Source organism: Patescibacteria group bacterium (assembly GCA_041645165.1).
Classification (GTDB): Bacteria; Patescibacteriota; Patescibacteriia; order 2-02-FULL-49-11; family 2-02-FULL-49-11; genus 2-02-FULL-49-11.
In genome coordinates, this window is sequence record JBAZQN010000002.1 from 1 (window position 1) to 115,343 (window position 115,343).

Here is a 115,343-nt window from a genome sequence, read left to right on the forward strand (position 1 = left end):
AGGAGATGAAAAAAGCAAAGGCCGCCTTATTTGAGAAATTGAGAAAAAACTTTTAACGCGCTATTGAAAATCACAGTCCCTGGTGACTATTGATTTGGGGCTCATTCCTTGACTGGAAAATACTCATTTAGGTCGCACAGGAACGTTTGCCCACCGCGAGCGGAACATAAAAAACACGGTGAGCGAGAGCGGCACCATGAATAGCGAGTAAGGAAATGTCGCCCCTGCGAGTATGGGAATGATAATACGGATGAGAAAACGAGGGATGGGAAGCAAGGCGGCGAGAAAATATGCAGGCGCCCTGCCGAGATAATGGCGCGCCGCGCTCACCATGAGGTACCCCAAAAAGAAATCACCGATACCGAGCATATATTCACCAACCGTGACAAGACCATTATACGCGAACGACTCATCGCTAAAGAGTGACGGCAGAGTGACAATAGAGATATTATAGGTGTCGATGAGTGCAAACACTACCAAAATAATAAAAAAGAGAGGAAGCGACAATGAGAACCGGCGGAATACTATTGGTCCAACCCACAAGATTGAAACCGCCATAAATATATTCTGCAGTAATGAATAGGGGAATATAAGTGTCACTATAAGCAGTATAAACGCTATTAAAATTCCCAGGATGAATCGAGGTAATAACGGGCGTAAACGAACTACAAGTACTATGAACAGAGCAGCGGAGAAGGTGAAGAAAATAATATAGAAAAGCTGGAGGAGATAGGGCGAAGCGCGATGGAGGATGAGAAACGAAATAATAAGAGCTATGGCAGCAGTGACCGTCGCAACAAAGCCAACGACCCTTTGCGAAACTGTCACTACCCTGCCTCGTTGGAGAAATGAGAGGTCAAGGTGTGAATACAGCCATACTTCGGCTGCGAGACAAACGCTGAAAAATAAAGAGAGAAGGAATGAATCAATAATCATGGTGAATACGGTTATCTCTTCGCCATCGTCTTGCTTAAAATTATCTATATCTTCTGTTACTTATGTAACATAAATAATCATTCAGATAATTCTTTATCCCTTCGCAATTGTTCTTGCCTGGAACCAGGAAAGCTCGTAAGCCTGGCGCATCGCGTCGGCAATCGGCCCGCTCTCAATGATCAGGCCCATCGCATCGAGATACGACATGAAAGCGACTTTATTATTGTAGATGTTGATTTCAATTTGCGGATTATACATGTCAGTGGGGAGCATCACGGTCTCACTCAATTCATCCTTGTCCCGCGACCGATGGAACATCCAGCGCGGGCTCTTGGGCGCGATCCTGCGCGCGCGTATGTTATGGTGCACGCGCTGCCGCAGATACTCATTGGGAAAGCCGGGTAAAAATTTAAAAATATTATCGGTATTGTATTCTAAAATCACTTGCGGCTTATCGGCTATAGTATCTTCATAGATCTGGCGAATGCCCTCCTCGCCCTCAAAAAATACCACCTTCGGCTTCACCTGGCTCTTGTTATACACGGCTTCCAATGAGGGGATCGCTCCCAAGAGTTCTTTATGATATTCGGCAAATCTTTCGGAGAGCTGTTTGGGTGCGAGTGCGATGTACCGCATTTTATTTCTCTCACTGGTGGTGTGCACAAATCCCTTACGCATGAGGTCTGAGAGCACCGAATACGCAGTGGTTCTCTTTATCTTCGCCTTTTTGGCAATATCCTGCGCCGATGATACCCCCGCCTCCAAAGAGGCAAGGTAGACCTTCGCCTCATTCTCGCTAAAGCCCATATTTTTCAATATATTTTCGATGTGCATAAGATAGGTACTACCTTGATAAAAATGACGACTTTTTCGTCGTCAATGACAATATAAATTGTACGCGCATGCTCATATGCTGTCAATAACTATATAAAACTATAGTATTGCATATGTTAATAATACGTGAATGTAAGCCAAATTATTGACATTATAATCGACAAATTTATAAATTTTTCGAGAAAGCGATAGAGTTACTTTATGAATACCGCGCCATTATCCACCCCTCAATTATTTTGGGAACAGCGAGCACAAGAAGGAAAAATTTATGGAGATGAACCAAGCTTTGGCTCCCGACAAGCACTCCATTATTTAAAGAAGGGCGATGAAGTGCTCGAGGTTGGGGGAGCTTACGGACGCAATAGTATTTACTTCACACAACACGGCATGCGTGTGACCAATATTGACTTGAGCAAAACCTGGATCCGCATGGCCGATAAAAACAAGGATAGTTTGCCGTTAATCAATAAATGTCAGGATATACGCACTGCGAAATTTAAAAAAACATTCGACGTCATCTTCAGCAACTTCGTACTCCACTTCTTTAATGATACGGAAGTGTTATTCGTTATGAAAAAATTGTACAAAGCACTCAAAGTTGGCGGACTGTTGATAAACTCATGGCTTAGCAGTAATGACATCTATGCTCACACGCGTTATAAAAATGGTCTGTACATACATTGCTATACCAAGGAAGAGTTGGATCGACTTCATGCGGAGCATGATTTCGAAATCATCAATATGTTTGAGACTATCGAACTAGAAAGAATAAATACCAACGACCGAAAAACATTCCTCTGGTTTACGGTCGCAAAGAAAGTCCATTAACATTTAAAATTTGGAGGTACTGATGCAAAAAACATGTGAACTAACTCAAACTTTCGGCGGAGCACGTCTGCTGGCTCCCCACAGGCTACCGGATGATCTCCTCATCCGGGTCGCGACTAACAATGTCGCTCGCGATCTCGCGCGAGATTCGAGCAAGTACAATCCTGTATGGGGATTCGTGGAGCGCGTGAGACAAAAAACCAACCTCACTATCGGTGGGTCAAATAAGGAACTGGATCGCCAACTATATGATCTGCTCGTTACCAATCCTGCGCCCTCCAACGGAGTGCTTCATACAATCTGTCTCATGACTTCTGGTAAGTGTAATTTATTCTGTGAGCAATGCTACACGGATCAAACCGCTCACCAAGGAGCCTGGCGGATTTATGAATCTGCAATCCGCGAAGCAAAGTCTTATGGTGCTCAAACCGTGTATATCGCCGGTGAAGGGGAACCGTTCCTCGATGATCACATCGGTAACATAATTCGGCTCGCCACAGAATTGGGGATGGATGTACTCATGTTCTCCAACGGACTTCAATTCTGTCATGAGACGGTGGGGTATCGCCGAATGAGGGCGAGAATTATGGAACGAGATGGAGAAGTAAGTGCACAAGAGTTCGTCCGGTGGCTGGCACAATACCCCGTGCATCTGTATCTCAAGATGCACTCGGCAAACCGGACCATTAACTCCCGTCTATGCGGTCTGATCGGGAGAAAATTCGACTACACATACGAAGTGGCCGAGTTCAATGGCCACCAGATGGATGTGCCAACCCCACTTCTGCGCCTGCCAGAATGGAAATTTCCCATTGAGCGATTGGGGTTTGATGCGATGGTGGTAAAGGAGAATGCGGATGAACTGTTAAATGTCGTCTGTCCATGGTCGCAATCCATGGGTTTAGCGTTGTATTGCGAACCTTTCATCCCATCCGGCCGCATTCTTGGTGATCCTTCCCCCACGCCAGAACAACTTAATGCCCTGCGGCAATCCGGATACCTTGTTCGACAAGATTGCACGTTGAATAAGTTAATTGGGAAAGTTGTGATTTGGAGTCGGGGCTTCGTGTCGCCAATCTTAGCTTTCACTTGGCAACAGCTAGCCGAGCGTCCTGCCCTCCTCTATGATCCCGAGCGGGGATTCATGGAACAACGTGATTATCATTCCTTGTTCCAAATCCTGCGCTACCAGGCGGGTTGCCCTTGCGCAATGGGCAACCAGAATTTGGAGCGTATGCTGGATGAATACGCTCCACGACAAAAAAGTGAAGCATAAAGCTTCACTCAAATACTACGAAAGACCTTGGTATTTCCTATCAAGGCTTTTCTGTTAAAACTAAAACATTAGGACTCCATCAGCAACTGCAATTATCTGATGCTTCGTCGCAGCCGGAACATTTGGGCTGGCAGTACGAACCGCCGCAAGAATGGTGGGAATCGTGCTCATCAGCCTCCGCGCCGCACATGGAACACTTCCACCCCTCTGCGGACACCCCGCAGGTAGTGCAGGTAAGGTCGTCCATAAAACAGTGAGTAAGAAATAATTTAATTAATGTGCCTTAAACGGCAAAGACAATTCCTCAAATGCGCCCATCTGCGACCGTAACCCATTGAACCAATTCCACCACCATGGCTGCGAACTAGGCGGAGAGGAAGGAGGCTCGCTTGGCGCGCTCGAAGCACCGGTTTGTACCTGCAATGCTTTTGCCACATCTATCAAACCCGATCCGTAATAGGCATCTTTGCCCTTGCTTCCCAAATCCTGCGCAGTTGATTCGAGCCGTGAACGCACCTCACTTGGGTTAATCACTCCTTTACTCATGAGGAGTGCCGCCGCGCCCGCGACATGCGGGGTTGCCATTGAGGTGCCTTGATAGAAATAATAACCAAACTGTGTGGAATTTCCTTGCGCGAAAGTTTGCTGGAGTACACCATCGCCATATCCATCCTTATTCTGATCAACATTAAGATCCCCGCCCGGCGCCACTAGATCAACAAATGATCCATAATTGGAATATCGCGCACGCTGTTTATCATACCGCACCGCGCCCACTGCAATCACATATTCATTATAGGCAGCAGGATACATATTGCGCTTCTTGCCGTCATTCCCCGCAGCTGCCACGATAGTTGCGCCCTTGCCGTACGCATAAGCGACGGCATTTTTCACTGTGTTGGATGTTGCCGTGGTACCGAGAGAAAGGTTTATAACCTTTGCGCCGTGATCTGCCGCCCAACGGATGCCGTCCGCCACATCCGCAAGCGTACCTGATCCGTTTGCGCCCAGCACTTTCACCGGCATGAGGCTTGCTTTAAAGGCGATCCCTGTTGTACCTATCATATTATTTGTCGTCTGCGCAATGGTGCCCGCCACATGCGTGCCGTGTCCCTCATCGTCATTGGGATGCGCGTCATCATTCATAAAATCATACCCTGCCACAAAGGTAGTACCCGCAAAATCGGGAGCCTGCTTAAATACTGTTCCTTTCACCGGATCAATATAATCCTCATACGCAATACCTGTATCTACTACCGCGACTACCACTCCTTCACCCTGTGCCATGTCCCAGGCCTGCTCCATCTTAATTTGTGGCATGTGCCATTGATATGAATAATATTGGTCGTTGGGAACCATGAGCGCATAGACCAATGCGTTAGGCTCCACATACTCGACGTCCGGCATCCTCTCAAGCAATTGTGCAAAGCGCTCGGCATTAAATCCTAGGGGCATTTCCACTCTTCGCATATCTCTGGCGGTATGGAGAGGGCGCTCTTTCAGAGCCCCTAACCTTGAACGCAAATCCTCAATGGCGCGCTCGCCGCTTCCCTCGTCTTTGAATTTCACAATGAATTCCTTCCCATCCCATCCATCCGCTTTAAGGAGTGTCCTGTGTTCAAATAGATCAACTGCTGCCTCGTCTGAAGCATAGCCAGACGAAGTGATTATAAGGACACATAATAGCGCCATTGTCAAAAATACATATTTTCTCATAGATTCCTCCCTTTTTGCCCGCCCTGGTTATCCCAAGGCCAGACTTAAAATACTGCGCTTTATGATTATAGCAATATAAAAAGCCCTGTTAAAGGGGTTGAGGAAACAACTGCTCACTTATACTAGAAGCAAAGGCATATCAAAGAAATAAAAGCACGCAAATTGCTTTGCGTGCGTGTAACGGATATGAAAATTATTCGTTCCAGGAACCTCGGCACCGGCCTACTTTCCCAGGACCGGGTTGGGTCCAAGTATCATCGGCGCTGATGCGTTTCACGGCTCTGTTCGGGATGGGAAGAGGTGGTTCCACATCGCTCGAGGCACCGAGATCTCTGAAACGAATAATCGGTAATAACCAAACGCTTCATGCATTTCACTGAAGTATCGCCTGTCCACTCTTTGGGAATCCGTCGTTCGACCGAATAGTACCGCTCGGCTTCACTCCTTACGGAGCTTCCACCTACGGCCTATACACCCGCTCATCTCGCGGAGGTCTGAATAATGAGTGTTAATCTTGGGGTGGGCTTCACGCTTAGATGCTTTCAGCGTTTATCCCGACTGAACGTCGCTACCCAGCGATGCCCTTGGTAGAACAGCTGGTACACAAGAGGTTCATCCTTCCCGGTCCTCTCGTACTAGGGAAGAATCCCCGCAACACTCAAGCGCCCACGACAGATAGGAGACCGAACTGTCTCCATGATGTTCCACTATTACTAGTGGCATAGACTATATCTTCATCCCAGTCCACTGACTGGGAGTCGGCGTATGATCAGAATATTGTTTATAGAATAGAAAATATGACTTCTGATCTCATCCGTTCCCTCTCGGTACTTGGAATCAGTCGTTACGGGGTCCAATTTACATTGAACTTCCCTCGGTATAGCCCCATCTACGTTCGGTCAAAATATAATAAATGGGATTCCACCGATATTAGCCGAATTTTACTACTACTTTATAGTAGTAGGTCGCAATAAATTTACGACGTTCTGAACCCAGCTCGCGTACCGCTTTAATTGGCGAACAGCCAAACCCTTGGGAGCTTCTGCACCCCCAGGATGCGATGAGCCGACATCGCTGTCGGATTCCATGATTTCTCATGGGGTAGACTATATCTTCATCTCGCCCCGGATCGTAGTCCACATAACGTGAACATAATCTCGGTGTACGTTGGCGAGCGTCGGCGTGTGATCCGACATAAGTCAGATCTCCCCTTTCGGGTCAGTCGTTACGGGGTCACCTGCCTAAGTTTTGCCATGCAAAATTTTGGCGGGGACTTCCCACGGTGTTGCCGGGTGATATAGGTTCAGGATACCACTTACGGGTTCACCGTTATAAGCCGAATTTTTGGTACAGGATCACTCTTGTAGCACCCCGATGTATTGAGGTGCCAAACCGGGTCGTCGATATGGGCTCTCGGACCCGATCAGCCTGTTATCCCCGGAGTAGCTTTTATCCGTTGATCTTCCGCGCTCCTATGAGCGACGGTCGGTTCACTATGTACTGCTTTCGCAACTGCGCGGGATGTACCCCTTGCAGTAAAGCTGGCATGTGGCATTGCCCTATCTTCCGGGTTTCCATTCCGGAATAGCCAACCTTAGTTAACGCCTCCGTTACCATTTAGGCAATTATGTTAACTTAATCTTATACTCCATCGATGGATGGATATGGGACCTGATAATATTGACAAACATTTCGATATCAGACGAAGGAATATAGAGTTGCGTACCCTCTCTCTGTTTTCTCAATGTGGTATTGACATGGAACTTCCTGCGCAACATGTCTTGAAGCCTTAGTAAGCTCGCCATGTCAAAACAATGAGTATTGATAATCCTTGCGCGATGAAACTTTGATTTCAAAGATCCGTCGTCCATAAACCAAACCGCCAGTGACAGAGGAGTAACAAGTTTTGCGATCATCTTTGGCACGATCTTTTTACGATCTGCGTAAAATTGCTGCCCATAAAACCGCAACGCGCCGCTGCTGATGGTCGAAAACCAACACTTTTCATGTACCTTTCCCGCCACTGTTTGCAGCTTTGACTGTGGTGGAGTGAGCACCATATTGCTCAACTGCTGATATAACCAATCCACATACTCTTTTTGGCGTATGGAATGCTCTACTTTGCATCGAAACGTTCTGCCATTGTTTTGAGTCTCCAGGTGTCCGTCGCCTAATAACAGACCAACAATAATTTCTCTTTGCCGGTCCGTCAAACGCACAGACTCTGAAAGACTCTTGATGATTTTGTTATTCATAGATTAAGTGTCTCTTAACATGAAAGAGACTCTGCGCGTCGCCGCGCAGTTCAGACTATATCATCATCCCAAAAAATCTTAGGATGCCGAGCGTGTAGTCGTTGAGGTTTAAATTGATAATTGAAATTGGTTTTTACATTAAATTATCAATCTTCTTACCTGCTGATTGTCCGCAGACAAACATTTTTACTAATCATCATTAGTAGTTTGCCATACTCGGATATCCCAGCATATAGCTCGATATTGCGCCCGGCATTGCTGCCGAGCCGCCCCTGAAGATCCCTCTCCAATAATAACATCGGAGTGTAACGGAATGTGGATCTTCGTTAAGGCAACCGCCCCAGTTAAACTACCCACCAGCTACTGTCCTCACATTCCGGATTCACGGAACGAAGTGAGATCTAAAAAAGAACCAGGGTGGTATCTCACTGGCGGTCCGACTTGCGTCGGACCTCCCACCTATGCTGAACAGGTTGATCTTTAGCTCAATAGCAAGTTGTAGTAAAGCTTCACGGGGTCTTTTCGTCTAGCCGTGGGTAGGAGGCATCTTCACCTCCCCTGCAATTTCGCCGAGTCCCTCGTTAAGACAGTCCTCAAATCGTTATGCCATTCGTGCACGTCGGAACTCACCCGACAAGGAATTTCGCTTATCCTGTTACCCTCCAAAGATGGAGGAGTAGGTCATTTCTGCCTACTTCTCACGGTCGCCCGTTGAGATCGGACTATATCTTCCCTGAACCCTGCGTGGTTCATGGGTCTAGCGTATAGTCTCTGAGGATTACCACTACTACTCACCACTTTCCTTAACATCGAAAACATGCTTTTTGACCCAATCTTCACGAATACGTTTCTTTGCTTCCTCATCCTCAGCCGCTTGCAGATCATTTGAAAGCTCTTCTAAAAGCTTCCCTGGATGTTCAGTGCGGGTTATAACTACATCAAATTCCATTTCATCGTATTCGTCGGCAAGCAATTCTCGCGCTTGAGCACGCCAACTCTCTCTCTCCAAATTATCCATTTCTTCTATGTTCATAGTGTGGTCCTTTCCTGCTGGTTGTCTGCACTTGAAACATTATGACTTAAGTACGACCTTTTCTTAATTGTACTCAAGTAGCCCAAGATACTCCAGATATTCCAGCATATAGCTAGATTTTACTAAGGCAACAAAATTCACCTTAGGACGATTTGTTGATGTTAACTCATAGTTTCCTATGAGACCGGACTATATCATCATCAGTACGTCTCAATGATACTGAAGTCTAGCGTATAGTCTCTGAGGATTCTCCATTCGAGGAGCCTTTCCTGCTGATTGCCCAATCCGACAATTTTTCAAACCATTCAGCATATCCTTTCGGATTACTGTTGAGGTATTGTCGGCTCTTAGGGTGTTCCAGCATATAGCTAGATTTATTGAGATAACTACAATCGTCACTCATAGTTATCGCCGGCGTTCATCAGCGCTTCGGTTCAAAGCTACGTTACGCCTTGCGGCGTAATTTCACCTCTCCCCTTAACGTTCTGACACTGGCCAGGCATCAGCCCCTATACGTCGCCTTGCGGCTTGAAGCAGGGACTTGTGTTTTTGGTAAACAGTCGCTTGAGGTCATTCACTGCGCCCCCGATAAATCGGGGGAGGCCTTATTCCAAAGTTACGGCCACTGAATTGCCGAGTTCCTAAACGAGGGTTCTCTCGTCCACCTTGAGCACGCTTATGCTCGCCCACCTGTGTCGGTTTGCGGTACGGACCTGCCTATACTTAACGCATGGTACCTTTTCCCGGCACCTTATTACGGAAGTTCACGCTGCCCGAAGGCTTTGTTTCCAGTCATCCCGATAAATCGGGACAACAACCTACATAACCAAAGCAGGATCCCACACTAAGATGCGTCAGTACAATACAAATATAGACAGGGGGCTGGAATATTAACCAGCTTTTCCATCGGCTACGCCTGTCGGCCTCGCCTTAGGCCCGCCTCACCCCCGACCGATCATCGTTGTCGGGGAACCCTTAGGCTTGCGGTGGGAAGGATTCTCACCTTCCTTCCTGCTACTTATGCCAACATTCTCACTCCCGTACGCTCCACCAGCCCTCACGGGTCTGACTTTACGGCATACGGGACGCTCCTCTACCACGCTGCCAGTGCAAAGCACTGACAGGTCTGCACATTCGGTACCAAGCTTAGCCCCGGTACATTTTCGGTGCATAGCGACTTGACTAGTGAGCTGTTACGCTATCTTGAAAGGATGGCTGCTTCTAAGCCAACCTCCTAGTTGTCGAAGTCACTACACTCCCTTTTACACTTAGCTTGGATTTAGGGACCTTATATCGCAGTCGTGGGCTCTTCCCCTTGTGACCAATGGAGCTTCGCCCCCATAGTCTGACTCCCCCTATCATGCCGGCCGGTATTCGGAGTTTGGTTGGCTCGACTAGGCTTGCGCCATGCCGAGCCATTCAGTAGCTCTACCCCCGGACGGTTTATAGAGAGGCTAGCCCTTAAGCTATTTCGAGGAGAACCAGCTATTCCCGAGTTCGATTGGAATTTCACCCCTAGTCACAGATCATCCCCCAGTTTTGCACGGCTGGTGGGTTCGGGCCTCCCCCCGTATTTCTACGTGGTTCACCCTGTCCATGACTAGATCACCCGGCTTCGGGTCTTGTCTACGGTGCCATAACGGCTGTTGAAGCCTCGCTTTCACTATGCCTTCTCCCGATTGATCGGGATTCGACAAGCAGCGCAGACAAACTCGTTGGCTCATTCTTCAATAGGCACGCCATAACCCACCTAAATTTCCTTACGGAAATTTCGGCGGGCGTTGACTCCTTGTAAGCACATGGTTTCAGATACTATTTCATCGCCCTCCCGGGCTGCTTTTCACCATTCCCTCACGGTACTTGTTCACTATCGATTACGGAGCGTATTTAGCCTTAGGCCATAGTCGGCCCTGGTTCCGCCGGGATTTCACGGGTCCCGACGTACTTAAGAACAATTCTAAGGAGCACAAAACCCCTTTCGCGTACGGGGCTCTCACCCACTCTGGCTCCCGTATTCCACGGGATTCCACTAGGGAAGTCTTGTAGATAGGCTCCTCCCGGATTTACAAGCTCCGGTATAGATTTGTCTTACAACCCTGTGTAAGCATAAGGCCTTGTAAGCCGTCCACACTCTTCATCCCTTACTCCTTGCGGAGCAAGAGAATTATAGCATGGGAACCTCTACAGTTTAGGCTGTTCCCTTTTCGCTCGCCGCTACTAAGGGAATCACTATAGACGCTAGTTCACGCTAATGCCGACGCGAGTTTACGCAAATTGCGTTAACTAGCGTACATGTCGCGTAAACTAGCATCTACGTATATTTTTTTCTTTTCCTCCGGTTACTGAGATGTTTCACTTCACCGGGTGCGCTTCCTTGCCCTATATATTCAGACAAGGATCTCCGACGTTATGAGCGCCGGAGGGGTTCCCCCATTCGGAGATCCCCGGATCAAAGGTTGCTTGCCACCTCCCCGAGGCTTATCGCAGGCTGCTACGTCCTTCATCGCCGCTCGCGTATCGAGGCATCCACCATGTGCCCTTCTCATGACGGATTCCCAAAGAGTATTCAGGTATGCTCTTTGGGAATATTTTGAATTGACGAGAGATACTTCATTTCTCTTTTTGCGAAATGCAATTTTAAATTGACGCTTGTTTATTACCTCTCAATTGTCAATGAACGCGCACGCCATCTTCTACAGTATTCTTCTCCCAGGCAGTGCGTCTTCTTATAAGAAATGGCACACCGCCTTGCAGAAGAATAAGATCAATTATGTATTTGTTTAAAAAATAAAAAGTATTAAAAAACCGCTTTGTCTCAAAGCGGTCGCACACATAACCTCACACGAGCCTTTAGCCGCTTGAGACGTTAACTATTACCTGATATGCATTCATAAAAATCTTCACTTATCAATAAAATTAGGCTAACATTAGTGCCTATTTATTAATTATAGCGTGGAAAACTGAAATTGAATAGCTCAAATCATGTTTAGTATAACCTTGAATTGCTTCCCTGTCAACAAATACCCCGCCTTGGTAGGCGGGGTATTGCTTAATATTAATAATGCCGTTCGCAACGGTCCCTTTAAGGACCTGCTACTTTCATCACTCCTATCTCCGCACTGGCAACCGCAGTGCTATTTTCATACACTACCGATGATGGCGCCGTCACGATAAATTCAGTCCGCAGGTTATTTTGAGTGAATGAGGAAGAAGAGAGCGCTCTCTTTTTGCCGCCCTCGACGTAATAGTAGGTGGTAGGCGCGCTTGTATATTTGATCACCGTACCTGCCGGATACTGCGTCGCGGTGAGCTTATTGGCTACTGCATTTGTTGACTGATAATTGATGAAGAAGGGGTCAGCAACATCCACAATCTTCTTCGCCCATGCAGCGCCGTACAACGACATGGCAATCTCTTCCGTGGGGATCCAGCGCAACACACCCCCAGGCTCTACCGCATACGTTTTTGGATCAGTGGTGATTTTAATGAGGTACGTCCCCGGCCGCATTGTCACGTTTGCCTTGATGGGATACGATTGGAGTTCGTCCCGTGTAACTTCTTTCACCCCAGAAAAATCCGCATACCATGATTTAAAGGTTACCTCGTTGGGAAATACATATCGCTTCAGATCGCTGCCAAGATAATACACGCTTCGGCAAGAATCATTGACGGCCGCACCCGCGACGCAGGTAAGTTTTATTAAATCACCGGGATTCGCCACCGTCGTCTTGTCTCCTACGATAACAAAAAGGGTAAGATGGGTAACCTGTGCGGTAATGGTATTCGTGGCAGTATTCAAGGTGCCCGCTACTTCAACCCATTTCTTCGCAGTCGCATCCCAGTATTGCAGCTTGAGGCTTGATTCTTTGAGCCCTTTGACCATCTCCTCGGTGTATTGGAACGTGAGCGTGACCGGTTTGCTGAAAGTGGTTACCGCGCTGGTGCCCACCGTGACTGCGATCTCATACGCTTGCCCCCCTACGGCGCCTTGCGCACTCGTAAGGGACGAATAAGTGGCAGTGGGGGTAATACTGACGTCGGCAGTACCTGATACTGCGCCGCTGGGCAGTGTCACGCTTGCGGAGTTATCAGAGAGCGCTACCATTCCGCCGGTTGCTCCCGTAACTTGTTTTGTGGCTGCGGCGGCAAGCGCAGAGGGAGCGCCCTCATACTGCTGGGTATTGGTTGACTCGGTGCCGGTTTTGCTCACCGCAACGACTGTATAGTAATACGTCTTTCCTTTTGTTAATCCCGTATTAGTATATGAAGCACCAGTTTGCGCGTCCGGAAGAGCAGTACCTTTTTGCCCTTTTACTTCTGAACGGTAAATACGGATGAATGAAAATTCAGTATTGGTGGGCTTTGTCCACGATACCTTCAGTGACGTGCTGGTTTTAAGATCAGAAACGCTTATACTTGTGGGTGCGGCCTGTGTGGTGACGGTAGCTGCTCCACCACCACCACCTCCTCCTGAACCAGTAGATCCGGTACACATCACACTGGTTGAAGGCGTTAAAGTAACAGTGCCAACAGTAGATAAGGTAATCTGCGAAGTGGTTCCGCTGCTTACGCAAGTTGCGGCAGCACTGTCGGGGTTATCGACAAGATCTCTGCCATTCGCTGACTGCACTATCACTAACTGACCGCTTAAAAGCGTGAACTGGACATTGCCGGAATTCACGGTCATCGAATCGGCCGTGCCGCCTGAAATCACGGTAAGATTGATGCCAAGGTCAGGGATGTTGACGGTGGTATTCTCGCTGAAATTGAGCTCCTGTGCGGCGGCAGGATATCCGACCACAAGCGCCAGAAGCATTGTGATGATGCCAATAGTGAATCGTTTCATAGGTAAAGTACTATTAGCTTTAATACCTTATTTCAGGCACTGATCATTGGCGCTGCATACGAGAGAAGTGCCGTCGACGTAACAATACACCCATGCATCTGCGTCCACGTCGCGAAGCTTCAGACAAGCGGCAGTATCAGCGTCACCTATTTCAAGAGTAGAGGTCGCGGTACTATTCCCGTCGCCGACTGTGTAGTTGCCCGTAGAGGTCGCATTACCTGTCATCGTGGTGCCGCCCGTGGAGGTACTGTCTACCTTAAGCACGTCTACCCCTGACCCGTTCTCGACCTGAAATGCCGTGGTGGAAGAAACATTGAAGAGCGCGCCGTCGGTCGAGTAGATATCGCCAGTAAGGGTTGAGGAACCGGTCACGGTCACTCCTGCGGTCGCGGTATTCACTTTAAACACCGATACCCCTGATCCGTTCTGCACCTCAAGGGCGGTGGTGGAGGACACATTGAACAATGCGCCGTCAGTTGAGTAGATATCAGCGGCTAATGTGGTATTGCCTGTCACATACAACTTATCATCAATCTCCACATCATCCTGCACGTACAGATCACCGCCGGTGTAGCTAAGGAAGTTAGCCGTGCCGGCTGCGCCGATCCAATGATAGACGGTAGTGGTCGCATTGCCAGTCATCACCACACCGCCATTGGTGGTGTCAACTTTAAGTATATTCGTCCCTGAACCATTCTGGACCAAAAGTGCAGTAGTCGAGGCAACGTTAAACAAAGCGCCGTCGGTTGAGTAAATATCCGCTGCATGGGTAGAAACTCCGTCAACCGTGAGCGTGCCGTTCGCCTGAATATTGCCGTCAGTGGAAAGGGTAACCCCGGTACTGCCGTAACCTCCGCCAGCGGTGAATGCGCCTGATACACTCGAAATGGCGGGATAGAAAGTACCGTCAACTTCTAAATCACCCTGGATATACACGTCTCCGCTTGCTAAATCAACATTATCCGCAGTGCCCGCAGCCCCTACCCACAGCGCCACGGTGCTCGTCGCCTTTCCCGTAATTGTGACACCGGTATTCGTAGTATCAACTTTCAAGACATCCGTCCCAGAACCGTTTTCTACTTGGAAAGCAGTCGTGGATGCGACGTTGAAGAGCGCGCCGTCGGTGGAGTAAATATCGCCAGTAAGGGTTGAGGAACCGGTCACGGTCACTCCTGCGGTCGCGGTATTCACTTTAAACACCGATACCCCTGATCCGTTCTGCACCTCAAGGGCGGTGGTGGAGGACACATTGAAGAGCGCGCCGTCGGTGGAGTAGATATCCGCTGCATGAGTAGCAGCTCCTGTCACATACAATGCGCCGTCAATCTCCGCATCGTTTTGTACATAGAGTTCACCGCCGCTGTAGCCAAGATAATTCGCGGTGCCGCCGGAACCAATCCATTGATAGACCGTAGTAGTCGCTTGGCCGGTAATCACGACACCAGTATTCGTGGTATCAACTTTCAAAACATCCGTTCCAGAACCGTTTTCTACTTGGAACGCGGTCGTGGAGGCAACATTGAACAATGCGCCGTCAGTGGAGTAAATGTCGGCTGATAATGTCGTGGCGCCTGTAACAGCCATGGTTCCGGTAGTTGAGACATTGGTCCCAACAGTTGTTGCCGCGACTACTGCGAAAACCGCCGCGACAGATGCAATGGTCACGGTAGCAGCGGTACTTAATACGGTTCGGAGTCGAATATTTAACATAAGCCTTTCTTTAATAATAAAAAACGTGCCAAAGTGCACGCTCTTAATAATTCCCTTGTGAAGGGTTTAATAATAATGATTGAAGAGAGAATGTATTTCCCATTCGAGTGAGCATGCCCTCGAGAGGGATAGTAAAAATAAAAAACTTGTATAAAGTATACAATAAATTTTAGAAAATACAATACTGTGGATAACTCCTCAACCGTTATAATATAGCACTACACGCCCCCACACAGCAGATTACCCAACAAATGATCATCAATCAACGATAGATTATGATTACTACGTTAACCAAGAGGCACCCGCGGCCCCGATAAATAATTCGCGATAAAACGCACAATGCCACCTATACTCACGAACACGCTCACCATCATTATGAGCACCACCAATGCCATGATGGTTCGATAAGGGGTCCATTGCAGATATCCCATGATGCTCAATCCCACAGGCGCGAGCCAAAGTGTGGTGCCTATCACTTCTTTTTTCCCTAAGATATTAAACATACCAACCCTAAATCAAAATTCAAAATCCATAACTCAACCCTTCGACAAGCTCAGGGTGACAAATATATTGTCATGGTGAGTTGAGTCGAACCATGACTTTTAATTTTTTCATTTCAATCACTTCGTCCCCCACGTCGTGGTATATCCGAATAAACGGAACCACGAATCAAAATAGCCAAAGATCTTGTGTACTGCCCTTCCGGTTACTACAGCGCCAAGGCGTCCGCGGAATATCATATAGATAAAAAATATATAACTACCAAACAATACGAACGAGAGCACCATCGAATACAACAACTCTGGAATCAGTAATGTGCGCATCGCCACATCAAGCCAATCCTTCCCTTTATCCAGCAATAATGTAATAACGAGCTGGGTAATATAAAAAACCACACTCATACCGATCGAAGTTGTCCGTATGACGGTAATGAGTGTCGATTCGCCATTGCCGCTCTGATGCCACACGAGCGACACCAAAATCGCACTCAAGAGCGCTAAGGTAAGCATATGGGAAAGCACATCAGGCAAAACCGCGAGCATTTTCCGCCAATGGCTCTCTACGACCCTCAATCCCCCGTACTGCCAACGGACGCGCTGGCGCCATAATTGGCCAAAGGTAGAAGGAACCACCGTCCCTGCAATTGCAGCATCCGCAAGCGCCACATGATACCCGCGCGATTTCATCCTCACCGTCAGATCATAATCTTCCAAGAGCTGTGATTGATCATACCCTTTCACTTCATTAATTAAAACCGTGCTTCTTATAAGAGAGGCAAGCCCGTGCATTATCAGAGGCCCCAAGAGGAATCCTCGATCAGCAACGCGTGCGACATTGAATCCTACGTACTCTAACCCTTGAAGGCGGGTGAAAATATTCTCATGCCGATTGCACACGCGCGCCTGGGTGCACACCGCGCCCAAATATTCAGAAGCATGGAGCGCCTGTATGAGCGAAGAAATCGCATTAACCGCTAACATGACATCATCATCGAGCACTAAAATGTCATGCGGTGGTCCTGGAGGATACCGAAGAGCGGCAAGCCCGCGATTCACCGCGCCTGCCCTCTTACTATTAGTCTTAAGATGAAGAAGAGTGAAATCTGCGCTGCGGCCGAGCACTGCCGCGATGTGTGAGAGGCTCGCAAAAAAATCTTCCTCGCCAGGAGGTGTTGCATCATCAACTACCACCACCTGCCGCACGCAAGGGTGAGAAAGGAGCGTGCGCACAAGCGCCTTTAATTCCTGCGGTGGTTTATAGGTGGGGATCACCGCGCTCACGAATACAGAAGCGGCCGAAGACGCACCTACAGAACCCGGCAATGACTTAGGGATAAAAAGATTCACCGGGTACTGCTTCAATGCCACTAAAGGCGCCTTAAATGACGGATCGAGCATGGGCATGGGGACAAAAAAACGGGCTTTTCATTGCCCTCCTTGAACAAAAGAGAGGCAATTCAGATCCCGGGATTTACCTCTCTGCGCTAGGATATTTTAGCACAAAACCACGCGCGCTGCCATACAACCCATGGCAACTGCTCATTGATTTTAGTACCCACACCCATACCTCCCCCTGCCGTAGGGGGAGGACAATAACATCAAAGTTCTCCCCCTGAAAGGGGGAGAGGCACAAGAGGGGGTTGCAATCATGATGATATACCTTCAATGCACGCGCGCAATCCTGTGTTATTCAAATTAATGATATTTCCGCCTCGTGGGTATGGGTATTATAGATGGCAACGCTTGGCGGTGTCATGGCGCTGCCTGGCAATTCCGCAAGCGTCCCCGAATTAATAAACAGAACGCTACCATGCCGTTCGATTCTTGCGCGGTGATCATGTCCCGCGCACACGCAATCATACTCCCCGCACTTGATAAGCGCTTCGGTGATTGCCGGCTGGTCGCCATGATATGCGGCAATCCGTTTCCCCTCAAGCGTAAGCGAGAAAAAGTTCCCGAATTCATATTCGCTGAGTCCGTGCTTCTCTTTGTACTGCAGATGGAGAAAAATGTCACCCGTGTTATTGCCAAAAAGAAACTTTACAGGACAGCGCAGATCCTTATAGAGCTGCAAGGTGAATGGCGATACGATATCGCCGCAATGGATGACGAGACCGACCTTGCGCTCAACGAAAAGCGCGACCGCCTTCTGGATGCGCGCGGTTTGGTCATGGGTGTCCGAAAGAATGCCGATGATCATATGGCGTAAATATTATTTAGAATAAAAAAATCTTTACTGAATTTGATTTCACTCCTCATTTCACATACGGCACACGTACACGAACGCGGGCGGGAAATTGTACAATTCAAATTTTAACACTACCTTGCCAAATACCTTTTTCACCTGCCTAAAACTGCGCAGGGAGTATTGATATTGTATATAAACGCCCTTGCGATGTAAGTGTGTAATTATTTCGGATAATAAACCCTCGAGCGCGGCGCGGTGGAAATGCGCAAGAGGCAGACTTGAAATGATGTAATCTGCTTTCTTGAATCCGTATTTCTTTAAATAGCGCCCGATGCGTTCTGCGCGATCGCACACCACAAAGACACGGGGATCAGTGATCGTGTGTTTCAGGTGTGCTGCTAATTCTTTATTTAGTTCAAAGACAATGAGCGTGGCATGAGGAGGTAGCAGTTTAAGAATATGCGTGGTGATCGCTCCCGTACCGCCGCCAAATTCCACCACGCACTTTGCGCGCGGCAAATGCACTCCTTCGAGCATGGTGCGCGCAAGAAACTGCGAACTCGGCACAAACGCCCCTATTTGATTAAAATTTTTCAGGCTATTTTTTAAAAAAAGAAGATATCCCATAGCGATAGCGCAAATATACCCCCGTACAAGTGGTGGGCGAGGAGGGAGTTGAACCCTCAATCTCTTGCGAGAACAAGGTCCTAAGCCTTGTGCGTATGCCAGTTCCGCCACTCGCCCATTATTATCCAACGGAGTACATTCACCAACCTACCCCGCATTGTGCTCTGCTCTAATGCGGGAATTCTCCCGGGTTTTCCGGTCTCACTCCGCTCGACATAGGAAAACCCCTCTCCGCAGTCGCACGCAAAGCAGTTTGCGTGCTTTTTCTGCTTCGAGCCACTCCGGGCTCCCTCACCACTGTAACAAAATAGACCATATTGCTCAAACTGGCAAAGAAACCTACACTAAAATCATGCATATTAAGGCGTCTATACCCCTTGCGCTTATCGCACTCTTCCTCCTGCTCTCCCCTCTACATGCCGAGAACGGTCATGTAGTAATTAATGAAATCAAAGTAGGAGGGGAAAAAGCGACTGACGAATTCATTGAACTCTATAACCCCACAGACGCGGATGTGAACCTCACGGGGTGGCGGCTGTCGAAAAAAACTGCCTCCGGGTCGCTCTCAAACCTGCTTACTGAATTCCCTTCTCTCACCCTTACGGCGCATGGTGTGGTGGTGATTGCCCATAATGACTACGCGGGAGCAATACCCAAAAGCATAGCCTACTCGACACAATCTTCCCTCACGGCCGACAACACCCTCATCCTCTACTCTGATAATGGCCATACCATCATGGACCTCGTGGGTATGGGGAGCGCGAGCGAAAGTGAAGGCAATGCCGCGCCTACGCCTGACCCCGGCATGAGCATCGAACGCAAGGGAGGTGTGGATACCAATAACAATGCAGCCGATTTTATTATACTCACCACACCCACCCCTCACCAATCCTTCATAGAATCGCCTGAATCAAATAATGAGAGTCAAGGTTCTGGAAATAACGGGGGATCACACGAAACTACATCCACCCCACAAGGAACCGCCTCGTCAGGTATACTTGTCACCTTCAGCGAAGTATTGCCAAACCCTGTAGGCGATGACACCGCGAGTGAGTGGATTGAATTGGTAAACCTCACCAATCAAGAAATCAATCTTGCTGATTGGGCAGTAGAGGATGCATCGGGCAAACATTATACGATTAAACAAAGTAGTGTCATTTCTTCAACTACCATTGCGCCAAAAGGCTACTTTCTCTTGCCACGCAACGCCACCAACATATCACTGAATAATACAGGCACGGAAATTTTAAGACTCCTTAATCCCAACGAACAAACAATCGTTTCAATAAGCTATACCGGCCCTGCACAGGAAGGCTCCGCGTGGGCGCGCGATAGTGACGGCAATTATCAATGGTCCGCCACGCCCACCCCGTCGGCATCTAACGTGATCACACGGCCAGAACAACGACCCCCCCCACCCCCCCTTACTAAGGGGGGGACAGAGGAGGGGTCTCCGCAAAGTAGCACCACATCTCCCACTCCTTCCACAACCTTAACTGTTGTCATCAACGAACTCCTCCCTAACCCCATAGGCGATGATACAACTGGTGAATGGATTGAACTAAAAAATGAAGGAGACGATGAAGCTAGTCTTGCCGGATTCATACTCTCCGACGCGAGTGGCGCATCCTACACATTTACCACTCAATCTAGCCCAATCCCACCTCACGGGCTCCTGCTCCTGCCGCGCGCACAAACCAAGATCGTGCTTAACAACGACGATGATACCATTTCCCTCAGTTACCAAGGACAAATGATAGCACAAGCCCAATACGGCAAAAGCGAAGAGGGTATATCGTTTGCCCGCGACAACCAAGGAAATTATGCATGGACCACTGCGCCCACACCTGGAAAGCCCAATATATTTTCCCTTCCTGCTGAAACCGAAGAAGAGCCTGAAGAAGAGGAAAAACCATTCAATGCGCAAACCGCTGTGGTAGCATCGCAGGATGATGAAGATACACAAAACGCGGATGCGCCAAGCAAACCAACAGAGCCTTCAATGAAGGGCATACGAAAAGTCGCAATTAAGGATATACGAAGTCTTCCACGCAACACGAACGTTACTATTGAGGGGGTTGTTATCGTCCCGCCCGGTGTTTTCGGACGCACGAGCATGTACCTGAATGGCATACAAATCTATTCGGTGGCAGTGCAATTCCCGGATTGCGCCGCAGGCGACCTTGTGGAAGTGCGGGGGTATGTGAGCATGAGCGGCAACGAAACGAGAATCACCGTACCTAAAACCGGATGGGTTAAAAAAATTGGCACGGGGGAATCACCGGAGCCTCTTTTGCTCACTGCGGCCGCATTGAGCGACGAACAGGAAGGTAGCCTTGTGCAAGTGGAAGGGGAACTGATTGAGAAAAAAAGCACGACCCTCTGGCTCGATGATGATACGGGGGAGGTACGCATAGTGCTTAAAAATACCACGGGCCTCCGGCCTGAAGATTTCACGGCAGGCGAACGCTACACAATCAAGGGTATTCTCTCAGAAACAAGTGCAGGTTACCGGGTGCTGCCGCGCGGCAAGGATGACACGGCCTCCCTGGGTACAGTGCAAGGAGCCTCCACACAAAAAGAAATGTCCACTTCAGGCGCCCGAAACACACAACCTCTCTACTACGTAGTGACCGCACTCGCGCTCATTGCCATTGCGCTTGGCGTGGGGGTAAGAAAATGGCGGGAACATAAAGGTATATCAACCCCATAATATTATGATTTCTCCTTTGTCATCAAAGCGTTCCTGCCCGGACTGCGGCCCTGTCCCTATTCACCACGCCTCATCTTTTTTCGCCGCACTCGCAGCTATTACGCTGACCCCCCTCTCCCACTATTGCTCTCCACTCCGCACATTGCTCAACCGTCTCGCACAGAGCACTCTACTACAAACGTATACCGTGAAACTTTTCAAATGTTTCACGCGCTTGGGGCTCGGCACCATTCATCTTGAGCCTCACCCCGACCTTACCCATCGCGCACATCTGCTTTGGGCAGAAGCTATCCGGCGAGGAATACACATATGGGAATTCCGTCCCCTCACACATAGCATCGAGCTCTTCATCGCAGAGCGCCATGCACAACGTGTGATCTTCAACAGTCTTCCTCGCCCCCCGCTGAGGGTGAATAATTTACACTGGATCGATGATAAACTGATAGTAAAACAGGCGCTCGCACGTTCATCTATTCCCGCCCCGCGCGGATATGCCGTGAGCACGCTCCGTGGAGTTGCGCGCGCTTTTGAGAGGCTCATCCCGCCGTTGGTGGCGAAACCGCGCTTGGGCTCGCGCGGACGCCATGCGCATGTGCAGATCCATACTCGCGAGCAATTAATCCGGGCCTTCCTCTCCGCGCGTAAGCTCTGCCCGTGGGTAATGGTGGAAGAGGAGCTTGAGGGTGACGTGCATCGCGCGCTCCTTGTGGGAGGAAAATTAATTGCGGTCGCGCGCCGGAACTACCCACAGGTGGCGGGAGACGGCACACGCACCATCCGGCAACTCGTAGACATCGAGAACGCCCAGCCCTACCGGGATGGCACCGTCTTCCATCCCATCCCCACCGACGGCGCCACTACCAGATATCTGAATGCCTGCCGCAGGGATTGGAGCGATATGCCAGCGGCAGGAGAAACGGTAATCCTTGACCGTGGAGTCATACGCGAACGCGGCGGATTAACCCACGACGTCACGGACGAGGCGAATACTGAAAATGTAAGGCTATTTGAACGAATCGCGCGCATTATTGGCGACCCCCTCATAGGGATAGACTTCATTATCAAGGACATGACCCGCCCATGGTTCGCACAAAAACGTTCGGGGGTCATTGAATTGAACGCGCTGCCCTACATAGACCTCCATCACTATTGTCTCAGCGGCACTCCTCGCAACGCCGCCGCGGCAATATGGGATATGATCTTCCCATAATAAATTTTGCAAAAATAATCAAATTTTATAGATTTATTGCATTGCATATAAAATTATGCTAAATTTATAGCATAATTTTATTTATGAAATCTGACAAAAAAATTATTGTAGCGCTCCTCTGCGGAGGGCCGTCGCTTGAAAGGGGTATATCACTGAATTCCGCGCGGTCGGTGCTTGACCATCTCAAAGGAGGGGATATTGACATCCTCCCCATTTATTTTGATTATAAAAAGCGCCCCTACCGCATTTCCCAATCCCAGCTCTATTCCAACACGCCCTCTGATTTCGATTTCAAATTGAAATATACGGCTAAACCTCTGGACGACGGGGCATTCGCGAGGTTATTGCGTCGCGCGGACATAGTATTCCCGGTGATGCACGGGCCATTTGGCGAAGACGGCGGGATACAACGAATTTTGGAAAAAAATGATATTCCTTTTATCGGGTCGTCCGCTGACTCGTGCAAGCTCCTGTTCGACAAATATGACGCGAACGAATACATCCGCGCCCATGGATTCCATGCGCTCCCTTCGGTGGTACTAAAAATATACCACCACGACCACAAAAATATCATTGATGCATTTTTCAAGAAACACCATATCAGCCGCGCTATCGTCAAACCCGCAAGCGGGGGGTCAAGTATTGGGGTTTTCTCCGTACAGACCCCTGCACAAGCGCTCGATCGGGTCCGGCATCTTTTTTCTTGCCGCTTCGACACGCGAGTGGTAATCGAACCGTTCGCCATGGGGCGCGAATTCACCGTCATCATCCTCCAAAATCGCTTCGACATGCCAGTCGCGATAATCCCCACGGAAATAGAGGCTGATTATACCCACCATCAAATTTTTGATTTCAGGAAAAAATACCTACCCACACGCCAAGTCACCTATCATTGTCCGCCCCGCTTTTCGGATGAAACCATAGACCGCATCCAAGTGCAGGCAGAGCAGCTTTTCACCCTCTTTCATATGCGCGACTTTGCCCGCTTCGACGGTTGGGCGCTCAAGGATGGCAATATCTGGTTTTCGGATTTCAACCCAGTGAGCGGCATGGAGCAAAACAGTTTCCTTTTCCAGCAAGCAAGTCGCATCGGGCTTTCGCACCGCGGCGCATTGCGCGCGCTCGTCAGCCATGCGTGCCAACGGTACGAAATTCCCTTCCCCTCATCCGCTGACGATGAGAACACACACCGCGAGCGCCGCAAGCCGGTCCATATACTCTTTGGAGGAGAAACCTCCGAACGGCAAGTCTCTCTCATGAGCGGCACCAACGTGTGGCTGAAACTCAGGCGCTCTCACCGCTACTATCCTGTACCATTTATCCTTGATGAAAAACAAAGAGTGTGGAGGCTGCCCTATACGTATACCCTCAACCATACCGTGGAGGAGATAATTGACAATTGCGTACGGGCCGCACAAGACCATACGCGCCTTTCCCACTTTGAACGGCGTGCGCGCTTGCGTCTCGGGTTCCGTCCGCATGAGGCGGAAGAGTTGAGCTTTATCCCAAGGCCCGTACCGCTCAATGAATTTATTAAAAATACCCCTTTCGTCTTCATCGCGCTCCATGGCGGCTTTGGTGAAGATGGTACGCTCCAAGCTATGCTGGACAAGACCCATGTACCGTATAACGGTTCCGGTACGGGCGTTTCTTCGCTGTGTATGGACAAGTGGCGCACCGACCGCGCAATTGAAGCGCTCGCGCTCCCGGGGATCCACGCAATCGCTGAAAAACTTTTAGAATTAAATAATCTTCCAGTTACAAAACGCGAAGCGGTCTCATTTTGGAAAACCCTCACGAGAGAGCTGCGCACCCGCACTATGATTGTAAAGCCGCGCGCGGACGGCTGCTCTTCGGGTGTTGCACATCTTTTTGGCGCAGAAGATCTCATGCGCTATCTCAATGCCATCCGCGCAAAAACATCCTCCATCCCCGCCCATACGCTCAAGCTCCAAGATTCCATAATTGAAATGCCGCGACAGCCTGCAAAAGAGCTCTTGTTCCAATCTTTTATCGAGACCGATACCGTGCGGGTCGCCCGACAAGCCCTAAAATACCGGCGTGTGAGCGGATGGATAGAAGTGACGATCGGGCTTATGGAATACCGCGGCGCCTACCGCGTGTTCAATCCAAGCCTCACCGTCGCGGAAGGTGAAGTGCTCACGGTAGAAGAAAAATTCCAAGGAGGCACCGGCGTCAATATTACCCCCCCGCCGTCGTCCATAGTGAAACCAAGGGCTCTCACGCGCGCACAATATCATATCGCAAAACTCGCGCAGGCAATCAGTCTGAAAGGGTATGCCCGCATCGACGCATTCCTCCACGTTGATTCCGGCAACCTCCTTATCATTGAAGTGAACACGCTCCCCGCACTCACTCCCTCCACCGTCCTGTTCCACCAGGCGCTTGCAGAACGCCCTCCCCTCTCCCCTCGGGAGCTTATCGAAAAAATTATAGAAAATGCAGGATATTAATAGTATGGATAGCGCATGGATTGAGATGTCAAAAAAAGCGATTGGGCATAATGTAAAAATAATCCGTTCCCTTATAAATAAAAACACGCTTCTTGCGCCTTGCATAAAATCAAATGCTTATGGGCACGGGATTATAGAGACGGCAAAGCTCCTGATATCACACCACGTTGATGTGTTTTGTATCGCATCCATCGAAGAAGCGTTGGTCTTGAGGAAAAATGGCGTACGCACACCACTTCTCATCATAGGATTCGTACCGCACGCACGCCTGCACGATATCCTCAAGTCCCGCGCGAGTATTTTTGTTTACGAGCCGCAGACGGCACGCGCACTTTCACGGCTCGCACTCGCCGCACGCACCAAGGTCAACGTGCATATCAAAGTGGACACCGGCATGGGACGGCAAGGATTGCTGCCCAATCAGCTCAAGGTATTTATCAAATTTATTCAATCGCTTGAAGGATTGCGGTGGGAAGGCATTGCCACGCATTTCGCGTCTGCCGATGAACCTGAACATTCCCAACATTTCCATGATCAATTACGGATTTTTACCAACCTTGTAAAGGAGATCAAAAAAGATCGGCAAGGTCTTCCGCTCGTCCACTGCGCCAACAGCGCTGCCACGCTCCTTGAACCAAAATCTCATTTCGATATGGTGCGCCCGGGACTTGCAGTGTATGGCTATTATCCGAGCGAGAGAACCAGAGCGATCTGCCTCAAACAAGGAATCAAGCTACAACCGACACTGTCCTTCAAAACAAAAGCCGCTGCGGTGAAAAAACTACCGAAAGGTGCCTGCGTGAGTTATAATTGCACCTTCACCACCAAACAGCCCGCCAAAATCGCCGTACTCCCTGTCGGCTATTATGATGGCATTGATCGGGGATTGAGCAACCGCGGCCACGTACTCATCCGCGGCAAAAGGGCTCCTATCCTCGGCCGCGTATGCATGAATATTACTGTTGTTGATGTTACGCATATACCGAATATACAACAGGAAGATGAAGTGGTGATAATCGGTACACAAGGGAAAGAAGAAATCACCGTCGAAGAAATCGCCCGCCGCATCGGTACTATCAACTATGAAGTTACTACTCGCTTGCGTGAAAGCATACGCCATATTTATATATAAACCAGCCCCGATTGAAATCGGGGCGGGGTGAGCATGTTTATTCCCTTCATGCACACTTATCATGGGGAGCGGACGCAGAAAACGCTGCGTTAATCGTCAAATCTCTCCTTCAGCTTCTCCATTCTATCCTTTAATTTTTCTTGCTGTTTCTCAAGCTGTTCTTTCATTTTTTCCTGCCTCTCCTGCAGCTGTTCCTGTTTTTTCTCTAGCAGCTCTTTTGCCTTTTCTATTTTCTCTTGAATCCTCTCTTCAATCTTTGGTAAGGGGATTGGCTTTGGTTTGGGAATAATCCGCACAGTATCTAACCCGGTAAAGGTGCCTGCCTTGATCTTTCCCGTCACCGTAAACGTGAATTGGTCGGTGGAGGTAGGGATAAGGGGAAGGATATCGCTGCTGTTGAATTTCATCACAAGCGTCCTGCGGTATCTCCCCCACCATCTCCACTCTGTTTTCCTGAATTTGAGATCCGTAGGCTTCACCGTGCCATTGAGGAGTACGCTCTCTGTCTCCAAACCTGCAAACGTAACGCCGCGAGGAAGCGTGACAGTGGCATGAATCTTTTTGCCTTTTTGTACCCGATTCAGGGTACGGGGATCCATCCGCAAGCGCGCCTGAATAGTGGTTGATGCGGTCGAGGTTGCGAGCGTTGTGAAGAGATTATCAGATGAGGTTGCGGTATTGCCAGCAATATCAGCTGAAGAAACAGCAAAATGATAAGTGGTGAGCGGTGCCAGGCTCAAGAGCGGTATTACATGCACGCTCACCATAGCGCCATTGCTTGCGCTTGCCGTATAAGCGGTGGAAGTGCCATAGCGCACCAAGGAATTCGCAGATTCGTTTGTGCTCCAGCGCACCATTGCAGACGCAGAGGTAATGTCAGTGACGGAAATGCCAGAAATAATAGGTGCCGTCACATCAGGAGCAGGAACGGCAAGCGTAGTAAACACGGCGTCGCTTGATGTCGCCGTATTGCCAAATACGTCCATAGATGAAACCACGAAATGATATAAGGTCGCGGGCAGGAGCGAGATAAGATCTATCGTGTGCGTGGTGGCGAGAGTGCTGGAAGCCGTGCTCGAACCATACCCTGTCGTCGTGCCATAATTTACCTGCGATGTCGCGTTCTCATCTGTAGCCCACGATATGCGCGCTGATGCCGTAGTGATATTAGTCACCGTGATGGCAGAAACGAGAGGTGGTATGGTATCTGCGGGTGTCGTGGTGGAAGCATTATTTGAGAGCGCAGAAGTATTTCCTTCTTCATCCACGGTACGCAAAGCGAACCAATAGGTGGTAGTAGGAGTAAGCCCCGTCACTACAAATGTTTCAGTCGTGCCGGCCGCATGGGGAGCAGGTTCGCCCGCCACAGGTGTGGAAGTGGCAAAATTCGACTCTGTAATAGGTGCAGTGCGGTACCGCACATCATAGAACGAAGCAGTGCCGCTTAGTCCATCATCGCCCGGCGCAGTCCACTGCAAGGTTACCGACACAGGCGTACTGGATGAGGCCGCAAGATTCGCAACCGCACTGGGAGGCGTAATATCGGTGGCTGCCATGGCAGTCCACACGCCAAGAGACACTCCCAACGTGATGAGGAAAAGGTATATGGTTTTCATATGGGTATATTAAATGGATAAGAGAATACGTCTCAAAAGACGTACTCGGTATTATAAGGAGTCGTGGTAAAAGTCATTCCATTACACTATACTTCATTGCACAATAAACAATCAAAACTGTTGGGGGTGGCCCGATGCACGGGCCTGAGAAATACCCTTCGAACCTGATCCGGACAATACCGGCGTAGGGAAACAGTGCGCTCTTAATGAAGGGTTGCTTGTCTTTCCTACGAGAGGCAATTTTTTATTAAAAAACAAAAAGGAGGAAAAATGATTACGTACCTTCTCATAAAGCCGGATGCGATCTGGCGCAGGCTCGACAGAGTGATCGGATCCGAACTCCAACGGAAGAGGTTAGAAATCATATATCGAAAGAATATTTATGTGGATAGGCAAATATATTTCGGTATATGGCCAAAAGAAGACGAATGGGTTCCTCGTTGTCTTGCCTATATAGGCTCGGTAAATCTTCCGCTCTTTATTGTTCGGGGGGGTGATGTAATTTTGAAAACGCTGGAATTAAAAAGGCACATAAGAGAGGAATATTGTCAGGATGAGTGGTACGCAGACAAATGGTATATGCTGTATCACTGCCCAGACAACGACAACGATCTATTGAACGAGTTACCGCTCGTCATAACGAGAAGCGAACTCATCCGATTAAAGTACCGGTTCCCGAATGAATTCGCCTGGGACTCTATCCTTCACCAGTGTTAAAGGATCTCACACAATGTGCGAGGTCCTTACTTTATCCGGTGATTAATTACTTCTCCAAATATGCAAAGGATATTTAATAACGACATTCCCACACTAAGAGAAGATTGGAATAGTAATCTTTTTGGATGGGGAAACTTTTCACTATCGTACAATGGCTCTGTAAAAAACCTAGCGAAATAAAACGGCCAAGCTCCAAGAGATTCCCTTGCGAATCCACGAGCACCTTGGTAAAAATATACCTTACTTTCTCTTTCAACAATGCCTCTTCGCGCTCGTCCAGCGCCACCATGCCGGTTGAAAACGTCTTATTGTTGGTGTCAATGAAATTGCCGGCAATGGCACGCCCGCTCAACCCCGCGACCAGCGGCGTAACCTCAAACGATCCGTACAGAGAATCCTTCGGATCGCTGTGCCCGCGCACATACTGGACAAGCTCCTCAAGATAATCAATCCGCGCCGCGCCCGCATGATCCCTCATATAATGCCATGTGCCGTATCCTATATAAATGATTAAAAAGAGCACAATGAGCGGTATTCCTTTTTTCAATACGAGCGAGAAGGGATAGAGATGAAATATATTTGCGAGGAATATCCCTCCCAAGAGCGCGCAAAACGGGATTATTAAATTGAAATAAAGGTAATAGATATCTTTAAACACATACAGGAAAAGGCCGCCTGCCGCCAATCCAAGAAGAGGGAGCGCCAACTGTTTGAGCCGCACCACAAAAAGCGAGAGTCCGCTCACCACCAGCAACAGCCAATCCCACCTCAAGAAAAAATCCAGCACCTTTTGCTTGTCGAGCTCTTCAAACTTTTGCAGATGGTAGAGCACTACACTCTGCTCATAGAGGGTTCCCAATGCCCCATAGAGAAGAAGGTTGCCGCCCATGAAAAGGATACAGAGACTTATGAAAAACCGCCGCCATGTTTTCTGCGTGCTCACTAGGGCATAAAGGCCAACTACAAATATAAGAGGTGCGGCGTAAAACCGAGTGAAGAGCGCGAGCGCGGCCGCAACCCCTGCCCATCCGGGTTTCTCATGCGCGATAAGAATAAGCGCGCCAAGCGTAAAAAATACCACCCACTGAACCCCTGATACATAATCGCTTGTGGTCAGCGTCACAAACGAAAAAAGATAGAGGACTGCCGCATACACTCCCGCAGTCTCGCACTTACTTCTCTTTAAAATTAAATAAAGGAATAGCGCCGACCCTGCAACGGTCAGAAGAGAGATAAATTTCATGACCAATACCTGAAAACCAAAGAACGTGATAAAGAGCGCGTTGAAGATGAGCTGCAATGGCGGCGACGCGAAAAAGAAATCCTGATAGGGAAATTGCCCTTCAGTGATGAGCTTGCCCATGAGAAAATAAATATTTTCATCCCCATAGCGATAATCAATTTGGGGTATTTTGATCACTAAAAAAAGAATGATCGTGCCAGCGACCATTACCCAAGGGGTCTGTATGAAATTGAATATCCTCCTTATGAACTTCTCCTTATACATGACTATTTCATAATGCGGATCAATTTCCGATGAAGCACAGGATTTGCCGCAATCAAGGTGCGATCACTCATCTGCCATGTACGGCCTTTGGTGTTTGTAACCTTACAACCTGCTTCGGAGAGAATAAGAGCAGGTGATGCATAATCCCATACATAAGCGCCGGATGATACAAGCCAATCTCGTCTTCCCGACGCCACGGAGGACGCACTCACCGCAATGGATCCAAATCCGCTGATCCAAACCTCTTCACCGCCCGTGTGCCGCATAAGCCCAATGGTGAATGCCAGGCGCTCCTTCTTTACCATCGCGCTAATGGCGCCATAACTATACGCGAGATCATCGGTGGAAGAGCAATGAATCTTTGCGCCGTCCCGATATGCGCCTTTCCCTCTCTCTGCAAGCACGAGCTCATTATGGCAGGGATCGTAAATAGCCGCGGCGATGACACGCCCTTTCCTCGATAACGCCACCATGGTCCCCCAGAGCGGCGTGTGCGTCAGGAAATTCCGCGTGCCGTCAAGAGGATCGATGATCCACACGTATTCCCTGCCGCTTTCATATTCCCCAGTCTCCTCTGAAATAATGCCATGGTGGGGAAATTTCGTATGGATGCGGGCGAGGAGTATTTCATTTGCCAATTCATCCGCTTCAGTCACTATGTCGGCAGAATTCCTTTTTGTCCCATATTTCAATCCTGCCATTTTGAATTTCTTCAATGCGGCATCGCCCGCTTCCTTCGTAATTTGTGCAAGAAATTGTCTCATAAAATTACGCCCGGGGCGGGACACCCCTTATGGGCCGGTGATTCACCGTGCCTACGGCACATGGTGAATTTCTCCTCGTCCCGACGCGAATGAAGCAGTTCACTCGCTCCCTCGGTCAATTCACTTCGTTCATTGCCCGGGGCGGGACTCGGACCCGCAAGACCTTTCGGTCATCAGATTTTAAGTCTGACGTGTATGCCAATTCCACCACCCGGGCATGATACCAGATAAATTATAGCTTCAATGCGCCCTTCTTTCTAGAGGAGATCGTCGTATTAACCTGCAAGGACAAATTTACTCCTTGGTTACTTCACTAATGCAGAATGAACTGTTTGATTACTTTCTTCGGATCCTCGCCCCATATCACCTTTTGATCATGGATCATGCGCTTCAACTCCGCGAGTGTCACAAACTTCAGTTCAGCAACTTCATCGGGGTGCGCTTTAAGCGGCGCCACGGCAGGCAAATCATACCGATACACATACCAGTATTCAGACTGCACCTCATTTCTGGTCACCATCGTGCCCAAGAGCGTAAGCTGCTCGGCATTCACTGAAATCCCAATTTCTTCTTCAATTTCCCTTACTGCAGTATCAATAGGCGTGTCGCCGTATTTAATATGTCCACCCACGCTCAATGTCCAACAATGAGGATTGAGGTCTTTGGTCGCACTGCGCTTTTGCAGAAGCACCCTATTCTGCGTATCGAAAACAAAAATCCCAATGACCGGATGGATGAGCTCACGGTTTCGGTGCGCTTCTCTTCGCGTCGTGCGGCCAACCGCCACACCCTGTTCATTCACGACGGGAAATATTTCATCTTGCGGGTCAGTAGTATACATAGAACAATGCAGTCTTATATCCCAAAAACGGGAACGACAGCCCTTCTTGAGACTGTCATTCTATAAAAATGGAGCGGGTAACGGGAGTCGCACCCGTATCTCGTCCTTGGCAAGGACGCATAATAGCTGCTATACGATACCCGCCTAAGTTTTGCAGATGAGTACAGAAAGCAATATAGTTTACAGAATACGCGCATCGTTTATGATTTGTTCTCAGGGAATGCCAAAAATTTAGGCGGGCGATACCCGCACAAATGATAAATGCTAAACTAGGAAACAGTGTAAGGGAAAAAGATATAAAAATCAAGATAATATGATTTGTTCAAGTTGTTTTGGGATTGACCGTGTAATAATATCTCTTCCTCCACGCCGCACCAGCACCATGTCTTCAATCCGTATGCCGCCCCATCGCTTTAAATAAATTCCCGGTTCAACCGTGACAACCATGCCTGCCTTCAGAGCGTCACGGCTCTTTGGCTTTAAATTCGGAAACTCGTGGATCGCAAGACCAACCCCGTGCCCGCAACCGTGCGTGAATGTCTTTCCCCAGCGCCACCGCGCGAGATAGCCGCGCGCCGCGCGGTCAACAGACTTTGCCGTTATTCCATGCCTGATTTTCACTATTGCTCTCTCCTGCGCCTTCAATACCTCTTGATAATATCGAATAAATCTTTGAGACGGATGGCCGATAAAAAAAGTGCGCGTGCAATCCGAACAATACCCTTTCACCACCGCGCCGCAATCGATCATAAGAATATCTCCTTTGCGCACCCTTCTCTTCGTCGGGAAGTGATGGATATCCGAGGTACCCGGACCAGAAGCCACGATCACAGGAAACGCGAGAGCCTCGGCACCATTACGTTTCATAACCCGTGCAATATCCTGCGCGACCTGCTGTTCTGTCCTTCCTGTCACGGCGCAGAAGCGCACCCACGCAAATACGCGCTCAAGTATCTGCGCACCGTACTTGATCGCCGCAAGCTCCCACGGCTTCTTCACCGCGCGACGCTGATCAATCACTGGTAAAATTCGATCGGTATATAGTAAAGACGAATTTGCGTTCGCCATATATAAATCTATACTTCAGCGAGAAAAAAACTCCGGTCGTGCCAAATATTGGCATTAAGAGAGGTGAAAACACCTTTTACTCTACAATCACACCGTTGCAACGCATCTGTAACTTCATGTACCGTATGTATGCCATAGGGGGATGACTCAACGAGCGAATGCGGAGATCCAGTCAATTGATGAAACCAAAAATTCCTACGAATAGTATTATCGACGATGAGGAGATACTGAATAGCCATTCGTTTCATCGCATTAATCAATGAGGAAATATTTTCAAAATGATGGAGGGAACCATAAGATATAACGATGTCAAATTTCTTCCGCATTTCCATCGATACGGCATCTCCTTGCCAGGTAATAATGCCCCGTCGGTTCGCGCGAGCGAGAAGGGCTCCATTAACATCTATCCCATACGCAATATTTGTATGGAGCAACCGTTGCAAACGGGCAGTAATGGCGCCGTCACCACACCCTATATCAACCATTGAGTTCGCCTGCACGCGATGCGCTGCAAGAAATTCCCCTAAACGCAGCATCTCTTGATTGAGATTTTGATAATGGAAATTAAACCGCAATAAGGAATATGCAAATTGTTCAATATTCATAAGCTATGAAGGTTTACCTAACACACGCCTGGCGGTCTCTATATCTCTTCCAATCTGCACTGCGAGAGCGCGGGGGGATCCATATTTCCGAAGTGATCTTATTTTTTTAAATATTTCTGCTTCACAATACCATCCGTAAATATTTTTATCAAAATCAATGATATACACCTCTACTTTATTTTTCACGCCAATCACCGCAATCCCTCTTAACCATAATTCATTATTTTTGATTTTTGATTTTTGATTTTTGATTTTCACTCTGCACGCCCATACCCCCTTCGGCACCGAATGGTGCACAAAATAGCGGCGGTCGAGATTCGCCGTCGGATACCCCATCTTCCTGCCCCACCCATCACCGTGGATAACTTTTCCGCGTAAGACATATTGCATAATAATTCAAGTATCCCTGACTTCTTGACAAATGACAAAAAAAGGAAGGAAATGAATATGTATGGCGCATCGTGTCTCTCTCCGTCGCGGTGAATTGGCTAATCGCATAGAAATGCGGTGGCTTTTAAATCCCTACTCCTACCACGCGGTGTATACTACTTTATCAAAAATCCTTTCACCGATCACGTACTCAACTAGGCACTGGACCCAGACGCTCTATCTCAATAACGATGCACATGACGTACCTTGGGCGATGAACATAAGGATGAGACGCTACTTCCATGAACCACTTAAGGGTTCATTCCGGCTCACTCATGGCATATGGACCCTTGAAAGAAAAATCACCCTGCCTGAGACAGTACAACAGAAGAAAAAAATACGTGAACAAGTCCAGCTGACAACCGCATTGAAGAGATATCGGCGTCTTAATATTCTATGCAACAAACAGAACCCAAAATATTTGTGCCCACTCAATGAGCCACTACGACCGTTCTTGGCAATCGAATATCACCGTGAACATTATATTGAAAAAGGCACTGAAAACACGGCACGCCTCACCTTGGATCGCGATATACGCTATTGGCACCAACTTACCGATAGGACATGGATACCGCTTGGTGTTGAAAATGGAATTCGGCTTGAAATAAAATGCGACTCATGCTTTCTTAAGACGCAGGCGTATTCTCAAATCATTCGTTTACTCCAACACACTCATGCGGTACCCGTTCTCTCAAAACGCTATGTAGGCCTCAACAGACTCAATATGTGGCAACGATCAATTGCTCCGCTTCCCATTGATGAGATTCCTGGCTTTGAATACGAAATCACCTTTGATGTTCCCGAAGAAAAGGCGCAGACGATTTCCGCAGAATTATTCCATGTATTTAAAAAAGGAATAAAGCATTTCACTATCGATCCGTATCGTAATTGGATGAGTGAGCAGAGTATGATACGGCTCTACATGGGGAATAACTTACGGCTCAATCTTTATGGTGATACCTTTAAATGGGTATGGAAAAGAAGTGCACCGCATTCGCCTTCGCATAAAATAAGAATTAAAACATCACGGGAAGAAAAAGGATCGGAGCGCTTAATCACTCCTAAACAAATTAGTGAATTTTTTACTCGATACCGACTCCAAGGAGCGCTCACGAGACATAAACGTCAATTCTGGATTCGTGATAAGAATGAACGAATCTATAAAATTTCAGTACATAGATCCTCTAATTTCACCACCGTACAACACCTTACAAGACTTGATCTTGAATATGTAGGACGCGCTAAACCTGGAGATTCGCAAAACGCCCTCACGACAGTAACACGTCAACTTCAAACGGTAGCCCGCATTATAAGAAAATCATTTCCCGCTCTAAAGCCTGCTACCTCTTCCCTACGTGCCTATTCTTGGATTCACCCCAAAGATATAAACAAACATCCTGCCCTCCAGATCCTCTATGGATTCAATAAGCTACATCATTCAATAAAAAGTAATAATTGCTCGATCTTTGGCTAATTGTACCACACCTGAATATTCTTCTCTACACTGCCCAACCACATCCACCCGATCGCACGGCGGGAAGCGGTGAGTGAGGACCACACGCTTAACCTTAGCCTTGGTTGCAATCATGCCGCACTCGCGCGGAGTCAGATGCCCTTTATGTTTTAACTCATTCGGCAACCCGCATTCTATCACCAATGTCCGTACCCCTCGCACAAAGGGTATTATTTTTTCATCATAATCAAGATCTCCTGTATACGCGAGAGCGCGGCGCCCTTTCTGTATTCGATAGGCGATACACTTAAGGTTGGGATAATGCCTTACCGGATGAGAAAGGACTGATACGCGCCCTATCCTCACGCGCGACCGTGATAACTCATGGTATTTAATGGCGATGCCTTCATAGGATTTCTTACCCAGCCCTGCAAATACCTTTTTGAGCGTCCGCATGAATCCTTTCGGACCATAAAGTGTGAGCGTTCTCGGTTGGAGCCTCCATTGCTCAACCTGGTTCTCAAGAGTGGTAAGAAAAGGAAGAAGGTCAAAAAAATGGTCTTTATGTAAATGGGTAAAGAAAATGTGTTGAATGTCTTGATATTTCACTTTGAGCTCTACCAACCTTAGAAGCGTCCCATATCCGAAATCAAACAACGTGAGGTCCTTGCCGTCGCGCAGTAAATACCCCGCGCTCCTGCGCTTGGGGTCAGGAAAATGCGTACCAGAGCCTAAAATATAAAATTGCATAAAGCTAGAAATTAATAATTGTCTTAATCCTCCCCTCGGTATACATGAACGCTTCTTTAAAAGCCCGAGCGCCTTCTGGCGCAGAATAACGATGGGAAATTAAACTCTTTAAATCTACTTTATTCTGGGCAACAAGCTCAATGCTCTGCGGAAATGAAAACGCGCATGTCCATGAACCGCGCATGGATAACTCTTTCTTGACTAAATGCATAAGATTTAAATTCGCAGGAGATTCAAACACACCCAATAATACTACAGTGCCATGACGTCTTGTTATCTCTAGCGACATTTCAGCGGTTGCCGCCTGCCCGACCGCTTCAATAGTAATATCAACTCCTTCTTTAGTGAATGCCTTAATAGTGTCCACTACATTTTGCTTCTTGCTGTTAATAACCTTATCTGCCCATTTTTGACGCGTGGCAAACTGGAGACGTGTATCCTGGATATCAATGCCAATCACATGAGCTCCTGCCGCTTTCAATACTTGGTCAACCAAAAGACCGATAGGTCCCTGACCAATGACAGCCACCTTCTTATCCAGTACAAAACCAATTTCTTGCGCCGCATAATACGCAATGGAAAGCGGCTCAATGAGTGCCGCTTCTTCAAAGCTAATACTTTTAGGAAATGGGTAAACCAATGATGCGGGCACCGCGACATATTGAGCCAATGCGCCGCTGCGATGGAGACCGATTACCTGAGCTTTCGAACATAAATTGGGCCTGCCTTGCAGGCAATAACGGCACATACCGCAGCTTACCACATGTTCCGCAACTACCCGATCTCCTTTCTTAAATTTTTTCACTTGCGAACCAATCTGCCAAATAACCCCGCTAAACTCATGCCCAATAATCAAAGGAGTCGGTAATTTCATACCGCCGCTGTAAATGTGCAGATCAGTGCCGCAAATGCCTACGCTTTTTATTTTGATGAGCACCTCATCAAATTTAATCCTGGGCAGAGGCATCTCTTGATAGATGATGGTGTTTGGTTTTGTATATACAAGTGCTTTCATACATTTTTCAATATTTATATTTAACCATATAACAATTTTTTCAACTTCTCCCGTTCTGCTTTATCATACTTTGCCCGGATGAAATCAGTTTGATTCTGCATACCCCTGAATGAGTCACACTCATTTACGAATCGTATAAGCTCATCAAGCTCCATCTCATGAATGGTAATTTTTTCTTCTTCAGGCATCGTAGGCTTTCCCACATAACGGCACTGCCTCGCAATATAGTGATACCCTTCAAAAATGACTTTCTGATACGGCTGAATATGCTTCCAGAGAAAAAATTCTGGAGACTCAAGACCTGATTCCTCGCGAAGCTCGCGGCGCGCGGCATCCAGCGGCGTTTCCCCCGCATCCACTCTTCCCCCAATAAAAGAATAAAAACTATCGAGGTGCGGCTGTTGCTGTTCTATCACGACAATTTTGCCATTCTCCAATACAGGAATCACCTCTGCGTAATCTTGGCGCTTCACCACCTCAAACGTCCGCTTCGTGCCGTCAAATATCTCCTGTTCCCATTGCCATACCTCAAACAGAACGCCTTTGAACACGCGCTTTGCATACGGGGGAATGCCTTGGGAAAATTTATGGGGCATATATGCAATTTACTGACGTAATAAGAGTGACAATAATCGATCACTGCGTTGCTTCACAGTCCCTCTCACTTTATCAAAGCGTACACCTGTCTCACGCATAATCTCCATAAGTGCTCGATCAAATCCACTTTGATCCTCTGCATTCATATTCCTCTCCCCATCTACCACTAAAGGAATCTCAATAGGAATGTATGCAATAACGTCTATATGCGGTTGCATTATCTTAAATAACTCAAAACCAAGTTTCTCAACAAAGTTCCCCTTGCCCAGAAGCATTCTGGCGTAAGTAATCACATCTAGTACAGAACGGTCAAAGAGTACATAATCTGCCTTGACGTTAGAAAAATTCTGCAGGTGCTTATAATAATACCCGTAATAATCCTCCGGCTTAGTATGCACGTCAAACGTAATCCCTTCATCGGCAAGTGCGCGTGCCACCCCTCCTACCATCTTAACCGAACAATTGTTGGGTAATTTCTGTGTAACCGCGCCTACCAATGTAGTTTTTCCAACCCCTTGTGCCCCTTGGATAAAACAGCGAATCATATGCTTTTATCCTCTCATGTCCTTGAGAATTTTCAAATTCCTCGGATCGTCTTTTGGGCTGTCTTTCGGTGTCTCAAGAATCATATTAAGGTGCTGAAGCGCCTTGTGCCGCACCAGCGCTTCAAATCCCTTTAATCCAATTTTTCCTTTGCCGATGTGCTCATGTCGGTCCTTATGTTCACCACATCCGAATTTAGAATCATTGACATGAATCAACTGCAACCGCTCTAAGCCAATTATTCTGTCAAACTTCCTGATAAACTGATTAACTGCTAACTGAGAACTCAAATCGTATCCCATGGCAAACGCATGGCAGGTATCAAGGCAGATGCCAAGCTTCTTGCGATATTTTCTATCAATCCGCTCCGCGCCTTTGAGGATATATGCCAATTCGTCTAAGGTCCCGCCGATAATGTCTCCTGCGCCCGCAGACTGCTCTAATAAAAATAACGTGCTTCCGGTATAACCGTCCAGCACGTGGTGTATCGCGCGAATGACTTTTTCCACTGACTTCTCCCGTCCATAATCCTTCGCAGAGCCTAAGTGCGTCATCACCGATTTCGCGCCAATGAGCGTGCCGCGCTCAAGCTCCTCCCGCACCACGCCGATGGACCCCCACCGGATCGGCTTTTTTACGGACGCGAAGTTGATGTAATACGGCGTGTGGATATACCAATCCTGGAATTTATATTTTGTGCACCGCGTGAAAAATTCCTGTTGCACCTCATCTATAATCTCCGGCGCCCTGCCGCCTCTCGGAGAGCGCGAAAATATCTGAAAACATTCGCATCCTGCAATATGAGCGTTTGTGGGAGCGTTCTCTAAACCTCCTGCTATAGATACATGAGAACCAAAAAGCATAGGACAATTATCAATTTCCAATTCTCAATTTTCAAACGTTTGAAAATTGAATCATTGATACATTGATTGGAAATTGAGCATTGAAAATTAACCTCGCACTACCTTCTTCTTGAGCCACTCTACGGTTTTCTTTGTCACAATCTGGTTCTTGAGGTATTCATGAAACGCGTGAGAATGGACGCGCTCAAGAAGGACGGGGTCATTCCCCGCATGCTGTAAAACGTGTTCAACCTCTTCTAATAATTCTTTCTCTTCAGGTATGACTTCTTCGCTCTTCGCGAGCGCCCGCAACGCAAGCGTTGCCTTCACGCGCGCTTCTGCTTGTGGTTGCAGTTCTTTTTTTAAATCTTGTTCCATTTTCCCGAGTTTCTTCAGCCAGTCCTCATACACGATGCCCTGCTGCCGCACTTCATACGCAATTTCATCCTGTATCCGCGTGATTTCGGCATCAATAATTATATCAGGAACTGCATCAAAGGTACTCATGCGTACTAATGCTTCTACGGCAGCGCTTCCCACCCTACGCTCTTCCGTATCTTCTTTTTCAAGCTGTACATTTGCCCTCATGTTATCCCTTAATTCCGCAATAGTTTTAAAACTGCCAAGCTTCGCGACAAAACCATCATCAAGCGCCGGCAGGTCTATCGTGGCTACCTTTTTCACCATAAGTTCCACTTCCACTGACCTTCCCGCCAAATCTTTGCGCGACCAAGTATCAGGAAAACGGATTGGGAACCGCTTTTCCTCGCCTGCCTTCATGCCGATGAGCTGTTCAGAAAAACCCGGGAGCACCGGCGTCTCGCCCAACACAATATCAGTATCACCCGCGGGAGAGCCTTCAAACACCACGCGGTCTTGGCTTAAGCGATAATGAAAGGTGACCCTGTGGCCTTTTGCCGCCGGCTCATCCACCACGCGGTCTTGAGCGCGTGCACGCCTCAACTCCTCAAGAAGTTTCTCAATCTCTTCTTCGCTCACGCTTACCTTGTTCCTGGCGACCGATATTTTTTCCAATGGCGAGAGCTTCACTTCAGGTATAACCGCGACAACCGCCTCGTACTGCACGGGCAAATCCCACGCCTTTGCGCGCATCTCCACCTGCGGCTGTCCGATAGTATCCAACTTATGCTCAGTCACCGCTTTAAGGTACGTATGGCTCACCAGTATTTCCAGCGCCATATCAAGCAGCGCCTCTCTCCCGAGACGTTTCTCAATTATATCGAACGGCGCTTGCCCCTTGCGGAATCCGGGCACAGGATGTTCTTCGCTCCAGGCGCGCGCAGCCTGTGTCAAATAAGGCTGCACTTCCTCCCACGGCACTTCAATCATGAGAGAGATAAGCGACTTCGGTTTCTTCGTTAATGTAACATTCATTAGTTTACAAGATTTAACTGTTTATCCATCTCCAACTGCGTTTTATCTCTTACAATGCGCGTAATTGATTCTGTAATTCTGTTCCATTCTTTACCGATAAAACCTACATTCTCCTGCATGCCTTGACAACCTAATTTCATACTACTACACGCATTCCGAATCTTATCAAACGCGTCACGGCTAATAAATTTGTCATGAGTAGCTCCGTCTGCCCAGCGTGTCAGCTTATTGGCGTATTGCTCAGCCTTATCGACAAAAAGCGACAACTTCTTTCTCAGTTCCTCTATCTTCGTAGTGAGTTCGGGTAATTTTTTCAGTGTACCATCCGTCAACTTACCGTCCTTCCGTGCTTCAAGCGCAAACTTATGTATTAATGACTGTGTGTCTGATGCTTCTCGCGTAATATTTTTGTACTCCCTCCCGACCTCATGCATGCTTTCAATCATCCCGTATGCGTTACGAGGAATAGTTTCTTCCAGCCGCTTAAATGAATTCGCCACCGCCTGTGCTGACGCGTCCTGTCCTTCTAACTTACTCGCAAAATTATTTATGCTGCTTTCGGAATCACTAATCACATTCTGTTCATCTTGTAGTATCCTCTGAGTGCGGTCAACCCCCCCCCCTCAATCTTTAATTCGCCATTATCTCGCACTTCGGATAATTCTTCTTCTTTCGACATCTCCGCTTTAATCATCTCTAAATTTTCATCCTCTGCCATATAATTATTGCATTAATTTAATTAATAGCGGCACCAGCAATAATGCCACGATATTCAACACTTTAATCATCGGGTTGATGGCAGGCCCTGCCGTATCCTTATACGGGTCTCCCACCGTATCGCCGGTCACCGCGGCCTTATGCGCATCTGACCCTTTTCCACCGTGCGCGCCTCCTTCAATATATTTCTTCGCATTATCCCACGCCGCGCCCCCTGAAGTCATGGAAATAGCCACAAACAGACCCGTGACAATAGCGCCCACGAGCATCCCCCCCAGCGCAATAGGGCCAAACAGGAATGCCACCACGATAGGCGCGAACACCGCAATCAGCGCAGGCGCCACCATTTGTTTGAGCGCCGCAGTAGTCACAATATCAACTGCGCGCCCGTAATCCGGCTTGTCGGTTCCTGCCATAATCCCGGGCCGTTCTTTAAATTGCCGCCTCACTTCGGTAATCACAGCTCCTGCCGCTTTTCCCACCGCACTCATGGCAAGCGACCCGAACCAATAGGGAAGCATCCCTCCTAAAAATAACCCCATAATCACCTTGGGATCAGTGAGGGAAAAGGAGAGTTCCACGCCGCGCGCAGAAAATTCTTGAGTATAGGCGGTAAAGAGTACCAACGCCGCAAGCCCCGCAGACCCGATCGCATAACCCTTGGTGACCGCTTTCGTGGTATTCCCCACCGCATCAAGGGGATCCGTCACCTCGCGCACTTCTGCAGGAAGCTCCGCCATTTCCGCAATGCCTCCCGCATTATCAGTAATGGGGCCGTAGGCATCAATGGTCACGATAATCCCTGCAAGCGACAGCATGCTGACAGCGGCAATGGCGATTCCGTAGAGGCCGGCCACGGCGAACGCGGCGCCAATGCTGACTGCGATCGCGAGCACCGGCAGCACGGTCGCCACCATTCCCACCGCAAGCCCTGCGATCACATTGGTGCCGTGTCCTGTCACTGAAGCATCCGCAATGCGCTTCACCGGCGCATGTTCCTTTGCCGTGTAATAATTCGTGATAATTACGAGCAGCGCGGTCAGCGCCAAACCTATGGCCACTGCGCCCATGAAGGACGCTCCCTCAAGGTGGTAGGCTGCGCGCACACACTCATTGGATGTGGTGAGCACTGAAGCGCACACCTCATCGCCAATGCGGCTGGCGTAGCGCGGGACGAGCACGACCGATATGAGCAAGGCAATCACTCCTGCGCTGATAAGCCCTTTATAGAGCGCGCCCATAATATTGCGTGATGCTCCCGTCAAACGTATGGCAAGACTCCCCACTAACGTGGCGATAATCCCTATGCCTCCTATCACGAGGGGAAATTCCACTGCCGCAGGAGAAGCAGGATATAAAATAGTGCCAATAAGCATCGCTGCCACCATGGTCACGACGTAGGTTTCGAAAAGATCAGCAGCCATGCCCGCGTCATCCCCTACATTGTCGCCGACATTGTCGGCAATGACAGCCGGGTTGCGAGGATCATCTTCCGGAATGCCTGCCTCAACCTTCCCCACCAGATCCGCACCCACATCCGCCGCTTTCGTATAGATGCCGCCTCCTAAACGCGCAAAGACGGAGATGAGCGAACCGCCGAATCCCAACCCCACCAATGCGGCGACATCCCGAGTGAGCGCGTAGTAGCCGGTTACGGAAATAAGCGCGAAGCCGGCGACCAAAAAACCAGTTACTGACCCGCCCTTCACTGCCACTGAAAGCGCGGCTGACAGCCCTTCTTTTGCCGCTTCTGCGGTCCGCACGTTCGCCCGCACCGCCACTGCCATGCCCACGACGCCCGCAAGCGCGGAAAACGCCGCGCCCACGAGAAATCCTACTGCAGTTGCCACGTTAATTAAAAGGAGTATGAGCGCGATGGGCACCGCAATAACCGCCACGGTGCGATACTGCCGCTTAAGATAAGCCACCGCGCCCTCCTGAATGGCGCGCGCGATAGCGCGCATCTTGTCATCCCCTTGGGGAAGTTTCATAATCCAGCGCGCGAGCCCTGCGCCCCAGAGCACTGCCGCCGCACCGCTTATGAGTGGAAAGAGAAGACCATAAGACATAATATTTCCTTGATTAATTTCTAAATTCTCTCGCTACGTCCCGCTACGCGGGATCTTGCGTAGCTACGACGAGATCTGGTCTGGCTGCGCCAGATCTAGCGAAGCTATGACATAGCCAGGTAAATACTTAATACATTTATAGTACAAATTTTGATTTTTTTTGCGCTCACTTCACCTCCTTCTGGCCGTCGGCCTCTGCAACGGGTGTTTCATCACTTCCTCCTTCCTCTATTTGCGCTTCCATTTCTGAAGAGGCGACCGGCCCTTCGATCTCAATCCCTTCCTGCAGAATGTCGATCCGCCATCCGGTGAGTCTGCCTGCCAAGCGCACGTTCTGCCCGCCCTTGCCGATCGCGAGCGAGAGCTGATCTTCTTTGACAAACGCCCGCGCTTCATGCCGCTCCTCATCCAGCTCGACGCGCGCGACTTTTGCGGGCGAGAGGGCATTGATAATGAAATGCACGGGATCTGAATTGTATTCAATAATATCGAGCTTCTCTCCGCCTAACTCGTTTATGATGGTCTGCACTCGCGTGCCGCGCTGCCCCACACAAGAACCGATGGGATCGATATTAGGATCCGTAGCCGCCACCGCCACTTTCGTGCGGGAGCCTGCCTCGCGGGCTACCTCCCGGATCTCCACGGTCTTTGCGGCAACTTCAGGCACCTCCAGCTGGAAGAGGCGGCGCACGATCTCGGGGTGCGAGCGGGACACTACCATCTCCGGCCCCCGGGGCGTCTCCCGCACTTCCTTCACGAATACCTTCACCCTCTCTCCCAAGCGCAAGCGCTCGCCCATCGCTTGTTCGCTCGGAGGAAGAACTGCCGCCATGCGGCCAAGGTCAATAAACACCGCGCGCCCGTCCACCCGCTGCACCACGCCGGATACCAGCTCCCCTTCCTTTGATTTAAATTCAGTAAATACCTGGCTGCGCTCTGCCTCGCGGATTTTCTGGATAATCACTTGCTTTGCGGTTTGCGCCGCCATCCTTCCGTACCCTTCAGGTGTCGGCAATAATTTGCGCACTTCTTGTCCCACCGCCGCCTTTGTGTCCCACGCTATTGCCTCGGTGAGAGACAACATGGTTTTGGGATTATAGCGCCGCTCCGGCTCTCCTTCTGTCTCTAGAGGCGCGACCACGGGCGCGACGATAGGCGCTTGAGGCATATTCCCCAGCGCAGCATTTTCCGCGGCAGCCTGGGCCGCCGCTTCCGCTTCTGCTTGAGCTTTTGCCACGAACTCGTCTTCCACCACTTCTTTGACATCATAAATGTCAGTCGCGCCGGTCACCGGATCGAACGTCACGCGAATATTCTGATTCTTCTCTCCATAATCTTTGCGGTATGCCGCCGCAAGCGCCGCTTCAATGGTCTCTATGACGGCGGCCATGGGGATATTTTTCTCATCGCATAATTGTTTTATGGCAGTGGCTAATTCTGATTTCATACCCGCCTAAATTTTGCACCGAAATGCAAAAAAGTAATAATGGAATAAGACACTTTAATATCTTTTGACCTTGATTGGGGCACCCGCGCAAAACTTAGGCGGGCTTTGTAAAAAAGGGGCACTCTCGTGAGCGTCCCATACAGTAAAAGTATAGGCAAAAGTGCCTTGCGCGTCAAGACTGACAGATAGAAAAATGTGGCACATTTGCAGCAAATGAGCCACATGGATACGAGGGCTACTGAACGTATTATCTCGACTAAAAGAATGGCCGAAATGCAGCATTTCGGCCATATAGGCATAGGACTCCCGCACGCACTGCGCCAAACCAAAAACGGCTAATAACCAGGTAAATAGCCGTTTCTCAAGGGATAAAAGATGTCATGAGGACGGAGGCGCCTGTTTCACCGGCACCAGCTTTTCGTAGCACTTGCGTATTCCGAATCCTATAATAGATCCAATAACGGCTATAGCAATGATTGAAAAAAAGTACTTATAATCCCCGGCGATTAGTAATATTAATATAATAGGGCTTATACCTAAAAGGGTAATCTTTGCACTACGGACGCCATTATCGAATAATTGAAGCAAAAAGCCCAAAACAAAACTATACACTAATACTAGACCATCAGTTGGCCCAGCACCACCAACAATAAAAAGACTATCTGATTTCGCTTTTGTTATTAGTATATAAATTTTTCCTATCCTCTCGCTAAATATAATTCCCATTCCTACCGCCAATATAAACGATAAGAGTGTGTTTTTTTGTAATTGAGTCATAGATTTATGGTAAGTGTCCTCTCACATATAATAAATCTTCTTTCAGTATACCATACCCCTCTGGAGTGATCTGGTGAAGTTTGTAGAGCACATCAAGTGCCTTCAGTGCGGCATCAATGATAGTGATGGCTTTGGCTTTAATCTTGGAAGGGAGCGGACGAGGCGGGTCTGACACGAGAGGGGTGAGAGTTTTGATGATTGTGATAATACCTTGAGCCACCTTGGCATTAGGGAACCAATGGTGAGTAATATCGTATAATTAAAACAAAATCAAAAAACGGCTATTAACCAGCACAATAGCCGTTTCTCGATAAGCCAGATAAGTTATGGAGACGGAGGCGTCTGTTTCACCGGCGCCAGCTTCTCATAAAGTTTCCGAATTCCTAGACCTAAGAGGAAACCGAAAAGGGTTAAAGATAAAACTAGGAGAAAATACCAATAAACCTCCGTTGATAGATTTAATAAAAGAATTGGTAGGATTCCCCAAAAAGTGGGCATTAATACTTTTCGCCACGGTACGACCATTAATGAAAGCAAAATGGGTAATAAAAACGAATAAGATAGTACAAACCCGTCAAGGGTGCCGCGCCCAAGACCAACTGATGCCACATTGCCGCTCACATAATCAGGACGTAAAGCTATAAACCATGAACGTACTAAAGGAATAAGAAGATAACTAAGAATTAGTGTTAATATATATCCACTTAAAATAGAGTGACTTTTTACTTGTGTAATCTGATTTTTCATAGATGATTTTTTACATAAATTAAATCTTCCCTCAGTATACCATACCCCTCTGGAGTGATCTTGTGGAGCTGATAAAGGGTATTAAGAGCCCTTAATGCGGCATCAATGAACGAGAGCGCTTTTATCCTAAGAATGGGAGTAAGTGGCGGCGGGTTATTGACTATAGGAGTGAGCTTATCAATGAGATTACGGAGAGTGGTGACGACCCTTGGGTCGGGGAACCAGCCATGGATGATACCATAGTCAAACATCTTGAGGATACTGGAAGGGGTGGAGATAATGGAGAACAAAGTAGAGGTTGAGATTGTGTTATAGAGAGAATCCTGTCCTTCCACGGTGAACATGTGTGTACCAAGGTGGAGAGTTGGAAGATCGAGTGAGTTTTGAGCGATGAGTTCGTTGGTTGGTGAGGTGAAAACACCCTTAATGGCATCATCTACCGTGGTGGTGGCGTAAATGACGGGAGATGCATCGGTGAGGGTGGAAGATAAAGTAATGATCTGGTGGTGTTCATAGACCGTATCAGGGAGAGGGCTTGTGATGGTGATCACAGGAGGTTTAGTGTCTGCGGGAAGGATTACTATGGGCTCTTCTGACGTGATCTCATCGAGGTATACCTTAAATTCCTTGGTTTCTCCCGGGGCGATGGTGAGTGTGGTAGTGGCAGTGGGAGGTTCGGGATCAATGAGGGGATCGGGACTGGTGAGGCCCTCATCGATAAGGATTGCTTCCATCGTCACCTCTCCCCCGCTGCCTGTGCCGGTGAGGGTGATTTTGTATTCAGTGTCTTCAGGATTGGGGATAGTAATGAATTCCGGGGCATCATCAGGGCCTGTGGTATAGCTATCCTCAATTTCGGTGAGAGGGAGCCCTGTGGAAGGATCAGTGCCCACGCGATTGCCGTATTGGTCGGTAATTACCATGTCTGCAGGCGAGTGGAGAGAAACGAGAAGCACCTTCTTATGTACAGGACTAAGATTATTAAGATTATAAACCCTACCTGTGAGGGTTCTGATCACTTTGACGATGGAAGCAGTAGGGAGGTGGAGGTGAGTTTCATAGACATTAAGAGTACCTATTGATGAGAAGTTCGGATCAGTGGAGGGAGTGAGAGCACTTTCGATTGGAACTGTTTCATCGCCACTACCAATGATCTTCTTCGTCCACACTCCATGTTCCCATTTATCCTGCTCTGGCGCTCCTACTTTAATCTGTGCAAGAGTGGAAAGTGCATCGTTCGTGATAGTTGAAACCTGGATGCGCTGATAGAGACGGGAGAGAAGGCTAGAAGTATTAAGGGTATCGAGGAATGGATTAGTGGGATAATTGGTAGGATATGGTCGGAGCCCACCTGTATCGTCCTCAATGAGGTAAGAATAATTGGGGAGGAGTTGGCTTATGCTCAATACTTCATTCCGTATATACCTTAAAGGTGAGGTATAACCATTCGCTAGTGATTCAAAAATAAACAATTGTTTCAAAATTTGTTCGTAGATTTCTTCAAACCCCTCAAATGCTTCCCAGAAGCTATACACCTTAGGAGACCCCTTATTCGGCGTTCCCATCATAATGAGCTGATCCACGTCTCCCGCATACTCGTCTGATTCGATGTAAGAACGGGCGACAAGACCGCCCATTGAATGAACTACGAGATCAACACGAATGGCGCCGGCTGCTTGCTTCACTTCTTTAATCTTTTGTTTCAGCAGATGACCAGAGACCGCATTGTCCTCACGCCAGTTGTAGGGGAAGCTATACACCCTTTCACTCCCGTAGATGTCAGTAAGGGACGCCAAAAGGTTATCGTACACATGAAGGATAGGATCTATTTGCCACCCTTTCCCAGGTACCCATGCGGAACCCATCAAGCCTGGTACAACGATTACAGGCTCATGTGTCTCCATCGGGAGATTACCCTTACCCACCCAAGGATCATAGAGGATGGGCGTAAGGGCGATGAGCGAGTCGCCAATCCCGAGAGGATTCGTGGAATAAGTAGGGCCGGAGTTATCGCCCCAGGAGGAATCGCGGGCATCCACGGGCTGGTCAGTGTACCAATGAAAAATCGCGGTGTTGTTGCCTGAGAATGAACTGCCGCGGATATCTACGGGAAGCGGGGTATTGAGGCCTACTGTATTATGGTGGAACGCAAGATGTTGGAGGATGAGAGGACAGGCAGAGTAGGTAAACTGCTGATGATTGATGCCAGTAGTGGCGTAGCGGAGTTCAAGGTTATGGAGCGTAAAAGAGCAATTTGAGGATTCTGCGAGGACCATCCCCTGCCAGTCGCCTGGAGTTGGGGTGGTAGGGCCATCAAGGGTAACATCAGTGCCGTCTGTGTCGTCCTTTGCAGAGGTAAGGATCACAGGTTCTTGTTCGTTGCCGTTCACGATGAGATGGCCTGAAACCTGAAATTGCGCAGTGGGATCAAATTTTATGATGACCCCGGGTCTTATGGTGAATGTTTCACCGGCATTAAGGGTGAGCGTGTAGGGCGCGTACCACGGATTGCCTTCCTTGGTAATGATTCTTCCGTTGAGATTTCCTATAAGGAGAGAGTAAGAGGAAGAAAGGTTGAGATTCTTGAACTTGCGGTAGGTGGAGCTCCCGGAAGAGACCCGCGCAGTGCACACTGTCGAAGGAAAGTTCTCAATGTCCATCCCGCAGCCCACATACTCATATCCTGGCTCTGGAGATTCGGTGATGGTGTAAGTGACGTTGGGGTCGACATTGATATTCTTGCCTTTGGCTTCCGTGAAGGTGCTAGTAATAATATGCCCTTGCGTGCCGGTGAGGGTGAAGGTGAAAGGATGGGGATCAGTGATGTCGGTGACGCCGTCCGCGGCATAGACAAACTTTTCCAGGGAGATCAAGCCGGGGTACTGGATATTGGTGATGGTGAGAGAGAGCGACTCGCCCTCGTGGATGGTGATTTGGGCGCCGTTGCCGGCATTTCCGTCCTCATCATAGGAAAAGGAAGTGAATATGTGCCAGCGGGGCGTGTCTTCAGTGAGGGTATAGGTGCCGGGGAGGAGCGCAGGGAAATACGCATAGCTCACTTCAGAAACCTGATGGCGAATTTCCTTGATGCCATCGTGGAGCCGCACGGTAAAAGAGGTCGGGTCGTTGGGGTTATAGTTGTTTGTACCGCTATATGACTGCACCTCTTTAAGAACCATGAGGGAGCCTCTCGTGAGGTCGACGGAGACGAAATCGCCCGACACCTCTACATCATCCACCTGCGCCTCGGAGTCATGGGAGAGGGTGAAATCGAAACTGCCATAAAACATGAGCTCAATATCGGTGTCCGAGGCCTCAGGAGGGAGGGAGATGGTATCGCTTGCGCTCCAAGAAGAGGATGAGGATAGGGGATGGGAATCAAGGAGGAGGAATGAGGAACCTCCTACCGGACGCCAGTACACGTAGAGATAATCGCCAGGGAAGGCGGTGGGCAGGCCGCGCCAGTAGTAGGAGAGGGTGATATTTTGATAACCCACGGTAGTGACCGTCCGGGTAATTGAGGCTTCCTTGAGAGCTGCAAACCCTTCCGTGGGAGATTCAGGGCGGGCGCCGGGGGACACGACATGCGCCCATCCATACCGTTCATCCTCGATCCACCCCTGGACGAATTCTGAAGAGGTAGAGCCGAAGGAGTCTAAAAAGAGAGGACTGGCTGCGGACACGGCGCGGGGGATGAGGCAGAGGAGAAATAAGGCGAAACACAGCAAAAACCGGCGGAGGAGAAAAGACTCAAAAGCCGGCGCAGGGGAAATGGTCTGTGATACCCTATCACATAAATTGTTGAGAGGACGGGCCATCTGTGGGTAAGTGTAGACCTTGTAAAAATAAGTGACAAGCGTGTGTACGCTAAAAACCAAATCCCGCCTCTGAATTTAGCGGGATTGGTACTTTACACAGATGACACTTTACATGTAATCAAACGGCAAACTGGAATTTGAGGGCGGAGGAGGAGGCGGGAGAGGCGCTTCCTCGGTGAGAGAAGAGATGTGTGGCGGTGATTCAGAAATCGGCGGAGAGGTCTTGTGTGGCAACGGCGGTGGAGAAGAAGAGGCAATAAAAGGATTATGCACCGGTTCCCGGAACTGCTCTTCTTCGCGCCGCGAGGTCGTATACCATACAAGCACGATGATTAGCAGAATAACTAATACTATAAAGAGCGGAAGGCCAGTACGCGATGCGTCTGCAGTTGCCGACGCCTGCAAGGCTAATTCTTCCACGGAGACTGACGTCGCGGATATAACCACCGGAGGGACAATGGTGACCAATCCTGCATTACCATTTTCATCCCTCACTGCCTCTGGCGCTTCGGCGGTTGGCTCTGGGAGCACTGGCACCGTCTCGCTCACCGGCAACACCGGCTCGATGCGTATCATTGTTTCTTTTTCCGGCGCCTCTGGCTTTGGCCCCTCCGGTTTTGGCGCTACTGGCGTCGGCGCGCGGGGAGTGATGGCAACGCCTACGATAGTTACGGTAAGCGGATCAGAAGCAGCGCTTATCTGACCGTCTTCGCGCACCGCGTACGCGATGATTGTGTGGATCCCGCGTACAAGGGAAGGAATCGCGACGGTGAAACCGCTAGCTCCTGATGCGTGTATCCACAATTTGCTGCTCATCCGCTCGACGCCGTCCACCATGATCCGCACTTTATGGCCGCTCTTGACCACGCCGGAAACCATAAGGATTCCGTCTGGACGTTCGGTGGCCGCGCGGATGATGGGCGCGGGGAGAGGGTCTGCCACTTGGAAAAACCACCAAAGGCTCTGGCGTCCGCTTTTTTGGCTCTCCCTATCAGACGCAAACGCCTCAAGAGAATGATAACCGGGAGAGAGGGGCTCGAGCGGCACAAATGAAAATGACACGCGATCGCTGCCGCTCTCGGTCACTGCGGCATCTCCTGCCGCCTGTCCATCTATATGAACCTCTATACTGCTCCCCGCATCAGTGAAGCCCTGAATCGTGGGCGCTACAGGCAATTGGTGAGATCCATATTCTGGACTTTCAAATACTGGTTCTCCCACGGTCGCCGCATAGGCACGCGTGGCAGGCATGAGCGCCGCACACAGTATAAGCAACGCTGCCATCACCTTGTGTCGTATTGAATAAATTGTCAAAGACATAGAAAAGAGGGTTATTAATCTAGCGCGGAACAACCTCAGGATCCGCCGACCTTGCAGACGCGAGAGCGTATAGTCTGATGGATAAAAGCTGCAAATCCGCGGTTTTATGCGTTAAGGGTTTTCTGTTTTCACCCCGTTACCAATATAATGCTTTATGGTTATGAGTAAATGACAATCAACCAAAAAGGTCTTCTGTACAAATACCCATGAAAATTTAAGCTTAAGGTAACGGGGTTAACCTCTTTTTTCGTTTATTTTTATATCAGTTTTATTAACCAAATCATTACAAATACCTAAATTTTGGCGAATGAGCTATTTTGAAGGAATTACCATATCTTACCTCATAAAACTAAAAAACCGCAATAGCTGCGGAAGGTATACATCCCTTCATATAAAAATGGCTATCCCTCAATTCATCTCGATATTTTTATAATGCACCACGCGCGCCTTTGACGCTTCCTCATCGAGCTCAAGCGCCATAATGTCAAAACGGTACGCTAATCCCTGGTATTCTCTGTGCGAAGAAAGGAACAGCCCCGCCGAGAGTTTCATCCGTCTGCGCTTCCGTTGTGTAACTCCCTCCTCCGGCCATCCGAAAGTCCTCGTGCTCCTGCTCTTCACCTCCACAAATACCAGCTCGTCTTTCTCCCTCGCCACGATATCTATTTCGCCTCCTTTGTAGCGCGCATTCCTCTTGACGATGTCATACCCGCGCGATTGTAAATAGCGTACGGCAATTTCTTCCCCCTTCTTCCCCCGCACCTGTGGGAGCGCGGTCGTCATATAGACATCACATTAAAAAAATAATATTAAAATTTACTCGCGAGGGCCGCCGCGATTCGCCGTGAGGACCCCAGTACCAGAACTCGCTTAAGCTCGTTCGGTACGGGGCAGGCTGTTCTCGGCAGCCGAGTGGAGTTTACCCCGTCGAATGACGGGGCAACCAGAATCGCGGCTGCCTGAGCGGAGCGTTCACTCATGATGTGACATCTATAAATATTTTTTTCTCTCCTCCTGTTCCAGCCATGCGCGCTGTTCATTCGCTAATCGCCGCACTCCTTTTACCGCAATGCGCACCAGCCACGCGGCGCATCCCAGCACCGCGCCATAGGCAACCCCCGCCATCGAGAGGAGATACGCTCTCTGCTGCCGAAAAAAGAGAAGGAGCGCTGCGATACAGGTGCTCACGACGCACCATTGCACGAACTTCATGAGGAACCGTTTAAGGGGAGGGTCATGCCGAGAAAATTTTGCTGCCAAAAACAGCGCGGTGCTCACCACGCCTCCCCCGACAATCATGATGATAAGGATCCGCACGGCAGAAGCGGGCAAAGGTGTCGGATAGGGATCAAAAAGTGCGGCAATATCCATAAAGGTCACGGCCTGCTTTTTTTAAAAATAATTCCGTAATGGAATGGCCCCGCGTCAAAGCTCGCAGTTTCTGACAAGTGAAGCTCTGCAATAACTTCTCGTACCGTCTGCGGCGAAACCTTATCCTGAGGAAGAGGCCCTAAGGGAAACCGCCCCTCTTTCCAATCAATAATAAGCAGCTGCCCCTCCAGTTTCAGCATGCGCACCGCTTCGCGAATGATCGTGCGCGGTTCCTTATTCTGGAACAGCACGTTCGTGAGCAGCCCGAAATCCAAACTCCCATCCATGATTTTCGTGGCGCCAAATACCTCGAGGTTCGACCAGACGGTGACAATGTTCTCTAACCCTAGGCTCCTCGCGCGCGAAGCCACATTATTGAGCACTGATTTGAGGATATCAACCGCAAATACTTCCCCGCGGTCTCCCACGAGTTTGGCCGCTTGGAGCGCAAAAAATCCGCCACCGCCGCACCCAAAATCTCCTACTTTTGCGCCGTAGGTAATTCCCAAGTCTTGCTTGAGAATGCGCTCCGCATCGAGGAGTTCGTTGCCACCTGGTACTTTGGTATAGAGCATATCAGCGTCCTATTTCACTCTCACCATTACAGTATAATGCCAAACTGCCTCTAGAGCCAACGGGTTTGCCGCACTACCCAGTCTTTTGCCCCTTCTCCCTAAAAGTATAAACTGGCGAACCAGCGCAATACCATGATATTACCGCACCCATCTGCTGTTCTGCAAAAAGCTTTTTCTGTGAAAAACAGTTAACCCAAAATCCTTCACTGCCTTTTGGTGAGTCTTAGTGCCATATCCTTTATGGTCGAAAAACCCGAACTGCGGGTAGAGCGCATGCGCGGCGCGCAGGAGCTTATCCCGAAATACTTTCGCGAATATGGAAGCAGCGGCAATCACTGCTTCCCGCTCATCGCCTCGGACGAGAAACGTGGCAGGGTAAGGAAAGTGCGACACCGGCAACCCGTCCACAAGGACATGCTCTGCCGTGATATATAACCCTTGCAGTGCCCGCACAAACGCAAGCCGATTCGCTTCCACAATCCCGAGCGCGTCTATTTCCCAATGGTGGACAATGCCGTAGGACCATTCGATGGCGTACTGCTGAAGCTGGTACGCAAAAAATTCGCGCGCCTCGGGGGTAAGCTGCTTTGAATCTTTTAAACCTGCAAGCTTAAAACGAGAAGGACATATGACCGCGGCGGCTACAAGCGGCCCTGCCCATGCGCCCCGCCCCACTTCATCAAGTCCAATCACGCGCCCGCGCGCGGGAGAGGCTTGTGCGGCACTCCATTTACTCTGTAGCAACATATGCCTAAAGGAAACACAAAGTGAGCGCAGAATATACTAAGCTGCTAACCTAATTCCGATTACGTCATCCCCGACCGGGATCGGGGATCCAGAAAAAACATAAAAAACGATCGATTTTCTGTTTGTTTTTGTTATCTAGATTCCCGCCTGCGCGGGAATGACAATTGGGAAAACGGAATTGTAACAGCAATTGAGTATACACACCATCACACGCTCAATTATAAACGCCTATGCTATGCGGTGTCTGAAAGATTCTCTGATAATCTGCAGTGATGATTGAATTACAATAAAAGCTATGATAAAGCCAATCATGACATCTGGCCACATTGAGTTAAACCTCGCCACCAAGAGGCCGGCTATAATCACTCCAATATTTGCCACTATATCGTTGCGGGAACAAATCCATGCCGATCTCACATTTAAGTCCTTTGCCTTGTGCTTCAAGAGAAGCACAAAAGATATGGTATTTGCCGATAATGCCAGCAATCCTACCACGGTGATAGTTTCGGCAATGGGGATTATAGGATTGATGATTTTATAAATATTTTCACCAACCACGAAGAGCCCTAACACAAACATGATAATGCCTTTTATTAAGGAGCCTTTGGCGCGCACGGATGGGTGTTTGGTAAGCACTGCGATACTGACTCCGTATACAAATGCGTCTCCCAGCATATCCAACGAGTCAGCGAGCAGCGCGTTTGAATGCGCGATGAACCCGCTTACCGCCTCCACGGCAAACATTCCTAAATTTATGAAGAACACGAGAAATAAAACCCTTTTTAAGGTTTTGCCATCGGCGTTATTGAGGTCAACCGTGCAGCAGTTGTCTTCGTGTTGAAACCCTGTGGACATAAATTGTTTTTTGTGTTTCCTGCCAATAGACACGCAATCAGGCGCTAAATAAAACGCCTTACTTTAAATCCTTCTTTTTCTCCTCAAATTCTTTCTTTTCTATCTCGCCTTTTGCATATCTCTCTTCGAGAATATCCAAAGCAGACTTGCCGCTCCTGCTCTCGGCTTTATTGTGGCCGGCTATCCACTTCACCAAAGCAATAATTCCCGCAATTACCAAGACCCAGAAAAGAATCATAAAAATCCAGCCAAAAGGCGCGAAACCAAAATTCACCATCGACAGAGGGGTATTCACATTATTTGGCGCAGATGAGCCTGACCAGTTACCCATCATACCGCTGCCAATCATCATTTGCATCATGCCGCTGTTCATCATATTTTGGGGGATCGCCGCGTTTGGCTCACATCCCGACATTCTTTTGCCCATCGCAACGTGCATTGCCTCCTCGCCTTCTTCGCCCATCATCCGAATCATCATATTATTCATTGCTTCATGGGAATCACCGGCCATCTGTCCCATAAAATATTCGCCAAGGGCTCCAAAATTTTCATCGGTTAGATCTGCGCAATTCGACTCTCTTGCTTGAAACTTTTCCCAAATCGCTTTTCCCTCGGCTTCTTCGCGCGCGGTATGTCCATCATCACTTTGCGCCGCGGTGTTATTGAAACCCATCATACCTTGGGCAAGTGAGGGCATTGGAAGAGCGAGGTTGAAAATAAAGATCAAAATTGCAAGTGAAGGCAATTTTTTCATAATTAGAAGGTTAATACTTTATCGCATTCTTGCACTATGGCGTATAAATCTTTCATACTACTCATGGGGCAGGTAGTGGTCGCTTCCTGGTCCCTCAATTTTAAACAAGTGCCGCACGCCATAATGTGCGCCTTGTCTGACTTTAAAAAATCCGCCGCTTGTGCTTGAATATTGAACTTTTCGGAACTTGCTTTTTCATACTCCACCCCTTCTCCCACAAGAAAAATTTTAACCTCATCGCCCTCTTGAAGAGCGAAATTTGCCAAACGAAAAGCGTTCCACACGGTCTCCGGATTTGTTTGGCTGATGATGATTCCCAGTTTCATAATAGTTTTGGTTATTTTTAGGTTCTTCAGACATTTGTGTGGGGGTCATCGACTCGCAGGCTCCGCACCCTCAGAAAGACCCACTGTGTCTCTCTAGAGCCCCTCTTAAGATAAGAGGGGTGAGGGGAGTTATGAGTGAACGAGCAGCAATAGCGCTTAATGTGCGCGGGATATGCGAAGTTCCACGAAGACAAACCGCGGGCTCGGCTTAAATGAAAGTGAGCGAAGTGGCGAGTATCCTTTAAGTTTACGCGAAACGGAACGAAGAGCGGGCGGTAGACTGTAGCCGCATACACGCTGTTATGTGATGTAAATTTTATATATTTTTTTGAATAAAAACAAATTTTATTTTTATTTTTTCATAATCTTTAATTCAGGTAAAGTAACCTCCCGCTCTCTTTCTGCTTCGTATCCAGTTTCCCTTTGCCACCTGTTAAGATGCTCTCTAATGTACTCTTGTTTTTGCTCGTCGGTTAAATGTAGTCGTGGGTATACGTCAACTTCAAGATATTCAGCATCTTCCCATTCATCTTTTTCAATCCTTCTATTACTTCGTGAGATTATTTCTGGTAAAGTGTGGGAAGTGATAATTTTTGGCTCAAGCCAGTCTTTTGTATGCTCTGCGTAGGGACGTAACCCACGTTCTTGCTCGGTATCTAGCGTTGGCAGCCTAAATACTGTCGTCTGAATATACGGTTTTTGTTCGTTTACCTCGCGGAGGTATTTCTCCATTTCTCGCTTGGCAATACAAAAAGAGCGTAAATGTTGTAACTCCGAAGGGTGTTTTTCATATTCATTTTCAACAATTGAACCAAAAGCAACAAATTCACATGATAGTTGTTTGCCTTGTTTTCGCAACTCTGTCATTTTTTCATCAATCGTTTCTATAATCCTTTTTGTAAGTTCAACATTTGATTCTCTCACCTCATCGTCTATTCCATCTCCGTCGTTGTCAATCTCGGGTTTCCCATCTAGCTCGGGTTTAAATTTGCCAACAGTATGAATAACAATAATCCTTTTGTATTCATTAAGGTGCATTTCAGATAGAGCTTTCTCTAAACTTCCTTTGTTATTGAAGTCAACTTCTAAATAAGTTACGTCGTCCTCTGAAACGAGTTTCTCGCCAGTTAGATCTCTCCTATGTAGGCCGATTACTCTCTTTTTGTCTTGTGCGATGTCAGAAAAAGTTTTCAAATACTCTTGGGCTAGGGCTCCTTGAGCTCCTGTTATAACGACAACTGTTTCTTCGGGCAGGCCGCTCAAACTCCTAACAGCCCATTCTTGTTGTTGGGTATATTTTGGATCGCGTTCTTTTTTTGTAAGTGGGTATCTTTTTTTCATTTGTGAGTTGTTTTATATTCCTATCTTAAATAAAATTTCTAGCCTGATTTCTTCCGCAAGGGGGAATTAATGAGGTGAATGCGGAAGACGCCAAAACACCTTAGTATTTTATCATAATGTAACGAGTACCGTGTTTTACTTCCCCAACGCTTCGATTATTTGTTTATATAGACCGTTACTATAATCCTTAATTTCTCCACGCTCGAATGATAGATCGGCAATAGATGAGCCAGTTCTGAATAATGATTCTTCTTCTTGTTTTTTCTCTGCCGGTTCAATGAATAACGCATCGCCTCTATAGAATAGTCTATAGCTTACATTCCCGTAAGATACCTGCGCTTCATGTCCGAATTTTAACTTCTTGAATTTTCCGCTTGAGACGAGTGAGTCAATGCGAGGTTGTAACTGTCGTAGGTATTCTTTATCCTTCTCTTTTTGTAAACGCTTTTGCTCTTCTTTCCATTTCTTTGCTTTTTCCTTCTCTTGAAGTCCTGCCTGAATTTGTTCTTGATTCGGTAATTTATTCATGAATTGCTCCACGTCAGCCAATGAAAGTTCCTTGAGATACCTTGATTCTCCTTTTTTCGGTATGTATCCCATCTTGCCCAACTCTTGATTCAACTCTTGATAAGTCTTAAGAGTAAATGAACTGTCAGGTTGTTTTAGAGCACTCGCAAGTCCAAAAATTTGTGGACCTCCCTGGTTAAAATTAACATTGTAGTGAACATTATCTTCATCGGTTTTGAAACGGAATGTATCCAAATTATAATTAATTTCTTTTCCTACATTGCTTGGGTTTCGCATATATTCAAAGTCAAACCCTTCATAATTAACTCCTTTCCATCCGTCACCATACTTTTCCATAAGAGTTGCGACTTGTTCAAACCATTCCTTCATACGCTCGAGTATACGTTTTTCTACAGCTTCTTTAGATTCTTGCGATTGCAGTATTTCAACTGCCCCTTTTACCACCTTTGGTGTACCAGCAAAGAAGGCAGCTTTAGCAAAAGTTTCTAGGAATCCCCGCCTATTCGGATGAAGCTTTTCTTGTTTGTTTTGTTCATCGGTTGGTATCTCTTGTTCTCGTCGTTCCATACAAAATAAATCATTTTCGGCGCTAAGCGGAAAAAACTCCGCTTATTCCCCTCTGAAATATATATCACATAACTGGTTGATATCTAAACTTAGTGATAGATAACAACTGAAAATGACATGTTTTACTCCTCCGCGAAACTAATTTCGATTCCGTAGTAGCCGACTCCGCTAAAGTAGCCTTTGGCTACGACGGCAGGATACGCCGAGCAGACTTCGCCAGAGCAGCCTCTGGCTGCGTCGGCTGAAAGCTTATGATCCCGTATACTACCTTCATTTCTTTGCTGTTTCGCTACGGCGCATTATACCGAATTTTCAGAAATAAGATAGCAAGGGGGTATATCTGGAATGTGCGGCTCTTATGAATGGTGATGAAGAGGCGCTTGCTTCCAATAATGACAAGGAAAGATTAAGCCTTCGGCATAATCGCGGACTTACGCAGAATGTTATCCCGCTTCGCGGGACCTTAATCGCGGAATAACGCGGAAATTAAATATGGCTACTTGATTACCCCCTTTGCGCGCATGGCCGCCTCTAACCGCGCGAGCGCCAAAAGGTAGGCCGCGGTGCGGTAGGTCACCTTCCGCTCGCGGGCGATATCCCGCACCACGCGGTAGGATGAGAGCATTTTTTCCTTCAATCGGGCTCCCACTTCTGCCGCGCTCCAGCTCACTCCTTGTATGTTTTGCGCCCACTCAAAATAGGAAACTGTGACTCCCCCCATATTTGCAAGCACATCCGGCAGCACCATAATGCCGCGCCGTTCTAAAATGGTATCTGCCTCCGGCGTAGTGGGGCCGTTGGCCATTTCGCATACAATCTTTGCCTTAATTTTTTTCGCATTTTTTTCAGTGATGACATTTTCAACCGCCGCGGGCACGACAATATCCACATCCATAGTAAGGATTTGTTCGGGAGAAATCTTCTTATAATGCACGCAATCGCAGACTGATCCTTTGCAGTAGCATCCAGAGATCATTCCTTTTTCCTGCTTTTCCTGGAGTATGTGGAAAGGGTCCATGCCCGGTTCTTTCCCTTTCCCATTGTTATCGCAGATTCCGTTCCGGGAATCAGCGATTCCTACAATTTTATACCCGCGCGCGTGCAACGCTTTCGCCATTGCATACCCTACATTGCCGAATCCTTGCACCGCCACAGTCGTTTTCTTCGGGTCCATTCCCTTATCTCTCACATACTGATCAAGCACTATCGCGCCGCCTTCGCCGGTGGCCGACTCTCTGCCTTGGCTTCCTCCCAAAGGGATGGGTTTGCCCGTAACCACCGCAGGCGCGTGCTCTCCCGTCAAGAGTTCATACTCGTCCAACATCCATGCCATTATTTTTGCGTTGGTATTCACATCAGGCGCAGGCACATCCTGCCAAGGGCCGATAAACCGGTACAGCGCGCGCGTAAATCCGCGCGTGAGGCGCTCAAGCTCTCCTTCGGATAATTGTTTAGGATCCACTTTCACGCCGCCTTTCGCTCCTCCATAGGGAATATCCGCGATCGCGCACTTCATGGTCATCCAAAACGCAAGCGCCTTCACCTCGTTCTCGCTCACCACGGGCGCATACCTGATACCGCCCTTATAAGGGCCCCTAAGGCTCGAGTGCTGCACCCGATACCCCTCAAAAAATCTTGTGGCGCCGTCATCCATGCGCACCGGAATCGTGAAATTGAGCGTGCGCTCAGGGTACGTGAGCGCCTCAAGCGCCTTGGGGTCAACAACCCCAAGGCTTGCCGCCTTCTTTAATTGTGTGAGTGCTTGATTAAATAGATTGGCCATAAAATATTAATTCAAAATTCAAAATGTCACCGCAGAAGCGGGATTCCGCATACCATTGAAACCAATGATAAGGTGCGGGACAAACATCAAAATGATGGAGTCCCGCGAAGCGGGACGAAATACCTTCATTTTGATTTTTAATTTTTTGATTTTGCATTCGCCAGAAATGCCTGCAAACCCTTCTCCAACACTGCCATCGCTATCTCCAAATCTTTTACCTTAAGCACATACGCGATCCGCACCTCGTTCCTTCCCTTTCCCGGGGTGGAATAAAAGTCCTCTCCCGGCGTTACAAACACCGTCTTGCCCTCATGCTGAAATTCCCCCAGCATGAATTTCACGAAGTCCTCGCTGTTCTTCACGGGAAGAGTGGCCATGAGGTAAAAGGCTCCTTCTGGCTGGTGTACTTTCACGCCCTGCATTTTGCGCAATGCCCCGTACACCGCATCGCGCCTGCGACGGTACTCATTGCGGATATCATCAAGGTATTTTTGAGAACCCGTGAGGAGTGGATTCACCGCAATCTGCTCAATGGTGGGCGAAGAGAGTCTTGCCTGCGCAAGCTTTAAGGCATTCGCCATCACGTCCGGACTCGTGCTTGCGAGACAGCCGACACGCGCGCCGCACAGGTTCATGCGTTTCGATGCGCTGTCCGTGAGGATGACATAAGGCGCCGCACCTGGAATTTCGTAAATACTCACTGTTTTCTTTCCCACAAACACCAAGTCGCGGTAGGTTTCATCCGCAATGATCCATAAGTGATATTTTTTTGCGACCGCCGCGACCCGCGCCAGTTCCTTGCGGGTGAATACTGCGCCAGTGGGATTATTCGGATTAATCACCACCATTGCTCTTGTCCGTTTCGTCACTGCCTTTTCAATCACTTTCCGCGAAGGAAGATGATACCCGTTATCAGAAGAAAGCGTCACAGGCACGAGCTTGATATTAAGTGCCCCCGCATAGCTTTTATAGCTCGAGTAGAGAGGTTCAAATACGATAATCTCATCGCCGGGATCGCAGGTTATCGCCATGGAAAAGAAAATCGCTTCGCTCCCGCCAGTGGTGATAAGGACATCCTTGGGGGCAAGAGGCAATCCGCGACGCTGGAAGTAGGTGGACCACGCCTCTTGTGCTTCGGCAAGACCCGTGGATGGCGCATAGGCAAGCACGCCCTTGCGCCATTTGGAAACCTCTTTCCAAAACGCAGTAGGAGCCAATAAATCCGGCTGGCCAATATTGAGCGCATACACTTTGACGCCGCGCTTCGTGGCAGCCTGCGCCGCGGGAAGGTACTTGCGGATAGGAGATGCGATCATCTCATTTGCGCGTTTAGAAATGGTAGGCATTGCTTTAATGTAAGTATACTAGATTGCTAACCTAATTCTGATAATGTCATTCCTGACCGAGATCAGGAATCCAGACAAAAAACAAACAACAAATCGGTGTTTTCTTTTGGTTTCTCGCTGGAGTTTACCCCGTACCGCGATACGGGGCGGGAATGACGTTGAAAATCGGAATTTGAATAGCAATGCACTATAACACAGTGAATATATCTATTTAGACCTTGGGATAGCCGGCATCTTCGGCACATAGGCCATCCCGTCTCGCGGGTTCGCCCCAAAGCAGTTTGAGACTCACTTACCACTCGACCCCCAATCCGGGGTGAGAATACTTGGTTTCCCTGATTTAGTCTGAATATACTTATACGCCTCAAGCGCCGCCTTCGCCCCTTCGCCTGCCGAGATCACTACTTGCTTATAATCTACATCAGTCACGTCTCCTGCGGCAAACACCCCCGGCACATTGGTGCGATTTTCCTTATCGACCGTAACCTGCCCTTTTTTATCCAACATAACTAATCCTTTCACCCAGTCTGTCCTTGCGATATATCCTATCTCTATAAATACTCCGTCTATCGAGGTTGCTCCTTGCGCATGGGTCGCCATATCCTCCCAGCGTACTCCGTCCACCTTGGAGTCGCCTGTCACTTCAATAATTTTCTTATTATAAATTATTTCTATGTGCTCAATTGCGGTCACCGCCTCAATGAGACGCGCCGATCCCAAAAGCTTCTCGCGCTGGGGAAAAAGATACACTTTTTGGCAAAGCCGCGAAAGATATTCAGCCGCATCCAAAGCTCCTCCTGCCGCCCCTACCACTCCTGTAATTTTCCCTTTGTAGAGAGGTCCATCGCAATTGGCGCAATACGTGACACCCTTCCCTTTCAAACGGTCTTCTCCTGGCACATTCAGCTCCCGGGGGGTAAGCCCAAACGCGAGGATAATCGCCTGTGCCGTTTCAGTGCCGGATGAAATTTCCACCCGGAAATGACCGTCTTCCTGCTCAATCTTTTTCACTTCTTCAAATTTTAAAGTTCCCCCGAAATCCTCGTATTGCTTTTTGAAATTTTCCATGAGATCAAGCCCATGCGTCTGCCCGAGGACACCCGGATAATTTTCAATCCAATCAGTGAGCGCCGCCTGCCCGCCAAGGTCGCGCGAAATAATGCACGTCGAAAGTGCGCGGCGGCATGTATAGATGCCCGCAGACATGCCCGCGGCGCCCGCACCCACAATAATTATATCCCACATACTTTTCTTTTACTAAAATTAAGTTAAATGTATGCGTCTGGATGCGTTGTGAATGCGTTTAGATGCGATCTTTATCTTTTTATCGCACTCATACGCATCCACTACGCACATAAACGCAATTATATCCCTAACGCCTTCTTCAACGCATCCTTCTGTTGCACCCCCACCATTTGCTGCGCTACCTGCCCGCCTTTAAATACGATAAGCGTAGGGATAGACATCACATTATAGGCTTGTGCAATTTGGGGGCTCTCATCCACATTCAGTTTCCCTATTTTCAAAGGCTTCCCCTCTTGCTCGCGAGCAAGTGATTCTATAATGGGCCCTTGTATTCTGCACGGACCGCACCACGGCGCCCAAAAATCAACAAGCACGGGAACGTCCGCTTTTAGAACCTCTGTGTCGAAATTTTCGTCGGTAAAAGTGATTTCTGCCATATAATTTCCAAAAAAATAATAAAAGTATCACCCCTACTATATCGAATATGCATATTCCTGTCTATGCACTATGTATGAAGAGAGGCGGGTAAACTCACAACACTATTTCTCCAATGTTGCCCATATATATTGCAGCAGCTTCCGTTCGCTTTCTACAATGTTCTGATCAATAATGACCGTGGCGCTCACATTCGGAAGCGACACCAGCGCAACCCGATCGTCACCTACAAGAATATCAGAAGAAATCTGGAAATCCTTGGGAAGAATCTTAACCTCGCTTAAGTCCCGGCGGTGCGGCTGTGCCGCGATGCGCGCGGCTTGGCGCGAATACACGAACATATCGTATATTTTGCCTCCCCTATTTTTCAATAATTGAAACATATGACGATTTTCTTCGTAAGAAAATACCTTAAAATACTCTTCCATTGATACCATTGCCCAAACCTCTTTTGAACGGAACACAGCCTCATACACCTTGGTTAGCTGCTCTTTGCCTTCATAAAATTCAACCCCAGGCCTGTTTCCTGCCTGCGATGAGAGCAACTTCAGCTCTGGCACTACCCGTGTGGCCAGTTCTTTCTTCTCTTCAATAAGTTTCAATAATCTCTCCGGATCCTCAGCCCGCAAATACATCTTTCTCCCCTTTGGCACTTTCACCAACAGCCCTTTCTTCAAGAGCTCGTCCACCACCAAATACGTCGTCGGCCGCTTCATAACGGCCTTGTGTGCAATATCCGTTACCGACGCAATCCCCAACCCTAAACAAACCATATAGACCATCGCTTCACTTGCCGTAAATCCTAATTTTTCAAGTGTCTGCGTATGAATCATACACACTGAATGTCATCCCTGGCCGAGACCAGGGATCCAGAAAGCAAAAAAGGTATAATCTTCCTTAATGATCTTATTTAAATTTTCACATTTTGTCAATATTTCTGACAAAAAGTTAAAAAATAATCAATATATTATCATATTTACTGCATATGTTATTTAGAAACTATAATTTTCATCTAAAATTCTTGACATTTTTCTCATTTCATACCTATACTACTGCGTCAAAATCACATTCACAATCGAAATGAGGTGAATAAAAATGAATAAACCCACAACTCCTAAAAAACCAGCAGCAGCACCAACGCCACCACCAGCGCCGCAGCAAGATCCTAACCCGACGCCACTCCCATAGAGAAACCCTCCATGGAAAAGACCGCCAGTGGGGTGACGTAAATCCGGCCCGTCGCACCCTGATAACACGACGCGACTGGCTTAAACCTTTTGGAGGCAAAATGAATTTCTTAGAAGTTTTTCTAGTCGACGCGGTCGCCGCTCTCCTAATAGTCTTGATATTTGAACTAATAGGACAAGGCGACGAGGAAGGATGGCTTGGTAACTTACTAGACTGGGTGCTTGGCCAGATCAAGAAAGGGCGACCAATGCCGTCTCCTCAGAATGAAACACAGGATCCACAGTACAGGATCGCAATCCTGTACCAAATTATCGAAACTGCGAAACTCGGCTTGCTCAATCATCCATGTTGGCGAGCTGAAGCCTGGATACTTACGGTTCCTAATAGCAGGGTGGCTGCAGATCGTGCACGTGTACTACTTCTAGACGAGCACCAGTGGTGGGGACAGAAAATTGCCATAAGGGCTATAGTAGAGGATAAGGACGGATGGATTCTTGCCAATCTCGCCGAAAAGATTGGCTGGATAGGAAATTTATTCGTTCTCCAACATCAAGACAGGAAAGGCGCCTTCTAAGGGGAGAAGGCGCCTTTTACTTATAACATCAGGTTAATATATATCACCTATGACAGCTAGGCATTATACAAAGAAACTGCTTATTTAAGACAAAATAAAATCGACCGACAAACGCCGATCGAGAAAATATTCAATACCTTAGCTATTTAAATTGTTCTACGTAGAACAACTAAAATCTATTTCTTCATTACACTTGTTATTACAGTAATGAGGCTAGACAATATTTTATGATTATACTCAATACCGTCTTCTTTCTATCCTTTCATTTGCAACTCTCGTTGTCTCATTAACAAATCCTTTTGCAACTTCTGATGCATATTGTACTGTTCCATCTCTTATCATTTTCGTCTTAATCGAAGCAATTTCTGATTTACCTTGCAATTTTTGATTATTTATATCAATTTCGTAAATTCTTCTTAGATAAATTAGTCGATTGATTAACGCAAAGAGATAAATTAAAATTATGAATCCGATTCCAAATATTGTGAAATTGCTCATAATATTGCTCTGGTGGACCTGGGGGGAATCGGACCCCCGCCTCCGCAATGCGAATGCGGCGTTTTACCACTGAACTACAGGCCCTAAAACTTTGAATTTCTAGAACTTTCTAGCAGTTGGGGTCATTTGGTGGACCTAGGGAGAATCGAACTCCCACCTCCTCCATGCCATGGAGGCGTTCTACCACTATACTATAGGCCCATAATAACAGTTTATCAGTTATTATCTTCACGTTAATAGTTTTTTGCCCCCAGTATGAATCGAACATACATCTATCCCTTAGGACGGGACTGTTCTATCCATTGAACTATGGGGGCATATCTAACCACATTTCTGTATAAATTCTAAACGATAGTGTAACATTTAATCAGAGTTTGCACAGTCTATCCAAATTTTATTCACATTCTATATACATTATACCTTTAACTCAACCCTATGTTTCATGATTCCTCAAAAATCGGCAAAAACGATGAAACGATTATTGGCGCCACGGTAAAACTTGAGGGGGATTTTGTGGGAGAGAACAATGTGGTCGTGGAAGGTACGGTGCGCGGCAGCATGAAAACAAAACAAAATTTACGAATTACTCCAAATTCAAAAATATTCGCCTCCATTGAGGCCCAAAATGCAACCATTGCGGGAGAGGTTCATGGCAATATAAAAATCATAGAACAGTTGGAATTGCTTTCTACTGCGCGGATTAATGGCGACATTGAGGCAAAAGCAATATCAGTAGCGAATGGTGCGGTGATCAATGGCAAGATTAGCATGGGAAATGCGCAAGGAAACAGTGTCAATATTACAGAACATGCATCATTCGCCAATAACCACCCCCTTGTTGCTAAATCTGTCATGGAAAGAAAAAACAAATAACCGCAAAGGGCGCTATGTACCATTATTTCTTTGATTCCTCTTTGCACCATAAGCGTTTTCACCAGGATGTGGCAAGGATAGAAACACGCATCACTGACCTTGGTATTAAGGGAAGACTCACGAGGCTTACGCCGCTCCATGATCTCCGCGAAACTGTGGAGGAATCATTAACCCAAGGCGCCCATACGCTCATTGCCGTAGGGAACGATCATCTTCTCTCACGCATTGCGAGCGTGTTACGCAACCACCCCCACTGCACCCTGGGTATAATCCCGGTTGGTGCCGGCCCTTTTATAATTTCTCATACTCTTGGCATTCCGGAGGGGATAGCCGCGTGCGACACGCTCGCCGCGCGCAGGCTGGAAGTATTCGATGCGGGCATCATGAACGACCGTGAACTCTTTATCTCTGCAATTGAAATACATAATATCCTCTGCAGCATTGAGTGCAATAACAAATATCACCTCACGCCGCTCTCCCCATCGCATGTGACTATACAAAATTTAATTTCATTTCAATATCCCGATAATTGTGATAACCCCGCTGATGGTCAATTAAGTATTTATATTCATCCGCAAGCGCCGCAATCATGGTGGAAAAAAAGAACCACCGAGCGCCTCACCCATTGTATGACAAAAAAAATTACCGTTTCGCCACTGAATGGAGAATCCACTGCCACCATAGACGGTTTTAAAATTATCCGCCTTCCTTTTACCGCTGAAATCCTGCAACACCATTTCACCTTTATTGTAGGGAAGACTCGATTGTACTAAAATAATTTACTAATATTAGCAAAAAATCCCTTCTTTTTAGAAGGGATAAAATTTTTACCCAACTACTATCGCGTAGTGGACTGTGTAGTGCCAAAAGAAGTCGCTTGTTGTGGCAGGTGCGCGATTCGCGCTTCTTTCTCTTTATCGCGCAGCACCGTACTGTCCACAATCATCTTATCTTTGGTGAGGGACACCACCTGATTGCGGTTTATGAGTAAATCCACATTCCGCAATACGCTCGCCACTATCCCCGTGGGGCGCACCTGATACTGCATGACACTCTGGCTCTCAATATCGATTTCAAGACCGACCACGTGGCCGAGGTTGTGGTGGTCGACTGTTTCTACAGGAATATGGAATAGCTGATCTGTGTTAATCATCATGGCGGTGATGATATTCAAATATTTTTCTGCGCCGCGCTAGCATCAGTGCGGCGACGGAAGAGAAACGCCTGCTGTGCCACCGTAAGCAGCGTCGTCACCAGCCAATAGAGGGAAAGCCCCCCGGGGAGCCTGGTGCCGATAAAAATTGTCATCAGTGGCATCATATAGAGCATTTGTTTATTCATGATGGCCGTCATACTCTCATCCTTGGCGCCCGGTACCTTAGGCTGCGGTTTGGTGACCAGCATCTTCGACTGCCAGAATTGCGCAAGGCCGGCAAGGACCGCAAGAGGGATTGAAGGATTCGTGAGATTCAAAAATCCGAAGCTAATCGGCTGGATAAATTCCGGCTTCGCGATAAAAGGATAGAGCGCCTCGAAACCGTTTGAACTTATACCATGCCCAAATACCTGATACAGAGCAATAAAGAAAGGCAATTGGACCAATAAGGGCAGGCATGAAGAGAATGGATTCACCTTTTCTGTCTTATACAATTCCATGGTGGCGCGCGCAAGCGCTTCCTTGTTATCGCTGTGTTTTTGCTTTAACGCATCCATCTTAGGCTGGAGGGATTGCAGCGCTTTTTGGGAGCGGATTGATTGCAAGGAAAGAGGATACAGCAGCGCTTTCACGGCAATCGTGAGTGCTACGATGGCAATGCCGATATCATGGCCGGGAAGTACATTGTAAAAAAATATCAAAAGATTAAAAAGCGGCTGATAGAGAATGAGATTATAAATATATTTCATAAGTAGTAATGCTTATGGTACAGGATCAAATGCAGGCGGGTGCAGTGGATGACATTTTAGGATTCTTCTTACTCCCAACACAATACCGCGAAGCGCGCCGTGGCGCACCAATGCCTGTCTTGTATACTCTGAACACGAAGGAAAAAATCTGCAATGGCCCCACGGACGCCGCATAGGCCCGTGGTCGGGAGAAAGGATTATCTGGTACCATCGAATGCCATGGGCCAATAACGTACCAATAAAATAATTAAGTGAAGTGGCAATTTTTCTCATATCTTAGCCGTTTTTTGAGTATTCTGCCTTAACACTGAAAGATGCCTCACCAATAACAACAAATCATTTTCTATAGCTTTAAATGGCTGTGGTGATAAATATCTTTTTACGATAAAAAATATATCTAACCCCACAGGAAGAGAAGAAAAATTTTTCCGCACTGCTTCCCTTAACTGCCGCCGCAGACGGTTGCGCCCCGTCGCGTGCTTAATGACGCTATTTGGTATCACAAACCCAACCCTTGTGCTCTTCATTCCGTTCCGGCAATAACGCATTCCTATCCATGCGCAATTCCTGACGCCACCTTCCCGATAGATGCGGTTAAAATCCTCTGAACTCCTGATACGGTGCTGCAGGGATAACATAATTATTTCTTGTGCGCGGTGGCTCCTTACACGGTCAATCGCGCCCTTTTCTTGGTCCTGCGCCTCGAAAGCACGTGCCTGCCGCTCTGTGTTGCCATGCGCGCGCGAAATCCATGGACGCGCGAACGTCTGCGTGTTTTTGGTTGATAAGTGCGTTTTGGCATAGTAATAAAAATACGAAAATTGAATACGGTTACGTATACTATACCGAAATACCCCCCTGCCAGCAAGTGAGAGAAATCAATAATGACTCATGCACAAAGTCTGCACAGGTTGTACACAAAATTGCCAAAAAACCTTATTTTCTGCTATGGTGATGCCGTGCTATGATAGATGCATCACACCAAAATAGCGTCGTATTGATCGTACATGACCGCTCGTCTCGATGACGTTTCAACGACCTATGCCTGACATGACCCATAATGAACTCTGGCAAGCCGTGCTCGGGGAACTCGAGCTCTTGCTTTCTCGTGCGCATTTCACCACGTGGTTCAAACATACATTCATTATCGAAAAGGACGGTATTCGATTGGTCGTGGGTGTTCCCAACACCTTTACCAAAACATGGCTTGAAAATAAATATCACACGTCAATCCTCAAAGCGCTCCGTAGTGTCACCCATAATGAGGTGCGCGAAGTGTCCTACCAGGTGGAAACCCGGCATACGGCACTGCAAACGCCTTATACTCCTCTCGAGGCTAGCTCAGGACCCGCTGCCGAACCTATGGCCCCGCATACGATGAGCCGCATGGACGAACACGGCCTCAATCCCCGCTATATATTCCAGTCATTTGTGGTAGGGAAAAATAACGAGCTTGCGCACGCAGCCGCCAGGGCGGTTGCCCAGCAGCCAGGAATGGTCTATAACCCTCTTTTCATTTATGGAGGGGTGGGGCTGGGCAAGACGCACCTAATGCAGGCAATCGGGCACGAACTACTAAGCCATGACCCCTCAAAAAAAATCCTCTATACCTCATGCGAAAAATTTACCAATGAATTCGTGTTCTCCATTAAAAATGGCAACGCAGATTCGTTCAAAGACCGCTATCGCAATGTCGACATATTGCTCATTGATGATATTCATTTCATGACAGGGAAAGAACAGACCCAGGAGCAATTTTTCCACACCTTCAACGAACTCCATCAGCATAACCGACAAATCGTCATCTCTTCCGATCGCCCTCCCAAAGCGCTTCCCGGGCTTGAGCAAAGGCTCATTTCCCGATTTGAATGGGGTATGATCGCAGATATCGGCATGCCTGACTTGGAAACCAGAACTGCCATCCTTGAACGCAAGCTTACCGAGCGCAATATCACCCTTGATGCGAGTATTATAGCGTCCATTGCCTCTGCTATTCAATCAAATATCCGCGAATTAGAAGGGGTCCTTAACCGCATCCTTGCCTACCAACAGCTCGGCGGCACCATCCTTACCCCCGAATCAGTGCGTTCGCTCCTTATCACTATTACAGCGACCCCCAAACGAGGCGCAATCACCCCTAAACATCTCATGAAGGTAGTGGCGCAATACTATGACATTTCCATTGAAAACTTGATCGGTGAGAGTAGAAAGAAGGAATTGGTAATGCCGCGGCAAATCGTTATGTATCTCATGCGGGAAGAGATAAAAAGCTCTTTCCCTAATATTGGCGCTGAACTCGGCGGGCGCGACCATACGACTGCTATGTACGCATATACAAAAATCGTTGATGAGTTGGAGAAGAATGAAAGAATACGTCAAGATATTGCGCTCATCCGCCAGCAGTTATTCAACCAGACATGGGATAAAGGGTAAATGAACTGTGGGTGAAAATAATTTTTTTCTCTTTTTTTCTCTCCCACCGTCTCCTCTCCTCAAACCATACACACCTTACTAAAAATAATTACTTTTGGATAACAACAAGAGAAGTTGTTAAAAAAAATCTCTTTTATTTAATTTCCTTTTAAAATGTAATTAAAAAATTTCATTTTTTCTCCTCACCCTCGTTTCACACCTTTTATACACCACCCTTATCACTACCATCACTCAATATATAAAATAAATGATTATGATATTCACCTGCACACAAGAAAATCTTCATCGTGGGTTTGGGGTTGTCAGTCATGTGGCGAGCCGTGCCACCACCCTTCCCATCCTTTCTAATATTCTCATGGAGATACAAGGCAATACCCTTGTGCTTTCGGCAACCAACCTCGAAATTGGGGTCCAAACAAAAGTGCGGGGTAGGGCGGAGGAGGAGGGAAAAATTGTAGTGCCCGCAAAACTTATCAGCGAGTGTGTATCGCTTCTTCCGAGAGAAAATGTAAGCATTACCCAAGAAGGGGAGAATTTAAAGGTGCAAAGCGGATCATTTGAAAACAAAATCCACACCGTTCCCGCCGATGATTTCCCCCTTCTTCCGGTAATAGAAAAGCAAATAGCATTCTCTTTGCATCACGCAAAACTAAACGAACTTATTCAAGCCACGCTTTTTGCCGCTTCATTTGATTATACAAGGCCTGAGCTCGCGGGGGTGTATATGCACATTGTGAAAGGAAAATTGACCGCCGCGGCCACCAATAGTTACCGTTTGGCTGAAAAAAGCATAGAAATTACAAATCAAACTATTGATCTTCCGGGTGTAATTATCCCTATCCGCACCATGCAGGAGGTGGCAAGAATACTTCCTTTAAGCCATGCGGACCAAGGTGAAGAAGATATGGTGGAGGTGGTGATTGGCCAGCACCAGGTGTCATTTATGATGGGGGATACCGTGATGGTGAGCCGGCTTATCGAGGGGCTGTATCCTGCCTATCAGGAGATTATACCCTCTACATATGAATCACTCATCACGGTTGAAAAGGAGCTTTTAGCGCAAGCACTGCGCGCGGCAAGTCTGTTTTCAAAATCGGGCATGAATGATATTTCTCTCATGGTACTCCCCGAAGAGCAGGGGGTGCGGTTGCGCGCGATGAATATCCATGTAGGAGAAAATACCACCGTGGTTCCCGCGAAGGTGGAAGGAAAATCTGATGAAGTAGTGTTGAATTGGCGCTATCTCGCGGAAGGGCTCGAGAGTATCACGACCGAGTCAGTGAATATAGAAGTCACGAATTCTAAAATCCCCGTGCTTCTCAAACCCTCAGGAGTGAAAGATCATCTCTACCTCATTATGCCCATTCGGCAGTAAGGGTGCCTAAAAATAAACTTTTCGTTTCCTTCCTCGTCAACCATGGATGATCTCTATATCTTATAATTAGTCAGAGCTTTAGTGATATGTTATTTTTTATGGCACCTAAGGATTCTCATGCGTCCTAAAGGAAAAATTTTAGTGTCTGGGTCCATGGTCTACGATAAAATCATGGATTTTCCAGGGCGGTTTGTTGATAATATTATACCTGAGAAAATTCATGCTTTAAGCGTTAATTTTGTTGTGGAGAAAATAGAGGTGAAGGTGGGTGGTACAGCCGGAAATATCGCATATAATTTAAAGCTTTTAGGAGAGGAACCAGTCATTTTTTCGCAAGCTGGCAGAGACTTTGGCGTATATCAGAAATGGCTGCAGCGCCACCGTATTGCGTCCGATGAGATAAGGCTCGTGTCACGCAAGGATACGACAGTAGCCCACATTATCACTGACCGCGACGATAATCAGATTGCCGCACTGCATTTGGAGACCATGGGAGTACCTTGCGGGATTACTGCACAAAAGGTGAAGCGGCACTTGCCCGTGGCAATGGCGATTATCGCGCCCGGCAATGTCACTGATATGATGGATGCGGCAAGGGTGTATAAAACACTAGGGGTGCGGTATATTGCAGACCCGGGACAAGAGATTCCGCTGTTGTCAGCTCGCGAACTTAATTATTTAATACAAGGAGCCCACGTATTGATCAGTAATGACTATGAATTTGCCCAAATAAAACAAAAGCTTAAACAGAGCGAGAAGGAAATTTTACGCAATGTAGAAACTATTGTGGTAACACTGGGAGCAAAAGGTTCGCTTATTTATCATAGGGCCCATACGTATACCGTGAAGGCGGTGCGTCCGAAAAAAGTAGTGGACCCGACTGGTGCAGGAGACGCGTATCGCGCCGGGTTTATTAAAGGCTTAGTCAGCGGGTGGAGCCTGCCGCGATGCGGTGAATTTGCGTCCTATATCGCGAAATTTCCTGTGGAACATTATGGTACGCAGGAGCATCGATTCAAGGTAAGGTAACTACTCACTGGGGCATTCTCCAATCCCGCAGTGGAGTCCCCTCTTTTGCATGGTGGGGGTGTCGATGGTCAGTGGGTTGCATGCAGGTGAGGTTAAGAGGTAGAATTTTTACTGAAATCGCGCAACATACTATACTGAAAGAGTGCCAGTACCGGCACAATACGTGTATCTGATTTTTAATCCTTTATATGCGGCTATTCCGCCCACCGCGCATCAATCCTCTATTTGCAATGTTCTTATACGGGACGCTCACCGGGGCCTTTGTGACACTCCTCGTCGTCACCCGTTTTTCGCCCCTTGCAGGTTCAGATGACCAAGGAGCGGTGAAAGGTGTCTCTACTGAAATACAGGCGCAACCGCAGGGTGTGGTATCATTGCGCGCAGTGAGTGCACCTTTGCAGGGAGCGCTTTCGGACGCAGTAGTGGTGAAACGCGCGATAGACGGCGATACTGTAGAGCTTGAGAGCGGACTGCGGGTGCGCTACATCGGTATGGATAGTCCTGAAATGGCAGAGCGCGGGGTTGAGGGGTGTTTGGCTACGGCTGCGCAAGAAGCAAATAGTAATTTAGTGCAAGGCAAAACCGTCCGTATGGAACGCGATACCAGCGATAAAGACCGCTACGGAAGGCTATTGCGGTACGTGTGGCTCGATACTATGCAGATCAATATCATGCTGGTGGAACAAGGGCTTGCGCGCGCGGTGGCCTACCCGCCAGACGTGAAATACCAGCAAGAGCTTGCCGCTGCAGAAACGCGCGCAAAAGAAGGGAGGCGCGGGCTTTGGGGAGATTTGTGCCGCACGGCCGCATCCGGCGATGCCACAGAGGAGCAAACGGTTTCTCCTGCGCTCCCGCCCGTGTCAGAGTGCACTATGAAGGGAAACATTTCGAACGGCGAAAAGATATACCATCTCTCTGGGTGCAAAAGTTATACAAAAACCGTCATCACGCCCGCAACCGGCGAGCGCTGGTTCTGCACCGAAGAAGAAGCGCGTGCCGCCGGCTGGCGGAAGGCAAAAGATTGTCCGAATTAGTAGTATATACTATTATTACCAGCCAACCATTGTTCATCGTGATATAGCATTATGTTAATGCATTCCACATTAGTTCAAATGCTGATCGTTGCATCTCATTAATTTCTTTGCTTTCAATAATAACACCCATAAAATTTTCTCGGTATGAGACGAGCGCCACTTTATTAGCGTAAATTTCAGTATCAGCGTTGAAAATAAAGTTTTTGCTTGTAATAATTTTAATCTCTCGTAGATCCTTCAAGCTCGACGTTTCCCAATCTCGAGCTGCTTGAGAGTCGTATGCAATAGCACGCAGTCTTATTTTTTTCCTCACTCGTTCTCCTACATACCATCGGTAATATTCATAGGGCATGAGCTGATAAAAATTTGTAAGGCCTGTGTAGCTCAGGATAGTACCACCATCAAGGGTACAATCGAGTGTATCTTGATAGAGTTCTTTCATTCCACCCATACCTTCGTAGTATGTAATTCTCGGTTTTTGTGGGAGTACGTTATGAACCGCACGTAGTTCAGGCAAGAGATTCTCGATAGCCCTCTTTTGTTCATCAACATTCCGCCCGAGCTGTCTCACGTCCTCGATGAAATAGAACCGTTTCTTCCCTTGAATGCCTGTTTTGATAAATCCCTCGCGGATCATTTCGGGAAGCAAGTTGTATACAGTCGTTCTCTTCAAGGACGATTTTTTTGCAATATCAATTACCGACCCCTTCCCAAGTTCAAGAAGTGCCACATACATCAGCGCTTTTTTATCCGAGAATCCAATATCTTGCAACGATTTTTTCAATGATGTCATAAATGTCTACTAAAGTGGACATTTATATTTTGCCCTGTGTATGTAAAAAAGTCAAATAAATCTAGTATAAAATATTATTATAAGTCAGATAATTATAATGTTTATTGTTTTTTTGTCTAGTTCTAATAGACTAAATAAAGTCAAAAAACAACTCAGGAATTCATTTATAGTACATTAACAAAAGAAAGGAACAAATATGATCAAAACTTTTGATGATATTCTATTCCCACTCCAAATGAGATGGGAATATGCACTGGGAAATGTTGCTTCGGATAGCCGCGGTGAGTTTGATAAAAAGCAATTTAATGAGCGCGCGCCACGCCTCTATCCTGGCTTTAATCACGTTGCGCCACATCCTCGTATCGGTGTCATGAACTTAATGATACCAGTGGGATGTAATGCCACTTGTCCAAATATCTGCTATACGGATATTGGAAAGCGGAGGCGTACCACAGAGCATTTGACGTTTCGCCAGATTCTCGGACTTCTGGAACAATTCCGCTCTTTAGGCGGAAAACTTGTACGAATCGTGGGCGATGGCGAGCCGGTTCTGTATCGAGAACTCCCTCAACTTTGCCAATGGGTATGGGAGAAGGGGTTGAATCTTGTTATATTCTCGAATGGGGTTCTTATGCCGCAGTCGATGCTACAGGAGTATGAGCGAGGTAATTTGTACTTCTACATTAAACTCTGGAGTGAGAGAATAGATGTACAAAAGGCGATGGTTGCTCCAAAGATTCCATATCGTTATCAGGATGGTGATATTGGACTAGCACCTTCTTCCTTTTATCAACTTTACGAAATTGATTTATCAAGAGTTGGTTTTCAAGTAATGTTCTCCTCACTGAATGAGGAGGATGCGTGGCGGATTGTACAAGGACCCAAAAGCAAGCTCCCGCTCTTAGTGGAGAATTTTATAGCTCAAGGAGCTGGCGCAGGACACACCGAACTCACTCCGAGAGTGGTATCGCCGGCAACAAAAGCATGCACACAGCCAGAGAGGAGCTCTTATTTATGCGTCGTTAATTCTTGTGGCCGATTACAGGCGGGGACATTTGTTCCTGAGGGTGCCATCCCTATTATTGGGCAACTGACTGATGTGTGGAGTTCAATTTTCACCTCGCATGAGCCTTTCTTCGAGGCAAGATATCCGGCAGAACCTGGATGCTTCTGTGAACGATTCCGTTCACAACACCGTTGAGAAAATGTAAGTCGGAATGATTGATATCCTCGTGAATCATTCCGACTCCTTTTTGTAAGCGAGCGTTGGTTCTGCACCGAAGAAGAGGCACGTGCCGCCGGCTGGAGGAGGGCAAAAGATTGTCCGAATTAAATTAAGCCCCGCATTTTAGTGGCGTACACTGGCCCCTGTTCTGGCGAAAAAGGAATTAAAAAAGCAGGAGTGACGAAAGATCACATCCCCTGCTTTTTCGAGCTCACGAAGCCTTTTGTGGCTTCATTTTTAAACACTTTATTGTGTTATCTAAACTTTGCATGCGATTTACGGAACAATTTCGATATCGATGGTATTGCCTTCGGTGACCGTGCCGTCGGTGTGGGTGAGCACCGCGGAAAGGCGGTAGCGGCCGAGGCTGGGCGCTTCTTCCCAGATGAGACTCGAGCGCTCGCCTTGCGTGTTGGCAACGCCTAAGAATATAGTTTGATTGGTGGCGAGATTGCGCAGATACAGGTCAACTTTGGCAATCGTCGCATCGCCTCGCCCGGTAAGCACGATCGGCTGGGGGTATGCGTTCGCCTGCAGGGAAGCGCCTGGTGCGGGTTTCACCCATTCGATGGCAGATGTGCCAGTGTTGCGCGCTACGGTAATGGGAACGCTCACCATGCGGCTGTTGTCGATGTCGTCAAACGCAGTCACGGTGAGATTATACGCGCCGTCTCCTAAAGCCCGGAGCGGCACTGCGGCAGTGAAGGGCGGAGATTTGAGTGTGGCAAGCAGCTGATTGTTCACGCTCACCTCAATGCGGCTTAATCCCCGCGGCGCCGAGGCATTTGCCGCGACCGTCACCTCCTGTCCCGTCACTGTGGTGCGTTCGCTCGGGCTATTGACAGTTAATGTGGGGCGGTTTGTTTCCGTATGGAGGTCATCGTATGCGATGGGCGGCGTAATGGTGGAGGGCGTAAAGCCATTTGCGGCAGCCCAGCGCTGTACCGCCTCTTCCCAAGTGTAGTATTGGGGATCATCAAGTGGGTTCGTGGGTGTGGGGCCTAAAGGATCGCTCTTGTTTACATAGTGGAGGATGTTGTGCACCGCGCCCGTGCGGTATTCCATAATGAAGGAAGCAGGCGTGAGGTCGGTCGCAAGTTTTCCTGAGGCGCGGTCAATGCGGATGAGTGTATCGCCTTCCACCCTGCCGTTGAGCATGGGTTTTTGGGGAAGTGAAAGGGGGTCTGGTTGTGGGAATTGCTCAATGGGCGCCTTCTCCAGTGCGCGCTTCATGAACGTGTTCCAAATTGGCGCAGCCACCACAGATCCGTCCGCGCCTTTCTTCATGCTGGTGAAATCGTTATTCCCCACCCATACGCCTGCGGCAAGCGAAGGAGTAAAGCCGATGGTCCATGCGTCCCGGAAATCGTTGGTCGTGCCGGTCTTCGCGGCCACCGGCCGGTCGCCCAGCTGCAGTTTGCTCTGCGCCCCAAACATGAACGTGCGCGCATTATTATCCGACATGATATTGGTGACTTGAAGCGCTACCTGTTTTGGCACAACTTCTCTTCCCTCATCTTGGGCCGCTTTCCAGATTGTTTTCCCGTCCTTGTCTTGGATAGCGAGCAGCGCAATCGGCGTATGGTATATGCCGCCTTGGCCAAGCGAGGACAGGGCTGCGGTATGTTCCAGAAGTTTTATCTCTCCCCCGCCCAAGACCAGCGACAAGCCGAAGCGGGAGCGGTCAGAGAGTGTGGTATATCCCATTTTTTCAGCTTGAGTAAGCACTTGATCCACTCCGGCAAGGTACAGGGCTTTTACCGCAGGCGTGTTGAGGGATCCGGCAAGCGCGGTGCGGATGGATACTGGCCCGCGCTCCTTGCCGTCATAGTCGTGCGGCGCGTAGTCTTTTTCAATGTCAGTTTTGAATACCGTATCCACATCGAAAAGGATGGTATCAGGGGAATAGCCGCCCCGTGTAAGAAGTGTCGCGTATACAATGGGTTTGAATGATGACCCCGGTTGGCGCGGGGAGAGCACGACATTGAAATTCCCGTCATGTTTCGTGTCAAAATAGTCGCGCGATCCCACCATAGCGAGTATTTCGCCGTTTGTGGCATTCATGGCAATCATTGCGGCGTTCGTCGCTTTAAAATCTTTTTCATTCCTTTTCACGCCTTCGGTGACCGCTTCCTCGGCTATTTTTTGGAGTTTGAGATCAAGCGTGGTCACGACTTTTAAGCCGCCTTGCTGGACCTGTATTTCTCCATAGCGTTCGGTCAATAGCTCCCGTATAAACATCACGAAGTGAGGAGCGGTGATGGCGTCCTTGAATGGCTGAAACGCGATTTTTTCTTTTTTTGCGGCTTCTGCATCCTCTTTGCTGATATAGCCTTGTTCCGCCATCTGGCCGAGGAGGTATTGCTGCGCGGTAAAAAGTTCTTTCGTGTGGGTGCCGTACGGCGAGTAGTAGGTGGGGGCTTTGGGGATGACCGCAAGCGCTGCAGCCTCGGCAAGCGACACGTCGTGCGCCGATTTGCCGAAATAGGTCTTCGCCGCAGCCTCGATTCCGTAGTTTGAGCCGCCATAGGGAATCTCATTCAGGTACATCTCGAGAATTTTGTCTTTCGTAAAGGCATGCTCCATGCGCCACGTGAGCACCACTTCCTTGATTTTGCGCGTGAATGTTTTTTCGTTCGTGAGCACTGCATTTTTTACGAATTGCTGGGTGAGTGTGCTGCCGCCGCCTCCTGAGGGGCCGAGGTTTACCACATAGCGGAATACAGAACGCACAATGCCGCGGATGGAAATACCCTGATGGTTATAGAAATTGCGGTCCTCCCGCACGATCGTCGCCCATTTCAGGTATTCCGGAATTTCATTGAGGGCAATGGGAGTCCGTTTTTCGTCTGAATACAGCTCATAGAGCACGGTGGCGCCGGTGCGGTCATAGATTTTGGTTGAAAGGGGCGTAGGGCGTTCAATGATGCCGGTAGTGCTCGGCAGTCCTCGGGTAAGCCAAAACAGCGCGCCCGCCGTTGCGGGCAGCGCAATAAGCGTAGTGATAATGATTGCGCGAAGCGCTTTCTTTTTTATGCCGCGGTGGGGCAGGTGCGGGGTGCGGGAAGCGCGGCGCGGCGCAAGAGCTACCGTATGGTCGCGGTAGCCGCGCCAAGAACGGGGCGATTGAGTGCGTTGGAGAGGAGGGATGGGCATGTTAAGAAAATCAAAATGCAAAATTCAAAACTCAAAATAGGGATATTCCGTCCCGCCTTGGCGGGATTCCATAATTTTAATTTTTGGTCTCTGGTTTTTGAATTTTTGCTCCTCTAGCCATTATACCAGATGTCGGCTACAATGGTGACAGGCTTACTTAGGCGCCTAAAAAATAACATATCCAGCCATCTGCGTCATGCCAGATGAAAATAAGGACAAACCTTTGAAATAAGTGAAATGTTATTTTTTTAAGCGCCCTTATTTATCATCTCATTATGGAGGCGCGAAGCGCAAAATCTAAAGAGGATATAAAAGAACTTCTTGACCGCGGCACTGCGGATGTCATTGACCGGAACCATATTGCGGGAAGGCTTTCAGAGGACAAAAAATTGAGGGTGAAGCTTGGGATTGACCCTTCAGGCACTGATTTGCACTTGGGGCATGCCGTCGTGGTGCGCAAATTGAGGCAATTCCAGCTCCGCGGCCATACGGTGGTGCTGATCATCGGCGATTGGACCGCGCGGATAGGCGACCCGTCAGGAAGGAAGGAAACGCGGCCACAGCTTACCCCACAAGAAGTGAAAGCAAATGCGGAAAAGTATCTTTCCCAATTGTCGCTCATTCTTGATTTAAATAAGGTAGAGGTGCGGTGGCAGAGCGAGTGGTATAATACGTTCACGCTGCAGACTGTTATCGAGCTTGCGGCAAAATTTACCGTACAACAACTCCTGCAGCGGGATGATTTTAAGGAGAGGATAAAGGCGGGTATTGATGTGCGCTATCATGAGCCGCTCTATTGCCTCCTTCAGGGTTATGATTCGGTTGCGGTAAAGGCTGATCTTGAACTTGGCGGCAATGATCAGCTCTTTAATCTTCTCAAAGGGCGCGAGGTGCAGGAGTGGTATAAGCAACCGATGCAGGATGTGCTCACCATGCCGCTCCTCATAGGACTCGATGGCGCACAGAAGATGGGCAAGAGCCTTAAGAATTACATCGCGCTTGCGGATGCGCCCCGTGAGATGTATGGGAAAATCATGTCGCTGCCCGATGATCTCATCATCCATTATTTCACGCTTACCACCGATCTTCCCTTTCTCGAAGTCCGAACCATGGAAGAGCAGTTAAAGAAAGGAAAAGTAAATCCGCGGGATCTCAAATCGCGCTTAGCCCGCGAAGTTATCACGCTCTATCATGGCGCCGCGCGCGCCCAAGAAGCCGAGGTAGAATTCGTACGAGTGTTCCGTAATCATGAATTGCCGGAAGATATGACAGAAGTCGCGCTCATGGGCGAGGAGTGGCGGCCTGATGCATTGCTCATGGCGCTGCATTTAGTGTCAAGCAAGGCGGAAGCGCAGCGCGTGATCGGGCAGAAAGGGATGAAATGCGCAGGTGTGATAATTAAAGACTGGAAGCAGGTCGTCACCGTGAAGGATGGCGATGTGGTACAGGTGGGGAAGCGCCGATGCGCAAGGGTGAAGATTTCAAAGTGAAATTATATATTTGCAAAGAAAGAAATTTTGTGTTATACTATCATTATCTATAATAAAAACAAATAAAAGAAACAATGAAGGAAGATAAGACCGCGAACTTCATTGTGCGTGACATTTATAGGGAGAAATCATGCCATCCTTTGTTTTATTATCCCTTTCCTTACCGTATTCGGTAGGAATTTTTATTTTAAAGGTCTTTGCTTTAACAGTTTAAAATATAAAAATAAAAACTATGACAAATTCAAAACTTTTTTTACGTGTTTTTTTCCTTGCGGCTGCGATTGCCGCAGGAGCAATCATGAATCAGTATAGCGCACCGGGTGGGTACGAGAATACCCTTGTGAGTTCCCCGTCTCAGGTTGTGGCGTCACGCAGAGATTGCGTGCGTGCTTCGCTTGACGGCCAGCCACTGGTGAACGGCATTGATCACGAGCTTGCTATTCCGTCATTTGTGGGATCGCGGCGACTCTCCTATGCTGACCCGGGCGCAAGCCAATACATTGCCAAGGCGCAGGATTATGAGGTGCTTGATTTTTATCACGATCGGATGAACGCACTTTGTTGGACAGTGCGCGACTATAGCCATAACCGAGTAGTGTATGAACGGGGTGATGATAGGTTGCAGCTATCCCTGCTCACAAATCCTGTTTCCGGAAAGACTGTCATTGATTATCAGGTCATTACTCCTACGCGCGTACTAGGCGAGGCTGCGGTAAGGGCGGCTCAAGACGCACCACCTCCGCCATCCACTACTCCTCCTCCTGGTGATAGTTATCAACCCCCTCCCTCTACTACGCCACCTCCTGGCGATTACACTCCTCCACCTACTACTCCACCTCCATCTGGTTCAGGGTCATGTTCAGGAGGACAAGTATGGTGTCCTAGTTCGAGCGGTTCCGGCGGTTGGTGCCAAAATTCTCCCTGCCCTGCTCCTCCACCGCCCTCGTCCGGTATGGGATCTTGTTTTAGTGGACAGGTTTGGTGTACTCAAAATGGTGGTGGTTGGTGCCAGATACCGCCGTGTCCTTCCTCAACACCGCCTACGAGTACCACCTGTTCTGGCGAATACCAGCAGACTGGCAGTACGTACCCGATGTGTAATTATTCCAAGTGTCCCAATGGGTGCAATTACGGATCGGACGGATGCCCCAATAGCTGTTATAGTTCCATGTCATCTTCATGCCCTTCCGGCCAATATTGGTGCAATGGCGCTTGTATAGCAAATAGCAGCTCATGTACATCTTCGTCAAGTTCAAACTCATGCACGAATGGCATGACATGGTGTACAAGTACGAGCGGTTCCGGCGGGTGGTGCCAGTATCCACCTTGCCCGTCTTCAGCCCCTCCTTCGAGCAGTACAACCTGCACCGGCAGTTACCAGCAACCTGGCGTTTCCTATGCCTCATGTAATTATTCTACGTGCCCTAACGGATGCGATTGGGGATCGAATGGGTGCCCCAGCGGTTGCTACACCCCTTGCCCTTCGGGACAATATAGGTGTAACGGAAGTTGTATTTCGAGCAATTCATATTGTGCACCCAGCGGCGGCTCCGGAGGTATGATGGATCAGAGCTCATGCACCAATTCTGGAGGATTGTGGTGCCAACCAACCACTGCGCCCCATTGTCACCCTGGTCCCAACCCAGGCTCCTGCGAACCAGATACTCCCGGTGGATACACGAGCTGTGCCACGGGACAATATATGTGCAATGGCTCCTGTATTGCCAGCAACGCTCCATGCAGCCCAAGTTCATGGCCTTCAGATTCAACAAGCTGTATGAGCTCTGGAAAATACTGGTGTACCCCGAGTACTGGCGGTATGAGTTGGTGTCAATCAAGCCCCTGCACCGCTTCCACATCATCAACGGGTGGCGCGTGTTCAGGCGGTCAAGTAAGGTGCACGAGTTCCACTGGTTCAGGCGGGTGGTGCCAGATACCGCCCTGTCCGAGCACTGCCACCTCTTCCGCATGCCCTTCTGGGCAGTACTGGTGTCCGCAAACAAATGGTTGTCTCAGTAATTCACAACCGTGCGCAGTTACTAATACTAACACTAATACTTATCAACCTACTCCCGCGCCTACGGTGAAGTGCGGTCAGTGCCAAGTGGCACAAGGGGGGAAATGTGAGAAGGCGCCGGTGGGCACCCTGGATCCGCTCTGCAATGGAGGCCAATGCGACCAGTATGGAGGGTGCGTGCAGTTAAGCGGCGGGAGGAAATTGGTAGGCGACGGCGCCATCTGCGGCGACCGATGGTGCAATGTGGAGAAAGGTGAAAATAAAGAAAATTGTCCTGCTGAGTGTACGAACGAAGCGAAACGGTCACCGCAACCAGTGCAGTATCAACCAACGAAGCCGCAGCAGATGCAACCGCAAGGACAATTTCAGCCTCCCTCCCAATCTGGTCAGTATCAAGGGCAGTATCCTGAAGGCCGGTATCAACAAGGTCCTGGAACCGCGACCGGACTGGAGAAGATGAATGGGTTTGATGAAGAGCAAGAAAAGCAAAGGCAGGAACAGCAGTTCAAGATGATGAAACAAAACCTCAAACAATTCAGTAAAGAAATCACCAATATGCAGAAAAAGGTGAAACAGATGGAGTCGCGTTTGAAAAAACTCGGGGTAGGGATACCACCGGAGCTTGTCACGGCGCTCGCAGAAGCGCCCGCAGCGGTGAAAGCGCTTGAGAAAGCGTCCACCTTTGAAGAAGTAGAAGAAGGCATTGGCGCCGCAGAGGATATTGCGATGGTGTTGCAGGAGTGGGGCCCGAAATTGGGAGAGATTGAGCGATTTGCCACTATGCTCAAACAAATTGACAAGGACGTGAAGAGTATGGCAAGCACGGTCAAACGCCTTCAGGCGAGCGCGAAGCGGAAGCCAGAACTTCAGGGGCCTGTCGCCGAACTTGAAGCGACATGGAGTGCCATGCAGGGATCTGCCGTCGAGGCGAAAGCGCTTGCCAAGTCCGATCCTGAATCTGGCCAAGAGAAACTGGACTCATTCTATGACAGCACGGAAGAGTTCTGGAATCAGGTATCCTACATTGACATGGTGAGCAATGTGAGCAAAGGCCTTGCGAAAGCAAAAACAGAGCTCTCACGTGCAGACCGCAGGGTAGCGGCATTGGCGAAGAAAAAAGGCATTGATCCTGACGCGGTGGCTCAAGCGAAGGCTATCGTCGTGAACATGAAGGATCTTTATAATGAGCTCAAGGGGCTTATTTCCGCAAAGCCAATCGATTACGAAGCAGTGGGCGCTTCTGCGGAGGAATTTTGGGATGTGATGCAAGAATTTGAAAATATGATGGCCGCGTATGGAGACCGTACATATATGCCGAAGGTAAGCACAGGAAAAGGCGTGAACGTAGTGATACCAGAAGGATTTATCATGCAGAATACTTATTCCTCTCCTGCGCCACAAACTCCGTAAATTTAACCGCATTGCGTGCTGAGTGGTTCCCGTAAAAAGAGAGCGCATCGTGCGCTCTCTTTTGATAATACAATATAGAATATTAAGAACGATAATACCGCGCGGCGGATTCGGGGGAGACCGTGTTGATAATGAGGCGCGAGCCGAGCTCGATACCCGCCCAGATATCGCGGCGTGGGGCGATGCGCAAATAAAAGTGCTCTTCTTTATCGGTGATCGCTTGGTGGAGATAGAAGTTGTAGGAAATTTGCAGGGCGTTCACCTTCTTAATGATGCGTTTGGTAAACGCGGCAAGCGAGTGAAGTTCTTGCACATTAAGCTGGGTAATGTTATCAAGGTGCCTGCGCGGCATGATCCATACCTCGTAATTATAGATAGACGCCCAGGGTGCAAACGCGACCATGTGCGCGTCAGAGAAGATGCGGCGCGGCCCCTTCTCTTCTTTCTTGATGAGTTTATCATAATAACAGGTACCGTGCGCGATGCGGTATTCTTGCCCTTTGGTGAGCTTGTCAATGATGTGGGGCGGCAAGAATCCCGTGGCGAAAATCTGGGAATGCGCGTGCACGAGAGAGGCGCCGGCCTTGCCGCCGTGGTTTTTGAAGATGAGGATGTATTTTATTTTTCTGTCGCGGGAAAGCGCGCGGGTTCGTGCGATATAGGTTTCGAAAATGTGCATGATATGCGCATCCGGCAGTTCGCCGATTTCCACATTATGCTCTGGCGTCTCCACCACCACTTCCTGGGTGCCATAGGCATTGGGATTCGCGGGGGATACCACCGGGAATTTATTTTTGACTACCTTAACGAGCCATGACGGCTTTTTCCCGCGCGCGGGATTCGCCACGGTATAGATGCCTTTCGCGCGCATGAGCGGGTCCTGGCAGAAGGGGCACTCGCGCGAGGATACAGGCACTTCCGTTGGCTGCACGTCGTGGGGGCGTTTGCCGCGCTTAGGCGCGATAATCACGAAACGGTCATGGATGGGATCGGTGCGAATTTCAGATTTGATCATAAGATCAGTATGACATTTCATGTCGCTTTTTGCCAGATGTACTCAAACATTGCGCGCTGGATCGCGGCGAGTTCTTTGCTTTCTATAACTACGGCAATGTAGTCATTCACGAATGAGAAGAGGGCTATTTTATTACCAAAGATCGCCATCATGCCATGGTAATTAAATTCAGGTGGAATAAGTTTAACCACACGAAGCTCCTCTTGACCGAGACGTTGGCGTTCGCGCGCTTTCGGTGAATCCCGTAGTATAACGCGGGCAAGGATTCTTTCTGCTGCGCGGCGTTTTACGAAATTTGGATAGTAGTCGCCAAGCGCTGCGAACAAATCGTCAGCCGAACTGAAGGCACAGATTTCTTTGTTGCCTTGCAGTACCTCTTCAAAAACCTGTTCCATCCCCTTCTTCCCCTGAAAAAAACGCACTTGCGGCCTCTCGCGCGTAAGACCATAGAGCGCCTCGAGTTGGGGGAGGGCTTCTTTCAGCGTGTTTGCCCGCCGCTGCGCCAGTTCAGCAATCTTTTTCGGTTCTTCCACGCTGTAGTAGCGTGTTTTTTTCTTAATATAACTTGAGGCGATCCCCTGGTTTTTTAATGACTCTAATACGTCATAGCACGTAGGGCGCGGAATTTCCGCCTTTCTCGCAATTGTATTCACGGGTGATGATCCCAATTCAAGCGTGGCGAGGTACACCCGAGCCTGTTTTTCTGTGAGACCAAAATTTTGGAGAACTTTTGCTATGTTCATACTTTCAAATTTTCATGGTTCTCCCCATAAAAAGGGGGAGATTATAGAGGGGGTGTCATGGCGTATTCACGTTATAATCATATCCGTCGGTCTTTCCGACGACTAACTAATGTAATTATTTTAGCTTAAATTAAGCTATTTATCAAGTTTACTAATTCTACGTGTCGGAGTTATAGACGGGTTGTGTGTGGATTCTATAATAAATGGATAATATAATCCATAAATTCAAATCGTTCATTTAAACTTCGGAGGTACAATAATGATAGGCAAGGTTGTATTTTTCGTGCGACACCTACCGGTGGAGGGGGAAAATTTAGGGGGTCTCAAGGACCCTCACAACATTAGTGCCTCACTCTCAGATGACGGGAAGAAACAAATTCCAAGAATAGTTGAGTTCTTCCGTCATTTTCAAACTACTTTAGTAGTAGCGGGAGACGCACCACGTTACCTCGAGGTGGCAAAACCGATCTCACGAGAGTTCGGTATCCCATTACAGATTAATTCCCGACTAATACAGAGTAGTGGGAATAAGAGGCCTACGGGAGCAGAGCGAGTGGTAAGGTTGATCAGTTTGAGGAAAATTATCCTGAGACTGATTGAAGACTTACCCGATCGAACAATAGTTGTAACAGGCAACATCTATATTCAAAGCCTCTTCTTTGGTGAGGATATCACCATTGAAGAGGTCGAAAGAAAAGGAGAGTTATATCGCACTAAACCTGGGTGCGGTGTAATCTATATGGCAGGATTACTCCTGCCATTCGAGATTTGAAAATTTGCCTGACTGGTGATGACGCTCAATTTCACCAGTCAGGCAGAGCGATACTTCTAATTTGACTATGAAATCGATTGAAGAAACACAGTGGCACTTTAGCGTGAAACGTCCGATTTACCTCTTGGATGCATCGTTAATCTTAACCAGTGATATTCACGAACTTCGGCAATATGCAGGGAAAGCATACTCTCATTCCTTTGTGGTCATCGAAGATGGGCTTGGTAGTTATTATGCACCATATAATGAAGTAAACGAACAAATACATTATCTCACGCAAGATATTACTCAAGCACAAAATATCATTTCTCTCTTTTCACAGAGTAGATCGAGGCTCGAACAGTACCTTAAGAAAATAATTGAGGAAGTTGAACTCGGTCATTATTCACCAATTCATTTACAATACCTTTTTGATAAATATCGTCATTTTGTTCCCTTTCGGATTGTCACGAGGGTTGTGGGGTATCGGGAAGATTTACCTGATGCATTCATTGAGCAGGCGGCACAAGCGCGTATGCAGTTTAAAGAAGCGTGGACAGTATTACGAGAAGAGTTGGAGAGATTGTGGGTTTCTCTTGCCCGCTTGCGTGGTTTTTCTGAACATATTCTTAAAGCGCATACGTGCCAAGAGTGTTTGTGGTTGTTTGAGAATTTACCTGCACAGAGTGCGCGGGTGAGGAACGAGGTGCGAAGAAGAAAGATCGTCCTCTATCGCACGAGATGGAAAGAAATGGTTGTGGTGGGGAAAGAAGCGGAGAGATTTCTTAAAGCAGCATTGCGAGAAGAGCCCGACAAAGAAACTGCTTGTGTTATTAGTGGTCGAGTGGCTTGTCAGGGATATGCGCAAGGGGAGGTGAAAGTTATTTTTCAATCAAAAGGAGTTAAAATTGAGAAACCGTTTATTCTCGTGACTTCAATGACAACGCCGGATTTTGTTCCTTTATTGAAGTATGCACAGGCGATAGTTACGGATGAGGGTGGGCTTACTTGTCATGCCGCGATTATTTCCCGGGAGTTCAATATCCCATGCGTCATTGGCACGAAAATCGCCACCAAAGTATTACGGGACGGCGATTCTGTCGAAGTTGACGCTTGGAAAGGTGTAGTAAGTAAACTCACTGAGTGGGATCGTGATTGATTATTAACACTACGATTTGATTATATCTTGGTAAAGTTCAATGTATTCGTTGGCAGAATGTTTCCAGGAGAAGTTTTGGGTCATATCATTGGCGCGTAGTCTAGATATAACTTGAGGCTGTTCTTGGTAGATGCTGAGTGCTGTTTCGATGCTTTTTATAAGAGCAGCCGTACTATACTCATTACATACAAATCCAGTAGCTCCGATTGTTTGAAAATTGAAAATTGAAAATTGAAAATTTTTCACCGTGTCTTTGAGGCCTCCTACCGCTGTGGCTATAGGAATCGTGCCGTAGCGCATGGCGATCATTTGCCCCAACCCGCAGGGCTCGAAGCGCGATGGCATGAGGAAGAAGTCGCCCGCAGCATAAAGGAGGTGCGCCAAGGGTTCGTCAAAACGTTCGGCAAATCGGAATTTGTCAGGGAATTGCGCGGCGAGCTTGTTAAGTTCAGCGGCATATTTTTTATCTCCGGTGGCCAGAATGATGCACTGCATATCGCGGGCAGGCAGGAGTTTTTGTAACGCCGGGATGAGTATGTCAAAACCTTTCTGCTCGGTGAGGCGGGAGACCATGACCACTAGCGGGCCGGCCGCATTGAGCGGTAATTGCAATGCTGTTTGCGCTTGTTTTTTTAATGCTATTTTCGCAGCGCTTATTTTTTTTGGTGCATTGAAATGCGTGGTGAGAAATTGGTCAGTGGCGGGATTCCAATAATCTGTATCAATGCCGTTCAAGATGCCTATGGGCGGGTGCGGGAGGTTTTTTAGGTTTGTGTCGAGTCCTTGGCCGTTTGCAGGCGTGGTAATTTCCTGCGCATACGTCGGGCTTACTGTTGAGATGCGGTCTGCGGCGTGAAGCGCGGAAGCGAGGAAATTTATTTTAGTTGATTTGTGGGGATGCGGTGTGAGCGCATCGGTAATAGTATCGCCAAATGCACGGCGCACCTCAATATGTGGGTGAATTCCCTGATATGCAAGATTATGAATAGTAAATAATGTGCGTATTTGTTTTTGTGTTTTTATAATCACTGGCAGCGCGCCCGTCTGCCAGTCATGGCAATGAATAATGTCTGGTTTCCAATTGAGCGATTTAATCAGTTCAGGAATGGCGCGGGAAAAGAGGCCGAAACGGTTAAGCTCGGCATTGCTGCCGCCTGATGACGCATCAGTCTCGAGGTATATGCCGCCGTTGCCAAAATATTGCGGATGGTCGAGGAGATAGACCGGTACATCGCTTCCCGGAAGATTGGTTTGCCGGACGACTATTGACTGTTTTTCTCCGTTGAAGGGAACGGATAGCGCTTCTGTCTCTTGAGAAGAGAATTTTTTATCGTCAATCACGTCATATTTCGGGAGTGCGATGCGGACATCGATGCCAAGCGTACGCAGCGCTTTCGGGAGCGACCCCGCCACGTCGGCAAGTCCGCCCACCTTGGCAAGCGGCGCGCACTCTGATGCGACGAAGAGAATTTTCATATTCTATATTCGCGATTACTCCTTATCCTTCCCACTCTTTATCGCCCTCGGCTGAGGGTTTGGGCGCCGCGATGTCGGCCGCATAACGGTTCAGCTCTGCGATACGGTCGCGGATTTGCGCCGCGCGTTCAAATTCCTGGCGTGCCGCAACCGCGTGCATTTCGCTTTCGAGTTTCTTTACCATTTTCTCAATTTCTTTCCGGGGAAGCTGGGGGATTTGCGCATCAGTGCGCTGGCGGATATCTTCGTCTTCGTTGTGGGAAAGTTCGTCTACGAGCCCAGAGCGCTGCCAATCAAAGGCGGTAAAGATAATAGTATGGTAGAGATGCTTGGCATTTTCCTTTGTTTTGTCGGTCACTTTTGGCGTTTTCAGAATAGCATTATAGAGCTCTTTGGCGCCGCGTTCGATCATTTCAATGGACCACCATGGCTTTGCCGATGCCCACCAGTATTGGTCAGAATGCAGCGCCTTATCAAGCGTATCCCGTGCCGCCGGATATCCCGGGTCATTGTGCGCAGCGTTATTGACCGTTTTAATCGCAAGGCGGGTGAGTTTCCATTGGAGCGTATGTATTGAATTGTCCTTGTCGTCCCATCGCGCAAACGGCACCTTGCGTTCCAAATCTTTTTCCATGAGCGCCCAGGTGGACGGCTGCGGGGAGACGGTAGTGCGGTGTGAAAAATATTTCGGCAGATCGGAAATAAAAACCGTGGTGAGCTTCGGGGAACGGTAGATTTCAAACAGCAGCTGCTCAAGGCCTGGCCGGTGGTGGCCAAAGGTCTCGCCGTCCATGGCAGTGAGCAGATATTCATTGCGTTTCAGGCGTTCTCCCAGCGATTCAATCAGGAGGTTTCCGGTGCCTACTTGCCCTGAAAGGATCACCCAGCTCATGCGGCGCTCGCGGAAGTAGATGTTGAAATTTTCTAATCCCTCGATGGTGTAAAGGTGGGTATAGTCCAAGGTGCGGCCGCGCGGGAACGAAAGCTCGTCCGCGATAATCCACTCAAACCCGAGTTCCTGCACGGTGCGCGCCACCTCGAGCGAAAACGCCATTTCGGGAGGGAAGAATCCGCGCGGGCGGTAGAGTTCTCCGAAATATTTTTTATGCGTTTCATTATTAAGTTCGATTTGCCGCACCATCTCCTCCTTGGGGAGGAATGGGAGGAGCGGATGGTATTTTGCCGAACCGGTCAATTCAAGCTGGCCTCGCGCAAGGAGGGTGCGGACATCTTCGATTACCTCATCCTCGCCGCACTCATCCCAGTGCTCGACCAACACCCCGTTGATGTTGACTGTCAATTTTGCCTCAGGCGCAGTTTTGAGTTCGTGAAAAATTTTTCGGTATGATTCTGCGGTTACGCGTTTAATCCAATGAGGTTTCTGCGTGGGAGGTTGGTAGAGATGGAGAAAATTAGCCCAGTACATAGGGAGAGTAATAAGTTTATAAGTGTCCCGCGGGGCGGGTCTTGATCGCATGTTGATGCAAGACAAGCGCCTTGCGGTATACTTTTACATATTTTTTTGCAGGCAATACCCACGAATACACCTGCTGCATGCCGTTGCTCACAAGATTATGCCAAGATGCGGGGTAGCGGTAATTTACATGCGCCCGCGTGACTGCCACGAGCAGGTCGCGTGAGTCATAGGTGCGGAAGGTGAAGCCGTTTCCTTTGCCGGTGCGCGGATTGAAATCAACAACCGTGTCACGCAATCCGCCCACCGAGTGTACGATGGGTATCGATCCATAGCGGAGCGAGATAAGCTGTCCCAAACCGCAGGGTTCGAAGCGCGAGGGCATAAGAAACATATCTGATCCCGCGTAAACCTTTGTGGTGTTGATGGTATCAAATTCAAGATGTACTGCGACTTTAGTGGCATGTCGTTTGCGGATGCGATCGAAGAATTTTTCATACGCTTTATCGCCTGCGCCAAGAATTACCAGCTGCAGGTCAAGGCGCAAGAGCGGCTCCATAATTTCGATAAGCAGTTCGAGCCCTTTTTGTTCGGAGAGCCGCGAAATGAGGGTATAGAGCGGGGTGCGGGGAGCCACAGGGAGAGAGAGCCAGCGCTGAAGTTCGCGTTTATTCACCCCTTTCATCTGCAGCGAGTCCGTATCATAGTTTTGCCATAAACCAGGATCTGTTTTTGGATTATAGTCTTGATAATCAATGCCATTAATGATTCCGACCAGGCGCTGTTTGCGGCTTGCGAGGGTGCGGTGCAGGTCCTCTCCGTATTCTTTGGTCAGAATTTCTTCCGCATACCATTCAGATACGGTCGTGATGATGTCCGCATAGCGCAGCGCGCGTTTGGTGAAGTTGACGTATTGAAATGTGGGATCAGTGGGGTCAGGGAGTGGCGTATTTCCTGGGTCTTTAAGCTCCAGCGGAATTTCCCACCAGTTATGTGCGCATTGGAATGCGAGATTATGGATCGTGAAGACGCTCGCGGTAGTTGAAAAGAATTCATCGTGCGCATAATCGGTCTGGAGCAGATAAGGGATTAATCCGGTATGCCAATCGTGGCAGTGGATGATGTCAGGGCGCACATTGATAATTTTCAGCGCCGCAAGCACGCAACGGTTAAAAAGCGCAAAATGTGCATTGCCATGATGCGGGTTGTAGACCGCATGTTCAAGGATCGCGTCTTCAAGCCCTTCCGCGGCAATTGCATAGACGGGGATGCCGCCCTCAAGGGCGCTTACCCAGAGGTCAAACGTGAGTTCACGGGAGCCATACCGCACGTTGCATTTGGTCTTCACAGGAGTGAAGCGGTGCGTGGTGCGGTCAATAATGCGGTAAAGGGGGATAAAGATGGTTACCTTATGGCCGAGGGAGGCGAGCGCTTTGGGAAGCGCGCGCGCCACGTCCGCAAGCCCTCCTGTTTTTATGAAGGGATCTACTTCTGATGCTACGCTGCATATCGCGAGTTTTTGTAATGGCATGGAAATGCGTGTTATTTCGGGCGATTGCACATTCCGCACCATGCGATTGCGACTGCGTCGGCAGCGTCATCAGGCCTGGGAGGCTCGTCGAGGTGGAATATGAGGGTAAGCATTTTTTGCACTTGGCGTTTATCCGCGCTGCCGCTTCCTGTAACTGCCCGTTTTATTTCAAGGGGAGTGAATTCAAAGATGGGGATATTCAATTCCGCAAGCGTGGTAATGAGCGCGCCGCGCGCTTCGCCCACTACCATGGCGGTTTTCGCGTTTGTCTGAAAGTACAGTTTTTCAATGGCCGCGCGATGGGGGCGTTGGGCAGTGATGAGTTTTTGAAGCCCCTTGCGCAAGATAAGCAGCCGCGTTGCCGTAGGCTGGTGAGGCTTGGTGGTAATGCACCCCCAGCGGATATTTTCCACCACTCCTCTTTGAGAGGAAATGAACGCGTAGCCGGTCGTGGCGAGGCCGGGATCGATACCTAATATAATCATAATTCAAAATGCAAAATTCAAAATATCCCGCTTTTCGGGATCCCGCAGATTTTAAAACTACGGCAATTTAAGGTGCGGGACATAATTATGGAATCCCGCGAAGCGGGATGATATTCCTTCATTTTGACTTTTGACTTTTGCATTATTTACGCGGCGTTGGTCACCACCTCATCCACTTCATCTATTGCCTCGAGGTCTGCGATTAAATTATCCAGTTTGCGTCCGGTATCCTGATCGGCCACGGGGACAGTCACCGTAGGCTCGAGTCCGATCCCCATTTCAGTAATGGCAATATGGCGCCTCTCCAGCGCGTCCTTCACACGCTCCAGTGAATGCGGGTCTGTAGTGAGGATGAGCGATTCCGCATGCTCTTCCACATCGAGGCTTCCTGCATCAATCGCCGCAAGTTCCAATTCCTCTTGCGCTTCTTTGGTGGGCGGCAGCGGTACCAGTACATGTCCCCGCAGCGCAAATTGCCATGCGACTGCATTAGGGCCCGCGAGCGAGGCAGCGTGTTTATGGAGCACTGCTTTCAGAGCGCCCACGACACGGTTCCGATTATCGGTGGTGGCGGTGATCACCAGTCCCACGCCTCCCGGCCCAATCACTTCAAGCTGCATTTGTTCGAGGGCGGCATCGCCTTCGTTTTTCTGCGCCCGCGCAATGGCGCGTTCAATATTCTCTTTCGGCATGTTCGCCGCGCGCGCTTTTTCAATCGCTATGCGAAGTTTGAAATTTATTTCTGGATTAGGCCCTCCCTGCCGCGCGGCCATGGTGACCGTGTTTGCAAGTTTGGTAAATTGCGTGCCCCGTTTTTGGTCAGTAACACCTTTTTGCCTCTTTATAGTAGACCATTTTGAGTGTCGTGACATGGCATTATCATATCAAAAATTAGCGAAATTTCAAGGTATACATGATTATAGGAGTTTGCTACAATGAATGTAGCTGTGTACAGATTACGAGAAGAAAAAATTTTTATTTATGCGGGGTATTAAAAGAGGTTAAAAAATAGAATTGTATGAAATACCTTTTTTTCAAAGGTTGGTGGAAAAATACTTTATAAATTTTTATTATTTTTTGGTTTGGCTTTTTTAATTTTGATAATAATAGGATTCGTTGTATTACAGACAAAAAATAAGGTGACATTGGATCAAGAATTTATATTAAAACCCGGAGAAAAAGTTATGATAGTGGATAATATAAAAAGGACTTATGAAGTTAACTTTATTGAAATCCAACTCCTGGGTATCGAAGAAAAATCTACAGATGAAAAAAGTAAAGAAATCTGTCGACAGCTTAATACTTGCACCTCGGGGTTTGACTACAAAGCTCATCTGAAAATTTTTGGTCATAATAATAAAGTTGTAGAAGTTACACTAGATATGTTGGCAAATATTGATGCGCCAGTACTAACCACTGGTAGTGGATCGATGGAACGAGTGGCCAGCCCTATACTTCTAGAATTCTTAGAGCTTAAACAAGATTATGCCAAAATAATAATAAAAGATCCTTATCAATTTAAATAAAATATGAACCCATTCGAAGTTTTTCAAAAATTAATAATCGGAGTTTTTTGGATACAACTCATTTTATTTTTTGTATTGGCAGGATTAGATATTTTGTTTTTTAGATTTATCTCCAAGAAGAAATCCTTTCCACGACAAGGTTGGCGTGAAGCCATTTTGACAGCAACCGCGATATTTATTGTTGTCTTTTTTTCAAATTCAAACTTGAAGATATCCATCAAATCATTAACTTTGAGTGAACCAGTTAGAGATGTTATATTTATTGTTTTGATTATTTTAATATTTTTAGCCCTAAAAAATATTTATCAAATTACAAACAAAGAAACAGTTAAGACATTATTGTGGTATACTTTGTACAAAATTATTTCTTTTTTCGCGGTGAGTATTTTGGTAGTTGTTATTGCAATGGGTTTCTTGGCAAGTTATTTGCAGGATAATATAAAACAATCAAACAATCAAAAAGTTATAGAAGAAAATATTAAAATAGATTCAGATGGTGACGGTTTAGATGATAAATCTGAAAAATTATATGGCACGGATTTAAATAATACTGATACTGACGGAGATGGTTATCAGGATGGTGCTGAAATTAATAATGGATATAATCCGTTGACACCTGGCAACGCCAAGTTAAAAAATGAAATTAATACCGCAAACTGGCGAACGTATATAAACAATAAATTAGGTTTTGGGATACAATACCCGGAAGATTGGATAATGCAGGATAATACAGAAAAAGAAATCAATAGCGGTATATTTTTTTACCCATCTGACACGATAAAACAAATGGAAGCGGACAAAAGAGAGGTTGTTAATTTTGATGATTTTGTAAAATATACTTCTATATCAGTAATAAAATATCACAGAATATCAGGGACACTAAGAGAAGAGATAGATGGTTTTACGAAAGCATCTCCTGGATATTCTATTGAGAATATCACTGTCAATGAATTCAATGGATTTAAATTATCAAGGCAAATGCCAGATAATCAAGAAGTGGCTCAAATCAATATTTTTTTAGAAACTAATAACGACACGATAGCGATTGAAATACACGGTTCAGATGTAAATAAATATTTAGATACTTTTAATAAATTTATACCTACCCTTTATCTACTTTAGTTGTAACAAAAAAAGTAAAAAATATTTTGAGTTTCCATAGCATTCCAGGTTCGTTTTTTGGATTTAGAATTTAGAATTTTTTATTACCTATGTCTTTCCTTGATGACCTCAATTCGCTCCACACCGTTGATCGCGGTAATATGGTGGAAGAGCTGCGCCTTCTGCCTGCGCGCGTGCGTGAAGCGGTAGAGGCGCCTTTTCCCTCTGTGGGCGTAGATGGCCGCGCACTCACCGCGATAGCTGTGATAGGGTTAGGCGGTTCTGCGATCGGGGGGGACCTTGCCGCGGCAATGGTGGCAGATCTTTGCCCTTTGCCCGTTACCGTCCTGCGCAGCAGCGTGCTTCCTGATTGGGTGAAGCCCTCCACTCTCGTGATTGCGGTAAGCTATTCAGGCAATACCGCAGAGACCGTGAAAGCGTATCTGCAGGCCAAGGCGCGCGGCTGTATCCTCATCGCCATTGCATCTGGCGGGAGACTTGCGGTGCTTGCCGCTGCAGACGGCACCCTGCTCTTGTCGCCGGGATCCTATCCGCAGCCGAGGCTAGCCGTGGGGGCGATAACCGTGCTTATCCTTAAAACCATTTCAGAAGTCACCGGGATCGCGTGCGATGCCATGTGCAATGCGATGTCGGATGCGTTTTTGAAGATTACCTCCTCGGTGGCGCAAGAGGTGCCGACAGAATACAATCCGGCGAAACTGCTCGCCTACCAGCTTCTTGACCGCTTATCCTTAGTGGTGGCAGGAGGGCTTTTGGCGCCTGCCGCGCGCCGATGGAAAACCCAGATGAATGAAAATGCAAAATCCCTGTGCGTCATGGAAGAAGTGCCCGAGCTTTTTCATAACACGCTCGAAGGGCTCAAACTTCCTGCAGTCGCGAGCGACCTGAGCACGTGGGTGTTTCTCGAGGCGCCTTCTGATCAGACCGTTTCCCTGCCGCAGCTTGACCATTTTGCCGCATTGCTCAAGGAATCGGGATTACGGGTTGAACGCGTGCGCGCGCCTAGCAGTGAGCCGCACGAGGCGCTCTGGTGGATCATCGGGATGGGCGACTGGGTGAGCTATTACCTTGCATGCCTCAACAACGTGGATCCTATGCCGGTATCTGTGATACAGGGTTTTAAAAAAAGCGTTCCCGTCACATAGGCGCCCTGCAAAATAACTTCCCACTTTGATTAACTATTTTGTCTGGAATAATGACATTATACATCAGAATGATACTACAAGTTATTTTTTCTGGCGCCCATAGCGCATCATTTGCAGACATCAGAACTTTATTATGTATCGCATAGGAATCGGAGTGTTCGATAGGAGGCGGGCGTGGGCGGTATTTGCAGGTATTCTTTTTTTTATTCTCGCCGTGTTTTTCCACCATTTTCCCGATATACGCCCCGCAGATGATTTTAGACGAAGTGTCGACATCTATGCCGATGGGCTTTTCGTTGCGTGGGCGCTTGACTGGGATACAGATTTTTTGCGCCACCCGCACACGTCTTTGTTTAATGCTCCCATTTTTGCTCCTTACGCCAATACGCTCGCTTATTCGGAGCATTTTTTAGGTGCGGCCATCATGATGTTCCCTCTCACTGTCATCACTGATGACCCTACCGGCAGCGTTGCCATCCTTGTTGTTCTTTCCACTTGGCTGACGGGGTTGGCTACTTATATGCTCGCGCGCAATCTTGGCGCTGGCACGGCAGGAGCTTATCTCGCGGGCGTTATCGCGGGGTTTGCTCCTACGCGTTTGAATCACGCTCCCGGACATCTTCATATGCTTATGCTGTGGTGGATTCCTCTTTGTTTACTGGCGCTCAATAAATATCGGATGACGCGCTCTCCTGCATGGCTGTTTTTTTTGGGATTGTGCGTTGTCGCGCAAGGGTTATGTTCCATGCATGGATTATTATTATTACTTATCGCTCTGGGTGTAGCGGCGGCGGCATATGGGCGGAATGAACGCAGCGCATGGCTGTGGCGGTTGAAGGCGGCTGTTGCGGCGGTTATCGCCCTCGCGGTTCTTAGTCCGGTCATAATTCCTTATCTAAATCTTGCGGGAGACCAGCACTTTACCCGGCCGTTAAGGGAGCAAATGGTATTTGCTCCGGCACTTGTCGATTTGCTGGTGCCGCCCGTTTTTTTATCTCAAGTTGACAGAGAAAATAATGTGGCGCCCGGGCTTGCCCCGCTTCTCCTTTTTGCGTTAGGAACATACGCGTTGTGCCGTTGGGACAGCGAGCGCTGCGTCGCGCAACGCATGGTATTCGCATTTTTTCTGTTAATGCTCGCGGGAATCGTATTGGCGTTGGGGCCGGAGATGCGCGTGCTAAAAGACGGCGGTCTGTCGTTCGCAGGACCGTATGGGATTCTTAGGTATATTCCCGGCTTTTCCGGGATTCGCGCGGTGGGGCGTTTTGCCCAGCTTGCGCTCCTCGGCTTAGCGACGTATGTCGGTCTCACTTGGCAAGCGGTCACCGTGCGTTTGGCGAGATGGCAGAAGACAGCGGTTACGCTTATTGCGTTTGTATTTCTCCTTGGAGAATTTTTTATCACTGCGCCGAGGGCGTATGCGGTGCCTGACGGGTTTGACCGCTCCCGGCCCGTTGATATATGGCTCGCGCAAAGGGCGGAAGGATGTACAATCGCCGAACTTCCTTTTGACGACATCCGGACACAAGAAAATAAGTCGGTGTTATATATGTACTTGGCTCGCCATCACGGCAAGCGCATGGTCAATGGATATTCCGGCTATGCCCCCGCAGGATATTCGATCCTCGAACGATACGCAAATGGATCGGATGAAGCTGAGGCAATCCCCCTACTGCAACAATTGGGTGCGGATTATGTTATTGTACACCCTTCTTTTTATTCAGGGTTAAGGGGCGAGGAGATTGTTTCCCGCTTCAATACAGATCCCGGGTTGAAGGCGGAGATTGGTTTTCCCGATTCATTTGTGTGGCGCGTGTTGCCCGAAGATCCCAATTGTGATTAACGTTTTATGAGTATATCAAGCATCGCGCGGTATCTGTGGGCACAGTGGAAATATGTGTTTCTTATCAATCTTCTCTTGGTCGTCATAATCAGCGCGCCGTATCTCTATGGGTATCTGCAGACGCCGCCGGGAGAAACGTATACGGGTCTCCATGCGCTCACTCCCGGTGATTTCAATGTGTATTATACGCAGATGCTGCAGGCGGGGCGGGGAGATATGGCGGAAAGAAATCTCTTTGCGGGGATTGACGGGGTAGGGAGTATCAGCATGGTGAATGCATTTTGGTATTGTTTAGGCGTGATCGCCCATGCCGCCGGTATGTCCACACCGTTGGCATTCCATCTTGCGCGGCTTGCGCTCATTCCGTTGTTGGTGTTCGTGCTTTATCAGTTATTGAAAATACTCGTGCCCTTTCGCGCGTTTTACGCAGCAGGCGCACTTACCTTTTTGGGTTCCGGCATCGGCTATCTCGCGCTTCCTTTTTTGAAATCGCCTCCCCTCGTGGGGAGGTATGACTGGCCCCTTGATCTCTGGGTGCCGGAATCAAACACGTTTTTAACCCTTTACCATTCGCCTCATCTTTTGGCATCGCTTATTTTATTTTTATTCGTGCTGTTATCCTTTTTGCGCGCATCCACTTCTCTCAAGCCTTTCTGGTGGCAGGTGAGCGGAGGATTGGCGGCGGCGGCGCTGTTTCATTTTCATCCATTCCACGCGGTGACGCTTGGCAGCATACTGCTTGTGTGGACAGTTATTATGGGACGAATATCTTGGCGCCGTTCGTGTGTGACGCTTGCGGTTATGAGCGGCATTTCTCTGCCAAGCATTGCATGGCAGCTTATGCGCTTGCGGTCCGATTGGATTACCCAGGAGTGGGCAATGCAGAATGTGACCGCTACTCCCGCGCTCTGGGCGGTGCTTTTAGGATATGGATTGCTGATTCCCTTCGCGCTTGCAGGGGGAATATGGTATGCGCGCGTGCGGGACAAAGGAAGCGAGTCGCCCTCTCTTCACCCTCGCGCCGTATGGTTCTTGGGCGCATGGATCGCGGTGCAGTGCGCGCTTATAGGGAGCCCTTTGCCGTTTCAGCGGCGTTTGTTTGAAGGTTTACATGTGCCACTGGCGATGCTCGCGGGGATAGGGGTTGTCATTATTTTCAATGCAGGACTTTGGAAGAACACCTCCCGTATCATTCGTTCTATGACACAGGTGGCATGCGGTATTCTTCTTACCTTTTCTACGGTAGGCACTATAAGCCGCGATGTGTCGCTTTATTCATCGCGTTTTCAGCTATTCTATCTGTCTGCGGCACAGAAAAATGTGTATCGTATTCTCATGCAGAGCCCTCTTGAGGGAATCGTGCTCGCGCCTGTCGATCAGGCGAGTTTCATACCCGCATGGACCGGAAGGGCAGTATACGGGGGATCAGGCGCGCACAGCCCTGATGAGGCTCTGCGCCGAAGGTTGACTGATTGGTTTCTCACAGGGCAGGGAAGCCAAGAGGAGCGCATGCAATTTATACGGCGCGAAGATATTACTGACGTGGTTGTGATGTCGTCTGATGATAGGGATATTATCACGCTTTCCTCCGACCCCTTGCTCCGTACGGTTTTTATAGACCGTGGGATAGGATTATTTTCAATGCGTTAATACATTTATGAACTTTGATCATAACATGAAAAGGATGTTTAAAGTGGCGCCAGTATTAGTATTTATTGTGATTGGCATAATCATTGTGGTTTTTACGCCTCGTTCTTTGACGTGGCCCTCTTATCTCACCTTTACTACGCTTCAGAGCAAATTGAAGTATAATATGATTTTTGATGTGAGAGAATTAGACTATTACCGGGAGGAGGGATCGTGGTTCCGTCAAAATTATATTCCTTACGTTGATAAGCCTTTTGAATATCCCGCCCTCGCCACGCTCTTCTTTACCTTGCCCGCTCTTATGAATGAGAGTCGGGTCGGTTATCATGTGTGGTTTCATATATTTACCCTGTTCGCGGGAGTGGCGTTGTTGGTAGTGGTAAAGTATTCCATCCCGCATGAGCGGCGTGCGCTCCTTTTCCTCTTAATCGCTCCTTCAGTATTATTCTATACATTTAATCGTTTTGATGTGCTCGCCGCGCTGTTTCTTCAGCTCTCTCTATTTCTGCTGTATCGCAAGCGTTGGCGATGGTCATTCGCGCTTTTTGCGGTATCAGTATTGATAAAATGGTATGCAGGGGTACTGTTTCCCATTTATCTCTTTGCGTTATTTGATACCGCCCATACCCTTGAAGAGCGACGGCGGGGATTTGCCGCTGTGTGTATAAGTATTGGTATCTTGGCATTAGGGCATATTTGGCCTGTCGCGTTTGGAGGGAATATCCTTACCATGGTGAATCCGTACGCGATTCATTTTGTCCGTTCGCCCGAAATAGGAAGTTTCATGTCCGTCCTTGCCGCGCCTTTTGGTATATTCTATACACCAGCGTATCAGATAGAACCAGGGAGTCTCGATGGAATAACCGCAATCATTGTCGCGCTGTCTTCCTTACTGCAGTGGGCTGGCCTTGTGATTGTCATGATCATGCTTCTTCGCCGTCCTCGGCAATTGAACAGTTTGCCTGCATTAGCACACACGGCGCTGATTGCGGTAGGATGCTTTATCTTTTTTAACCGCGTATATTCTTTTCAATGGATTCTATGGATTATTCCCCTGCTCATACTCACGCTTCCCTCACGCGCGACGATTCTGTGTTTTATCGCATTTGATGTGGTAAGCTATATACAGTCTCCCATATTGTACGGCTCTTTTGACTATTTATCACATTTTATTATATTTCTCCTGCTTACTATTTTACGATCTATATTGCTTGGTGTAATTCTTTTGCCCTCATTCCGTTGGCTGTTAAGGAGTGAGTCATCGCTGTCAACTTCGCCCCCCATCACGGTTAATACGACTGTTTTACCTTAAATTCAAATTGATTTTTTTTGAGACCATGGCTATTCTTTCAGTTATCATTCCTGTATATAACGAAGTGCGCACGATACGTGAGGTGATACATCGTTGTTTAAGACAGCCTCTTCCTCATGGGTTAGACCGGGAAATAGTGGTGGTCGATGATGGCTCCACTGACGGCACTAAGGAAGTTTTGATTTCATTTCGCGAATCAGCGAAGGTGTGTATACATGAAAAAAATTATGGCAAGGGTGCGGCCGTGCGCACGGGGCTCGCGGAAGCGCGCGGTGATATTATTCTGATTCAAGACGCAGATTTTGAATACGATCCCGGCGAGTGGCCAAAGCTTTTGCAGCCGATTCTTGATGATGAAGCAGATATTGTGTATGGCTCGCGGTTCTCAAGCGGTGCGCATCGCGTGTTGTACTATTGGCATTTTGTGGGGAATAAATTGGTTACCCTTTGGTCAAACATATGGACTAACCTCAATCTTACTGATATGGAAACAGGCGCTAAAGTATTTCGAAGAGAGGTGGTTGAGGGTATCAAATTCAGATCGAATCGTTTCGGGTTTGAACCGGAGTTTACCGCAAAGATCGCTCATAGAGGATGGCGCATCTACGAGGTGGGGATTTCCTATCGTGGTCGTAGTTATGCGGAAGGGAAAAAGATTACTTGGCGGGACGGTCTTGTCGCGCTCTGGCACATCTTCAGATGGAATATGGTTGCGATGTATGAGCGTAAGAGGAATATTTTTTAAAAGGACAAAACGGTTTCTAGGGATTTACGAATTTTTCCTATGAAGGCGACTGCTTCACTATTATTTATTAGTAAGGAAACATGGAAGAAACAATTTCTCTATTTTATTCTTGCGATTGTGGTCATTATTAATCTCTTTACCGGTCTTTTCAACATTTACGGAGATGGCGTTGGTTATAATTTTCTCTATCAGCAGTTAAGGGAGAGAAATTGGTCATTCACCATATATCCTGAATCTCCGCCGCTCCCTAGTGAGTACATGTTTGTACCTGCGGGCAGCGGATGGTCCACATATTATCAGATCGGCGCACCACTCGTATGGGCATTCTTCGTCCCTCCTCTCACGCAGGTGCTCATGCCGCTTCTCACCATCATTTCACCCATTCCTTCTGTATGGTTAGATGGTCTCATAAGAGACGGAGTGGCCATACTTGCGCTTAATGCGATATTGGCATATGTCATCATGCGCCTGCTTATATATGTTTTGACGCGGGAGTTAAGCTTTTCTCTCCCTACGGCAGTGGCTGCGGTATTGCTTACTTACTTTGGTCTTCCTTCATGGGTGTATACATTTCAGGCGGTGGCTTATGCTCATACCGTGGAGCTTTTCTTTGTGACGTGCGCAGTCGCGGCTTATGTGAGGGCATACCGCACTCGTGTGCAATCCTGGCTTTTGGCGGGGAGCGTATGCGTGGGGTTTGCGGGTATTACCCGGATTGATGCACTCATATATTTGCTGCCATTCGCAGGGGTGGCGCTTGTCATATTCCCCTCGAAAATGCGCGCACTTATCTCAACGACCGCGCCCGCGCTTGCGATAAGCGCGCTTCAAGTTCTCGTGTGGTGGATGATATTTAGGACACTGTTACCGAGTAAGGGTTACACGATGGAGAGCCTCCAATTTCCTGGCAGGTTTGCGTGGGAAGTATTATTTAGTTCAGTGCGCGGATTTTTTGTCTGGTCGCCGATTGCCCTATTTGGGGTTGTCGGATTACTAAGCAACCTTCGCAAAAAGATATCGCGAAGGCATATCGCGGTTATTGGGGTGAGCAGTATTATTTTGTATGCGCTTTTTTATGGATCGTGGTATATGTGGTGGGGTGGAGATTCGGTCGGCCAGAGATTCCTCATACCATTGTTGCCATTTATTGCCTTTGGAGTTGCCCAATACCTTCATGATATATGTGCGTATCCTGTGCTCCTGCGCGCGGGGGGGAGGCTTGTGGTGGTTCTCGCCTCGCTCTTCTATTTCTCACTTGCGCTTATCTATCCATTAGTAGACCGACCGGGGAGCACAGAAGAATATACCACTCCGATGACGCTTTATCGTAATGCGTCAGTGGAATATGGTTTCCCTAGTCTTTCTTCATGGCAGCCTCTCCTACGGGATTCGCTATGGTTTGGCCCGCGTCTCACTCATCTCCTCTATTATCAGAAATGATTTTTTCATTTTTATGACTGCGCAACGCACAAGAGGGTTTGGAGTATTTGAGAACCTATTAAGTCGCCGTCGCGCGCGTGAAGCGCGTCGTCTGTTGCAGACCGCACCTTCACGCCATCGTATCCTTGATATCGGCTGCGGGCAGTATGGCGCATTCTTAAGAAGTGTTTCGTTTCAGGAGAAATTTGGCGTGGATAAGTTGCCTCCGATAATCAATAATGATAATAATATTACGTATTGCCAGCATGATGTGGTGCGCAATACTATCCTTCCCTTCCCCAAAGATTTTTTTAACGCGATAACCTTGCTTGCCGTTATTGAACATATTGATATATATTCTGCGCGAGCGTTGCTACATGAGATATACCGTATTCTTAAGCCTCAAGGAGTGGCGGTAATCACCACGCCTGCGGTCGGCACAGGAAATATTTTAAACATACTAGCTCATACTCGCCTATTAAGCAATATAGAGATCAAGGAGCATGTGCATGAGTATGGCAGTATGGAATTGCAGCTTATGTTGGTTGACGCCCGTTTTCCTAAGGATGGCATAGTCTACGGCAGATTTGAGTGCAGACTCAATCAATGGGTGCGGGCTATTAAATGATAAATTATTATGTCTATTACTATCGTGATCCCAACTTATAATGAGCGTGAGAATATTGAAATACTTATTTCTCGAATTGCGGCGCTCCATATTCCCGAGGCGAACATCATTGTGGTGGATGACGCGTCGCCGGACGGGACTGGCGCGGTAGTGACATCCTTACATGAAACGTACCCCTTTGTTTCGCTGATCGCGCGCAATGGGAAAAGGGGTTTGGGGAGCGCGTATGTGGAAGGCTTTACGCGGGCGCTCGCGCAAGGCGCAGATATCATCATTGAAATGGATGCAGATCTTTCGCATGCGCCAGAGGACATTCCGCGCTTATTAAGCGCGATTGATGAAGGGGCAGATGTCGCGATCGGGTCGCGGCGGGTGCCTGGTGGCCAGATCGTCGGATGGCATTGGCGGCGGCACTTGGCGAGTACCTGCGCGACGTGGCTTTCGAGAGCGCTTCTTGGATTCAGCACTCGTGATATTACGAGCGGTTTCCGCGCATTTCGCCGCTCTGCGCTTATCGCGATTCACTTTGCCGATGTGCGGTCGGATGGTTATGCATTTCAGGAAGAAATGCTTTTGCGCTGCGAACGCGGGAAATTTATTATCACAGAAATCCCCGTGGTTTTTACGGACCGGGTAAGAGGCGAATCGAAGCTTGGTGTTCGTGAAGTAATTTCTTTCTTTATTACCCTCATGCGCTTATGGATACATCGCCATTGAATGGATCAAAATATTTTACCCCGTTACCAGAAAGCTACGATGGTAAGACCGTAGTAGATGAATGGGTATCAATCCCGAAGGGGCATAATAACCAAAGTTATGAGGGTGAGCCCATGGTAACGGGGTTTAAGCGCGGGTTAGTGCTCGTCACTGCGCTTGGCGTGCTCTTGCGCGTGATTGCCGTGGTGAGCAATGGGCGTTTCTGGTTTGATGAAATTATCACCGTGGCTATAGCCAGAAAGCCCTTGCATGAAATGTGGGCATATCTTGCCGTGGAGAATCATCCGCCTTTGCACTATTATCTCGTCCATGGGTGGATTGCTCTTTTTGGACCGGGGGAGGTTGCAGTGAAGCTTTCCTCGGTGCTCGCGGGCGCCGCAGGGATTGTCGTGACAGGTATATTTGCGAGACGATTGTTCGGTGTGCGCACAGGCTTAATTGCAGCAGGACTTACCGCTCTAAGCACGTTTCAGATTTTCTTTTCCTCTGAAGTGCGGATGTATGCATGGCTCTATTTATTTGGCGTGGTCTCATTGATGTCGTTCTGGGAGATTATCCGCTCTTCGTCGTGGAAATGGCATGTCGTATGGATGGTCTCCACTATTGCCGCGCTCTATACTCATTTGGGGGGCGTGTTCGTGCTGGTAGTCGAAGTCGCTTTTAGTGTGGCCTATTCACTGTACGTACGCGCTCAAGCAAGGAAAGGAATGCGTAATAAATACCAAATGCCGTCAGTACCCCTCCGTACAGTTGTGTTCATGATGGTGGTAGTGTGTCTCGCGTGGCTGCCGTGGATTATAGTGTTTGTGCGAGAGAAGATGCAGACATTTAATCGGAATGCATGGTATTTTTGGATTGAGCCTGCTAATCCTTTCCCCATGGAAGCGCTGCGGCAATTTTTCTTTTTTGATAATTATTCTGATTTTATTGAATTATGCGGCTGGATATTCATTGTAACAGTATTTACCATTGCGCTCTTATCGATCCGTCGTACCAATGAGCGCAAATATACTGTACAATTTTCAATGGATCTCCCCACCATATATGCGATGGTTATATTTATCTTTCCCGTCTTTATTGGTTTTTTTACCAATGTATTAGTGGTGAAAGTATATATTATCGCGGGGGCGGGAGCATATCTTTTGGCGAGCAAAGGCCTAAGCCGTATTCACGTTCCTAAATCGTTTCCTCCCTTTCTCTTTCCGCTTATGCTCATCGTATTCTTTATCGCTTCGGACATGGGAGTACTTTTGGAGGTGAGACCCGCATGGAAAAATGTGGGAGGTTATCTTGAGACGAACGAAAGACAGGCTGATGCCATTGTGATCCTCTCTCATAGTTATGAAGTTGCCCTTCGCTATTATTATCACGGCACGATGCCGGTATTGCCATTTTATCCTCTCCCTGATGATACGCATGGCGATACGCTCCTGCGTGCAGTGCGGAGGAATTGGTATACGATCCTCACGAAGGAAAATGTGGGGATGCTTAATAATCTCGTAGAGGGACGAAAACGGATTTTTGTTGTGTTGGTGGGTAATTTTAATAAAGTGGAGCGGATTGCGCCCGAATGGTTCTTCTCGCACGGGTGGCAGCTGCGCTCTGTCGAACGTTGGGAAGACTATATGGTCAATCCGGAGGTGATGTTGTTGGAGAAGCTGTGAACGGTGAGGGGGTAAGGTTTATGATGCTAGTACCGTAACAATTAAGTTTCGCAACATGCATAGTGCCAAATCTCCCTGTAAATACTGCTCAAAACGCGCCAGTGATATGGCATAATTAAATTGTTACGGCACTAGTTTCGTGAGACGGTTACGGTAAAGTACGTGACGAGTAATTACATCCATTGATGAAACGGGCATCCTTACCTTAACCAGTTATCCACAACAAGGTTTACGCTTCCTAACCTGTCCAGTTCGAGCCCCCCGCGCACATTCGTAAAGTCCTCTATTTCAAAGCTGAACGGGGGATTTTTTTTAGGTTTTTTTATTTCAGAACGGAAAAATAGTGCCGAGGTACCCTCTTGTTGCATGAGGGAATAGCCGCCTTCATCGAGCAGCTGGCGGAAACGTGCTTTCATGAGCGCGGCATAGGGCTGTGTCCAAGCAATCGAGTGTGCTTGCACCAAATCTGCCTTTACATCCATTTCATCAAGCACGAGATAGTCAGGGTATGCAGCGGGCGGGTACGGCGCAGCAGCGTATTGCTGGACGCCAAGGAGCGTGAGTGGGAGGAGGGTAAGGCCGCGGCGGGAAGAAAGGGGGGCAAGAAATTGGTCAGTGGAAGCCACGGTGGCATGCGGGGGTATGGAGGCAAGGATTTCTTTTTGCGGCGTCACGTTTGTGTGGGCACTTATCGCATATGCTGCGGGGATCAATGGCCCAAACGAGAGCATTGAGCCAACAGCGGCAGTCATCACGCACACTAACAATATAGTTTTATCTTTTAAGAACTCGTTTGCATATACTACGATCGTAGAATAGACAAACGAGTGTTTTTTTTCAAATTGCGCGTGCGGTGTGTATGTAGTGAGAAAGGGGATAAACGCAAGAAATATCCCGGGAAGCAGCAGCAGACCGTAGTGCGTCTGCCAGATGAGCGCGCCGCCGCCTGCGGAAGAGAGGGTTATTGCCGCGAGCGGGGGGAGCGCGAGGAGGAGCCACTTTGGTTTTAAAAGCGGCAGAAAAATGAGCGGTAATAGAAGCCCTAGGAGCATTTCGAGATTTTGAAAGCTAAGGATATGGGCAATAACTCCTTTTGTGACAGCGCCCAAAGAGCCAAGCTGCGGAATCCATTCATAATAAATGCGGAATTGATATCCAAGGGAGGGGGAAAAATGGGAAATAATGCGCTGCGCGAGGAAGAACCAGGCGGCGCTGAGACATATTATGAAGGATGGAACCCATAAGTTCGCAGCGGGTTGTCGGTGGGGGTAACACGCATCGGCCGCCCCTGTGAGTCGTCCGTGCTCCGCCTCGCCCTCGCTCGTCCCGCGCGGCGGGACACCATGCCCGCTCGGGCTACGGAGGGTTCCCCCACCGCCAACCCTCACTTTAAGAGAAGCGCCAAGCCATATAAAACCTAAGAAAAGCGTGATAAGGGACACATCCTCGCGCACGGAAAGGGAGAGGAGGAGGAAGAGGGTGAAGAGTGTACAGTTATTCAGTCGGTCAGTCCTCAGTTTATCGGTTTTCGATTCTTTGATTTTTTGCCAGTAGTAAAAAAGAAAGAAAAGGAATAAGGGCGCGAAGGAGAGGGAGTGGAATTCGAAAAGGTTGGCGTTCTGCACGGCAGGGTGAAGCAACCAGAGCGTTCCGACCGCAGTCGGCAGCCAGTTTTTCAGTTTTTCTGTTATCGGTTTATCAGTTTTTTGATTTTCCGATTCATCAACTCTATGACTCTGTGACTTAATGACTTTTTGGCTTATTAGAAAAAGCGGCCATGCGGCAAGCGCCAGCGCAAGTGTCTGGAGTACCAGCAGCATCCTCGGATCGGGAAAGAGCGCATACAGGGGCGCAATGAGGAAGAGTATTGGTTCAAAGTGGTCGCCTAAGTAATTGTGGCCTTGGATGGAGGAGTAGAGTTTATCAGTTATTCGGTTAATCAATTTATCAGTTTTAGGAATTACAATATTGTCACCCTGAGCCTGACGAAGGATGGATCCCTTGTTTGAAAGCTGCCAAGTGACTTGATTATAAATCGCCAAATCCCGCGCATTATAGCGCAACTGGCTATATTTCCAGAGCGAAATGCCGGAGAAGATGAGGATGTAGAGAATAATGCCGCTCGCGAGCACGCGCATGGGAGCTATGAGAGTTCAAGGTATTGTTGCGGCGTGAGGGCACGCACGAGGTGTGCACTCTGGACAATCATTTGTTGGTCAAGGGTGATGAGTGTGGCGCTGGTCCATTGGGCGGCGCGCACCATAACGGCGTCGCTTGTTTTGAGCGCGAGGGGGCTTGTGCGCGTTGCGGCGATGAAGCGCCGTACGAACTCCTCATCGAGCGGGAGAATACGGAAATCGGCAACATAGGCTTCGAAATCAGACACGCGCGCCAGCGCATCGTGGCGGGCGAGTGCGGTGACCGTTTCCATGACGGCAAGCGAGGGGACCGTCACGCGGTCGCCGCGCGCACGGATGCCACAAACATATCGCGCACGCGCTCCGCGTGCGCGTCATGCGCATGGAACATCGCGACGAGGACGGATGTATCAAGGGCGATCAGCATACTATGTTCACTCGTCCCTCAATTCGCGGATAATCTCCACTGCGGACTTCTTGCTTTTGAAGCGCAGGTGTTCCGGTATGTTAATCCAGAGGTCGAGGGAATTGAATTCCTTTGGCACGGGTTTTGCGGCCTCGGCAGTATCCGGTATCGTTGCGCCCGTGGGTTCGGGCGTAATGCGGGCGATCGGTTTTGAGCGATGGATGACTTGGAACGAGTCGCCACGCTCGAGCGCTTTCCATATTTTAGCAAGATTAAGCCTTACTTCTTTAGCGGAAATGGTTCGGGTAGGCATAAATAAGAAAAATTAGTGTTAACTTAAAGTATATTTTAAGTATACATTTGAGGTGCATCTTGTCCATATTGACAAAACTCAAAATCCATGGTATCTTTTTATGATTTTTCCAAACTAAATCCTAAAACAAAAAAAGAATCGCGGGAAAGGAGGTGATCAAGATGAAAACCCGCGGAAAAATTTTGTGGCTCGTTGCGTTCGTAGCGGTGTTAGGGGGGTGCGCCGGAAGCTCAAATTTTAAGGAGGGTGGGAAGGAAACTTTCGGGTTTCAAAAATCTGCCTTCGGGTCAGGACCAACTGAGCTCTCCGTGGCACGAGTCAATCTTGCACAAGCTAAAAAGCTTGAGTATGAGGCAAAGATTGATTCAGCCATCGCCGCCAACACCACGGAAGGTAACGCAGCGCAAATCGCTTTTTATCAGGCGTTGCGTAATGCGGCAGGGTCAGGATTATTCCTGACGGCGGGGAACGAGGTGTTGTTCAATATGCATCGTTTTGATGCGCATGAGGACGCGCATAATGCGGCGTATTTGATGGGGGTAGTATGCCCCGTGTGCGGCCTTAAAACGCGGTAAGGGCACTGGCGCGAGAAAACAAAGGGCGGTATCTGTTGTTTGGATACCGCTCTTGAACGTTAATGGAGACGAATATAGGATGAGTTATTGTACACCCGCGCCGGCGAGGATAATTGAGAATACGAATTTGGAGATTGCGTAGGCAAGAATAATGACGATGAGGCCGATGATAGAAGATTCAATAATTTTCTGTGCCGATTCAACCTCTTCCGTTCTGCCGCGCGCGAGCATCCATTTGAAACCTGCATACACAATAAGGGCAAGAAATATTACGCCTATGATAGTAAGCATCGCTTGAATAATGCCACCTACTGTTATCGCCAGATCCTTAGTACCAAGACCGCTTGCGTTGCCCGCATTAAATAAATTGCCTTGTATCTCGCCTGCAACTGGTGCAGCTATTGATGGAAGTGGCGTAATTAGTTGAACTATAACAGTCGCTGTAAGGGCGATATATTTTTTTATGTGCGGGGTGAGGCGGGGCATATACTTTGATAAATCATAAATTCTAATTTTGTCGTTTGCGGCTGCGCTGCCGGGCATAAGGAATGGGTGAGTGATTACGCCCGTGAGAGGGCTAATTTCTCGAGCCTGACCACCCGGTCTTCAAGTACCTTGAACTCATCGCGACCGACCTTCTCTTTGAGTTCATACCTGATCAGGCGGAGCTCTTCGGAATGTATTTTTGATTCATTTATTAGGATTAGTACATCGTCTTTCACGGTTTGCAGGTCTTCCGTCATGTGCCCCACTTTCTCAAATGTCGCCTCGCCTTTATCTTTCACCAATTCAATATTTTCCGCCAGCGCTTTGTAATGCGAGCGGATTTCCTCGAGTAATATTTGGGTGTAATCTTCAGGGATTTGATTCATAGCCTTATTATACGCCGCGAGGGGAAGGAGTCAATTTTTAAGGAGGTTGCCTTTAAGGTCGGCTTCTCCGGACTGTTCCACTTGTGTCACAATGTTCTGCGCGAGGGCAATCGCTTCCCGTGCCTGTGTCTCCGTATAGCTTTCAAATGGCACGGCGGGCGGGGCGAGCGCATCGGGGTAGCGGGTGGGGATATAGTATTGGTCGAGAATTCGGCCGGCGTCGATGAGCGCAGCAAACTGCGAATCATACGTCGCGCATTCATCAAGGAGCTCTTTCACCGAATGTTTCCATACCATGCGGCTCCCTTTGAGATAGAGGTATCCTTTTAAGGCTTTTTGCGCGGCTTGCTCGGCGGAATAACAGGCGTCAGAAAAGAATGCGTGTTCAAGGTCTGCTTGAGCGGCTTCAATTTCATGGCGCGCTTGTTTGAGCCAGCGCTCTGCTTCTTCAGTTTGGTGTTTCATATATGATGATGCCCTCTTGGAGCGCTCTCATGACGAGAGGATTTTCCCGCTCTTGCATCGCCGCAAACTCTTCCGGGGTGTAGATGAACGCGTCCACCCGCGGGAAGTCTTTTGGCAGCATAAGGCTGAATTCTTTCAGGCGCTCCAAAAATGGTTTTTTTGTTGATTTAATGAGAAGAAGATCAATATCACTGTGTTCGTCTGCATCCGTGCGTGCGTGGGAGCCAAAGAGTATTGCGCGCTGCGGTTGATAGTGCGTGAGTACTTCGTTGAGCGAGCGCAGGGATAATGGAACCATAAAGATTTAAAATCTTTTCTTGCTTGATTATACTTCCTCAATGGAGGGAATCAACAAGCGAATCAAAAATATGAGTATAAATGTCAACATTTGTGTTCTATCTACGGACAGCAGGCTTGATTCACATCATAACATTTGAAATCATTCTGCGTAGGGGTCCCGCCAGTTGGACAACGACCATTGACATCAAGAGTTTGACATACGTAGCCGTATGTCGGACATTGTAGGTTTAGAACACAACAAACCAGTGAGCAATCGTCTGTCACGAATGACCTTTCGTCAGGTTCACATCTGTCTTTACAAGTACCACCGTATACCCTACTACATTCATCAAGCGGACCAGTTACTGAAGGCTGTACTGGCGTGATGCCGTTAATTGAAACTGAAGGCGTCCAGAAGAGGGCGTTGACTACATAGGTGGTAAGCGCGTAGGCCACGACGACAAGGACGAGGCCGATCACGGCGTTCTCGAGCGTGGTCTTGGCGCTCGTGGCGGTTTCCTGGTTTCCCTGCGCCGTCATCCACTTGAAACCCGCCCACACGGTGAGTGCGAAGAAGAGCACCCCAAGGAGCGCAAGCATTGCGGACAATATTCTGCCCACGGCCGTAGGGATGGATGGAGCCTCTCCTCCCGGCGTTAATCCCCCGCCGGTCGCTGCTTTTTTAAGGCAGAAAGGATCGTCCGCGCCGCAGGCGGATTCTGCATGAGCCGCGGTGATCACCGGAGATAGTAACTGTTCACTCAGGGTCATCGCCGCTCGGAATGCACGATTTTTCTGCGGACGCGACCTAGCGTCCCTTGCGCCTAAATCCTCGAAAAATTGGCATTCCTTCGCGTCAAGTTGAAGCCAGTGGGTAAATATAAGAGAAGATACCTGCGTGCCGCTTGCGCGCAAGGCCATAAGCGCAAAGAGCGGCATTGCAAGCGCGGCAAGGAGCGCAACAGCGAGGGTGAGAGAGCGTGAATGAGATTGCATGGGATTCAGTGAGATTATTTCTTGAGCCCATCGAAGGCAGATTGTCCTTCGATAAACTCAAGAGATAATTTATCACATCGGCATTCCAATCTTTCCGCCTAAGATCATCATCGGGTAGCGTGGCAGTTTATCTGCCACCGATTGGTCGGAGACAAGCTCCGACGCTACAGAGTTGCTAAAAAGTAAGCTGCAATGTTATACAGTGCAAATGCGCCGAAGAGTTAATTTAAAAAAGCTTATCAATGATGAATGCGGTAAGCGCGTAGGATACCACGATGATGACAAGGCCTATGCCTGCGTTTTCTATAGTGCCTTTTGCTTGAGTGACTATTTCTTCATTGCCGCGCGCGGTCATCCATTTGATGCCGGCGTAGCAGATGAGCGCGAAAAAGATGACGCCAATGAGCGCGAGAATATCGCGGATGATGAGGCCGATGAGTTGAGGAAGAGAAGCGCCGGTGTTTAAGCCGATGTACGTCGCCATTTGCTTCACGCAGTACGCATCATCACTGTCCGGCGTGCCGCACTCCGCAAACGCAACGAGCGGTACCGTGAATACCGCGATTATCAATGCCCCTGAGAATAGGTATCGAAAAGGGGAGAACCGCAGCATAGGAGGTACCGCTCGCTTATAAACGATAGGTAGTAATGAGTCTGGCCGTTTAAGTGGATTGTTCGAGTACGGAGAAGACAAACCTCGTGATAGCAAAGGCGACAAAGATGATGATAAGGCCGACGACGCCCTGACCAATCGCTTTCTTGCCGGATTCTACTCCTTCCTCGTTGCCACCTGCGGTCATCCACTTGAAGCCGCCCAAAAGGATGATGACGAGCGCGACGATGCCGAGGATGCCAAGAGCGATATTGATAATCTGCGCGATCGTGGCGCGGACATCGCGCGTGCCAAGCCCTGCACCGGTGCCATAGAATACGCCAAAGCGGTCAGTTTGCGCGACTACTAAGGTGGGGATGATAACCGCTGCGGTGGTAACGGCTCCTGCGATGAGATGTTTGCCGAGCGTGCGATAGTTCATAAAAATAAGACTTTTCAGTATTGAAACGGGAGGAGCGCTCCCTTAGGCGCCGTAAAAAAATAACATATTCACCACTTTGGGCTGTAATAAGGTTTATAGCCGTACTACAGCGGTTATTATGATGATTAATTGGAAAGGTTATTTTTTTAAGCGCCCTTAGATATGTGTTTTAGCGATTTTTTGTTAACCGTCGACCTTTGTGGATAATATTGATTACTCGTCTTTTCACTGTGGATATTATACGATATTTTGCACCTAAAAAGCAATGTAAGGAATGGTACGCGCTCACTGGACCCCCCCTCTGTCATCCTGACCCCGCAAATGCGGGGGAAGGATCCCCGGCGTATGCCGGCCCACATCCGTGGGAGATTCTTCACTTCGTCCCGATTCCATCGGGACTTCGTTCAGAATGACGACATCAGTGAACACTTACAAGGAATGTATTTATGGCGTAAAACCGGGATTGGTAGGGGTTATGACCTTAAAGATAAAGCTTAATGCTACATATGAGCCGATAACTACGATGGAACCTATTAGCGCCCAGACCACCGTATCTCTCCCCTTTTTCACTTGTTCGGGGTTGCCTGCGGATATGACCCAGTAGATGGCGCCCACGAGGAACATCATGAGGGCGACGGCGCCGCTTAACGGGAGCACGGTGGTAATAAAGCGGCCCACGAGCGTGGCAATGTCAGGGCCTTCTCCGCCACAACCGCCGCCGATAGGATTGCAGATTTTTTTGGCATAATCCTCAACGGCAAGTGCGGCACGAGGGCCAAGGATGAACAAAGAGCAATAAACAAAGAGCAATGAACAAAAAGTAGTGAGTGTGCTGGCGCTTTTTTTTAATTTCATAATTAGATAGTAGTAGACAAATATTTTTTCAGTGATATTCGGTGCGTACTTCTGTGTGCATTCAGTGTAAAAAGCTTCTCTCACGGAAAAATCTGAATCCTACACGGAAATGCACTGAATGGTGTTAAGATCTTATTAAGACTAGGCGCTATAGAATGCCTTTTGCAGGCCTTTAAAGAATACATCGAGGATGGCAAAGGAGGCGGCTGCAAGCGCAAGCCCCAAGAATGCCCATACGATCATGCCTTTCCCTTTCTCCACTGATTCGCTGTTTCCGCCTGCGGTCATCCATCGCACCGCGCCGAGGATGACCATAATGAACGATACCACCCCCACCAGTCCCATCACCATCTGCAGTGCGGTTCCGAGGAGTCCAAGCAGTCCACCTGGTGTATTAAAGAAAGGGTGGCAGAGCTCTCCCTTATTCCAGTCCTCCTTGCCGCATTCGGTGTTTACGGGAGTGGCAGGTACGACAGCGTTTTGAGCACGTACCGAGGCAGTAGAGAAAGAAATTATCAGGACACAGATTATCAGCGCCATTCCTATTCCAATAAAATCCCAAATCCTAATATCAAATTTGACATTTGGAATTTGACATTTGATTTTCATTTGACATTTGGAATTTGACATTTGATTTTCATTATAACGTTTGATTCACCTGCTGTGCGCAGAAGTTGATCGCATCGCTCACTGTTTTCGAATTATCTATCACCGCATCAATCATCGCGCGCATCGCGGTTTCCATGGCACCCGGATTGCGGCCGCGGTACCAGGTTTGGGCGGTGAAGAGCTGGTTCACGAAGGGTTTAAGATCCGGGTCTTCCGCATACTTTGCGATGAGGCTCCGGAGCGCGGGCGGCTTTCGCGCGCGGTCAAGATA

Annotated in this window: 106 protein-coding genes, 6 tRNA genes, 2 rRNA genes, 1 pseudogene and 1 riboswitch (1 of these 116 running past the window's edge); of the genes and pseudogenes, 32 read left to right on the forward strand and 83 right to left on the reverse strand. The window is 48.3% G+C overall.

Annotated elements, in window-relative coordinates; genetic code table 11:
* Positions 1-123: 123 nt before the first annotated feature.
* Both WC659_00830 and WC659_00835 read right to left on the reverse strand, forming a co-directional pair.
* A complete protein-coding gene (locus WC659_00830) occupies positions 124-936 on the reverse strand; it encodes a hypothetical protein (protein MFA4872467.1) in 813 nt (270 codons plus the stop codon).
* 93 nt (positions 937-1,029) lie between these two features.
* Positions 1,030-1,770: a helix-turn-helix domain-containing protein gene (locus tag WC659_00835; protein MFA4872468.1), complete on the reverse strand. Its 741-nt coding sequence runs from the start codon at positions 1,768-1,770 to the stop codon at positions 1,030-1,032.
* Positions 1,771-1,971: 201 nt separating this feature from the next.
* Between WC659_00835 and WC659_00840 the strand changes: the two genes are divergently transcribed.
* Entirely contained in the window at positions 1,972-2,598 is a 627-nt protein-coding gene (locus WC659_00840) for a class I SAM-dependent methyltransferase (protein ID MFA4872469.1), read from the forward strand.
* 10 nt (positions 2,599-2,608) lie between these two features.
* On the forward strand, positions 2,609-3,874 hold the full coding sequence (locus WC659_00845) for a hypothetical protein (protein ID MFA4872470.1): 1,266 nt from the start codon (positions 2,609-2,611) through the stop codon (positions 3,872-3,874).
* Between the two features lie 79 nt (positions 3,875-3,953).
* On the opposite strand, the gene WC659_00850 is transcribed toward WC659_00845, so the two are convergent.
* The 11 genes from WC659_00850 to WC659_00900 all read right to left on the reverse strand — a co-directional run bounded on the left by WC659_00850 (position 3,954) and on the right by WC659_00900 (position 18,866).
* Positions 3,954-4,121 (reverse strand): hypothetical protein, encoded by a 168-nt coding sequence (locus WC659_00850; protein MFA4872471.1) that lies wholly within the window; start codon positions 4,119-4,121, stop codon positions 3,954-3,956.
* A gap of 26 nt (positions 4,122-4,147) precedes the next feature.
* Positions 4,148-5,590: a S8 family serine peptidase gene (locus WC659_00855; protein MFA4872472.1), complete on the reverse strand. Its 1,443-nt coding sequence runs from the start codon at positions 5,588-5,590 to the stop codon at positions 4,148-4,150.
* A gap of 209 nt (positions 5,591-5,799) precedes the next feature.
* A 5S ribosomal RNA gene (gene rrf, locus WC659_00860) occupies positions 5,800-5,918 on the reverse strand.
* A gap of 73 nt (positions 5,919-5,991) precedes the next feature.
* Positions 5,992-11,433, reverse strand: a 23S ribosomal RNA gene (locus WC659_00865).
* A 527-nt stretch (positions 11,434-11,960) separates the two neighbouring features.
* Positions 11,961-13,724 carry a fibronectin type III domain-containing protein gene (locus WC659_00870; protein MFA4872473.1) on the reverse strand — a complete coding sequence of 588 codons (1,764 nt, stop codon included), beginning with the start codon at positions 13,722-13,724 and terminating at the stop codon, positions 11,961-11,963.
* Between the two features lie 27 nt (positions 13,725-13,751).
* Entirely contained in the window at positions 13,752-15,434 is a 1,683-nt protein-coding gene (locus WC659_00875; protein ID MFA4872474.1) for a hypothetical protein, read from the reverse strand.
* A gap of 287 nt (positions 15,435-15,721) precedes the next feature.
* Positions 15,722-15,937, reverse strand: coding sequence for a hypothetical protein (locus WC659_00880; GenBank protein MFA4872475.1), 216 nt, complete (start codon positions 15,935-15,937; stop codon positions 15,722-15,724).
* Between the two features lie 117 nt (positions 15,938-16,054).
* Entirely contained in the window at positions 16,055-17,338 is a 1,284-nt protein-coding gene (locus WC659_00885) for a glycosyltransferase family 2 protein (GenBank protein ID MFA4872476.1), read from the reverse strand.
* 286 nt (positions 17,339-17,624) lie between these two features.
* Complete coding sequence (locus tag WC659_00890) at positions 17,625-18,134, reverse strand: metallophosphoesterase (protein ID MFA4872477.1); 510 nt, start codon at positions 18,132-18,134, stop codon at positions 17,625-17,627.
* Between the two features lie 60 nt (positions 18,135-18,194).
* Positions 18,195-18,749 carry a methyltransferase domain-containing protein gene (locus WC659_00895; protein MFA4872478.1) on the reverse strand — a complete coding sequence of 185 codons (555 nt, stop codon included), beginning with the start codon at positions 18,747-18,749 and terminating at the stop codon, positions 18,195-18,197.
* A 30-nt stretch (positions 18,750-18,779) separates the two neighbouring features.
* Positions 18,780-18,866 (reverse strand) — tRNA-Leu (locus WC659_00900).
* Between the two features lie 235 nt (positions 18,867-19,101).
* On the opposite strand from WC659_00900, the gene WC659_00905 reads away from it, so the two are divergent.
* The 4 genes from WC659_00905 (at position 19,102) to alr (ending at position 26,278) form a co-directional block, all read left to right on the forward strand.
* Complete coding sequence (locus WC659_00905; GenBank protein ID MFA4872479.1) at positions 19,102-21,462, forward strand: lamin tail domain-containing protein; 2,361 nt, start codon at positions 19,102-19,104, stop codon at positions 21,460-21,462.
* A gap of 4 nt (positions 21,463-21,466) precedes the next feature.
* Complete coding sequence (locus WC659_00910) at positions 21,467-22,672, forward strand: hypothetical protein (GenBank protein MFA4872480.1); 1,206 nt, start codon at positions 21,467-21,469, stop codon at positions 22,670-22,672.
* Positions 22,673-22,755: 83 nt separating this feature from the next.
* Positions 22,756-25,146: a hypothetical protein gene (locus tag WC659_00915; protein MFA4872481.1), complete on the forward strand. Its 2,391-nt coding sequence runs from the start codon at positions 22,756-22,758 to the stop codon at positions 25,144-25,146.
* A gap of 4 nt (positions 25,147-25,150) precedes the next feature.
* Positions 25,151-26,278 carry an alanine racemase gene (alr, locus tag WC659_00920; protein MFA4872482.1) on the forward strand — a complete coding sequence of 376 codons (1,128 nt, stop codon included), beginning with the start codon at positions 25,151-25,153 and terminating at the stop codon, positions 26,276-26,278.
* A gap of 89 nt (positions 26,279-26,367) precedes the next feature.
* On the opposite strand, the gene WC659_00925 is transcribed toward alr, so the two are convergent.
* Complete coding sequence (locus WC659_00925; protein ID MFA4872483.1) at positions 26,368-27,894, reverse strand: fibronectin type III domain-containing protein; 1,527 nt, start codon at positions 27,892-27,894, stop codon at positions 26,368-26,370.
* Between the two features lie 112 nt (positions 27,895-28,006).
* Positions 28,007-28,102, forward strand: a riboswitch (TPP riboswitch).
* A 62-nt stretch (positions 28,103-28,164) separates the two neighbouring features.
* Between WC659_00925 and WC659_00930 the strand changes: the two genes are divergently transcribed.
* The gene (locus WC659_00930) at positions 28,165-28,611 is read left to right on the forward strand and encodes a hypothetical protein (protein MFA4872484.1); all 447 of its coding nucleotides are present in this window, start codon (positions 28,165-28,167) and stop codon (positions 28,609-28,611) included.
* A 73-nt stretch (positions 28,612-28,684) separates the two neighbouring features.
* Here the strand turns inward: WC659_00930 and WC659_00935 are convergent, their stop codons facing one another.
* The 8 genes from WC659_00935 to WC659_00970 all read right to left on the reverse strand — a co-directional run bounded on the left by WC659_00935 (position 28,685) and on the right by WC659_00970 (position 33,786).
* Positions 28,685-30,118 carry a glycosyltransferase family 39 protein gene (locus tag WC659_00935; GenBank protein MFA4872485.1) on the reverse strand — a complete coding sequence of 478 codons (1,434 nt, stop codon included), beginning with the start codon at positions 30,116-30,118 and terminating at the stop codon, positions 28,685-28,687.
* 2 nt (positions 30,119-30,120) lie between these two features.
* Positions 30,121-30,882 carry an inositol monophosphatase gene (locus WC659_00940; GenBank protein MFA4872486.1) on the reverse strand — a complete coding sequence of 254 codons (762 nt, stop codon included), beginning with the start codon at positions 30,880-30,882 and terminating at the stop codon, positions 30,121-30,123.
* Positions 30,883-31,015: 133 nt separating this feature from the next.
* Positions 31,016-31,099: transfer RNA gene (locus tag WC659_00945), tRNA-Leu, on the reverse strand.
* 96 nt (positions 31,100-31,195) lie between these two features.
* Complete coding sequence (locus tag WC659_00950; GenBank protein MFA4872487.1) at positions 31,196-31,723, reverse strand: NUDIX domain-containing protein; 528 nt, start codon at positions 31,721-31,723, stop codon at positions 31,196-31,198.
* Positions 31,724-31,792: 69 nt separating this feature from the next.
* Positions 31,793-31,867: transfer RNA gene (locus WC659_00955), tRNA-Gly, on the reverse strand.
* 159 nt (positions 31,868-32,026) lie between these two features.
* Positions 32,027-32,791 carry a M24 family metallopeptidase gene (locus WC659_00960; GenBank protein ID MFA4872488.1) on the reverse strand — a complete coding sequence of 255 codons (765 nt, stop codon included), beginning with the start codon at positions 32,789-32,791 and terminating at the stop codon, positions 32,027-32,029.
* Between the two features lie 8 nt (positions 32,792-32,799).
* Positions 32,800-33,396, reverse strand: a complete 597-nt coding sequence (locus WC659_00965) for a class I SAM-dependent methyltransferase (GenBank protein MFA4872489.1) — start codon at positions 33,394-33,396, stop codon at positions 32,800-32,802.
* A 3-nt stretch (positions 33,397-33,399) separates the two neighbouring features.
* Entirely contained in the window at positions 33,400-33,786 is a 387-nt protein-coding gene (locus WC659_00970) for a riboflavin kinase (protein MFA4872490.1), read from the reverse strand.
* Between the two features lie 61 nt (positions 33,787-33,847).
* On the opposite strand from WC659_00970, the gene WC659_00975 reads away from it, so the two are divergent.
* Positions 33,848-35,299, forward strand: a complete 1,452-nt coding sequence (locus WC659_00975) for a VTC domain-containing protein (protein ID MFA4872491.1) — start codon at positions 33,848-33,850, stop codon at positions 35,297-35,299.
* On the opposite strand, the gene WC659_00980 is transcribed toward WC659_00975, so the two are convergent.
* From WC659_00980 to nusA, 10 genes are all read right to left on the reverse strand, one after another.
* Positions 35,264-36,028, reverse strand: coding sequence for an MBL fold metallo-hydrolase (locus WC659_00980; GenBank protein ID MFA4872492.1), 765 nt, complete (start codon positions 36,026-36,028; stop codon positions 35,264-35,266). The genes WC659_00975 and WC659_00980 overlap by 36 nt on opposite strands.
* Before the next feature lie 4 nt (positions 36,029-36,032).
* Positions 36,033-37,043 carry an alcohol dehydrogenase catalytic domain-containing protein gene (locus WC659_00985; GenBank protein ID MFA4872493.1) on the reverse strand — a complete coding sequence of 337 codons (1,011 nt, stop codon included), beginning with the start codon at positions 37,041-37,043 and terminating at the stop codon, positions 36,033-36,035.
* Positions 37,044-37,063: 20 nt separating this feature from the next.
* Positions 37,064-37,639, reverse strand: coding sequence for an NUDIX hydrolase (locus WC659_00990; GenBank protein ID MFA4872494.1), 576 nt, complete (start codon positions 37,637-37,639; stop codon positions 37,064-37,066).
* A gap of 9 nt (positions 37,640-37,648) precedes the next feature.
* Positions 37,649-38,185 carry an AAA family ATPase gene (locus WC659_00995; GenBank protein MFA4872495.1) on the reverse strand — a complete coding sequence of 179 codons (537 nt, stop codon included), beginning with the start codon at positions 38,183-38,185 and terminating at the stop codon, positions 37,649-37,651.
* A gap of 6 nt (positions 38,186-38,191) precedes the next feature.
* Positions 38,192-39,046 carry a deoxyribonuclease IV gene (locus WC659_01000; GenBank protein MFA4872496.1) on the reverse strand — a complete coding sequence of 285 codons (855 nt, stop codon included), beginning with the start codon at positions 39,044-39,046 and terminating at the stop codon, positions 38,192-38,194.
* 87 nt (positions 39,047-39,133) lie between these two features.
* On the reverse strand, positions 39,134-40,420 hold the full coding sequence (gene tig, locus WC659_01005) for a trigger factor (protein MFA4872497.1): 1,287 nt from the start codon (positions 40,418-40,420) through the stop codon (positions 39,134-39,136).
* Positions 40,420-40,995: a hypothetical protein gene (locus WC659_01010; GenBank protein MFA4872498.1), complete on the reverse strand. Its 576-nt coding sequence runs from the start codon at positions 40,993-40,995 to the stop codon at positions 40,420-40,422. Before WC659_01010 ends, tig begins: the two co-directional genes overlap by 1 nt.
* Positions 40,992-41,138, reverse strand: coding sequence for a hypothetical protein (locus WC659_01015; GenBank protein ID MFA4872499.1), 147 nt, complete (start codon positions 41,136-41,138; stop codon positions 40,992-40,994). Before WC659_01015 ends, WC659_01010 begins: the two co-directional genes overlap by 4 nt.
* 4 nt (positions 41,139-41,142) lie before the next feature.
* Complete coding sequence (locus WC659_01020; protein MFA4872500.1) at positions 41,143-43,206, reverse strand: sodium-translocating pyrophosphatase; 2,064 nt, start codon at positions 43,204-43,206, stop codon at positions 41,143-41,145.
* Positions 43,207-43,372: 166 nt separating this feature from the next.
* Positions 43,373-44,653, reverse strand: coding sequence for a transcription termination factor NusA (nusA, locus tag WC659_01025; protein ID MFA4872501.1), 1,281 nt, complete (start codon positions 44,651-44,653; stop codon positions 43,373-43,375).
* Between the two features lie 195 nt (positions 44,654-44,848).
* Between nusA and WC659_01030 the strand changes: the two genes are divergently transcribed.
* Positions 44,849-44,992: a hypothetical protein gene (locus WC659_01030; GenBank protein ID MFA4872502.1), complete on the forward strand. Its 144-nt coding sequence runs from the start codon at positions 44,849-44,851 to the stop codon at positions 44,990-44,992.
* A gap of 39 nt (positions 44,993-45,031) precedes the next feature.
* Here the strand turns inward: WC659_01030 and WC659_01035 are convergent, their stop codons facing one another.
* From WC659_01035 to WC659_01125, 19 genes are all read right to left on the reverse strand, one after another.
* On the reverse strand, positions 45,032-45,430 hold the full coding sequence (locus tag WC659_01035; protein MFA4872503.1) for a hypothetical protein: 399 nt from the start codon (positions 45,428-45,430) through the stop codon (positions 45,032-45,034).
* Between the two features lie 4 nt (positions 45,431-45,434).
* A complete protein-coding gene (locus tag WC659_01040) occupies positions 45,435-45,605 on the reverse strand; it encodes a hypothetical protein (protein MFA4872504.1) in 171 nt (56 codons plus the stop codon).
* A gap of 149 nt (positions 45,606-45,754) precedes the next feature.
* Positions 45,755-46,177 carry a hypothetical protein gene (locus WC659_01045; protein MFA4872505.1) on the reverse strand — a complete coding sequence of 141 codons (423 nt, stop codon included), beginning with the start codon at positions 46,175-46,177 and terminating at the stop codon, positions 45,755-45,757.
* Entirely contained in the window at positions 46,174-49,905 is a 3,732-nt protein-coding gene (locus WC659_01050; GenBank protein ID MFA4872506.1) for a hypothetical protein, read from the reverse strand. Before WC659_01050 ends, WC659_01045 begins: the two co-directional genes overlap by 4 nt.
* Positions 49,906-50,103: 198 nt before the next feature.
* Positions 50,104-51,315 (reverse strand): hypothetical protein, encoded by a 1,212-nt coding sequence (locus WC659_01055; protein ID MFA4872507.1) that lies wholly within the window; start codon positions 51,313-51,315, stop codon positions 50,104-50,106.
* 408 nt (positions 51,316-51,723) lie between these two features.
* Complete coding sequence (locus tag WC659_01060) at positions 51,724-52,098, reverse strand: YraN family protein (GenBank protein MFA4872508.1); 375 nt, start codon at positions 52,096-52,098, stop codon at positions 51,724-51,726.
* A 207-nt stretch (positions 52,099-52,305) separates the two neighbouring features.
* Complete coding sequence (locus WC659_01065) at positions 52,306-52,686, reverse strand: hypothetical protein (GenBank protein MFA4872509.1); 381 nt, start codon at positions 52,684-52,686, stop codon at positions 52,306-52,308.
* 5 nt (positions 52,687-52,691) lie between these two features.
* A complete protein-coding gene (locus tag WC659_01070) occupies positions 52,692-53,261 on the reverse strand; it encodes a methyltransferase domain-containing protein (GenBank protein MFA4872510.1) in 570 nt (189 codons plus the stop codon).
* Positions 53,262-53,399: 138 nt separating this feature from the next.
* Positions 53,400-54,008, reverse strand: a complete 609-nt coding sequence (locus WC659_01075; GenBank protein ID MFA4872511.1) for a ribonuclease HII — start codon at positions 54,006-54,008, stop codon at positions 53,400-53,402.
* A gap of 228 nt (positions 54,009-54,236) precedes the next feature.
* A complete protein-coding gene (locus WC659_01080; GenBank protein MFA4872512.1) occupies positions 54,237-54,863 on the reverse strand; it encodes a cation diffusion facilitator family transporter in 627 nt (208 codons plus the stop codon).
* Between the two features lie 58 nt (positions 54,864-54,921).
* Positions 54,922-55,617 (reverse strand): SHOCT domain-containing protein, encoded by a 696-nt coding sequence (locus WC659_01085; protein ID MFA4872513.1) that lies wholly within the window; start codon positions 55,615-55,617, stop codon positions 54,922-54,924.
* Positions 55,618-55,619: 2 nt separating this feature from the next.
* Positions 55,620-55,943, reverse strand: a complete 324-nt coding sequence (locus tag WC659_01090; GenBank protein ID MFA4872514.1) for a DsrE family protein — start codon at positions 55,941-55,943, stop codon at positions 55,620-55,622.
* Positions 55,944-56,294: 351 nt separating this feature from the next.
* On the reverse strand, positions 56,295-57,284 hold the full coding sequence (locus tag WC659_01095) for a hypothetical protein (protein ID MFA4872515.1): 990 nt from the start codon (positions 57,282-57,284) through the stop codon (positions 56,295-56,297).
* A 135-nt stretch (positions 57,285-57,419) separates the two neighbouring features.
* Positions 57,420-58,379, reverse strand: a complete 960-nt coding sequence (locus WC659_01100; protein MFA4872516.1) for a hypothetical protein — start codon at positions 58,377-58,379, stop codon at positions 57,420-57,422.
* Positions 58,380-58,875: 496 nt separating this feature from the next.
* Positions 58,876-60,162: a Glu/Leu/Phe/Val dehydrogenase gene (locus tag WC659_01105; GenBank protein MFA4872517.1), complete on the reverse strand. Its 1,287-nt coding sequence runs from the start codon at positions 60,160-60,162 to the stop codon at positions 58,876-58,878.
* Positions 60,163-60,299: 137 nt separating this feature from the next.
* Entirely contained in the window at positions 60,300-61,508 is a 1,209-nt protein-coding gene (locus WC659_01110; GenBank protein ID MFA4872518.1) for a pyridoxal phosphate-dependent aminotransferase, read from the reverse strand.
* A 288-nt stretch (positions 61,509-61,796) separates the two neighbouring features.
* On the reverse strand, positions 61,797-62,753 hold the full coding sequence (locus WC659_01115; protein ID MFA4872519.1) for an FAD-dependent oxidoreductase: 957 nt from the start codon (positions 62,751-62,753) through the stop codon (positions 61,797-61,799).
* 119 nt (positions 62,754-62,872) lie between these two features.
* On the reverse strand, positions 62,873-63,190 hold the full coding sequence (gene trxA / locus WC659_01120) for a thioredoxin (GenBank protein ID MFA4872520.1): 318 nt from the start codon (positions 63,188-63,190) through the stop codon (positions 62,873-62,875).
* A 102-nt stretch (positions 63,191-63,292) separates the two neighbouring features.
* Entirely contained in the window at positions 63,293-64,021 is a 729-nt protein-coding gene (locus tag WC659_01125) for a helix-turn-helix domain-containing protein (GenBank protein ID MFA4872521.1), read from the reverse strand.
* 455 nt (positions 64,022-64,476) lie between these two features.
* Here WC659_01125 and WC659_01130 point away from each other — a divergent pair, with 455 nt between their 5' ends.
* A complete protein-coding gene (locus tag WC659_01130) occupies positions 64,477-64,950 on the forward strand; it encodes a hypothetical protein (protein MFA4872522.1) in 474 nt (157 codons plus the stop codon).
* A gap of 237 nt (positions 64,951-65,187) precedes the next feature.
* Here the strand turns inward: WC659_01130 and WC659_01135 are convergent, their stop codons facing one another.
* The 4 genes from WC659_01135 to WC659_01150 form a co-directional block, all read right to left on the reverse strand.
* Positions 65,188-65,448 carry a hypothetical protein gene (locus WC659_01135; protein ID MFA4872523.1) on the reverse strand — a complete coding sequence of 87 codons (261 nt, stop codon included), beginning with the start codon at positions 65,446-65,448 and terminating at the stop codon, positions 65,188-65,190.
* A 10-nt stretch (positions 65,449-65,458) separates the two neighbouring features.
* Positions 65,459-65,532, reverse strand: a tRNA-Ala gene (locus WC659_01140).
* Positions 65,533-65,575: 43 nt separating this feature from the next.
* A tRNA-Ala gene (locus WC659_01145) sits at positions 65,576-65,649 on the reverse strand.
* Positions 65,650-65,693: 44 nt separating this feature from the next.
* Positions 65,694-65,765, reverse strand: a tRNA-Arg gene (locus WC659_01150).
* 118 nt (positions 65,766-65,883) lie between these two features.
* Between WC659_01150 and WC659_01155 the strand changes: the two genes are divergently transcribed.
* Positions 65,884-66,321, forward strand: a complete 438-nt coding sequence (locus WC659_01155) for a polymer-forming cytoskeletal protein (GenBank protein MFA4872524.1) — start codon at positions 65,884-65,886, stop codon at positions 66,319-66,321.
* Between the two features lie 14 nt (positions 66,322-66,335).
* Positions 66,336-67,094, forward strand: coding sequence for a diacylglycerol kinase family protein (locus WC659_01160; GenBank protein MFA4872525.1), 759 nt, complete (start codon positions 66,336-66,338; stop codon positions 67,092-67,094).
* A 65-nt stretch (positions 67,095-67,159) separates the two neighbouring features.
* Here WC659_01160 and WC659_01165 read toward each other — a convergent pair whose 3' ends face one another.
* The 5 genes from WC659_01165 to rpmH all read right to left on the reverse strand — a co-directional run bounded on the left by WC659_01165 (position 67,160) and on the right by rpmH (position 69,028).
* Entirely contained in the window at positions 67,160-67,495 is a 336-nt protein-coding gene (locus tag WC659_01165; GenBank protein MFA4872526.1) for a hypothetical protein, read from the reverse strand.
* On the reverse strand, positions 67,492-68,226 hold the full coding sequence (locus tag WC659_01170; GenBank protein ID MFA4872527.1) for a YidC/Oxa1 family membrane protein insertase: 735 nt from the start codon (positions 68,224-68,226) through the stop codon (positions 67,492-67,494). Before WC659_01170 ends, WC659_01165 begins: the two co-directional genes overlap by 4 nt.
* 12 nt (positions 68,227-68,238) lie before the next feature.
* Positions 68,239-68,400, reverse strand: a complete 162-nt coding sequence (gene yidD / locus WC659_01175; protein MFA4872528.1) for a membrane protein insertion efficiency factor YidD — start codon at positions 68,398-68,400, stop codon at positions 68,239-68,241.
* Between the two features lie 95 nt (positions 68,401-68,495).
* Complete coding sequence (rnpA, locus tag WC659_01180) at positions 68,496-68,864, reverse strand: ribonuclease P protein component (protein MFA4872529.1); 369 nt, start codon at positions 68,862-68,864, stop codon at positions 68,496-68,498.
* 26 nt (positions 68,865-68,890) lie between these two features.
* Positions 68,891-69,028: a 50S ribosomal protein L34 gene (gene rpmH / locus WC659_01185; GenBank protein ID MFA4872530.1), complete on the reverse strand. Its 138-nt coding sequence runs from the start codon at positions 69,026-69,028 to the stop codon at positions 68,891-68,893.
* A gap of 239 nt (positions 69,029-69,267) precedes the next feature.
* Between rpmH and dnaA the strand changes: the two genes are divergently transcribed.
* The 4 genes from dnaA (at position 69,268) to WC659_01205 (ending at position 74,097) form a co-directional block, all read left to right on the forward strand.
* The gene (gene dnaA, locus WC659_01190) at positions 69,268-70,659 is read left to right on the forward strand and encodes a chromosomal replication initiator protein DnaA (protein MFA4872531.1); all 1,392 of its coding nucleotides are present in this window, start codon (positions 69,268-69,270) and stop codon (positions 70,657-70,659) included.
* 253 nt (positions 70,660-70,912) lie between these two features.
* Positions 70,913-72,034: a DNA polymerase III subunit beta gene (dnaN, locus tag WC659_01195; GenBank protein MFA4872532.1), complete on the forward strand. Its 1,122-nt coding sequence runs from the start codon at positions 70,913-70,915 to the stop codon at positions 72,032-72,034.
* A 171-nt stretch (positions 72,035-72,205) separates the two neighbouring features.
* A complete protein-coding gene (locus WC659_01200) occupies positions 72,206-73,063 on the forward strand; it encodes a carbohydrate kinase family protein (GenBank protein ID MFA4872533.1) in 858 nt (285 codons plus the stop codon).
* A 188-nt stretch (positions 73,064-73,251) separates the two neighbouring features.
* Positions 73,252-74,097 carry a thermonuclease family protein gene (locus WC659_01205; protein MFA4872534.1) on the forward strand — a complete coding sequence of 282 codons (846 nt, stop codon included), beginning with the start codon at positions 73,252-73,254 and terminating at the stop codon, positions 74,095-74,097.
* A gap of 49 nt (positions 74,098-74,146) precedes the next feature.
* Here WC659_01205 and WC659_01210 read toward each other — a convergent pair whose 3' ends face one another.
* Positions 74,147-74,890, reverse strand: coding sequence for a helix-turn-helix domain-containing protein (locus tag WC659_01210; GenBank protein MFA4872535.1), 744 nt, complete (start codon positions 74,888-74,890; stop codon positions 74,147-74,149).
* 196 nt (positions 74,891-75,086) lie between these two features.
* Here WC659_01210 and WC659_01215 point away from each other — a divergent pair, with 196 nt between their 5' ends.
* Positions 75,087-76,091 (forward strand): radical SAM protein, encoded by a 1,005-nt coding sequence (locus WC659_01215; GenBank protein MFA4872536.1) that lies wholly within the window; start codon positions 75,087-75,089, stop codon positions 76,089-76,091.
* A gap of 300 nt (positions 76,092-76,391) precedes the next feature.
* Here the strand turns inward: WC659_01215 and WC659_01220 are convergent, their stop codons facing one another.
* Positions 76,392-79,292 (reverse strand): transglycosylase domain-containing protein, encoded by a 2,901-nt coding sequence (locus WC659_01220; GenBank protein ID MFA4872537.1) that lies wholly within the window; start codon positions 79,290-79,292, stop codon positions 76,392-76,394.
* A gap of 254 nt (positions 79,293-79,546) precedes the next feature.
* On the opposite strand from WC659_01220, the gene tyrS reads away from it, so the two are divergent.
* Positions 79,547-80,761: a tyrosine--tRNA ligase gene (gene tyrS, locus WC659_01225; protein ID MFA4872538.1), complete on the forward strand. Its 1,215-nt coding sequence runs from the start codon at positions 79,547-79,549 to the stop codon at positions 80,759-80,761.
* A 1,158-nt stretch (positions 80,762-81,919) separates the two neighbouring features.
* On the opposite strand, the gene WC659_01230 is transcribed toward tyrS, so the two are convergent.
* Entirely contained in the window at positions 81,920-82,129 is a 210-nt protein-coding gene (locus WC659_01230) for a hypothetical protein (GenBank protein ID MFA4872539.1), read from the reverse strand.
* Between the two features lie 451 nt (positions 82,130-82,580).
* Here WC659_01230 and WC659_01235 point away from each other — a divergent pair, with 451 nt between their 5' ends.
* Positions 82,581-84,188: a hypothetical protein gene (locus tag WC659_01235; GenBank protein MFA4872540.1), complete on the forward strand. Its 1,608-nt coding sequence runs from the start codon at positions 82,581-82,583 to the stop codon at positions 84,186-84,188.
* 82 nt (positions 84,189-84,270) lie between these two features.
* Here the strand turns inward: WC659_01235 and WC659_01240 are convergent, their stop codons facing one another.
* Positions 84,271-85,203: a DUF4931 domain-containing protein gene (locus WC659_01240; GenBank protein MFA4872541.1), complete on the reverse strand. Its 933-nt coding sequence runs from the start codon at positions 85,201-85,203 to the stop codon at positions 84,271-84,273.
* A gap of 17 nt (positions 85,204-85,220) precedes the next feature.
* Positions 85,221-85,946, reverse strand: a complete 726-nt coding sequence (locus WC659_01245) for a helix-turn-helix domain-containing protein (GenBank protein ID MFA4872542.1) — start codon at positions 85,944-85,946, stop codon at positions 85,221-85,223.
* 1,652 nt (positions 85,947-87,598) lie between these two features.
* Here WC659_01245 and WC659_01250 point away from each other — a divergent pair.
* Positions 87,599-87,826, forward strand: a pseudogene (locus tag WC659_01250) (PEP-utilizing enzyme).
* A 39-nt stretch (positions 87,827-87,865) separates the two neighbouring features.
* Here WC659_01250 and WC659_01255 read toward each other — a convergent pair.
* The 5 genes from WC659_01255 to WC659_01275 all read right to left on the reverse strand — a co-directional run bounded on the left by WC659_01255 (position 87,866) and on the right by WC659_01275 (position 93,634).
* Positions 87,866-89,332, reverse strand: coding sequence for a glycogen/starch synthase (locus tag WC659_01255; protein MFA4872543.1), 1,467 nt, complete (start codon positions 89,330-89,332; stop codon positions 87,866-87,868).
* 22 nt (positions 89,333-89,354) lie between these two features.
* Entirely contained in the window at positions 89,355-90,758 is a 1,404-nt protein-coding gene (locus WC659_01260) for a UvrB/UvrC motif-containing protein (protein ID MFA4872544.1), read from the reverse strand.
* A gap of 16 nt (positions 90,759-90,774) precedes the next feature.
* On the reverse strand, positions 90,775-92,277 hold the full coding sequence (locus WC659_01265; protein MFA4872545.1) for a glycogen/starch synthase: 1,503 nt from the start codon (positions 92,275-92,277) through the stop codon (positions 90,775-90,777).
* A gap of 11 nt (positions 92,278-92,288) precedes the next feature.
* Positions 92,289-92,762: a crossover junction endodeoxyribonuclease RuvC gene (gene ruvC / locus WC659_01270; GenBank protein ID MFA4872546.1), complete on the reverse strand. Its 474-nt coding sequence runs from the start codon at positions 92,760-92,762 to the stop codon at positions 92,289-92,291.
* Between the two features lie 146 nt (positions 92,763-92,908).
* Positions 92,909-93,634: a YebC/PmpR family DNA-binding transcriptional regulator gene (locus WC659_01275; GenBank protein ID MFA4872547.1), complete on the reverse strand. Its 726-nt coding sequence runs from the start codon at positions 93,632-93,634 to the stop codon at positions 92,909-92,911.
* A gap of 210 nt (positions 93,635-93,844) precedes the next feature.
* Between WC659_01275 and WC659_01280 the strand changes: the two genes are divergently transcribed.
* From WC659_01280 to WC659_01330, 11 genes are all read left to right on the forward strand, one after another.
* On the forward strand, positions 93,845-94,288 hold the full coding sequence (locus WC659_01280) for a hypothetical protein (protein MFA4872548.1): 444 nt from the start codon (positions 93,845-93,847) through the stop codon (positions 94,286-94,288).
* A gap of 3 nt (positions 94,289-94,291) precedes the next feature.
* A complete protein-coding gene (locus tag WC659_01285) occupies positions 94,292-95,410 on the forward strand; it encodes a PsbP-related protein (GenBank protein MFA4872549.1) in 1,119 nt (372 codons plus the stop codon).
* Between the two features lie 89 nt (positions 95,411-95,499).
* Positions 95,500-96,555 carry an SIS domain-containing protein gene (locus WC659_01290; GenBank protein ID MFA4872550.1) on the forward strand — a complete coding sequence of 352 codons (1,056 nt, stop codon included), beginning with the start codon at positions 95,500-95,502 and terminating at the stop codon, positions 96,553-96,555.
* A 133-nt stretch (positions 96,556-96,688) separates the two neighbouring features.
* A complete protein-coding gene (locus WC659_01295) occupies positions 96,689-98,398 on the forward strand; it encodes a hypothetical protein (GenBank protein ID MFA4872551.1) in 1,710 nt (569 codons plus the stop codon).
* Positions 98,399-98,404: 6 nt separating this feature from the next.
* Positions 98,405-100,048, forward strand: coding sequence for a hypothetical protein (locus WC659_01300; protein MFA4872552.1), 1,644 nt, complete (start codon positions 98,405-98,407; stop codon positions 100,046-100,048).
* A 7-nt stretch (positions 100,049-100,055) separates the two neighbouring features.
* The gene (locus WC659_01305) at positions 100,056-101,357 is read left to right on the forward strand and encodes a hypothetical protein (GenBank protein MFA4872553.1); all 1,302 of its coding nucleotides are present in this window, start codon (positions 100,056-100,058) and stop codon (positions 101,355-101,357) included.
* Between the two features lie 25 nt (positions 101,358-101,382).
* Complete coding sequence (locus WC659_01310) at positions 101,383-102,102, forward strand: glycosyltransferase family 2 protein (GenBank protein ID MFA4872554.1); 720 nt, start codon at positions 101,383-101,385, stop codon at positions 102,100-102,102.
* Between the two features lie 39 nt (positions 102,103-102,141).
* Complete coding sequence (locus tag WC659_01315; GenBank protein MFA4872555.1) at positions 102,142-103,542, forward strand: hypothetical protein; 1,401 nt, start codon at positions 102,142-102,144, stop codon at positions 103,540-103,542.
* Positions 103,543-103,555: 13 nt separating this feature from the next.
* Entirely contained in the window at positions 103,556-104,149 is a 594-nt protein-coding gene (locus WC659_01320; GenBank protein ID MFA4872556.1) for a class I SAM-dependent methyltransferase, read from the forward strand.
* Positions 104,150-104,158: 9 nt separating this feature from the next.
* Entirely contained in the window at positions 104,159-104,866 is a 708-nt protein-coding gene (locus WC659_01325) for a polyprenol monophosphomannose synthase (protein ID MFA4872557.1), read from the forward strand.
* Positions 104,848-106,530, forward strand: coding sequence for a glycosyltransferase family 39 protein (locus WC659_01330; GenBank protein ID MFA4872558.1), 1,683 nt, complete (start codon positions 104,848-104,850; stop codon positions 106,528-106,530). The genes WC659_01325 and WC659_01330 overlap by 19 nt, the downstream gene beginning before the upstream one ends.
* 200 nt (positions 106,531-106,730) lie before the next feature.
* Here the strand turns inward: WC659_01330 and WC659_01335 are convergent, their stop codons facing one another.
* From WC659_01335 to WC659_01345, 3 genes are all read right to left on the reverse strand, one after another.
* A complete protein-coding gene (locus tag WC659_01335; protein ID MFA4872559.1) occupies positions 106,731-108,668 on the reverse strand; it encodes a DUF2079 domain-containing protein in 1,938 nt (645 codons plus the stop codon).
* Between the two features lie 5 nt (positions 108,669-108,673).
* Positions 108,674-108,985: a PIN domain-containing protein gene (locus tag WC659_01340; GenBank protein MFA4872560.1), complete on the reverse strand. Its 312-nt coding sequence runs from the start codon at positions 108,983-108,985 to the stop codon at positions 108,674-108,676.
* 117 nt (positions 108,986-109,102) lie between these two features.
* Entirely contained in the window at positions 109,103-109,387 is a 285-nt protein-coding gene (locus WC659_01345) for a hypothetical protein (protein MFA4872561.1), read from the reverse strand.
* A 161-nt stretch (positions 109,388-109,548) separates the two neighbouring features.
* Between WC659_01345 and WC659_01350 the strand changes: the two genes are divergently transcribed.
* Positions 109,549-109,962 carry a hypothetical protein gene (locus tag WC659_01350; GenBank protein MFA4872562.1) on the forward strand — a complete coding sequence of 138 codons (414 nt, stop codon included), beginning with the start codon at positions 109,549-109,551 and terminating at the stop codon, positions 109,960-109,962.
* Between the two features lie 84 nt (positions 109,963-110,046).
* Here the strand turns inward: WC659_01350 and WC659_01355 are convergent, their stop codons facing one another.
* The 10 genes from WC659_01355 to WC659_01400 form a co-directional block, all read right to left on the reverse strand.
* On the reverse strand, positions 110,047-110,448 hold the full coding sequence (locus tag WC659_01355; protein MFA4872563.1) for a hypothetical protein: 402 nt from the start codon (positions 110,446-110,448) through the stop codon (positions 110,047-110,049).
* 74 nt (positions 110,449-110,522) lie between these two features.
* Positions 110,523-110,834: a hypothetical protein gene (locus WC659_01360; protein ID MFA4872564.1), complete on the reverse strand. Its 312-nt coding sequence runs from the start codon at positions 110,832-110,834 to the stop codon at positions 110,523-110,525.
* A 30-nt stretch (positions 110,835-110,864) separates the two neighbouring features.
* Positions 110,865-111,299 (reverse strand): HEPN domain-containing protein, encoded by a 435-nt coding sequence (locus WC659_01365; GenBank protein MFA4872565.1) that lies wholly within the window; start codon positions 111,297-111,299, stop codon positions 110,865-110,867.
* Positions 111,283-111,597 carry a nucleotidyltransferase domain-containing protein gene (locus WC659_01370; GenBank protein ID MFA4872566.1) on the reverse strand — a complete coding sequence of 105 codons (315 nt, stop codon included), beginning with the start codon at positions 111,595-111,597 and terminating at the stop codon, positions 111,283-111,285. Before WC659_01370 ends, WC659_01365 begins: the two co-directional genes overlap by 17 nt.
* A gap of 101 nt (positions 111,598-111,698) precedes the next feature.
* The gene (locus tag WC659_01375; protein MFA4872567.1) at positions 111,699-112,574 is read right to left on the reverse strand and encodes a pilin; all 876 of its coding nucleotides are present in this window, start codon (positions 112,572-112,574) and stop codon (positions 111,699-111,701) included.
* A gap of 226 nt (positions 112,575-112,800) precedes the next feature.
* Entirely contained in the window at positions 112,801-113,187 is a 387-nt protein-coding gene (locus WC659_01380) for a hypothetical protein (GenBank protein MFA4872568.1), read from the reverse strand.
* Between the two features lie 49 nt (positions 113,188-113,236).
* The gene (locus WC659_01385; protein ID MFA4872569.1) at positions 113,237-113,608 is read right to left on the reverse strand and encodes a pilin; all 372 of its coding nucleotides are present in this window, start codon (positions 113,606-113,608) and stop codon (positions 113,237-113,239) included.
* A gap of 444 nt (positions 113,609-114,052) precedes the next feature.
* On the reverse strand, positions 114,053-114,463 hold the full coding sequence (locus WC659_01390) for a hypothetical protein (GenBank protein MFA4872570.1): 411 nt from the start codon (positions 114,461-114,463) through the stop codon (positions 114,053-114,055).
* 141 nt (positions 114,464-114,604) lie between these two features.
* A complete protein-coding gene (locus WC659_01395) occupies positions 114,605-115,072 on the reverse strand; it encodes a hypothetical protein (GenBank protein MFA4872571.1) in 468 nt (155 codons plus the stop codon).
* Between the two features lie 31 nt (positions 115,073-115,103).
* On the reverse strand, positions 115,104-115,343 hold the final stretch of the coding sequence (locus WC659_01400) for an extracellular solute-binding protein (protein MFA4872572.1). The gene runs 1,128 nt beyond the window's last position; the window shows 240 of its 1,368 coding nt (coding positions 1,129-1,368); the start codon falls outside the window, past its right edge; the stop codon is at positions 115,104-115,106.

What these genes read in the sequence shown, in the direction of transcription:
- rnpA (MFA4872529.1), bottom strand. Translation starts at nt 68,864, where the DNA reads ATGTTATCCCTGCAGCACCGTATCAGGAGTTCAGAGGATTTTAACCGC.
- WC659_01325 (MFA4872557.1), top strand. Translation starts at nt 104,159, where the DNA reads ATGTCTATTACTATCGTGATCCCAACTTATAATGAGCGTGAGAATATT.
- WC659_01240 (MFA4872541.1), bottom strand. Translation starts at nt 85,203, where the DNA reads ATGATCAAATCTGAAATTCGCACCGATCCCATCCATGACCGTTTCGTG.
- WC659_00935 (MFA4872485.1), bottom strand. Translation starts at nt 30,118, where the DNA reads ATGTATAAGGAGAAGTTCATAAGGAGGATATTCAATTTCATACAGACC.
- dnaA (MFA4872531.1), top strand. Translation starts at nt 69,268, where the DNA reads ATGCCTGACATGACCCATAATGAACTCTGGCAAGCCGTGCTCGGGGAA.
- WC659_01160 (MFA4872525.1), top strand. Translation starts at nt 66,336, where the DNA reads ATGTACCATTATTTCTTTGATTCCTCTTTGCACCATAAGCGTTTTCAC.
- WC659_01345 (MFA4872561.1), bottom strand. Translation starts at nt 109,387, where the DNA reads ATGCCTACCCGAACCATTTCCGCTAAAGAAGTAAGGCTTAATCTTGCT.
- WC659_01200 (MFA4872533.1), top strand. Translation starts at nt 72,206, where the DNA reads ATGGATTTTCCAGGGCGGTTTGTTGATAATATTATACCTGAGAAAATT.
- WC659_01285 (MFA4872549.1), top strand. Translation starts at nt 94,292, where the DNA reads ATGAACCCATTCGAAGTTTTTCAAAAATTAATAATCGGAGTTTTTTGG.
- WC659_01265 (MFA4872545.1), bottom strand. Translation starts at nt 92,277, where the DNA reads ATGCCATTACAAAAACTCGCGATATGCAGCGTAGCATCAGAAGTAGAT.
- WC659_01380 (MFA4872568.1), bottom strand. Translation starts at nt 113,187, where the DNA reads ATGCTGCGGTTCTCCCCTTTTCGATACCTATTCTCAGGGGCATTGATA.
- WC659_00950 (MFA4872487.1), bottom strand. Translation starts at nt 31,723, where the DNA reads ATGTATACTACTGACCCGCAAGATGAAATATTTCCCGTCGTGAATGAA.
- WC659_00885 (MFA4872476.1), bottom strand. Translation starts at nt 17,338, where the DNA reads ATGCCCATGCTCGATCCGTCATTTAAGGCGCCTTTAGTGGCATTGAAG.
- WC659_01215 (MFA4872536.1), top strand. Translation starts at nt 75,087, where the DNA reads ATGATCAAAACTTTTGATGATATTCTATTCCCACTCCAAATGAGATGG.
- WC659_01330 (MFA4872558.1), top strand. Translation starts at nt 104,848, where the DNA reads ATGGATACATCGCCATTGAATGGATCAAAATATTTTACCCCGTTACCA.
- WC659_01305 (MFA4872553.1), top strand. Translation starts at nt 100,056, where the DNA reads ATGAACTTTGATCATAACATGAAAAGGATGTTTAAAGTGGCGCCAGTA.
- WC659_01095 (MFA4872515.1), bottom strand. Translation starts at nt 57,284, where the DNA reads ATGAAAAAAAGATACCCACTTACAAAAAAAGAACGCGATCCAAAATAT.
- WC659_00925 (MFA4872483.1), bottom strand. Translation starts at nt 27,894, where the DNA reads ATGAAAACCATATACCTTTTCCTCATCACGTTGGGAGTGTCTCTTGGC.
- WC659_01295 (MFA4872551.1), top strand. Translation starts at nt 96,689, where the DNA reads ATGTATCGCATAGGAATCGGAGTGTTCGATAGGAGGCGGGCGTGGGCG.
- WC659_01035 (MFA4872503.1), bottom strand. Translation starts at nt 45,430, where the DNA reads ATGACTCAATTACAAAAAAACACACTCTTATCGTTTATATTGGCGGTA.
- WC659_00970 (MFA4872490.1), bottom strand. Translation starts at nt 33,786, where the DNA reads ATGCAATATGTCTTACGCGGAAAAGTTATCCACGGTGATGGGTGGGGC.
- WC659_01080 (MFA4872512.1), bottom strand. Translation starts at nt 54,863, where the DNA reads ATGTCCACAGGGTTTCAACACGAAGACAACTGCTGCACGGTTGACCTC.
- WC659_01045 (MFA4872505.1), bottom strand. Translation starts at nt 46,177, where the DNA reads ATGAAAAATCAGATTACACAAGTAAAAAGTCACTCTATTTTAAGTGGA.
- WC659_00880 (MFA4872475.1), bottom strand. Translation starts at nt 15,937, where the DNA reads ATGTTTAATATCTTAGGGAAAAAAGAAGTGATAGGCACCACACTTTGG.
- dnaN (MFA4872532.1), top strand. Translation starts at nt 70,913, where the DNA reads ATGATATTCACCTGCACACAAGAAAATCTTCATCGTGGGTTTGGGGTT.
- WC659_00905 (MFA4872479.1), top strand. Translation starts at nt 19,102, where the DNA reads ATGCATATTAAGGCGTCTATACCCCTTGCGCTTATCGCACTCTTCCTC.
- tig (MFA4872497.1), bottom strand. Translation starts at nt 40,420, where the DNA reads ATGAATGTTACATTAACGAAGAAACCGAAGTCGCTTATCTCTCTCATG.
- WC659_01110 (MFA4872518.1), bottom strand. Translation starts at nt 61,508, where the DNA reads ATGCCTACCATTTCTAAACGCGCAAATGAGATGATCGCATCTCCTATC.
- WC659_01355 (MFA4872563.1), bottom strand. Translation starts at nt 110,448, where the DNA reads ATGCCCCGCCTCACCCCGCACATAAAAAAATATATCGCCCTTACAGCG.
- ruvC (MFA4872546.1), bottom strand. Translation starts at nt 92,762, where the DNA reads ATGATTATATTAGGTATCGATCCCGGCCTCGCCACGACCGGCTACGCG.
- WC659_01290 (MFA4872550.1), top strand. Translation starts at nt 95,500, where the DNA reads ATGTCTTTCCTTGATGACCTCAATTCGCTCCACACCGTTGATCGCGGT.
- nusA (MFA4872501.1), bottom strand. Translation starts at nt 44,653, where the DNA reads ATGAAATCAGAATTAGCCACTGCCATAAAACAATTATGCGATGAGAAA.
- WC659_01315 (MFA4872555.1), top strand. Translation starts at nt 102,142, where the DNA reads ATGAAGGCGACTGCTTCACTATTATTTATTAGTAAGGAAACATGGAAG.
- WC659_01365 (MFA4872565.1), bottom strand. Translation starts at nt 111,299, where the DNA reads ATGAAACACCAAACTGAAGAAGCAGAGCGCTGGCTCAAACAAGCGCGC.
- WC659_00855 (MFA4872472.1), bottom strand. Translation starts at nt 5,590, where the DNA reads ATGAGAAAATATGTATTTTTGACAATGGCGCTATTATGTGTCCTTATA.
- WC659_01065 (MFA4872509.1), bottom strand. Translation starts at nt 52,686, where the DNA reads ATGGATATTGCCGCACTTTTTGATCCCTATCCGACACCTTTGCCCGCT.
- WC659_00875 (MFA4872474.1), bottom strand. Translation starts at nt 15,434, where the DNA reads ATGTTAAATATTCGACTCCGAACCGTATTAAGTACCGCTGCTACCGTG.
- WC659_01310 (MFA4872554.1), top strand. Translation starts at nt 101,383, where the DNA reads ATGGCTATTCTTTCAGTTATCATTCCTGTATATAACGAAGTGCGCACG.
- rpmH (MFA4872530.1), bottom strand. Translation starts at nt 69,028, where the DNA reads ATGCCAAAACGCACTTATCAACCAAAAACACGCAGACGTTCGCGCGTC.
- WC659_01245 (MFA4872542.1), bottom strand. Translation starts at nt 85,946, where the DNA reads ATGAACATAGCAAAAGTTCTCCAAAATTTTGGTCTCACAGAAAAACAG.
- WC659_01125 (MFA4872521.1), bottom strand. Translation starts at nt 64,021, where the DNA reads ATGATTCATACGCAGACACTTGAAAAATTAGGATTTACGGCAAGTGAA.
- yidD (MFA4872528.1), bottom strand. Translation starts at nt 68,400, where the DNA reads ATGCGGCGTCCGTGGGGCCATTGCAGATTTTTTCCTTCGTGTTCAGAG.
- WC659_01155 (MFA4872524.1), top strand. Translation starts at nt 65,884, where the DNA reads ATGTTTCATGATTCCTCAAAAATCGGCAAAAACGATGAAACGATTATT.
- WC659_00930 (MFA4872484.1), top strand. Translation starts at nt 28,165, where the DNA reads ATGATTACGTACCTTCTCATAAAGCCGGATGCGATCTGGCGCAGGCTC.
- WC659_01235 (MFA4872540.1), top strand. Translation starts at nt 82,581, where the DNA reads ATGAGTTGGTGTCAATCAAGCCCCTGCACCGCTTCCACATCATCAACG.
- WC659_01255 (MFA4872543.1), bottom strand. Translation starts at nt 89,332, where the DNA reads ATGAAAATTCTCTTCGTCGCATCAGAGTGCGCGCCGCTTGCCAAGGTG.
- WC659_00960 (MFA4872488.1), bottom strand. Translation starts at nt 32,791, where the DNA reads ATGGCGAACGCAAATTCGTCTTTACTATATACCGATCGAATTTTACCA.
- WC659_01055 (MFA4872507.1), bottom strand. Translation starts at nt 51,315, where the DNA reads ATGTCTTTGACAATTTATTCAATACGACACAAGGTGATGGCAGCGTTG.
- WC659_01395 (MFA4872571.1), bottom strand. Translation starts at nt 115,072, where the DNA reads ATGAAAATCAAATGTCAAATTCCAAATGTCAAATTTGATATTAGGATT.
- WC659_01070 (MFA4872510.1), bottom strand. Translation starts at nt 53,261, where the DNA reads ATGCTCTATACCAAAGTACCAGGTGGCAACGAACTCCTCGATGCGGAG.
- WC659_01020 (MFA4872500.1), bottom strand. Translation starts at nt 43,206, where the DNA reads ATGTCTTATGGTCTTCTCTTTCCACTCATAAGCGGTGCGGCGGCAGTG.
- WC659_00940 (MFA4872486.1), bottom strand. Translation starts at nt 30,882, where the DNA reads ATGAGACAATTTCTTGCACAAATTACGAAGGAAGCGGGCGATGCCGCA.
- WC659_00915 (MFA4872481.1), top strand. Translation starts at nt 22,756, where the DNA reads ATGAAATCTGACAAAAAAATTATTGTAGCGCTCCTCTGCGGAGGGCCG.
- WC659_00975 (MFA4872491.1), top strand. Translation starts at nt 33,848, where the DNA reads ATGGCGCATCGTGTCTCTCTCCGTCGCGGTGAATTGGCTAATCGCATA.
- WC659_01390 (MFA4872570.1), bottom strand. Translation starts at nt 114,463, where the DNA reads ATGAAATTAAAAAAAAGCGCCAGCACACTCACTACTTTTTGTTCATTG.
- WC659_00870 (MFA4872473.1), bottom strand. Translation starts at nt 13,724, where the DNA reads ATGAAACGATTCACTATTGGCATCATCACAATGCTTCTGGCGCTTGTG.
- WC659_01100 (MFA4872516.1), bottom strand. Translation starts at nt 58,379, where the DNA reads ATGGAACGACGAGAACAAGAGATACCAACCGATGAACAAAACAAACAA.
- WC659_01210 (MFA4872535.1), bottom strand. Translation starts at nt 74,890, where the DNA reads ATGACATCATTGAAAAAATCGTTGCAAGATATTGGATTCTCGGATAAA.
- tyrS (MFA4872538.1), top strand. Translation starts at nt 79,547, where the DNA reads ATGGAGGCGCGAAGCGCAAAATCTAAAGAGGATATAAAAGAACTTCTT.
- WC659_01135 (MFA4872523.1), bottom strand. Translation starts at nt 65,448, where the DNA reads ATGAGCAATTTCACAATATTTGGAATCGGATTCATAATTTTAATTTAT.
- WC659_00850 (MFA4872471.1), bottom strand. Translation starts at nt 4,121, where the DNA reads ATGGACGACCTTACCTGCACTACCTGCGGGGTGTCCGCAGAGGGGTGG.
- WC659_01130 (MFA4872522.1), top strand. Translation starts at nt 64,477, where the DNA reads ATGAATTTCTTAGAAGTTTTTCTAGTCGACGCGGTCGCCGCTCTCCTA.
- WC659_01360 (MFA4872564.1), bottom strand. Translation starts at nt 110,834, where the DNA reads ATGAATCAAATCCCTGAAGATTACACCCAAATATTACTCGAGGAAATC.
- WC659_01375 (MFA4872567.1), bottom strand. Translation starts at nt 112,574, where the DNA reads ATGCAATCTCATTCACGCTCTCTCACCCTCGCTGTTGCGCTCCTTGCC.
- WC659_01350 (MFA4872562.1), top strand. Translation starts at nt 109,549, where the DNA reads ATGAAAACCCGCGGAAAAATTTTGTGGCTCGTTGCGTTCGTAGCGGTG.
- WC659_00965 (MFA4872489.1), bottom strand. Translation starts at nt 33,396, where the DNA reads ATGAATATTGAACAATTTGCATATTCCTTATTGCGGTTTAATTTCCAT.
- WC659_01275 (MFA4872547.1), bottom strand. Translation starts at nt 93,634, where the DNA reads ATGTCACGACACTCAAAATGGTCTACTATAAAGAGGCAAAAAGGTGTT.
- WC659_00985 (MFA4872493.1), bottom strand. Translation starts at nt 37,043, where the DNA reads ATGAAAGCACTTGTATATACAAAACCAAACACCATCATCTATCAAGAG.
- alr (MFA4872482.1), top strand. Translation starts at nt 25,151, where the DNA reads ATGGATAGCGCATGGATTGAGATGTCAAAAAAAGCGATTGGGCATAAT.
- WC659_01260 (MFA4872544.1), bottom strand. Translation starts at nt 90,758, where the DNA reads ATGTACTGGGCTAATTTTCTCCATCTCTACCAACCTCCCACGCAGAAA.
- WC659_01060 (MFA4872508.1), bottom strand. Translation starts at nt 52,098, where the DNA reads ATGACGACCGCGCTCCCACAGGTGCGGGGGAAGAAGGGGGAAGAAATT.
- WC659_01000 (MFA4872496.1), bottom strand. Translation starts at nt 39,046, where the DNA reads ATGCTTTTTGGTTCTCATGTATCTATAGCAGGAGGTTTAGAGAACGCT.
- WC659_01205 (MFA4872534.1), top strand. Translation starts at nt 73,252, where the DNA reads ATGCGGCTATTCCGCCCACCGCGCATCAATCCTCTATTTGCAATGTTC.
- WC659_00910 (MFA4872480.1), top strand. Translation starts at nt 21,467, where the DNA reads ATGATTTCTCCTTTGTCATCAAAGCGTTCCTGCCCGGACTGCGGCCCT.
- WC659_01170 (MFA4872527.1), bottom strand. Translation starts at nt 68,226, where the DNA reads ATGAAATATATTTATAATCTCATTCTCTATCAGCCGCTTTTTAATCTT.
- WC659_00830 (MFA4872467.1), bottom strand. Translation starts at nt 936, where the DNA reads ATGATTATTGATTCATTCCTTCTCTCTTTATTTTTCAGCGTTTGTCTC.
- WC659_01075 (MFA4872511.1), bottom strand. Translation starts at nt 54,008, where the DNA reads ATGTTGCTACAGAGTAAATGGAGTGCCGCACAAGCCTCTCCCGCGCGC.
- WC659_01335 (MFA4872559.1), bottom strand. Translation starts at nt 108,668, where the DNA reads ATGCGCGTGCTCGCGAGCGGCATTATTCTCTACATCCTCATCTTCTCC.
- WC659_00890 (MFA4872477.1), bottom strand. Translation starts at nt 18,134, where the DNA reads ATGATCATCGGCATTCTTTCGGACACCCATGACCAAACCGCGCGCATC.
- WC659_01105 (MFA4872517.1), bottom strand. Translation starts at nt 60,162, where the DNA reads ATGGCCAATCTATTTAATCAAGCACTCACACAATTAAAGAAGGCGGCA.
- WC659_01090 (MFA4872514.1), bottom strand. Translation starts at nt 55,943, where the DNA reads ATGAAACTGGGAATCATCATCAGCCAAACAAATCCGGAGACCGTGTGG.
- WC659_01320 (MFA4872556.1), top strand. Translation starts at nt 103,556, where the DNA reads ATGACTGCGCAACGCACAAGAGGGTTTGGAGTATTTGAGAACCTATTA.
- WC659_00840 (MFA4872469.1), top strand. Translation starts at nt 1,972, where the DNA reads ATGAATACCGCGCCATTATCCACCCCTCAATTATTTTGGGAACAGCGA.
- WC659_01370 (MFA4872566.1), bottom strand. Translation starts at nt 111,597, where the DNA reads ATGGTTCCATTATCCCTGCGCTCGCTCAACGAAGTACTCACGCACTAT.
- WC659_01115 (MFA4872519.1), bottom strand. Translation starts at nt 62,753, where the DNA reads ATGTGGGATATAATTATTGTGGGTGCGGGCGCCGCGGGCATGTCTGCG.
- WC659_00835 (MFA4872468.1), bottom strand. Translation starts at nt 1,770, where the DNA reads ATGCACATCGAAAATATATTGAAAAATATGGGCTTTAGCGAGAATGAG.
- WC659_00980 (MFA4872492.1), bottom strand. Translation starts at nt 36,028, where the DNA reads ATGCAATTTTATATTTTAGGCTCTGGTACGCATTTTCCTGACCCCAAG.
- WC659_01015 (MFA4872499.1), bottom strand. Translation starts at nt 41,138, where the DNA reads ATGGCAGAGGATGAAAATTTAGAGATGATTAAAGCGGAGATGTCGAAA.
- WC659_01085 (MFA4872513.1), bottom strand. Translation starts at nt 55,617, where the DNA reads ATGAAAAAATTGCCTTCACTTGCAATTTTGATCTTTATTTTCAACCTC.
- WC659_01300 (MFA4872552.1), top strand. Translation starts at nt 98,405, where the DNA reads ATGAGTATATCAAGCATCGCGCGGTATCTGTGGGCACAGTGGAAATAT.
- trxA (MFA4872520.1), bottom strand. Translation starts at nt 63,190, where the DNA reads ATGGCAGAAATCACTTTTACCGACGAAAATTTCGACACAGAGGTTCTA.
- WC659_01385 (MFA4872569.1), bottom strand. Translation starts at nt 113,608, where the DNA reads ATGAACTATCGCACGCTCGGCAAACATCTCATCGCAGGAGCCGTTACC.
- WC659_00995 (MFA4872495.1), bottom strand. Translation starts at nt 38,185, where the DNA reads ATGATTCGCTGTTTTATCCAAGGGGCACAAGGGGTTGGAAAAACTACA.
- WC659_00895 (MFA4872478.1), bottom strand. Translation starts at nt 18,749, where the DNA reads ATGGGATATCTTCTTTTTTTAAAAAATAGCCTGAAAAATTTTAATCAA.
- WC659_00990 (MFA4872494.1), bottom strand. Translation starts at nt 37,639, where the DNA reads ATGCCCCATAAATTTTCCCAAGGCATTCCCCCGTATGCAAAGCGCGTG.